Annotated in this window: 109 protein-coding genes and 1 riboswitch (2 of these 110 running past the window's edge); of the genes, 73 read left to right on the top strand and 36 right to left on the bottom strand. The window is 60.6% G+C overall.

What is annotated here, in order from left to right:
- Positions 1-1234: the 5' portion of a chromosomal replication initiator protein DnaA gene (gene dnaA / locus ACWICV_RS14595; protein WP_105658693.1), read on the bottom strand. 203 nt of this gene lie to the left of the window's left edge; only the first 1234 of its 1437 coding nucleotides appear in the window; it begins with the start codon at positions 1232-1234; the stop codon falls past the left edge of the window.
- 516 nt (positions 1235-1750) lie between these two features.
- On the opposite strand from dnaA, the gene rpmH reads away from it, so the two are divergent.
- The 10 genes from rpmH (at position 1751) to ACWICV_RS14545 (ending at position 13580) form a co-directional block, all read left to right on the top strand.
- Positions 1751-1888: a 50S ribosomal protein L34 gene (rpmH, locus tag ACWICV_RS14590; protein WP_075972541.1), complete on the top strand. Its 138-nt coding sequence runs from the start codon at positions 1751-1753 to the stop codon at positions 1886-1888.
- Between the two features lie 64 nt (positions 1889-1952).
- Positions 1953-2306: a ribonuclease P protein component gene (gene rnpA / locus ACWICV_RS14585; protein ID WP_105658694.1), complete on the top strand. Its 354-nt coding sequence runs from the start codon at positions 1953-1955 to the stop codon at positions 2304-2306.
- A complete protein-coding gene (gene yidD / locus ACWICV_RS14580; protein WP_105662201.1) occupies positions 2306-2683 on the top strand; it encodes a membrane protein insertion efficiency factor YidD in 378 nt (125 codons plus the stop codon). Before rnpA ends, yidD begins: the two co-directional genes overlap by 1 nt.
- The gene (gene yidC, locus ACWICV_RS14575) at positions 2683-3657 is read left to right on the top strand and encodes a membrane protein insertase YidC (RefSeq protein ID WP_400289703.1); all 975 of its coding nucleotides are present in this window, start codon (positions 2683-2685) and stop codon (positions 3655-3657) included. Before yidD ends, yidC begins: the two co-directional genes overlap by 1 nt.
- Positions 3658-3659: 2 nt before the next feature.
- The gene (locus ACWICV_RS14570; protein WP_133833763.1) at positions 3660-4187 is read left to right on the top strand and encodes a Jag family protein; all 528 of its coding nucleotides are present in this window, start codon (positions 3660-3662) and stop codon (positions 4185-4187) included.
- Between the two features lie 46 nt (positions 4188-4233).
- Positions 4234-4875, top strand: coding sequence for a 16S rRNA (guanine(527)-N(7))-methyltransferase RsmG (gene rsmG, locus ACWICV_RS14565; protein WP_105662203.1), 642 nt, complete (start codon positions 4234-4236; stop codon positions 4873-4875).
- A 177-nt stretch (positions 4876-5052) separates the two neighbouring features.
- On the top strand, positions 5053-5976 hold the full coding sequence (locus ACWICV_RS14560) for a ParA family protein (RefSeq protein WP_105658699.1): 924 nt from the start codon (positions 5053-5055) through the stop codon (positions 5974-5976).
- Positions 5977-6174: 198 nt separating this feature from the next.
- Positions 6175-7368 (top strand): ParB/RepB/Spo0J family partition protein, encoded by a 1194-nt coding sequence (locus tag ACWICV_RS14555; RefSeq protein ID WP_400289706.1) that lies wholly within the window; start codon positions 6175-6177, stop codon positions 7366-7368.
- Positions 7369-9574: 2206 nt separating this feature from the next.
- On the top strand, positions 9575-9922 hold the full coding sequence (locus tag ACWICV_RS14550) for an ATP-binding protein (protein ID WP_402472036.1): 348 nt from the start codon (positions 9575-9577) through the stop codon (positions 9920-9922).
- 3445 nt (positions 9923-13367) lie between these two features.
- Positions 13368-13580, top strand: coding sequence for a hypothetical protein (locus ACWICV_RS14545; protein ID WP_454091166.1), 213 nt, complete (start codon positions 13368-13370; stop codon positions 13578-13580).
- Between the two features lie 112 nt (positions 13581-13692).
- Here the strand turns inward: ACWICV_RS14545 and trxA are convergent, their stop codons facing one another.
- The 5 genes from trxA to ACWICV_RS14520 all read right to left on the bottom strand — a co-directional run bounded on the left by trxA (position 13693) and on the right by ACWICV_RS14520 (position 19104).
- Positions 13693-14016 carry a thioredoxin gene (gene trxA / locus ACWICV_RS14540; protein WP_105656613.1) on the bottom strand — a complete coding sequence of 108 codons (324 nt, stop codon included), beginning with the start codon at positions 14014-14016 and terminating at the stop codon, positions 13693-13695.
- Positions 14017-14044: 28 nt separating this feature from the next.
- Positions 14045-15010 (bottom strand): thioredoxin-disulfide reductase, encoded by a 966-nt coding sequence (gene trxB / locus ACWICV_RS14535; RefSeq protein WP_332730515.1) that lies wholly within the window; start codon positions 15008-15010, stop codon positions 14045-14047.
- 100 nt (positions 15011-15110) lie between these two features.
- A complete protein-coding gene (locus ACWICV_RS14530; RefSeq protein WP_400289716.1) occupies positions 15111-16697 on the bottom strand; it encodes a hypothetical protein in 1587 nt (528 codons plus the stop codon).
- A 126-nt stretch (positions 16698-16823) separates the two neighbouring features.
- The gene (gene murJ, locus ACWICV_RS14525; protein WP_454091167.1) at positions 16824-18527 is read right to left on the bottom strand and encodes a murein biosynthesis integral membrane protein MurJ; all 1704 of its coding nucleotides are present in this window, start codon (positions 18525-18527) and stop codon (positions 16824-16826) included.
- 37 nt (positions 18528-18564) lie between these two features.
- On the bottom strand, positions 18565-19104 hold the full coding sequence (locus tag ACWICV_RS14520; protein ID WP_105656609.1) for an NUDIX domain-containing protein: 540 nt from the start codon (positions 19102-19104) through the stop codon (positions 18565-18567).
- A 124-nt stretch (positions 19105-19228) separates the two neighbouring features.
- Between ACWICV_RS14520 and ACWICV_RS14515 the strand changes: the two genes are divergently transcribed.
- Positions 19229-20680 carry a CCA tRNA nucleotidyltransferase gene (locus ACWICV_RS14515; RefSeq protein WP_454091168.1) on the top strand — a complete coding sequence of 484 codons (1452 nt, stop codon included), beginning with the start codon at positions 19229-19231 and terminating at the stop codon, positions 20678-20680.
- 583 nt (positions 20681-21263) lie between these two features.
- Positions 21264-21386 (top strand): hypothetical protein, encoded by a 123-nt coding sequence (locus tag ACWICV_RS14510; RefSeq protein ID WP_454091169.1) that lies wholly within the window; start codon positions 21264-21266, stop codon positions 21384-21386.
- Between the two features lie 188 nt (positions 21387-21574).
- Here ACWICV_RS14510 and ACWICV_RS14505 read toward each other — a convergent pair whose 3' ends face one another.
- The 7 genes from ACWICV_RS14505 to ACWICV_RS14475 form a co-directional block, all read right to left on the bottom strand.
- Positions 21575-22660 carry an inositol-3-phosphate synthase gene (locus tag ACWICV_RS14505; protein ID WP_105656607.1) on the bottom strand — a complete coding sequence of 362 codons (1086 nt, stop codon included), beginning with the start codon at positions 22658-22660 and terminating at the stop codon, positions 21575-21577.
- A gap of 297 nt (positions 22661-22957) precedes the next feature.
- Complete coding sequence (locus tag ACWICV_RS14500) at positions 22958-24190, bottom strand: DUF6716 putative glycosyltransferase (protein WP_454091170.1); 1233 nt, start codon at positions 24188-24190, stop codon at positions 22958-22960.
- Positions 24191-24198: 8 nt separating this feature from the next.
- Positions 24199-25224, bottom strand: a complete 1026-nt coding sequence (locus ACWICV_RS14495; RefSeq protein WP_105656605.1) for a hypothetical protein — start codon at positions 25222-25224, stop codon at positions 24199-24201.
- Positions 25221-26564, bottom strand: a complete 1344-nt coding sequence (locus ACWICV_RS14490) for a polysialyltransferase family glycosyltransferase (protein ID WP_105656604.1) — start codon at positions 26562-26564, stop codon at positions 25221-25223. Before ACWICV_RS14490 ends, ACWICV_RS14495 begins: the two co-directional genes overlap by 4 nt.
- Positions 26561-27556, bottom strand: coding sequence for a glycosyltransferase family 2 protein (locus ACWICV_RS14485; protein WP_105656603.1), 996 nt, complete (start codon positions 27554-27556; stop codon positions 26561-26563). Before ACWICV_RS14485 ends, ACWICV_RS14490 begins: the two co-directional genes overlap by 4 nt.
- An 87-nt stretch (positions 27557-27643) precedes the next feature.
- On the bottom strand, positions 27644-28537 hold the full coding sequence (locus ACWICV_RS14480) for an N-acetylneuraminate synthase family protein (protein ID WP_105656602.1): 894 nt from the start codon (positions 28535-28537) through the stop codon (positions 27644-27646).
- Between the two features lie 12 nt (positions 28538-28549).
- Positions 28550-29734: a cytidylyltransferase domain-containing protein gene (locus ACWICV_RS14475; protein WP_454091171.1), complete on the bottom strand. Its 1185-nt coding sequence runs from the start codon at positions 29732-29734 to the stop codon at positions 28550-28552.
- A gap of 240 nt (positions 29735-29974) precedes the next feature.
- Between ACWICV_RS14475 and ACWICV_RS14470 the strand changes: the two genes are divergently transcribed.
- The 7 genes from ACWICV_RS14470 (at position 29975) to ACWICV_RS14440 (ending at position 37843) form a co-directional block, all read left to right on the top strand.
- On the top strand, positions 29975-31438 hold the full coding sequence (locus ACWICV_RS14470; RefSeq protein WP_133833771.1) for a glycosyltransferase family 87 protein: 1464 nt from the start codon (positions 29975-29977) through the stop codon (positions 31436-31438).
- A complete protein-coding gene (locus tag ACWICV_RS14465) occupies positions 31435-32868 on the top strand; it encodes a phytoene desaturase family protein (RefSeq protein WP_454091172.1) in 1434 nt (477 codons plus the stop codon). Before ACWICV_RS14470 ends, ACWICV_RS14465 begins: the two co-directional genes overlap by 4 nt.
- A 6-nt stretch (positions 32869-32874) precedes the next feature.
- Positions 32875-33900 carry a YdcF family protein gene (locus tag ACWICV_RS14460; RefSeq protein ID WP_359189206.1) on the top strand — a complete coding sequence of 342 codons (1026 nt, stop codon included), beginning with the start codon at positions 32875-32877 and terminating at the stop codon, positions 33898-33900.
- A 138-nt stretch (positions 33901-34038) separates the two neighbouring features.
- Positions 34039-34965 carry an ABC transporter ATP-binding protein gene (locus tag ACWICV_RS14455; protein WP_133833774.1) on the top strand — a complete coding sequence of 309 codons (927 nt, stop codon included), beginning with the start codon at positions 34039-34041 and terminating at the stop codon, positions 34963-34965.
- Between the two features lie 4 nt (positions 34966-34969).
- Positions 34970-35812 (top strand): ABC transporter permease, encoded by an 843-nt coding sequence (locus tag ACWICV_RS14450; RefSeq protein ID WP_133833775.1) that lies wholly within the window; start codon positions 34970-34972, stop codon positions 35810-35812.
- Between the two features lie 34 nt (positions 35813-35846).
- A complete protein-coding gene (locus ACWICV_RS14445) occupies positions 35847-37142 on the top strand; it encodes a sensor histidine kinase (RefSeq protein ID WP_105656595.1) in 1296 nt (431 codons plus the stop codon).
- Positions 37100-37843, top strand: a complete 744-nt coding sequence (locus tag ACWICV_RS14440) for a response regulator (RefSeq protein ID WP_105656594.1) — start codon at positions 37100-37102, stop codon at positions 37841-37843. The genes ACWICV_RS14445 and ACWICV_RS14440 overlap by 43 nt, the downstream gene beginning before the upstream one ends.
- Positions 37844-37914: 71 nt before the next feature.
- Here the strand turns inward: ACWICV_RS14440 and ACWICV_RS14435 are convergent, their stop codons facing one another.
- Positions 37915-38301: a LapA family protein gene (locus tag ACWICV_RS14435; RefSeq protein WP_133833776.1), complete on the bottom strand. Its 387-nt coding sequence runs from the start codon at positions 38299-38301 to the stop codon at positions 37915-37917.
- Positions 38302-38541: 240 nt separating this feature from the next.
- Between ACWICV_RS14435 and ACWICV_RS14430 the strand changes: the two genes are divergently transcribed.
- The 8 genes from ACWICV_RS14430 (at position 38542) to rplI (ending at position 45176) form a co-directional block, all read left to right on the top strand.
- Positions 38542-39822: a M18 family aminopeptidase gene (locus tag ACWICV_RS14430; protein ID WP_105656592.1), complete on the top strand. Its 1281-nt coding sequence runs from the start codon at positions 38542-38544 to the stop codon at positions 39820-39822.
- A 94-nt stretch (positions 39823-39916) separates the two neighbouring features.
- The gene (locus ACWICV_RS14425) at positions 39917-40468 is read left to right on the top strand and encodes an LURP-one-related/scramblase family protein (protein WP_454091173.1); all 552 of its coding nucleotides are present in this window, start codon (positions 39917-39919) and stop codon (positions 40466-40468) included.
- A 140-nt stretch (positions 40469-40608) separates the two neighbouring features.
- On the top strand, positions 40609-41100 hold the full coding sequence (locus tag ACWICV_RS14420; protein WP_105662213.1) for a helix-turn-helix domain-containing protein: 492 nt from the start codon (positions 40609-40611) through the stop codon (positions 41098-41100).
- Between the two features lie 116 nt (positions 41101-41216).
- On the top strand, positions 41217-43307 hold the full coding sequence (locus ACWICV_RS14415) for an acyltransferase family protein (protein ID WP_454091174.1): 2091 nt from the start codon (positions 41217-41219) through the stop codon (positions 43305-43307).
- A 170-nt stretch (positions 43308-43477) separates the two neighbouring features.
- A complete protein-coding gene (gene rpsF / locus ACWICV_RS14410) occupies positions 43478-43774 on the top strand; it encodes a 30S ribosomal protein S6 (protein ID WP_060703203.1) in 297 nt (98 codons plus the stop codon).
- A 55-nt stretch (positions 43775-43829) separates the two neighbouring features.
- Positions 43830-44399, top strand: coding sequence for a single-stranded DNA-binding protein (locus ACWICV_RS14405; RefSeq protein WP_013350684.1), 570 nt, complete (start codon positions 43830-43832; stop codon positions 44397-44399).
- A 61-nt stretch (positions 44400-44460) separates the two neighbouring features.
- A complete protein-coding gene (gene rpsR, locus ACWICV_RS14400) occupies positions 44461-44700 on the top strand; it encodes a 30S ribosomal protein S18 (RefSeq protein WP_013350683.1) in 240 nt (79 codons plus the stop codon).
- Positions 44701-44717: 17 nt separating this feature from the next.
- A complete protein-coding gene (rplI, locus tag ACWICV_RS14395) occupies positions 44718-45176 on the top strand; it encodes a 50S ribosomal protein L9 (protein WP_105656588.1) in 459 nt (152 codons plus the stop codon).
- A gap of 175 nt (positions 45177-45351) precedes the next feature.
- On the opposite strand, the gene ACWICV_RS14390 is transcribed toward rplI, so the two are convergent.
- Positions 45352-45738 (bottom strand): hypothetical protein, encoded by a 387-nt coding sequence (locus ACWICV_RS14390; protein WP_332726987.1) that lies wholly within the window; start codon positions 45736-45738, stop codon positions 45352-45354.
- Positions 45739-45747: 9 nt separating this feature from the next.
- Positions 45748-46050 carry a PadR family transcriptional regulator gene (locus ACWICV_RS14385; RefSeq protein ID WP_105656586.1) on the bottom strand — a complete coding sequence of 101 codons (303 nt, stop codon included), beginning with the start codon at positions 46048-46050 and terminating at the stop codon, positions 45748-45750.
- Positions 46051-46291: 241 nt separating this feature from the next.
- Here ACWICV_RS14385 and ACWICV_RS14380 point away from each other — a divergent pair, with 241 nt between their 5' ends.
- Entirely contained in the window at positions 46292-46597 is a 306-nt protein-coding gene (locus tag ACWICV_RS14380; RefSeq protein ID WP_105656585.1) for a helix-turn-helix domain-containing protein, read from the top strand.
- Between the two features lie 203 nt (positions 46598-46800).
- Positions 46801-48318 carry an acetyl-CoA hydrolase/transferase family protein gene (locus ACWICV_RS14375; protein ID WP_181148790.1) on the top strand — a complete coding sequence of 506 codons (1518 nt, stop codon included), beginning with the start codon at positions 46801-46803 and terminating at the stop codon, positions 48316-48318.
- Here ACWICV_RS14375 and ACWICV_RS14370 read toward each other — a convergent pair.
- The 5 genes from ACWICV_RS14370 to ACWICV_RS14350 all read right to left on the bottom strand — a co-directional run bounded on the left by ACWICV_RS14370 (position 48315) and on the right by ACWICV_RS14350 (position 52893).
- Positions 48315-49379: a PQQ-dependent sugar dehydrogenase gene (locus ACWICV_RS14370; RefSeq protein WP_454091175.1), complete on the bottom strand. Its 1065-nt coding sequence runs from the start codon at positions 49377-49379 to the stop codon at positions 48315-48317. The genes ACWICV_RS14375 and ACWICV_RS14370 overlap by 4 nt on opposite strands.
- A gap of 7 nt (positions 49380-49386) precedes the next feature.
- Positions 49387-49977, bottom strand: coding sequence for a dihydrofolate reductase family protein (locus tag ACWICV_RS14365; RefSeq protein WP_402472000.1), 591 nt, complete (start codon positions 49975-49977; stop codon positions 49387-49389).
- 271 nt (positions 49978-50248) lie between these two features.
- Positions 50249-50527, bottom strand: coding sequence for a hypothetical protein (locus tag ACWICV_RS14360; RefSeq protein WP_454091176.1), 279 nt, complete (start codon positions 50525-50527; stop codon positions 50249-50251).
- Positions 50528-50853: 326 nt separating this feature from the next.
- On the bottom strand, positions 50854-51270 hold the full coding sequence (locus tag ACWICV_RS14355) for a PaaI family thioesterase (protein ID WP_454091177.1): 417 nt from the start codon (positions 51268-51270) through the stop codon (positions 50854-50856).
- A gap of 15 nt (positions 51271-51285) precedes the next feature.
- Complete coding sequence (locus tag ACWICV_RS14350; protein ID WP_400289743.1) at positions 51286-52893, bottom strand: long-chain-fatty-acid--CoA ligase; 1608 nt, start codon at positions 52891-52893, stop codon at positions 51286-51288.
- A 376-nt stretch (positions 52894-53269) separates the two neighbouring features.
- Positions 53270-53386, top strand: a riboswitch (SAM riboswitch).
- A 94-nt stretch (positions 53387-53480) separates the two neighbouring features.
- On the opposite strand from ACWICV_RS14350, the gene ACWICV_RS14345 reads away from it, so the two are divergent.
- From ACWICV_RS14345 to ACWICV_RS14320, 6 genes are all read left to right on the top strand, one after another.
- On the top strand, positions 53481-53981 hold the full coding sequence (locus ACWICV_RS14345; protein ID WP_105656581.1) for a flavin reductase family protein: 501 nt from the start codon (positions 53481-53483) through the stop codon (positions 53979-53981).
- A 1068-nt stretch (positions 53982-55049) separates the two neighbouring features.
- Positions 55050-56405 carry a replicative DNA helicase gene (gene dnaB, locus ACWICV_RS14340; protein WP_105656572.1) on the top strand — a complete coding sequence of 452 codons (1356 nt, stop codon included), beginning with the start codon at positions 55050-55052 and terminating at the stop codon, positions 56403-56405.
- Between the two features lie 61 nt (positions 56406-56466).
- Positions 56467-57204 (top strand): ZIP family metal transporter, encoded by a 738-nt coding sequence (locus ACWICV_RS14335; RefSeq protein WP_332731080.1) that lies wholly within the window; start codon positions 56467-56469, stop codon positions 57202-57204.
- 305 nt (positions 57205-57509) lie between these two features.
- Entirely contained in the window at positions 57510-57878 is a 369-nt protein-coding gene (locus ACWICV_RS14330; protein WP_454091178.1) for a type II toxin-antitoxin system RelE/ParE family toxin, read from the top strand.
- A 149-nt stretch (positions 57879-58027) separates the two neighbouring features.
- A complete protein-coding gene (locus ACWICV_RS14325) occupies positions 58028-58480 on the top strand; it encodes a helix-turn-helix domain-containing protein (protein WP_454091179.1) in 453 nt (150 codons plus the stop codon).
- Between the two features lie 40 nt (positions 58481-58520).
- Positions 58521-58964 (top strand): hypothetical protein, encoded by a 444-nt coding sequence (locus ACWICV_RS14320; RefSeq protein WP_454091180.1) that lies wholly within the window; start codon positions 58521-58523, stop codon positions 58962-58964.
- A 123-nt stretch (positions 58965-59087) separates the two neighbouring features.
- Here ACWICV_RS14320 and ACWICV_RS14315 read toward each other — a convergent pair whose 3' ends face one another.
- On the bottom strand, positions 59088-60401 hold the full coding sequence (locus ACWICV_RS14315; protein ID WP_454091181.1) for a recombinase family protein: 1314 nt from the start codon (positions 60399-60401) through the stop codon (positions 59088-59090).
- Between the two features lie 38 nt (positions 60402-60439).
- On the opposite strand from ACWICV_RS14315, the gene ACWICV_RS14310 reads away from it, so the two are divergent.
- Both ACWICV_RS14310 and ACWICV_RS14305 read left to right on the top strand, forming a co-directional pair.
- Complete coding sequence (locus ACWICV_RS14310) at positions 60440-61822, top strand: MFS transporter (protein WP_454091182.1); 1383 nt, start codon at positions 60440-60442, stop codon at positions 61820-61822.
- A 13-nt stretch (positions 61823-61835) separates the two neighbouring features.
- A complete protein-coding gene (locus ACWICV_RS14305; protein WP_105656632.1) occupies positions 61836-62024 on the top strand; it encodes a helix-hairpin-helix domain-containing protein in 189 nt (62 codons plus the stop codon).
- A gap of 10 nt (positions 62025-62034) precedes the next feature.
- Here ACWICV_RS14305 and ACWICV_RS14300 read toward each other — a convergent pair whose 3' ends face one another.
- Positions 62035-62367 carry a GNAT family N-acetyltransferase gene (locus ACWICV_RS14300; RefSeq protein WP_105662222.1) on the bottom strand — a complete coding sequence of 111 codons (333 nt, stop codon included), beginning with the start codon at positions 62365-62367 and terminating at the stop codon, positions 62035-62037.
- A gap of 17 nt (positions 62368-62384) precedes the next feature.
- A complete protein-coding gene (locus tag ACWICV_RS14295; protein WP_454091183.1) occupies positions 62385-63386 on the bottom strand; it encodes a pirin family protein in 1002 nt (333 codons plus the stop codon).
- A 169-nt stretch (positions 63387-63555) separates the two neighbouring features.
- On the opposite strand from ACWICV_RS14295, the gene ACWICV_RS14290 reads away from it, so the two are divergent.
- From ACWICV_RS14290 to ACWICV_RS14280, 3 genes are all read left to right on the top strand, one after another.
- On the top strand, positions 63556-64017 hold the full coding sequence (locus ACWICV_RS14290; protein ID WP_359189154.1) for a MarR family winged helix-turn-helix transcriptional regulator: 462 nt from the start codon (positions 63556-63558) through the stop codon (positions 64015-64017).
- An 86-nt stretch (positions 64018-64103) separates the two neighbouring features.
- Positions 64104-64361, top strand: coding sequence for a hypothetical protein (locus ACWICV_RS14285; protein ID WP_431493127.1), 258 nt, complete (start codon positions 64104-64106; stop codon positions 64359-64361).
- A 57-nt stretch (positions 64362-64418) separates the two neighbouring features.
- Entirely contained in the window at positions 64419-64859 is a 441-nt protein-coding gene (locus tag ACWICV_RS14280; RefSeq protein ID WP_166650752.1) for an SRPBCC family protein, read from the top strand.
- Here ACWICV_RS14280 and ACWICV_RS14275 read toward each other — a convergent pair.
- Both ACWICV_RS14275 and ACWICV_RS14270 read right to left on the bottom strand, forming a co-directional pair.
- On the bottom strand, positions 64856-65245 hold the full coding sequence (locus tag ACWICV_RS14275; protein WP_454091184.1) for a nuclear transport factor 2 family protein: 390 nt from the start codon (positions 65243-65245) through the stop codon (positions 64856-64858). The two genes, ACWICV_RS14280 and ACWICV_RS14275, sit on opposite strands and share 4 nt — an antisense overlap.
- 29 nt (positions 65246-65274) lie before the next feature.
- Positions 65275-66039 (bottom strand): SDR family oxidoreductase, encoded by a 765-nt coding sequence (locus ACWICV_RS14270; RefSeq protein WP_454091185.1) that lies wholly within the window; start codon positions 66037-66039, stop codon positions 65275-65277.
- Between the two features lie 199 nt (positions 66040-66238).
- Here ACWICV_RS14270 and ACWICV_RS14265 point away from each other — a divergent pair, with 199 nt between their 5' ends.
- Both ACWICV_RS14265 and ACWICV_RS14260 read left to right on the top strand, forming a co-directional pair.
- Complete coding sequence (locus tag ACWICV_RS14265; RefSeq protein WP_454091186.1) at positions 66239-67255, top strand: AEC family transporter; 1017 nt, start codon at positions 66239-66241, stop codon at positions 67253-67255.
- Between the two features lie 106 nt (positions 67256-67361).
- A complete protein-coding gene (locus tag ACWICV_RS14260) occupies positions 67362-67697 on the top strand; it encodes a cupin domain-containing protein (protein WP_133833835.1) in 336 nt (111 codons plus the stop codon).
- A gap of 67 nt (positions 67698-67764) precedes the next feature.
- On the opposite strand, the gene ACWICV_RS14255 is transcribed toward ACWICV_RS14260, so the two are convergent.
- A complete protein-coding gene (locus ACWICV_RS14255) occupies positions 67765-70038 on the bottom strand; it encodes an ABC transporter permease (RefSeq protein ID WP_454091187.1) in 2274 nt (757 codons plus the stop codon).
- 170 nt (positions 70039-70208) lie between these two features.
- Between ACWICV_RS14255 and ACWICV_RS14250 the strand changes: the two genes are divergently transcribed.
- Complete coding sequence (locus ACWICV_RS14250) at positions 70209-70865, top strand: TetR/AcrR family transcriptional regulator (protein WP_454091188.1); 657 nt, start codon at positions 70209-70211, stop codon at positions 70863-70865.
- Positions 70866-70962: 97 nt separating this feature from the next.
- On the opposite strand, the gene ACWICV_RS14245 is transcribed toward ACWICV_RS14250, so the two are convergent.
- Positions 70963-71157, bottom strand: a complete 195-nt coding sequence (locus tag ACWICV_RS14245; protein ID WP_133833838.1) for a hypothetical protein — start codon at positions 71155-71157, stop codon at positions 70963-70965.
- Positions 71158-71479: 322 nt separating this feature from the next.
- Between ACWICV_RS14245 and uraD the strand changes: the two genes are divergently transcribed.
- The 7 genes from uraD (at position 71480) to ACWICV_RS14210 (ending at position 78265) form a co-directional block, all read left to right on the top strand.
- A complete protein-coding gene (gene uraD / locus ACWICV_RS14240; protein WP_454091189.1) occupies positions 71480-71974 on the top strand; it encodes a 2-oxo-4-hydroxy-4-carboxy-5-ureidoimidazoline decarboxylase in 495 nt (164 codons plus the stop codon).
- A gap of 67 nt (positions 71975-72041) precedes the next feature.
- Positions 72042-72398 (top strand): hydroxyisourate hydrolase, encoded by a 357-nt coding sequence (gene uraH, locus ACWICV_RS14235; protein WP_105656558.1) that lies wholly within the window; start codon positions 72042-72044, stop codon positions 72396-72398.
- A gap of 4 nt (positions 72399-72402) precedes the next feature.
- Entirely contained in the window at positions 72403-73326 is a 924-nt protein-coding gene (gene pucL / locus ACWICV_RS14230; protein WP_105656557.1) for a factor-independent urate hydroxylase, read from the top strand.
- Between the two features lie 75 nt (positions 73327-73401).
- Positions 73402-74937, top strand: coding sequence for a nucleobase:cation symporter-2 family protein (locus tag ACWICV_RS14225; protein WP_454091190.1), 1536 nt, complete (start codon positions 73402-73404; stop codon positions 74935-74937).
- A 295-nt stretch (positions 74938-75232) separates the two neighbouring features.
- A complete protein-coding gene (locus ACWICV_RS14220) occupies positions 75233-76195 on the top strand; it encodes an ROK family protein (RefSeq protein WP_454091191.1) in 963 nt (320 codons plus the stop codon).
- Between the two features lie 67 nt (positions 76196-76262).
- Positions 76263-77474, top strand: coding sequence for an MFS transporter (locus ACWICV_RS14215; RefSeq protein WP_454091192.1), 1212 nt, complete (start codon positions 76263-76265; stop codon positions 77472-77474).
- 185 nt (positions 77475-77659) lie between these two features.
- Positions 77660-78265, top strand: coding sequence for a malonic semialdehyde reductase (locus tag ACWICV_RS14210; RefSeq protein WP_402471971.1), 606 nt, complete (start codon positions 77660-77662; stop codon positions 78263-78265).
- A gap of 88 nt (positions 78266-78353) precedes the next feature.
- On the opposite strand, the gene ACWICV_RS14205 is transcribed toward ACWICV_RS14210, so the two are convergent.
- The 3 genes from ACWICV_RS14205 to ACWICV_RS14195 form a co-directional block, all read right to left on the bottom strand.
- Positions 78354-79370 (bottom strand): sugar phosphate isomerase/epimerase family protein, encoded by a 1017-nt coding sequence (locus ACWICV_RS14205; RefSeq protein ID WP_402471969.1) that lies wholly within the window; start codon positions 79368-79370, stop codon positions 78354-78356.
- On the bottom strand, positions 79367-80539 hold the full coding sequence (locus ACWICV_RS14200; protein ID WP_400289770.1) for a Gfo/Idh/MocA family protein: 1173 nt from the start codon (positions 80537-80539) through the stop codon (positions 79367-79369). The genes ACWICV_RS14205 and ACWICV_RS14200 overlap by 4 nt, the downstream gene beginning before the upstream one ends.
- Positions 80540-80657: 118 nt before the next feature.
- Positions 80658-81665 carry a LacI family DNA-binding transcriptional regulator gene (locus tag ACWICV_RS14195; protein ID WP_400289771.1) on the bottom strand — a complete coding sequence of 336 codons (1008 nt, stop codon included), beginning with the start codon at positions 81663-81665 and terminating at the stop codon, positions 80658-80660.
- A gap of 338 nt (positions 81666-82003) precedes the next feature.
- On the opposite strand from ACWICV_RS14195, the gene iolC reads away from it, so the two are divergent.
- The 8 genes from iolC to ACWICV_RS14155 all read left to right on the top strand — a co-directional run bounded on the left by iolC (position 82004) and on the right by ACWICV_RS14155 (position 92251).
- Positions 82004-82996, top strand: a complete 993-nt coding sequence (gene iolC / locus ACWICV_RS14190; protein WP_105656549.1) for a 5-dehydro-2-deoxygluconokinase — start codon at positions 82004-82006, stop codon at positions 82994-82996.
- 2 nt (positions 82997-82998) lie between these two features.
- Positions 82999-83928, top strand: coding sequence for a Cgl0159 family (beta/alpha)8-fold protein (locus tag ACWICV_RS14185; RefSeq protein ID WP_105656548.1), 930 nt, complete (start codon positions 82999-83001; stop codon positions 83926-83928).
- Positions 83929-83958: 30 nt separating this feature from the next.
- Positions 83959-85890 carry a 3D-(3,5/4)-trihydroxycyclohexane-1,2-dione acylhydrolase (decyclizing) gene (gene iolD / locus ACWICV_RS14180; protein WP_454091273.1) on the top strand — a complete coding sequence of 644 codons (1932 nt, stop codon included), beginning with the start codon at positions 83959-83961 and terminating at the stop codon, positions 85888-85890.
- Positions 85891-85934: 44 nt separating this feature from the next.
- Positions 85935-87449: a CoA-acylating methylmalonate-semialdehyde dehydrogenase gene (locus ACWICV_RS14175; protein ID WP_105656546.1), complete on the top strand. Its 1515-nt coding sequence runs from the start codon at positions 85935-85937 to the stop codon at positions 87447-87449.
- 30 nt (positions 87450-87479) lie between these two features.
- Positions 87480-88400 carry a sugar phosphate isomerase/epimerase family protein gene (locus tag ACWICV_RS14170; RefSeq protein ID WP_105656545.1) on the top strand — a complete coding sequence of 307 codons (921 nt, stop codon included), beginning with the start codon at positions 87480-87482 and terminating at the stop codon, positions 88398-88400.
- Positions 88401-88440: 40 nt separating this feature from the next.
- Positions 88441-89454, top strand: a complete 1014-nt coding sequence (locus ACWICV_RS14165; RefSeq protein ID WP_105656544.1) for a Gfo/Idh/MocA family protein — start codon at positions 88441-88443, stop codon at positions 89452-89454.
- Positions 89455-89461: 7 nt separating this feature from the next.
- On the top strand, positions 89462-90346 hold the full coding sequence (locus ACWICV_RS14160; RefSeq protein WP_454091193.1) for a sugar phosphate isomerase/epimerase family protein: 885 nt from the start codon (positions 89462-89464) through the stop codon (positions 90344-90346).
- 414 nt (positions 90347-90760) lie between these two features.
- On the top strand, positions 90761-92251 hold the full coding sequence (locus ACWICV_RS14155; RefSeq protein ID WP_105656542.1) for a sugar porter family MFS transporter: 1491 nt from the start codon (positions 90761-90763) through the stop codon (positions 92249-92251).
- A 65-nt stretch (positions 92252-92316) separates the two neighbouring features.
- Here ACWICV_RS14155 and ACWICV_RS14150 read toward each other — a convergent pair whose 3' ends face one another.
- A complete protein-coding gene (locus ACWICV_RS14150; RefSeq protein WP_105656541.1) occupies positions 92317-93306 on the bottom strand; it encodes a LacI family DNA-binding transcriptional regulator in 990 nt (329 codons plus the stop codon).
- Positions 93307-93402: 96 nt separating this feature from the next.
- Between ACWICV_RS14150 and ACWICV_RS14145 the strand changes: the two genes are divergently transcribed.
- Together ACWICV_RS14145 and ACWICV_RS14140 are read left to right on the top strand one after the other, a co-directional pair.
- A complete protein-coding gene (locus tag ACWICV_RS14145; protein ID WP_105656540.1) occupies positions 93403-94494 on the top strand; it encodes a Gfo/Idh/MocA family oxidoreductase in 1092 nt (363 codons plus the stop codon).
- The gene (locus ACWICV_RS14140) at positions 94491-95285 is read left to right on the top strand and encodes a TIM barrel protein (protein ID WP_105656539.1); all 795 of its coding nucleotides are present in this window, start codon (positions 94491-94493) and stop codon (positions 95283-95285) included. The genes ACWICV_RS14145 and ACWICV_RS14140 overlap by 4 nt, the downstream gene beginning before the upstream one ends.
- 91 nt (positions 95286-95376) lie before the next feature.
- Here the strand turns inward: ACWICV_RS14140 and iolB are convergent, their stop codons facing one another.
- Together iolB and ACWICV_RS14130 are read right to left on the bottom strand one after the other, a co-directional pair.
- Entirely contained in the window at positions 95377-96279 is a 903-nt protein-coding gene (gene iolB, locus ACWICV_RS14135; protein ID WP_105656538.1) for a 5-deoxy-glucuronate isomerase, read from the bottom strand.
- A 33-nt stretch (positions 96280-96312) separates the two neighbouring features.
- Positions 96313-97053: a GntR family transcriptional regulator gene (locus ACWICV_RS14130; protein WP_105656537.1), complete on the bottom strand. Its 741-nt coding sequence runs from the start codon at positions 97051-97053 to the stop codon at positions 96313-96315.
- A 359-nt stretch (positions 97054-97412) separates the two neighbouring features.
- On the opposite strand from ACWICV_RS14130, the gene ACWICV_RS14125 reads away from it, so the two are divergent.
- From ACWICV_RS14125 to ACWICV_RS14105, 5 genes are all read left to right on the top strand, one after another.
- Entirely contained in the window at positions 97413-98621 is a 1209-nt protein-coding gene (locus tag ACWICV_RS14125; RefSeq protein WP_105656536.1) for a Gfo/Idh/MocA family protein, read from the top strand.
- Positions 98622-98626: 5 nt separating this feature from the next.
- On the top strand, positions 98627-99640 hold the full coding sequence (locus ACWICV_RS14120) for a LacI family DNA-binding transcriptional regulator (RefSeq protein ID WP_454091194.1): 1014 nt from the start codon (positions 98627-98629) through the stop codon (positions 99638-99640).
- Between the two features lie 209 nt (positions 99641-99849).
- Positions 99850-100845 (top strand): substrate-binding domain-containing protein, encoded by a 996-nt coding sequence (locus tag ACWICV_RS14115; RefSeq protein WP_105656534.1) that lies wholly within the window; start codon positions 99850-99852, stop codon positions 100843-100845.
- A gap of 75 nt (positions 100846-100920) precedes the next feature.
- Positions 100921-101985 (top strand): ABC transporter permease, encoded by a 1065-nt coding sequence (locus ACWICV_RS14110; RefSeq protein WP_105656533.1) that lies wholly within the window; start codon positions 100921-100923, stop codon positions 101983-101985.
- A 19-nt stretch (positions 101986-102004) separates the two neighbouring features.
- Complete coding sequence (locus tag ACWICV_RS14105) at positions 102005-102898, top strand: ATP-binding cassette domain-containing protein (RefSeq protein ID WP_105656532.1); 894 nt, start codon at positions 102005-102007, stop codon at positions 102896-102898.
- A 69-nt stretch (positions 102899-102967) separates the two neighbouring features.
- Here the strand turns inward: ACWICV_RS14105 and ACWICV_RS14100 are convergent, their stop codons facing one another.
- Together ACWICV_RS14100 and ACWICV_RS14095 are read right to left on the bottom strand one after the other, a co-directional pair.
- Positions 102968-103969, bottom strand: a complete 1002-nt coding sequence (locus ACWICV_RS14100) for a Gfo/Idh/MocA family protein (protein WP_105656531.1) — start codon at positions 103967-103969, stop codon at positions 102968-102970.
- A gap of 28 nt (positions 103970-103997) precedes the next feature.
- Positions 103998-104882: a sugar phosphate isomerase/epimerase family protein gene (locus tag ACWICV_RS14095; protein ID WP_105656530.1), complete on the bottom strand. Its 885-nt coding sequence runs from the start codon at positions 104880-104882 to the stop codon at positions 103998-104000.
- A 307-nt stretch (positions 104883-105189) separates the two neighbouring features.
- Between ACWICV_RS14095 and ACWICV_RS14090 the strand changes: the two genes are divergently transcribed.
- From ACWICV_RS14090 to ACWICV_RS14055, 8 genes are all read left to right on the top strand, one after another.
- Entirely contained in the window at positions 105190-106251 is a 1062-nt protein-coding gene (locus tag ACWICV_RS14090) for a LacI family DNA-binding transcriptional regulator (RefSeq protein ID WP_105656529.1), read from the top strand.
- Positions 106252-106412: 161 nt separating this feature from the next.
- Entirely contained in the window at positions 106413-108026 is a 1614-nt protein-coding gene (locus tag ACWICV_RS14085) for a xylulokinase (RefSeq protein ID WP_105656528.1), read from the top strand.
- 35 nt (positions 108027-108061) lie between these two features.
- Positions 108062-108778, top strand: coding sequence for an L-ribulose-5-phosphate 4-epimerase (locus ACWICV_RS14080; RefSeq protein ID WP_105656527.1), 717 nt, complete (start codon positions 108062-108064; stop codon positions 108776-108778).
- 7 nt (positions 108779-108785) lie between these two features.
- Positions 108786-110297, top strand: a complete 1512-nt coding sequence (gene araA, locus ACWICV_RS14075) for an L-arabinose isomerase (RefSeq protein WP_105656526.1) — start codon at positions 108786-108788, stop codon at positions 110295-110297.
- 175 nt (positions 110298-110472) lie between these two features.
- On the top strand, positions 110473-111642 hold the full coding sequence (chvE, locus tag ACWICV_RS14070) for a multiple monosaccharide ABC transporter substrate-binding protein (protein ID WP_105656525.1): 1170 nt from the start codon (positions 110473-110475) through the stop codon (positions 111640-111642).
- Between the two features lie 93 nt (positions 111643-111735).
- Positions 111736-113274, top strand: a complete 1539-nt coding sequence (gene mmsA / locus ACWICV_RS14065; protein WP_105656524.1) for a multiple monosaccharide ABC transporter ATP-binding protein — start codon at positions 111736-111738, stop codon at positions 113272-113274.
- A complete protein-coding gene (mmsB, locus tag ACWICV_RS14060) occupies positions 113271-114452 on the top strand; it encodes a multiple monosaccharide ABC transporter permease (RefSeq protein WP_105656523.1) in 1182 nt (393 codons plus the stop codon). The genes mmsA and mmsB overlap by 4 nt, the downstream gene beginning before the upstream one ends.
- Before the next feature lie 94 nt (positions 114453-114546).
- Positions 114547-115343: the 5' portion of an aldose 1-epimerase family protein gene (locus ACWICV_RS14055; protein ID WP_105662253.1), read on the top strand. 148 nt of this gene lie beyond the right edge of the window; only the first 797 of its 945 coding nucleotides appear in the window; its start codon is at positions 114547-114549; the stop codon falls past the right edge of the window.

Below are 115343 nucleotides of genomic sequence, written 5' to 3'. Positions count from 1 at the left end.
CGGTGACCAAAGTACGAGTTCGCGATTTGCTGTTCAGCTCATCAATACTCAGTCCGAAGTACTCTGCGGTCTGCTTGATGATGGTCGACGGCGTGATTTCCTGGGCCCCGTCTTCGCTGATCAAGTCCTTGAGCACGGTTTCGGCCAATGCAAGGTCCACGGGCTGGTTATTCAGCGACGCGAAAGCGGTGACACGGATCAAAGCACCTTCGAGTTCCCGGATATTCGTGGAAATACGCGAAGCAATGTACTCCATGACATCACTTGGAGCTGAAAGATTTTCGGCGTCGGCCTTCTTACGCAAAATCGCAATACGCGTCTCCAGCTCTGGTGGCTGAATATCGGTCAGCAGGCCCCACTCGAAGCGCGAACGCATGCGGTCTTCGAATCCCTGCAGCTGCTTGGGAGGCAGATCAGAGGTGATGACAACCTGCTTGTTGTGGTTGTGCAGCGCATTGAAGGTATGGAAGAACTCTTCCTGGGTAGCGTCCTTGTTGGCCAAGAACTGAATGTCGTCAATGAGCAGAATGTCGACATTGCGGTAAGTCTGCTTGAAACTTGCGCCCTCGTCGTCGCGGATCGAGTTGATGAAATCATTGGTGAACTCTTCGGAGTTAACGTAGCGCACGCGGATGCCCTTGTAGAGATGGCGTGCGTAGTGGCCAATGGCATGCAGCAAGTGAGTCTTGCCCAGACCTGAATCACCATAGATGAACAGCGGGTTGTAGGCCTTGGCCGGCGCTTCGGCAACAGCAACGGCTGCGGCGTGGGCAAAGCGGTTCGATGAGCCGATCACGAAGGTGTCGAAAATGTACTTCGGGTTCAGCCGGCCGAACTCCTGCGAATTCGATGGGGGAGTTGGCTGCGGTGCTGGCTGGGGGCGCGGACCAGGAGTCTCAACGACTGCTGGAGCTGACGGCGCGGCGGCTTTGGCTTCAGGCTCATCTTCTTCGAGCTCATCCGAGAGCGAGAGATCAACGCTGACGGCGCAACGGATCTCGTCCTGGAAGACTTCTCGCAGTGCTTCATCCAGCGGCTCGCGCAGCTGAGTCTGCAGAATATCGCGGGTGAGGTCATTGGGTACCGCAACTAAGAGCGTCGTACCGATTAGTCCCTGAGGTTTAGCCAGCGATACGAAGGCACGGTAACGCGCCTTGACGCGATCATCATCCTCGATCTTCCGGATGACTTGGCGCCAAGAGCTACCAATGCTATTGGTTTCGTCGCTGCTCACTAAGGGCGCCCCGCTTCCGTTTAAATGCAATCTTGGTCACAAGAATCCTGTTTCCAGGCTTCTAAAACGTCGTTTTCTGGACCACGTCTGCATTGATTCTATCCATCATCCACACAGTTATGCACAGCTCCGTGGAAAAACCGGGTGTTATTACTGTGGAAAACGGGTTTTCCCTTGAAATCAAGCGTTTTTCGCTGCGAGATGACTAGCTGTTTTGCGGAAAACTGTGAATTTTCTTTCGTTATGCACAGCCTTAATCCACAAGTCTGGGGTAGATTATTCACAGGCCGACTCTCGAAGCAGGGAGCATGGGCAGAACTCTTGCGCCAATTTGACCTTGCGCGCATAGTTTTCTATTGTTATTCAGTCCTATGCGCATCTTTTTGCGACTTGCTCATTTTTGGAAGAGCCCGCGAAAAAAGCGCATTTTATAAAAAGCACGAGCGTCATCCTGTTGTTATCCAGCTAGCTAGTAACGGGTAGTACGCATCATCTAAAACGTTTTGGAGTGTCACCGTGAGCAAGCGGACTTTTCAGCCTAACAACCGTCGTCGTTCGAAGAAGCATGGCTTCCGCCTTCGTATGCGTACCCGTGCAGGTCGTGCCATCCTTTCGGCACGTCGCGGCAAGGGTCGCACCGAGCTGTCCGCATAAATTTGCGAAACAGCTCTTGGCAGCATGACTTCAACGAGCTCAGCTAAAGAGCAACCCGAAGCCGATGTTGCCTAAGAATCAGCGACTGCGCCTAGCGCAAGACCTTACAGCCACTGTACGTTCCGGCGTCCGAAGCGGACGCCGGAACGTCGTGCTATATGCACGGCACCGAGAAACCGAAGAGTTCCTTGGTGACAGGTTTGGATTCATTGTTTCCAAGGCTGTAGGTATTGCCGTTAAAAGGAACCTCACCAAACGACGAATGCGGGAAATCGCCCACGAGCTGCGGCGCGTGGACGGCGACGTCGATTTCGTCTTCCGTGCACTTCCTGGCGCCGCCGAACTCTCTTGGGAAGAACTCAACTCCCAGGTCAATTCAGCCTTCTCCGCTGTTTTGCGCAAGATTGAGGCGCGCTGATGCGTAAGGACTTAGCTCCGCGTACCGGTTTGCTGTGGTTCATCATCGATATCCCACGCAACATCGTTATCGGGCTGCTCAAGACTTACCGAAAACTCATCTCGCCACTATATGGCGATGTATGCCGATACTTTCCTAGCTGTTCTGCCTATGGGCTCGAAGCAGTGACTCAGCACGGCGTTGTCAAAGGCGCCGGATTGACCACTTGGCGGATTCTCCGATGCAATCCGTGGTCCCACGGAGGCGTCGACCACGTTCCTGAGGGACCGAGGATTTGGCCAGAAGGCAAACTGCCGAGGATCATAGTTCTGAATCATCCTGTGATTCCCGACGATGAAGACGCCGCGGAAAGCGGCCGCAAGGAGCTCGACCACTGATGAACAACTTCCTAGACACGATACTGACTCCGTTTACGTACGTAGTCTCGTGGGTTCTGTGGGCATTCCACGAACTGTTCACCGCGATTGGAATGAACGGGGATTCGGGTGTTACCTGGACCTTGTCGATCATCTTCCTCGTGCTGCTGATCCGTACTTTGCTGATCCCAGTGTTCGTCAAGCAGATCAAGTCCCAGCGCGCGATGCAGGCACTGCAGCCTGATCTGCGCAAGCTGCAGGCCAAGTACAAGGGCAAGACCGACCAGATGTCGCGCCAGGCTATGGTTCAGGAGCAGCAGGCGCTGTTCAAGAAGCATAAGACCAACCCGCTGTCTTCCTGCTTGCCCCTGCTCGTGCAGATGCCGTTCTTCTTCGCGCTGTTCCGCGTTCTGAACGAAGCCTCCCGCGCCAGCGATGATGGACGTTCGATCGGCGCTCTGTCCGCTGAGCACATCCGCAGCTTCGACAATTCCTCGATCCTGGGCGCTCCGCTGTCCGAGACCTTCTTGGGCACCATCAATTCCGGTGCCATCAACTGGGCAGTGATCATCGTTGCGGTGGTCATGATCCTTGCAATGACCGCATCGCAGTTCTTCACCCAGCGACAGCTGATGACCAAGAACATGAGCAAGGAGGCCCTCGAGGGCCCGTTCATGCAGCAGCAGAAGATGATGCTGTACATCCTGCCCCTGGTCTTCGGTATCGGTGGTATCAACTTCCCAATCGGTGTGCTGATTTACTGGACCGCTTCGAACCTGTGGACCCTGGGCCAGCAGTTCTGGGTTATCCGCAACAACCCGACCCCTGGTTCGGAAGCAGAGCGCGAACTTAACGTTCGCCGCGCCGCCAAGGGCCTGCCTCCAGTAGGCGTGAAGAAGGAAGACGCTGACGCCGCTGCCGCCGCCGCGGCGGAGCAACAGGCCAAGGGCCAGCGTGAACAGCCGCAGCGCAAGAACCGTCGAAAGAAGAAGTAGCCATGACTGCAACTGAGAACATCGACGCACCAGAACTGGAAAACCAGATCGAAGACGACCAGGAAGTTCTGGACGAGGGCGACGTCGCCGCCGACTACCTCGAAGAGCTTCTGGACATTGCAGATCTGGACGGCGATATCGACATCGAGATCCGCGGTGGCCGCACCTACATCTCGATCCTTGCCGAGGACGCAGACGCCTCGTTGGAGAGCCTCGTAGGCAAGGATGGAGAAGTCCTCGATGCCCTCCAGGAACTCACCCGGCTGGCAGTGCTCACTGCTACCGGTGAACGTTCGCGCTTGATCCTGGATATTGCCGGCTACCGCGCAGAGCGCGCAGAACTGCTCCGCAAGATCGCTGAAGATGCTATTGCGTCGGTACGCGAAACCGGCGAGAAGACCCACTTGGATCCAATGAGCGCCTACGAGCGCAAGCTCGTGCACGACGTGATCGCCGATGCAGGACTGCACTCGGAATCCGAGGGTGAATCGACCCGACGCCATATCGTTATTTCGGTACTGGACAGCTAAGAACCATCACGCGAGAGCGTGCTGATCGACCTAAGGACCAACGACCATGACTGAGGACCTCAGCCTTACTGCAGAAGAGACCCTGGCTGCCGAGAAGATCTTCGGTGACCGCCTGGATCTTGCCAAGCGCTATGTGGAGCATCTGGCGACCTCGGGCATTGAGCGCGGGCTTCTTGGCCCACGGGAAGTACCCCGTCTGTGGTCCCGTCACGTGCTCAACTGCGCCGTGATCGAAGAGGTCATGGAGAAGGACGCCGAGGTAGCCGACGTAGGCTCCGGTGCTGGCCTTCCAGGGCTCTGCTTGGCAATCGCCCGCGCGGACCTCAAATTGACGCTTATTGAGCCTCTGGAGCGCCGCTGCATCTGGCTCTCCGAGGTTATCGATGATCTGGGTCTGGACAACGTCACCGTGATGCGTGGCCGTGCAGAGCAGATGGTCGACGTCGTCAACGCACGCTATGTCACGGCCCGTGCCGTATCTGCTCTGACCAACTTGGCTGGACTGACTATTCCATTGCTACACGGACAGGGCGAGCTCATCGCCATCAAGGGCCGCTCCGCTGTCGAAGAGATCGCTAAGGCTACCAAGGCGATCCGCAAGCTTGGCGGCAGGGAAACCGAAGTGCTCACTGTGGGCGAAAGCATCCTTGCAGAGCCAACCACGGTGGTTCGCATCAAGGTTGGCTAAGGTTGACGCGATAGTCTGTTAAATAGTTATAGAAGCGAAATGGCTTTCATCCTCATAGTTTTCGAGGATGAAGCCATTTCGCAATCTGCATGACTTGTTTTGAATGTTTCACGTGAAACATTATCGGTGCACGCCATGAGCATTAGGTGCATCAATTCACGAGGAGGAGTTTTACCTTTGTCTAAGACTAAGGATTCATCGGATAGCGCGTTTGATTTCAACGACTCGTCCTCGCCTTTGGCTACTCAGATAGCTAGTGAACATCGTCGTCGCGAAGCTTTGGAGGCCCGCAAGGTGCCAATGCCTGAGAAGACCCGCTATTTCACCATTTCCAACCAGAAGGGTGGCGTAGGCAAGACGACGACCACGGTCAACCTTGCCGCTGCCCTGGCCAAGGGCGGGCTAAACGTCCTGGTCATTGATATCGACCCGCAGGGCAACGCTTCTACCGCGCTGGGCATTGAACACCACGCTGAAGTAGACAGCATTTATGACGTGTTAATCAATGATCTTCCATTGGCTGACGTAGTAGCCACATGCCCAGACTTGCCAACCCTGCAGGTCGCTCCTGCAACCATTCACCTGGCAGGCGCTGAAATCGAGTTGGTTTCATTAGTAGCCCGCGAACAGCGCCTGCAGCGCGCCCTGGATGACTACGCGCGTACCCGCCAGCGCAAGGGGCTGCCTCGCTTGGACTACGTCTTCATCGACTGCCCACCAAGCCTAGGCCTGCTGACCGTTAACGCCTTCGTTGCCGCTCGTGAAGTTCTCATCCCAATCCAGTGCGAGTACTATGCGCTCGAGGGCCTGAGCCAGTTACTGAAGAACATTGAAATGATCCAGAAGCATTTGAACTCCAAGCTGACGGTTTCGACGATACTGCTGACCATGTACGACGGTCGCACGAATTTGGCCGCGCAGGTCGCCAACGAAGTCCGTGAGCACTTCCCAGAGCAGGTGCTCAAGGCCGTCATCCCTCGTTCGGTACGAATCTCTGAAGCGCCGAGCTACCAGCAGACCGTCATTACTTATGATCCAAATTCGACTGGTGCATTGTCGTACTCCGAAGCAGCCGTAGAGATGGCTGAACGAGGCGCTTAAGACCTTATAAATACGTTTCACGCTGAAAAAGATCATCCCCTTAGATTTTCGTTTGTTTTTCCAGATCTATCTGATGCGGATGCGAGATTCGTACGGTGAGAGCCACAGCTGACGCACTGTGCGCATCCCCGGTTCAAAGCCAAAAAACAGTAGACTAGTCTCGGGCTGAAATTTCGGATGAAAGGGCGTGCGAAGAACATGGCAGATAAGAAGCGGGGATTGGGCAGGGGACTGGGTGCCCTTATTTCCAGCTCACCGGCGACGGCGGCTCCTGAAGAAAACCAGAATGTTTCACGTGAAACAGCTCCTGTAGAACCGGCCGCGGAAGCGTCGAAGACGCGCGCTACACGTCCTGTCGATATGTTCTTCGAACCGGGACGCAAGTCTTCGGCACCTAAGGCGCCAACCACTCCCGCAAAGCCGGCAAAGCGCGCTCGCGCAACTATGCCTGGCTTGAATACAACTCTTGGGGGAAAGAATACCTCTGCACCTCAGGAAGACGCATCAGCTGAGAGACCAGCACCTAAGAAGACCGAGCCGCAACCTGTAAAATCAGACTCTCCCGATCTTGTCGAAGTTCCTGGCGCACAGTTCGCTGAACTCGACGTCCAGCTGATTCACCCAAATCGCAAGCAGCCGCGTACCAACTTCGATCAGGAGCACATGGATGAACTCATCCATTCGATCCGCGAAATTGGATTGCTTCAACCTATCGTGGTCCGCCCTTCCCGCGAGAAAGATGACGCTCCGTATGAGCTGGTCATGGGTGAACGCCGTTGGCGCGCGACACAGGCGGCTGGCCTAGCGACTATCCCGGCCATTATCCGCGACACGCATGACACCGATCTGTTGCGCGACGCCTTGCTCGAGAACCTGCATCGCTCACAACTGAATCCACTGGAAGAGGCCGCTGCTTATCAGCAGCTTCTAGAAGAGTTCAATTGCACCCAGGAAGTGCTTTCAGAACGAATCGGACGATCCCGTTCGCAGATTTCCAATACGATTCGCTTGATGAAACTACCTCCACTCGTTCAGCGTCGTGTTGCGGCTGGCGTTCTTTCTGCCGGTCATGCGCGCGCGTTGCTAGGACTGTCGAACAACGAAGTCATCGAGCAGCTGGCTCAGCGAATCATCAATGAGGGCTTGTCCGTGCGCGCGACCGAAGAAGCAGTGGCACTGAGTGACGACAAGCCACGAAAGCCAGCAAAGAAGGCGCGAGAGACCCAGCGCAATGAACGCCTGGACTTCCTGGCAACTTCGCTCGCGGACCGCTTGGACACTAACGTCAAGATTCAGCTTGGCAGCCGCAAGGGCAAAGTCAGCATCGAGTTCGCTTCGGTGGATGATCTGAACCGCATCATGCAGGTTATTGATCCGACTATGAACTCGTAATTTCATGAACTGGCGCATGTTTCACGTGAAACATGCGCCTTCCTTGTATCTAGAGCCTGTGTTTCACGTGGAACAAATACTCCATGCGAGGTTACTGCCAACCAAGTATGAGCGCGGCACATGGAGATGAATCGTTGGTGGGTAGGAAACCGCTGCTGTCCATAAACGGATACTTAGGTGTGCCCGCATAGCTTTCGCATCAAATGGATCATGAACCACAGCAAGCATAAAACTGATTGTTGGCATCCGCCGTTGGCTTATCAAAGAGGGAACGTACACGCCGATGGCATGAGCACGAAGTAGCCACGACACTGTCCAGAAATGTAGAGAAAGCAGGACACACCGTACCAGGTTCGGGATTGGCACCGAATCGCTGAGCCGAGCCCTTCACCTCGCTTCGTAACCATTCTCCGATGCCTGCTCCTGAGGATCAGCGAGCCATTCAGTTTAGGTCACCGAAATGCCTCCACTTAATGAATTCAACGGAGAACGGGAAGAGGATAGAACGCATGATTCGACTCGCCTGGCTGCGGGAACTACCCCAGCGGATACGGATTTGGGCAGCCAGTATTCTGCTTGGTAGGACATCCGGGGCGATAGGCGCCGCATTTGGTGCACAGTATTCCGGCTACCTTCCAGTGCGAAGGAGAACACAAGGTGCGATCAGTAGAGACACTGATGGTTTTCGCGGTCTATCCCTGCCTGGCTCTACTCCATCTAATGCGCAGTGGCATGTGTCAGCCATGCTTCTTAGATTGTTCGAGGACTGATGTGCAAGGGAGCCAGGATGCTGTCGGCAACTGAGCACAACTCCGAAAACATTGGACCGAGAAGCCGTATCGGGCGATTCCAAGGGTACGTTTCATCGTTCTTGCTTAGGGCAGATATGCAACGGCGTTGAGCAAGGACTGCATACAGCATATTCTGGAACAGCAAGATCAGATAGTCAGGCATACCGTGATGACTCTCTGAGCAGCAAGGTGGGCGTGTAGCGACGCCACGAGAGCCGGGAGTCGGGTAGGGGAGAGGAAGGCTCGCACGAAGGCCGTGAAGGGCCAAGGAAGGCCGCTATGGACTTATGGCAGGACCAACCGGGGGCAAGTTCGGAGGGGTGCCAACGCTAACTGAATGCTAACCATTGAACGACTTTTGAATATTCACCCCACCTGATCCATTCAACAGACACTCTGAGGGAAGGATCAATGTGGAACAGTACGCAGAGATCCGTCGACTGCATTGAGCAGAAAGCGTGCCAATAACGGCGATCTCGCGGCGACTTGGCATCCCACGTAACACCGTATGCTCAGCATTGGCAGTCACCGAGTCTGCAAATGACCTGTAGACGAAGCGTGGTTCCATCGCTGACGCTTTCGAACCAGAAACCCGCAGGCTGGTCTGCGAGTATCCGCGCATGCCGGCGACGGCCATCGACGAACGAATCGAATGAACGAATTCCATCTCCACGTTGAAGAACCGGGTCGCACTGATATGTCCGGAATACACGAACGTGGGCCCTGCGGACCGGTTGGTCCACGAATCAGGGCAAGCCGCGCAAGTGGATCTGTGGTTCCCCAAGCTACGGACACCTGTCGGATCCGACCAGGCTCTGATGCTGCCGGAGCTGATGATGAGGCTGTCGCATTTGAGGGTGTTCAAAGCGCTGATGATTCCTAGTTGGCAATGCCCGGATCTGAGCGTTGGGATGTGGAGCTAGAACGACGATGATGACGCGGTCCTCAAGAGCAGAATCTGGGACCGTGAATCCGCGATTCGGAAGCAAAAGGAAAGACACGGAAGCCAGTTCAGTGCTTGCCGAGCCGCTGGCTAGCAGGACCATTCTGGCTCCACCGAGAGATTCTGAGTTCAAGGAGCAAACCGAATGCAACCAGTTGCTTGAATCCTCTTTCCTTCAGAATCTCAGCAAACAGCTCGACGGGTGTCTACCGAAAGCCAATGTACACCGTTCAGCCCGATCCAGGTCCGGAGCATCGACCGGTCGCCGTAGGCTCTAGGCACAATGATCATCTCGCCTTCGATGCCATCAGTACCGGGCTCAGCCATCGGGCACGATGGAGAAGGACCTATAGCATGAGTCTGGGCCGCAATAATTATTTGGTGCATCCTTCAGACATTGGCCGGATTGTTGATTCCACGGTGACCATGGATAGAGGGTCTGCGGCCAGTTGGTGGTGGCTGATCCTCCGCGGTGCTGGACAAGCTGAATATTGGACTTTTCGAGAGCCGCCAGTATTGCGGTTCTGAGCCACCCAGTATTCTGTCCGCGCGCGCCGGTGGTTGCGTCTTGCTGATGGATGAGTGGCTTTTGGATCCTCCAGCCGGCGGGTTGCTGAGAATCATCTTCGAGCTCATAGGGTGGCGGTATGACGCTGCATCCACCATTTTCTGTACGCAGTACAAGCAATCGGATTGGCGTGCCCGGCTGGACGCTGGTGCGTTGGCCGACGCGATCATGGATCATGTCGTGCACGATACGATTTGGGTTGAGACCGGTGGGCTCAACATGTGTGAGGTGTACTCTCGGCCGGAGCATTAGCCACGGGGCGTTGATTCGATGGAATCCTCGTTCAGGACTGCCTGCCGGACTGATGATCCGGCAGGTGGCTCTAAGGGAGACTATTGGGTGGATCTGAACCACAATAACGACTGGCCCAGAAGCGCAATATTGGGTGGCTCTCAAACCACCGAATATTCACAATCACCAGATGATTACCGATCCGGCACATGTGCAGATTACTGCGTTGTGCGTTGAGCAAGATCCGACGCACAACCGTTATTTGGCCACGACCACGGCCGCGTGGTCGCGTCACGCTAGGTATCGGCCGGCAATAGAATCCCTTGCCTGGACATCCACGACTTTCATGATGACCAGTAATGCGTACTTCGGAAGAAACGATTGAGCAGTTGGCGAGAGCCATGAAAATGCCATCAATCTGTCGGACGTGCAAGTAGCATGTTGATCCAGCACATGATGAGGGATGGACTCGTGAAGCCTGCCGGGCCAGGACGGCGATCATCCCGACAGCTATGCTCGTGACCTGTAGAGGACCGCCATGGGCGGTGAATATTAACTCGCGTATTGCGCTGGGTGTCAAAGCCTGCCGGCAGTGGTATCCAATGCTCTTCGATGAACAGCTCTGGCTGCGCGTAAAGGTTGGTGGCGGCGCATCACGGAGGGAAATCGACTCATGGGTTGCTGCGTCTTATGCAATACAAACTGTTGATCATCGTCAAGGTGGATTACGTTCCATTCGGTGCTGCGGCCGTTGATGCAGCTGATCGTTATTAGCAGAAGTCGGTGCTAACCAGGTCCAATCCGCCGATTGTCCGCTGGGGTGAGGCCAATGGTGCCCAGGTTGATGCCTCGGCGAATACTGATTGCTTGGTTCACCCTGAGGAGAGGCTGTCTTCGCCTAACCATCCATATCGGGCGAAGAACCGTCCGGTTTGCTGACCAATGCCGAGCTGGCGTAGGGAGAATTGGACGGTACAGGTCCGATTCCGTTTGACGATAAGAAGGCGATCTTCAGTTGGCGTTGCGGGCATGACCGGAACTTCTTATGTCGAATGCGCCATGCCGTGCGATGGGGGAGTGGTACTAGCTTTTCCCGAAGCCATTACGCGCACCCTGAGCCAGGGCACGCTGATGAGAATCAACGACTCCATTAAGATTCCTGACGCAGGTGTGGGATTAACATTGGTGCGCACCCTTGCCGAACCGACATCCAGATCTCTAGAAATCCGAGTTCGAGCTGTCATGAAATCGTGTCACCGTCTCTCGAATTTCTTGAATCGGCGACTGCGACTGGTGGGGAGCGGAACCGCAACATGGACACTGAAAGCAGCTGCCTTGAAGCAACGTTTCACGTGAAACATAATCCAGACCGTCCTTCGAACCTGCTGACGTCTGCGAAGCGAAACGTGTTTCACGTGAAACAGTAACTAGACCGCCCTTTGATTGTCCTGAATTCAACGATGCGCTTGGTGTTTCACGTGAAACAACCAGAACGACCTGAAAGCACATGCAGGTTTGACGTTGCACAGAATGGAGCGGCCACGCACGACCTGGGCACCCCGCCCCCGAAATGAATAGCTAATGATGCTATACCCACTACCCGCAGGCTGACAGCCTTTGCTGAGATGAGGCATAAGAAGCTTGCTGAATACATGCGTAGGCCTGTACGAGCGCCGGAGAGGACCTGTCTGGCCGGTGCCTACGTGAAAGGACAGTGATCAGTCTGCGGCTTGCGGCGCGGACATGAGGAAGTTCGTTCCAGCGCCAAAAACCAGGCGGGCACGCACGGCGTGCAGGAAAGTAAGAGCGTCGCGAGATGCCGAGGGATAACTTGACCCTTGGTCCCATACGCGCGGAAGGTGAAGCCTGGATACGATCGTCCAACCACTTCAACGCCAGCAGCTGACAGGAGGAAATGACGCCAAGGCCCTAGGGAGGGGTCGAGGCAACAGATGGCCAGAAAGCCTTAGGAGTGACTTATGAGGCCGCAGAAGCGCGTCCTAGGCGGATGTATGGGTCTCCGGGAGCCCTGTCGGGCATGAGCGGCCCGGCAGTGCTCCAGATCCCGCTCATGAGCAAGGTGAGCGAAGGGAAATTCAGAAGGATCACAACCTTCAATCCAAGAGAGTAGGAGGATTAGCGGTGAAATAGGTTCACTAGAGTCTTCGCAAACCCGGCTCAACCCGCTCCTGCTTTTATCCCGGTTCGAAGGAACTATTCACTAGAAAAAAGCCCCAAGGTAACTAGCGCGGGCATTCGGACCAAGCTGTCCATGCACCAGCCGCGCAATAGGTAGGCATGATGCCGTGGAGTGCGAAGCCCCAGGGGCCGAAGCCCGTAGTAGTGATCAACCTAAATTTCTCAGGGTTGGAGAACTGGGCGAAGACCTCCATTAATTGAAAGGCAAGAGAACCTGAAGGAGGGAAGCGTGTGAATGAAAGAACTTATATGTGGGGTTAGTACTGGCCTTCGGGGAAACCGACTTCCCGAAAGATAGGTAGCGCGCTGTTCAGAGTTAGTTGATTGCACTAGGACCTAGTGCAGAATCGCAATGACCTGATCAGAGAGAAACTCCTCCGATCACTAGCAGATTGGAGATTCAGGCCTTCTCTTCGCGAGTCGACAGTAGGGCAACGAGCATGAGTCTAAGGCCTTTGTCCCCGATGCAGGTTCTACCGGCAAGCTTCGCCCCGATGGGTATGAACAGCTATTCAGCGATGATGTGGCTCGTTCGCTCCACGGCAATCGACCTCAGATTCATTCAATCTTCGACAGGTCGCACCTCATCATTACCCAGCGGCCCATGTGACAGTTGCGCAGTGGGTGATGACGTATCGGCACTAAACATGGTTTGGGCCGCAGCAACTGACTTACGACAACAACTCACAAGCCGAAAGATTCTGTTCTGCTTACTGCGTGCCAGTTTAGCCAGAGAACGTCCTCAGGAACTCGTTGCTGAACCGTTCGGACTTTGGAAGAGATAGCGTCATGGATTCTGACGATTGACGGCGAAACAGTAGGCTCAGTGAGCAACCAGTGGATACGCGGAAGGGGAGTGCTCCGCTAATTCCCTGGAACTCCGTTAGCCCTGGCAGTTCTCACTGCGCGTTGAACCCTCCCCAATAATCAAGACCAAGAGATGCTGTTCCAGCTAAAGACGCCCATGAAACCTGAGTGTCGCGGCGACACGGGGATGCGGCAGTCGGCATGGCCTGGATTATCCATGGACAGAATTTGACGCAATTTCGACCGGAAGCGGATAGTCCCATGAGGAATTGGTTTTGGCTGTCTCTCAGAAAGCACATCCAATCAGCTAGCATGTGCGGCGTATCCGGATGCGTTTCCGCGGCCCTTCACAGTGCAGTCTGGAATTGTGGGCCGAAGTTGAAGGGCTAGAAATACGGAGATTGCGGATCGCTGAATTTTGCATAGGACATCAAGATTCAGAATTCGGGAACCTGTCTAGGTGGCCAGAGAAACGATCAAATGCGAACCCGAACTTGCCGGGTCCATTGCTGAGCATGAAATGCGCATCTTGGCTGACGGGTGCCAAAGAACGGTGCAAAGCGTCATAGAACAGAGCCAGAATAATAAAAACAAATATTTTGTCTTGGATATTCGCAACATCATGTCAAAAGGGCCTTCAGATGAAGAACCGGCTCAACCTGAGCTGGGGTAAGGCTCGGAAACGGCCAGAAAACGAAAGCAAGTGAACTTCTCGCGGCGCCACGGTTAAATAAGAAGTGGGGACCAACCTTGCGGTTGATCCCCACTTCAATCATGTTCTTGGCTTACAGGTATTCTGCGAAGTCCTTTTCGATGACAGCCTTCGGCTTGGCACCGATGGAAGTAGCGACATGCTCGCCGCCCTTGAAGACGTATACGGCTGGGATGCTGGTGATACCGTACTTCGCGGCAATTGCCTGGTTCTCATCGACGTTGACCTTCACGACGTCGACCTTCGCAGCGTGCTCTTCTGCGATCTGATCCAGGATTGGACCGAGCTGGCGGCAAGGGCCGCACCATTCAGCCCAGAAATCGACGATCACTGGCTTGTCGGCATCCAGGACATCGGCCTGGAAGGTTGCTTCAGTTACTGCTTTTGCGTTGCTCATGAGAGACAACCCCTTTCTGAGAAAACTATTAGGCGGTAGCGAGGGTTTCGGAAACGTTGGCCAGGTAGTGCTCCACGTCCTGGGCCGCGGCGCAGCCCGAGCCGGCCGCGGTAATGGCCTGGCGGTAGGTGGAATCGATGACGTCGCCGGCGGCGAAGACACCTGGCAGCGAGGTCTTGGATGTGCGGCCTTCAACGGCGATGGTGCCCTCGGAAGTCAGCTGCAGCTGGTCCTTAACCAGATCCACGCGTGGGTCGTTGCCGATGGCCACGAAGATACCGGTGACGTCCACGGTGGATTCTTCACCGCTGGTGCGGTTCTTCACGATCAAGCCGTCGACCTTATCGGCACCGTTGATGCCGATGACTTCGGAGTCCCAGATGAATTCGATCTTCTCGTGGGCCAGGGCGCGGTCGGCCATGATCTTCGAAGCGCGTAGCTCGTTGCGGCGGTGCACGACGATGACCTTGGAGGCGAACTTGGTCAGGAACAGTGCTTCTTCCATGGCGGAGTCGCCACCGCCGATCACGGCGATGGTCTGGTCGCGGAAGAAGAACCCGTCGCAAGTGGCGCACCAGGAGACGCCATGGCCAGAGAGGCGCTTTTCATCCTGCAGGCCCAGCTCGCGGTAGGCGGAGCCGGTGGAGACGATGACAGCACGAGCACGGTAGATGGTGCCGTCAGCCAGGGACAGCGTCTTGATTTCGCCTTCGAGGTTCATTTCGGTGACGTCGTCGAAGAGGATCTCGGCGCCGAAGCGTTCGGCTTGCTTCTGCATGTTGTCCATCAGGTCTGGGCCCATGATGCCCTCGGGGAAGCCTGGGAAGTTCTCCACGTCGGTGGTGTTCATCAGTTCGCCGCCGGCAGTGACTGAGCCGGCGATGACTAGTGGGTTCAGATTCGCACGGGCGGTGTAAACCGCGGCGGTGTAACCGGCCGGACCGGAGCCGACAATGATGACGTCGCGGATTTCGTCGTTCTGTGCTGAAGTCACGGGGGTAGAACCCTTTCGTTCTAATAATGCGAGGTGGATAGCAAGGTCTAACCTCACTATCCACCTCAACGCATTGCTTTCGTAAAAAATTCCGCTTCTATTACTTGGCGGAGAATTCACCGATCTGGAGACCGAATGGACGTGAATCATTGCCGCCGGATGCCTTGCGAGGCAGGTCGGTGATGTCCAGGAACACGTGGGTTCCTTCCATGTAGTCCTTGTCGTCGTCCTTGGCAGTTACCGATACCGAAGGACCGGAGAATGAACCCTTGGCTACCGACTTGGCATCGCCCAGGTCTTCGGATTCGCCGACGAGGATTTCGTAGTTGCCGCCGGTGCCGTTCAGGCCCTCGAGATTGACCTCGGAGATCTTGGACTTCTCGTCCAGTTCCAGGATGAAGACCATGTTGGAAGCGAAGCCGCCAAAATCAGCGGTGGTGTACGAGTACGTTGAGTAGGTGCTCGAGGCGTTGCCGTCGATCATCTGGCCCAGCTTGCCATCGGTTTCGGAGTTCAGCTGCTGATTGCCGGGAACCAGGCGGGATACGTCGTCGATCTTCGGAGCAGGCAAGGCGTCCTCAGTTGAGTCCTTTTCCTTCTCGGTCTCGGATGGCTTTTCCGGGGACTCCACGGCAGTTGGCTGCTCGCCATCGGCGGTGGTGTTCTTGTCCCCACCAAGGAAGTTGAAAGCGAACACGACTGCAACAATCAGCACGATGAGCAAGACGGCGCCAACCAGCAGGCGAGTTCCCTTGGAACCGCCTTCTTCCTCTTCCACTTCGCCGACCTGGGGGTCCTGGGCAGGAGCATTCTTGGCAGCTGCGGGGAAGGTCGAGGCTTTCGGAGCAGCGGCAGCGGCGGCACCCGCAGCGGCGCCTGCGCCGGCTACGGCTCCAGCTGCTGCAGCCTTCTTCTTTGCCGGCTTCTCGTCTTCCTCGGCAGGCTTCTGGGTAGGCTTGGCCGGCGTCTTGCCCTTGGACTGCGCAGCGGCAGCCAGGGCCGCGGTTGCGGTGACATTAGGCTCGTCTTCGTCTTCCAGGCGGGAGACCTTCGGCTTGTCTTCGGCCGCTGGCTTTTCAGCTGGCGCGACCGGGGTAGCCATGGTGGCGGGAACCTGCTCATTAGGCGCAGTCTGGTCGAACTGTTCTTCTTCAGGCTGTTCCTGGTTCTTCTTGCCGAACCGGTTCTTCAGTCCTGCGAAGCCACCAGCCAAGGCGGAACCGATCTTGCCCTGCTGCTCTGGTTCGTCTTCGTACTGCAGCTGGTCGTAGTACTCGTTGTCGTCCTCATAGGTCTCTGGGACGGCCTGGCGGGACTCGCCGAAGATCTCGGTGCCCAGGGTGTCGGTGAAGAACGGCTCAACATATGGAGCGTCGTCGGTTTCCAAAACCAGGTCCAGCAGGTCCGAGGAACGCGCGGTGTTGGCGACGAGGTAGGTCTGGTTGGCATCGGTGATGCCCAGATCCAGCACCTGAACGTTCGAAGCGCGCTCGCCCATGGCGATTTCGCGTGCGCTCGTTGCCAGCTGCGATGAATTCTCCACGGAAGCCACCATGATGCTGACCGAGCGGTTCAGTACCTGGTCTACGCCACCGAGTACCAAGTCTCCTTCAGCTGATGAAAGGACACTCTCGGTTACTTGGTAGCGACCGCTGAGGACAGAGCCGACATCGATTGGCTGCGACACGTGCATCTCCAAGGGGTTGATTTTGGTTCGGTGGCGGTCCACGGACCACCACCTGCCATGTTACCGGTCAGATCAAGCTATTTGGTGCCTATTTGCCCAGAATCACTAGCAAGTTTCAGCGGACCATCAGCGATTGAGTCCCGGGATTCTGCGAAGGATCGGACCCAGGAACGACTGGAGCTCCGGGACCTTGGTTTTGTACAGCAAGCCAATGAAGACGATGCCCATCACCAGCGCGACAATAGCCACCGAAACCAGGGCGCTGAATACGGAGTCGTAGGCGAATCCGAAGTTGAATCCACCCAGCAGCCAGAGCGCGATGCATCCAATGATGGAGGAGAGCGTAGCCATCCAACCGACTCGAATGTAGGTGTCGATGACAGAGGAAACACCATAGTTGCCGTAGCGGCGCTTGATCAGATAGTGGGTGCCGATGCAGGTCAGCACGTTGGTCAAGCCGTAGATGAAGGCAATGGCGGCGGCGATATGCAGTGGATCGACCACGGCTGCAGCGGCGAACGCCAAGATCAATCCGAGCCCGGCGGTGGCCGACTGGATCAGCATCGGGGTGCGGGTATCTTCCTCTGCGTAGAAGACACGCAGCATGAAGAACTGCAAGGACTTGAACGGCAGCCCAAGCGCGGTGAGCACCAGCAGCTGCCCGAGAGCGCCCGCGGCCTGCGCAGCATTCTCGGAGTTGCCGGCAAAGAGCCTGCCTAGCGGTCCGGCCAGCACGATGAAGACCAGCGTGCAGAACACGATAGGGATTGCGGTGGAGCGCATGCCCTGATTGAGCAGCTTGCCAACATCCTTGCGGCGGTTCTCGGTAAATGCCCGGGCGAAGTCGTTGAACAGCACGGTGGCGACGGTCAGCGCGAACAGGGAGTGCGGCAGCACGGTGATCAACTGCGAGGTGTTCAAGGCGTACTCGCCGGCTACCGAGGCGGCCTGTTCGGGAGGCAGCTGCGCTCGAGCCGCGGTAGCTCCGGACACGATCTTGGAGTACACCAGCGAGGAGAGATTGCCGATCACCATGGCCGCCAGGGTCCAGATCGCCAGCTTGCCCACGTGGCGCAGTCCCATGCCGCGCCATTGGAAGTCCAGTGTCAGTTTCAGCCCGGTCTTCTTCAGTGGCCAGAACAGCGCCACCGACTGCAATACGATACCCATGGTGGCACCGCCAGCCAGCCACATGGTCTTGACGCCGCTCCAATCCTGCATCGGGTCGCCCGAAGAGTAGGCGCCGAAAGTCAGGATGAAAGCGCCAATGACGATCAGCTGGATGATGTTGTTGACCGCAGGAGCCCACATGAATGCGGCAAAGCGGCCATTCGCGTTCAGCACCTGGCCCAGTACTGCGTAGAGCCCATAGAAGAAGATCTGCGGCAGCGACCAGTAGGCAAAGGCCGTTCCCAACGCGATCATCGGCTCGGTCCAGTTATTGGTGAGCACTGTGATCAATGGCCTGGCGCAGAGCGTGAGGATCAGAGTCAGGATACCCATGCCCACGACGGTCAGCGTCACCAATTTCGACGTGTACGCGGCGCCGCGGTCCTTCGCCTTGGAGGCCTTGATCAGCTGCGGGATCAGCACGACGTTGAAAATGCCGCCGGCCAGCAGCATGTAGATGATAGTCGGGATGATATTGGCTTTTTCAAAGATGTCAGCCACCGAGGTGACCGAACCAATGGCCATCGCCAGCAAGGCCGTGCGCACGAAGCCCAGCAAGCGGGAGACCATCGTGCCGGAGGCCATCAGGGCATAGATCCTGGAGCGCGAGCCAACAGGCTGAGCTGCCTGCTGCGGGGGAGGTCCGGCGACTACGTCCATGGCTCCGGTGTGTAGCTGATCGGAGCCCGCAGATGGATTAGGAACCTGAGACATGCTTTGTAAGGACCTCGCGTGCCAGATCAGCGATCCGGCGCTCATTAGGGAAGGACAGGCGCTTGCCCAGGGAACCGATGGGGACCCAGGCAACATCGACGGCTTCATGATCGGGATCATTCTCGATCGTCAGATGCCCGCCGGTAGCTTCCAGCAGGAAATGGTGCACGGTCTTGTGCACACGGTAATTCGTCACGGTGAACCAGTAGTCGACCGAACCCAGCGGGGCGAGGATGCGTCCGGCAATGCCGGTCTCTTCCTCGATTTCGCGGATAGCCGCTTCCTCATTGGTTTCCACGCCCTCCGGGTGGCCCTTGGGCAGGCACCATTCCAGCCGTCCGCCACGGTTGTACCGGGCAATGATGGCCACTGGGAAGGTGGGGTCGTTGAAGTCGATCACGATGCCGCCGGAAGAGACTTCTTCCACGGTCGGCAGGCTCGTGTGACCGCCAGTTGCCTGCGCGCGAGCCATTGACGCAGTCAATGGGGTGCGCTTTGGGGCAGACGGGATCGGTCGGTTCATGGAACCACTCTATCGAGAAAGTACCGTTCGCCGCCTGATCGACGTGGACAAGTAAGTTATCTCGCAGGCAAATCCGTCGGAATTTCAAGCATTCTTCCGGGATTTCTGGCACGCTTAAGTAACTATGCATGCACTTCCCTCGCCTGACGCACTGCGTCAAATCCTGCCCTCGGTTATTTTCGACTTGGCCGACCGTTTTGTTCGGGCGGGCCATGAATTGTCGCTGGTAGGTGGGCCGGTTCGGGATCTGTACTTGGGACGCGTATCCCCGGACCTCGATTTCACCACCAGCGCTCGCCCGGAAGAAACCATCAAGGTGATTTCCGGCTGGGCCGATAACGTTTGGGATGTGGGACGCGAGTTTGGAACTATTGCCTTCAAGAAGGGCGAACACACGCTAGAGGTCACGACCTACCGCGCTGATGCCTATGACACGGAGTCGCGCAAGCCGATCGTTGCCTTCGGTGATAACCTGCACGACGATCTCTTCCGCCGGGACTTCACCATGAACTCGATGGCTCTGCGCTTGCCGCAGCTCGAGCTGGTGGATCCTTTCGACGGCGTAAGCTCGCTGGAAGACGGGTCCATCCGCACCCCTGGTGCACCTGATATCTCCTTCTCTGACGATCCGCTGCGCATGATGCGTGCTGCCCGTTTTGCTTCGCAGCTGAAGATCGAAGTCAGTCCAGAGGTGCGCGAAGCCATGAGCGGAATGACCGATCGGATCGACATCATTTCCTCCGAGCGGGTTCGCGATGAACTGGTCAAGCTGATCAACGGTGCAGACCCGCGCGCGGGAATCGACCTTCTGGTGGAAACTGGCCTGGCCGATAAGGTGCTGCCCGAAGTCTCGGCACTGCGTCTGGAAATTGACGAGCACCACCGGCACAAGGATGTCTACCAGCATTCGCTGACCGTGCTGGAACAAGCCATGGCGTTGGAAACCGACGAAGAGGGACCTGTTCCCGGCCCGAACTTCGTGTTGCGCTTCGCGGCGCTGATGCACGATATCGGTAAGCCGGCGACCCGCAAATTTGAACCAAGCGGCGCGGTATCCTTCCGCCACCATGACATGGTGGGTTCGAAGCTCGTCAAGGCGCGTATGCGCGCCCTGCGTTTCGACAAGGACACCACCAAGTCCGTAGCCCGACTGGTCGAGTTGCACATGCGCTTCTATGGCTACGGCGAGGCCGGCTGGACCGACTCGGCGGTGCGCCGTTACGTCACCGATGCTGGAGACCTGCTCGAGCACCTGCACCGCCTGACCCGTTCGGATGTCACCACCCGCAATCGCAAGAAGGCCGACCGCCTAGCTTTTGCCTACGACGACCTCGAGGCGCGCATCGCGCAGATCGCCGAGCAAGAAGAGCTCCAGTCAATCCGCCCGGATCTTGACGGCGAGCAGATCATGCACCTGTTGGGAATCAAGCCGAGCAAGGTCGTTGGCCGCGCATACAAGTTCCTCTTGGAACTGCGTTTGGACGAAGGCCCGCTGGGCGCGGAAATCGCCACTGAGCGCTTGCGCGCCTGGTGGAAAGAACAGCCTGAAGCCCAGGAATCGGCTACCGAGGGGTAACCTCTGACCTGAGCACCAAGGGAAAAGCACCTGAAATCCGCATGGATTCGGGTGCTTTTGCCGTCCCCGGGAAAGTGCTTAAAGTTTCTGCGCAAATTTGTAGCGCATCGGGGATAATCCATGTATGCTGAATACTGTGATTGGGAAGTCTCAATGAGACTTGCGGATCGAGAAAACTTTTCAAAGAGGCCCCATGGCATCCATGGCCGGCCGAGAGCAGATTTTAGGAGGTGGCGAAATGATTAATACCAATTGGTACACAGAGACTCATCGCGGAGCGCGATTTATTGGCGGCTCTCCCATGTCTCGTCTGTGCAAGCTCATTTCCCCAACCTCCGGACAAGCGGATTCCTAACTCACGGTAAATTCCGCATAAGTTCCTGAGGTTGCAGGTCAGTAATCGACTCTCACCCTTAGGAAGTTTTTTCATGCCTAGTCCACTGTTCTCCTCATCCGCTCAACGGGCAGTTCGCACCTCGGAATTAATCTTCGCAGGACCAGAAAGCCTGAAAGCTCGCGCCATTTCAACTACGCGCCAAGATCTTCCCTCCCCTTCTACTTTGACCGAAGGGAGGGACAGCAAATGAAAAATCGTCAAGACAAGCGCAAGTTCACCAACCTTGATAGCACCGAGTTCAACCGCCGCATGCGTCAGCGTGAGCTGAAGAACCACGTGCCACCAGAAATGTACCTTCGAATTCGCTAAGGCCGGCAACGCCATTACCGTTGCCCGCTAACAAGAATCCGAGGTACCCATGATGAACTCGCAAGGCATCGCCAAGAGGCCCGCCGGCCTGCAAGCCGGCGGGCTTCTCCGCATCCAGAGCACTGTCGAATACAGCAATGGCCAGGACCGAACGGTCCTGGCCATTGCCGTTCCGCTAACGCGGAGGGCTAGCGCTCGATGTCGCCGCGAATGAAGGCTTCCACCTTGTTGCGCGCGGTCTCATCGTCGTACTGCTCTGGTGGCGACTTCATGAAGTAGCTCGAAGCCGACAGGATCGGACCGCCGATGCCGCGGTCCAGGGCGATCTTCGCTGCGCGTACGGCATCGATGATCACGCCGGCCGAGTTTGGCGAGTCCCAAACTTCCAGCTTGTATTCCAGGTTGACCGGAGCATCGCCGAAGTTGCGGCCCTCGAGGCGGACGAAAGCCCACTTGCGGTCATCAAGCCATGCAACGTAGTCGCTTGGGCCGATGTGCACGTCGTCTTCGCCCAGGGCGGCGGAGGTGTTCGAGGTGACTGCCTGGGTCTTGGAGATCTTCTTGGACTCCAGGCGATCGCGCTCGAGCATGTTCTTGAAGTCCATGTTGCCGCCAACGTTCAGCTGGTAGGTGCGGTCCAGGACAACGCCGCGGTCTTCGAACAACTTGGCCATCACGCGGTGGGTGATGGTTGCGCCGATCTGGCTCTTGATGTCGTCGCCAACGATTGGCACACCGGCGTCAGTGAACTTCTGCGCCCACTCTGGGGTGCCGGCGATGAATACTGGCAGGGCATTGACGAATGCAACGCCTGCGTCGATGGCGCACTGTGCGTAGAACTTGGCGGCCTGCTCGGAACCAACTGGCAGGTAGCAAACCAGGACATCGACTTCGTTGTCCTTCAGGGATTGGACGATGTCAACTGGCTCGGCTGCAGACTCTTCGATGGTCTCGCGGTAGTACTTGCCCAGGCCATCCAAGGTGTGGCCGCGCTGAACGGTCACTCCGGTGGTTGGAACGTCGGCAATCTTGATGGTGTTGTTCTCGCTGGCCAAGATGGCTTCCGAGAGGTCGAGCCCGACTTTCTTGGCGTCGACATCGAAGGCGGCAACGAACTGAACGTCGCCCACGTGGTACTGGCCGAACTGCACATGCATGAGACCTGGAACCGTGGAATCAGCATCGGCGTTTCGGTAGTACTCAACACCTTGGATAAGGGAAGTGGCGCAGTTGCCTACGCCTACGATGGCAACGCGAATCGGGTTCGCCGACACATGAACTCCTTATTGAAATGTATAAAACCTTTGGGCAATAGGGCGCGCAAAAGCGCATTGCGCAAATTGACCCATAATGATCTTAAGTCTTAATGGAGCGCAAACATTCCCAATCGTGCCCGGTATCACCGAATAACTATCGCGGCGGCCTCTCTGGGCTAGCGAATCCGAGGTGATTATTCCACTGCCTCAGCGCAGATGCACCAATAACAGGTAAAGCACCAAAGAGCTGGATACTCCTGACGGTGACGATGGATTCAGTCCATGAATTCATTTCATGAGCTAATTCTTAGTTGGTCATGACCAGGAGTTGGCGCCATTTCTGCGCGCTGGCCCGAAGTGGTGCCGCAACTTCACCAAAACCCTGACTAGCGGTGCAGGCAACGTGGTTCTGAGGCGGTGGCGCAAAGGCTGGCGGCGAATATGCGCCAGCATTTCCGGATCGGTGTGCAGCTTTCCAGCACGAGCTCGCTGCGCGAGAATTTCGAGGGACTGAACGAAACTGTGGTCCACCCTGTGGAAGTAGTTTTCCCGCAACCAGGCTTTGGTAGGTTCACCGAAGCTCAAGCCGGCGACGTCATCCAAGGTGCCGATGATGCCGGAGGCAACAAAGACCGTGTTGATCATCTGCGCGCTGACGCCGAAGTCGGAAAGGACCAGCGTTGGCAACCCGCGATCAATTGATTCCAAGGCAGCAGTCGAAGACACTGTCACCAAGGCGCTGCCTTCGGCCAATGCTTCACTCATCGATCCGGTATCGAAGCGAAGGCGCGACTCGGTCCCGATCCGCCGTTCGGACTGCAACTTTTCGAACAGCGAATCGTACGGGAACGCCTCGAGATGCGTTTGGGGCTCACCGGCCTTGGCGCGGAGCTTGACGATCACCTCAAGTTCGGGATTCATCTTGCTGGCCTGCTCGAGAGCCAGCAGGATCGACTCGCGTTCGCTCTCTTGGGCAGGTACCTTCGCTTGCGGCGCGAACACCAAGCGTTCGACCACCTGCTTTTGCGCTGGCGGGAATCCTGCCGAGTGCAAGAACGGGAGCTTGCTGACCATGATGGTCGGCTGGTGCCCTACCTGGCCTTCGATCATGAATGAGAAATCACGGGCTTCGGCATGCGAATGGCAAATGAACGCATCGCCGGCTCGACGATAGTTCCACCCCTTTTGCGTGGCGGGGAATGCCACGCCGGGCAGGGCGGAAATCAGTGCGGTGCACCGGCCATCAGTCGGTTCGGTGCGAAGCATGCGAGAGTAGATCTCGGCAACTACCGGCCCGGTGGCCGAAGCGAAAACAATGTCTTCATCTACGGTGTCGGCTTCTAATTGGGATACGGAAATCACCTGCAGGATATCCGGATCCAGATCCGTGCCATCAAAGGCGGCTGCGATCTGGTCGGCGGTCGGCATCACCGGGGTCCGCACCAAATACACCTTGCGATCCCATGAGGGACCTAGGCGGTTCAGGAAGCTCGTTGCCAGCTTCAGATAGGAATCCGAGTCGGCAATGGCAAGTATTGATGGCTTCATCGGCTGATTCACACCTTCAATGAACTGGATAGGTGCTCGCGCAACTCGGATGGGGTGCCAGGGGTCCACCAGCTGTCAATCACGGCTTGCGGATAGAGGCAGCGGGCATCAGGACCCAGCAACAGGCGCAGGGATGGAATCACCGTGGAAGGCAAGGCTCGGATCTCCTGGCCTGGTCGCAGGACACGCAAACGCATTTCAATGGGAACGGTGTGCTCCTTGAGCACCACCTGATCAATCCTCGAGATCTTCTCCAGCAATTCGGGAGTTTCACGGCGATGCGGGAAGTACGCAACCGGGCCTTCGGAAGCGATCTGCTCAATCCAGCGCAGATACGGCTGCTCAAAAATCAGCTCATCAGCCACCATCGCCGAACCGATCAGCAAGGTAGGTTCGGTGAACTGCTCGGCTACCGGCTGGGTAGCGAGCCATTCAAACTTGTGCTGCGCGAATTTGATCCCCAGATCAGCCATCTTCTGACGGGATGCCGGGTCGACATACAGCGCTGAAACGATCAGCAGGCGATCTTCACGGGCCAGCTGGCGCAAGCGATGCCAGGTCGCCAACCCCATGGCCACGCGTGCTGCGGAATTCCTGGTCCGGGCGCGCACCAACGGGGTGGGCTCATCGGAAATGAGCTGCTTGATCAGGGCCAGCGTAGCCATGCCGTCATCGATGATCACGATTTCCTTGGCCCGTACGCCTGCCAGCAGCGTGCGCTGGATCTTGCCCGAGTAGGCGTCGCCGGTGACATACCGATCGGCAGCGCCCTTGGGCTGCGGAGGCTTACGAGCGGCCGGTTCAAAATGAACCCCTGCAGGGGCATGATTCAGCATTGCCTGCGTCGTGGCTTCCAGGGGCATTCCCTGACGGGGGATGATCCGGATGTCCGTGCCCAGCAGCCCCGCTGCATGCGTTTCTACCGCCGAAAGCAGCTGCAGTGGCGACTCCACCCAAACGTGCGCGGTGCCGAAACGCGGGCGTGGCACCTCGTGGGTGTCATGTTGAGTCAGTTTCATCATGGTGAGGGTCATTTTGCCAGTCGGCTCAGGGATTTGGAAAGCGTGTCCAGCTGTTTGGAACCATTGCGCAGCACACGGCGCGAGGCCCCGCGGACTTTGGAAGGCAGCGAGCGGCGCGAGCTGATGTGCGCCCAACGTGGAGGCAGCTCGAGCCTGGTGATGCGCCGGCGCTTGAAATGAGCCGAGAACTCCGGGTAGTGCGCGGACAAGAAGGACTCGGCCTGCTCGCGCAGGTGAGGCAGTTGCGCGGCCTGCATGCAGTAGGCCACGGCAGCCAGCAGTTCGGTGAGGCGGTCGCTGCCGCCACCGTGCGCCGGAACCGGCACGTCCTGGACGAACAAGGCATGGATGATGGACAACGGGATGCGGTTGGAATTCTCGTAGGGAGCCAGCGCCTGGAGCAGTCTGCCGGTGCCCACTGCGTAGACCTCGGTATCCAGGATGTACTTGGCGGTGGCCAAGCCCGTGGAGAAGCAGGAGATCACCACGGCTGGACGTACCGCCGCGATGACGGTTTCCGCCAGATGATCGGTGCCGACCAGCCGGAAATCCAGCCCCATGTCCCTGGCGGCTGCAGACAAGCGTGCCGCTGAGGTGGCGCTGGCCGATGGGTGCGCCTTGAACAGGACGGTGGAAATTTCCCGGCGGGCCACCTCGTTGAGCATCTCCAGATGCAGCTCGAATTCTTCCTCGGCATCCATCAGGCCCAAGGAACCCAGATACTGGCCGAGGATCAGCGCACTGCCGGTTGGCAGATCGAATTCTGCCCCCTGGGCCAGTTCGCCGAAGATTGCAGCCAGGCCGCCGGTGGCCAAGACCTCGCGCCGCGGCTCGAGCTCTGCGAGCAGGTGAGGCTGCAGTCCTGGAACCAAGTCCACATGGATGGTGCCCATGACGCGCTGGCGAAGCGGCATTGGCAATCGATTACGGGTTGGGCCATAGGACATCAAGCCGTCGGAGTGGATCCACAGCTGGGCATCAAAGAAAATACGCGCCAGCGCACGCGCCGGATTGACCTGGATGGATTCCAGAACCAAGGTCAAGGGTTCATTGCCCAGATCCCAAGCGCTGCGCAGGAGGCGTTCGAAAATATGCAGCTCGTCCTCACGCGGGTTGAACTGTGCCGGGCGACGCGGGGAGGTCAGCGCAGCGAAATCCACCACGCGGTCAAAGCGGGCGGCAAGCTTCTCGAAGCCCGGGACTTCATCCAACGCAGTAGTCAGTTCCGGAACCTGCGAGCCGTTAGCCAAGACGAGAATTCGTTCATCTGCCTCGGGGAGCAGTCCTGCATCGGCCATCGCGGCCAGAGAAGCAAGCTGGAAATAGCTGCTGGCTTCAATCAGTGCGATCACTTGGCGGCCCCGATCTGACCTGGCTGGAGGAAGGAGAGAATATGGCGGCGACGGGCAACGTCCATCTCGAGGGCAACCTGGCGGGCCATCGGCGCATCAATAGTGGTGAATACCTGGCGCAGTTTCTGCTTCATCTCCAAGCGGACTTCCGGCGGGTAGTTCTTCGCGCGCTTCTCGTGGTGGCACACGATGGCGAAGAACTGCCGCATTGCCTTGGGCAGGTGGCGATCCGCGTCCGGGTGCAAGCGCACCTCGGTGAGGATCTGCGAGTAGGCCGGAATGAAGCCGAGCTGACGGTGGTCGAAGACCTGGGTCAGCGAGCCGGGCAGGCCGCGGCGGTAGAACACCCCGGGGGAGGAAACGACGGAATAGCGCTCGGTGTTCAGATGCAGCTTCCATAGCCAGAGGCGGTCTTCGGCGCTGTGCAACTGCGCGTCGAAGTACATCAGTTCGCGGGCGCGCATCAGGTCGGTGCGGTACATGCCCGCCCACACGAAGGCGTAGTCCACCATGGACGGCGAATCGATAGGTTCAATGTCATCGGCCGGGTTCAGCGGCATGCCGCGCAACGCCTGCGGGGCGCGGTGGATGACGCGATTGGTGCCGGTGACACGCACATGATCGCAACGCACGAAGTCCACGTGCAGTTCGGTCAAGGATTCCGCCAGGGCTTCCAAATGCTCGGGGGAGTACCAGTCGTCGGGGTCGAGGAAGGTGAAGTATTCGCCGGTGACCTGTTCCAACCCGGCATTGCGGGCGGCAGAAACTCCGGCATTCTCAGGCAGCGAGATCAGGTTCAGGCCAGGCAATTGGTCTTGGTAGCTGCGAACCAGGGCAGCAGTCTGGTCATCGGAAGCGTCATCAACCACGAGCACTTCCAGCTCCCAGCGTCCCAGCTTCTGCCGGACCAGCGATGACAAGGCATCGCAAATATATGCTTCTTGGTTATAGGCGGGGATAACCACGGAAATGCGCCCGGGGATCAAACTCATCTGTGCTTCAAGGCCTTCCTCATGCAGACAAAAATAAACGGCGGTTGGACCCGTCGGTGAGTCCAACCGCCGGATACGTTGGCGTGCTTAGGCGTCGACGCGGCGCAGGCGCGAGAGCGGTGCCAGCTCGCCTGGGAAGACCTTCTTCACGCCGTCACCCATGGCCTGCTCCAGGATGCGGATGTCGCGGATCAGCGACTCGAAGCCCTTTGGCTCCAGCGACGAGGCCTGGTCCGAACCCCACATGGTGCGGTCCAGGGTGATGTGGCGCTCGACGGTCACTGCGCCCAGGGCAACAGCAGCCAGCGAGATCTGCAGGCCGCGCTCGTGGCCCGAGTAGCCCACTGGGACCTGGTAGCGGTCGCGCAGGGTCTCGATCATGCGCAGGTTGGCCTCTTCAGGAGGCAGCGGGTAGGTGGAGGTAGCGTGCATCATGACCAGGTTCGAGGTACCCAGGGTCTCGACGGCCTTGTCGATCTGCTCGATGGTGGACATGCCGGTGGACAGGATGATCGGCTTGCCGGTCTGTGCCAGGGCCTTGAGCAGCTCGATGTCGGTGACCGATGCGGAGGCGACCTTGTGGGTGACTGCACCCTGCTCTTCCATGAATTCGACCGATGGAACATCCCATGGCGAGGCGAAGGCGTGCAGGCCCTTGGAGGCTGCGTAGGAGATGAGTTCCTTGTACTGCGCCTGGTCGAACTCGACGCGGTAGCGGTAGTCCAGGTAGGTCATGTCGCCCCATGGGGTGGAGCGGATCTTGTCGCGCATGTCCATCGGGGTGGAGATGTCCGGGGTGCGCTTCTGGAACTTCACTGCGTTGGCACCGGCTTCAGCAGAGATATCGATCAGCTGCTTGGCGATCTCGATGTCGCCGTTGTGGTTGATGCCGATCTCGCCGATGACGTAGACCTGCTGGCCTGCGCCAACCTGGACGTCGCCGATAGCAACAGGCTTGATGTCAGTAGTCATGGAAGTCATGGGTATTGCCTTTCAGTGGGTGAAACTTGGAGAACTCTTGGTAGCGGTGCGTGCGGCGAGAACCAGTTCGGCTAGTTCCCGTACCGCTCCGTGCCCGCCCTTGCGGGTCAGTTTGTACCGTGCTGCCCGGTGCACATCTTCCTGGGCATCGGCCACGGTGATCGGCCAGCCGACCAATGCCATCGCGCCCAGATCGTTGATGTCGTTGCCCACGTAGGCAACACGAGCCGGATTGATGGATTCGTCAGCCAGCCAGCGGGCCAGATATTCGGCCTTGTTGTCGATTCCGTGGGCCACTTCGACGTTCAGCTTGGCGGCGCGGGCGGCGACAACTGGGTTGATTTCCTTGGAGAGAATAAGGAACTTCACTCCGGCAGCCCGCAACCGGGCCACTCCCATTCCATCGGAGCGGGAGACGCGCACGGTTTCGGTTCCGTGCTCATCGACATACGCGGTGTCCGGGGTATGCACCCCGTCGAAATCCGTGATGACCGCGTCGACTTCGATCGGTTCCTGGGTGGCCGGAACGGCCAGCCCAGCGAGCAGCAGGTCTGCCTCGGTATCGATGTCGATGCCGTGCTCTGCCGGAACTTCGTGAACCCGGACCTTTCCGAAGAAACGGTGCCCTGCCTCGCGGAATCCCCGGGTATCCATCACGTAGAAGGCCCCGGTTTCGCGGAAGCGCGGTTCGCGATCCTGGCGACGCGGACGGTGCAGCTTGTCGTGGCCTACGGCGACCGCTTCGCTCTGCGGATCCAGGCCCCAATGGAAACCGTGGTCCGCTACAGCTGCGAAGCTGACGTCGGCGCGTTTCGAAGAAACCGCCGCAATGGCTGCGTCCAGATCCTCCGGATCGATGAACGGGCTGGTGCACTGGATGAACACGGTGATCTCTGGCTGAGATTCCGCATTCGCTAGCGCGTGGAGCAGAACTGACTCGCTGCTGGCCGTGTCGCCGGCGATATCTGCCGGTCGATCGATGACTCGCGCCCCGTAGCGAAGCGCTTCGGCCTTGATCTGCTCATGGTCGGTACTGACCACGACGTCGCTGACTGCCGCCGCGGATCTGGCTGATTCGATTGCGCGGCCCAGCAGCGATTTGCCGCCGATCTCACGCAGGTTCTTAAGCCGGATGCCCTTGGATCCTCCCCTGGCGGGGATGATCGCCATGGCATTTGGCTGGTTGGTTTTGCTCACGAGTAAGACGCTATGGGCACAAGTTAACTAAGAGGGGGCATCTGGGTTAACGCACGGTGAAGTGCCGGTGTAATCACCTGTTTGTTTGCTGAATGCGAGGTCAGCAAGCGTTTTACGTACCAGTAGGCGAATCCGGAAGAGGGATTTCGAGCCCTCGGAACCGCATATAAGATCAAAGCGACTAATGAAACATGAGTGTGCAAGGCGGAGCTTAGGCACAGAACATTTAGGCTGGAGGGTATGCACGAGCCAAACCAGTCACAGCCCACGCGTGGCCCCCTGCGGATTACCGTGCCATCACGCGCTGACGGGTTCCTTCGACAGTTCACCGCAATGATCGGTGGCCGCCTGGGACGACACAGCGATCCAGGCCGAGTCGATCCAGGATTCTTCAGCGTGGAACGAGTCATTATCCTGATGACCACCGTGGGCGCCTTGCTGATGCTCCTTGCCAAGAACCCCTGCCGGGTCAACGGGTGGACTGGCAACAACCCGTACGCCTATGCGTGCTACAGCGACTGGGTTCCGCTGTTCTCCGCCCGCGGCTTCGCCGAGAACCCCTGGGCGCCATTCAGCGCGACCGCCCAGTTCGAGTACCCGGTACTGATGAGCACGGTGGCCTCGGCCGTTGCCTCGATCATCCCCACGGGGATCGAAAACCGTTCGCTGCTGTACTTCGACATCAACCTGCTGCTCGTTGCGATCCTGTGGATGGTCACCGTGATCGCCACCCTGCGGATGACCGGGCGCCGCCCGTGGGATGCCGCAATGGTGGCTATTGCCCCGGGCATCATCCTGGCCGGCAGCATCAACTGGGACATGTGGGCTGTGGCCTTGCTGGCCCTGGGCATGCTGGCATTCGCACGAAAGCACACCGTCCTTGCCGGGGTGCTGATCGGCTTAGGTGCCGCGATGAAGATCTATCCGTTCTTCATCCTCGGCGCGGTGCTGGTATTGGCCATTCGCACCGGCAGGCTCAAGACCTTCTGGGTGACTGGCGGAACCGCCGCGGCGACATGGGCACTGGTGAACCTTCCCTATGCGCTGGCGTTCCCCGACTCGTTCATGCACTTCTTCAACTTCTCTTCTGAACGCGGGGCAGGCTTCTCCAGCTTCTGGCACGCATGGAATGTCATCGCCGATAACAGGGGAGGGGTCCCGCTCTTTGAAGCCGAACAGATTTCCCGTTACGGCCTGGTCCTCTTCTTCCTGTGCTGCGTGGGCGTCGCAGTGCTGGGCTTGACTGCTAAACGCACCCCGCGCCTGGCCTCCATGGCCTTCTTGATCATTGCTTCCTTTGTCATGGTCAATAAGGTGTATTCACCACAGTTCATCGTCTGGCTGATTCCGCTGTTCGCCCTCGCCTTGCCGCGCTGGCGCGAATTCGTTGTCTGGATGCTCGTGGAAATCGCGCACTTCTACGCTGTTTGGTTCTACCTTGATTCCCTCTCTGCGGAAGAAGCGCAGAAGGCCTTCCCTGAGACCGGTTATGCGGTGCTGGTGCTGGCGCATATGGTGATGCTGGGATACCTGATGTTCTTGGTGGCACGTTCAATTCTTGATCCACGCCACGACCCGATTCGTGCCGTGGGCCAGGATGATCCTTTGGCCGGCCCATTCGCCGGACTGGAGGACCGCTGGACCCTGCGCGGACTGCTGCCTCAATCCAAGAAAACGAATGAAGTGGCGGGAAATAAATCATGAGCGATGTTGCCGTTGTCGGTGCGGGACCCAATGGGCTAGCAGCCGCAGCAGTTGCTGCCCGTGCTGGATTAAGCGTCACGGTATATGAAGCCAACGACACCATCGGCGGGGCCGCCAGAACGCAGCCGCTGAATGGTTCTGCAGCGAAATTCGATTTGGGCAGCGCAGTGCATCCGATGGCCATGCAATCCCAAGCCATGCATGAACTGGGCGTCCACGACAAGGTGGAGTTCATCGTCCCCGAGCTGTCCTTCGCCCATGTGCTGGATCGCCGGACCGCCTACGCGTTCAAGGACCTGGAACGCACCGGGCAGGAACTTGGAGGCGCGGACGGCGAGATGTACACCCGGCTCCTGGGACCGCTGGTCAAGCAGATTGACGGGGTCAGCCAGACACTGCTCAATCCTCTGCTGAGGGTTCCCTCGAACCCCGCAGCGTTGGCGACCTTTGCCGTGAGCACGGTGGCGGGCATGGCCGTCAAGGAACTCTTTTCTGGAAAGTTTGAACGCGCCGCCGCGCTCTACGCAGGCTGTTCCGCCCACGTTGCGGGAGGCTCTCGCGGACCGGCCAATGCCGGGGCAGGACTGTTCCTTGCAGCAACAGCGCACGGCAAGGGATGGGCCATCCCGCGTGGAGGTTCCCAAGCCATCAGCGACGCCTTGGCCGAAGAAGCGATGGCTCATGGAGCAAAAATTCTTACCGGCACCCGCGTCAACCATGTTGATGAGCTTTCTGCGCAGAGCATCCTCTTCGATACCTCCGCCGAAAACGCGGCCAAGCTTTCAACAGGACACCTGCCTGAACGGCTCTCGCACGCGTTGAGCAGTATCCGGCGCTCGCCGGGAAGCTGCCTGGTGCATTACGTCCTTTCGGCACCGGTTCCATGGCGCGACGAGACTCTGGGCAAGGCCGGCACCGTGCACCTGGGCGGCACCGCGGCGCAGGTCGGGAAGGCCGAACGCGCCGCAGTGCGCGGGGGAGCGGCGAAGCCGTTCATGATTGTTGCCCAGCCCTCGCAATTTGATGATTCGCGGGCACCGCAGGGCCAGCACGTCATCTGGGCCTACTGCCACGTGCCACTGGATTCTCCGGTAGACATGAGCCGGGAACTGAAGGAAGTGTTTGAACAGGCAGCTCCTGGTTTCAGCGAGACGATCATTGAATCCCATATTGTCACCGCCCAGGACTTGGAAGTGCAGAACTCGGCACTGGTCGGTGGCGATCTTTCCGGGGGAACCATGGACCTGCTGGGCAGCATCAAGCGGCCTCGGATCTCGACCGACCCGTGGTACCTGCAGTCCAAAGGACTGTACTTGGTATCCTCGGCTGCGCCTCCGGGGCCGTCGGTGCACGGCATGGGCGGATTCCTCGGAGCGCAATCGATGCTCAAGCGGGAATACGGAATCGCAAACTGGAAATCGGTGAACTGAGAGGCAATGGAATCTGTGCTCGCGCAGCTCGTTGGCTGGGTTTTCCTGGCAGCACTCTGGTGGTTGTTTATCCGGCAATACCGCAAGGACCCACGCCGCTTGGGTCTGGCTGCACTTCTCTTGCCGCTGGTGTTCTTCACCATTTCGGCGGTCGTCGACCTATTGACCAGTGTGATCCCCGGGTTTGGGTTCCTCTTCTCCATAGTGCTGGTGCTGACCCCCCTGATGGTCATTGTCTTCGGTGCCGCGCTGATCTACAACGGGATCCTGATGTGCCGGCGCGAAGGAGCCAAACCTGCGAATCTGCTGTCGTTGGCAGCCGGGCTATCCGTCTTTGTCCTGCCAGTCATTGCGGTGCTGCTGATTCGCATCGAATCCTGGTGGACCTATTCGCTGGCTTTCGTCCTGTTCATGGCCTCCGTCTTCACGGCGAGCTTGTTCGCCATGCTGCTGCTGTACGCATGGGTGCACGCCAGATACCCATCCAAGGGCGAAGCCGCCGCCGTGGTGGTCCTTGGCGCCCGCACAATCAATGGCAAGGTCACCCCGTTGCTGCGTGGCCGCTTGGACAAGGGCATAGACCTGCATCAACTGCAGCCATCTCCTCGCCCCTTCATGGTTCCGACCGGGGGACAGGGCCATGATGAGGAAGAACCAGAGGGCGTAAGCATGGCCCGCTACCTGCGTGAGCAGGGCATTGCCGATGAACAGATTCTGGTTGAAGACCGGGCCAGGGACACCTTTGAGAACCTGGAGTTCTCCGACGCCTTGGTCCGTGCCCAGCGTCCGGATGGCCAGCTGTGGTTGGTCACCAGCGACTATCATGCGCTGCGTGCAGCGATGGCGTCACGCAAGCTCGGCCTGGATGCCCGTGCCTTCGGCGGGAAAACGGCGGCCTACTACCGTCCGAGTGCCTTCCTCAGGGAATGCGTTGCGATCGTGCGGGATCAAAAGAAGCTGATGATCTTGCTGGCCCTTCCCTTCGCATTAGCCGTCGCAGGGATGATGTTCGTGCTCACGACGACCTTCTAACTTCCTTGGCACCCTGGGCCCATGCACCATCTGGTGCATGGGCCCAGTTTTCGCTTCCCTGCCATCACCCTTTTGGTTGAGCCATAAATCAGCACTGGGGGCGGTGAGAGCTGGGCTCGAATTCCCTAGGCTGGAAATATGATCCAGGCAGAGCAGTTGACGAAGAAATACGGTGGAAAAACCGTGGTCGATAATGCGTCGTTCACGGTCCAAGAAGGCATGGTGACTGGGTTCCTCGGTCCGAATGGTGCCGGCAAGTCCACCACCATGCGCATGATCGTGGGACTGGCCAAACCTACCAGCGGTGAAGTGCTGGTCAACGGGCACGATTTCAAGAAATCACGTCACCCGCTGACCGAAGTCGGCACCCTGCTGGAAGCTAAGTCGGTGCACAAATCCCTGACTCCGCTGGCGCATTTGCGTGCCATGGCGGCTACCGCGGGGATCCCGAAGTCCCGAGTGCACGAAGTGCTGGATCTTACTGGCTTGTCTAGCGTGCAGCGCAAGAAGGTCGGCGGCTTTTCGCTGGGCATGGGGCAGCGGCTGGGCATTGCCACGGCCCTGCTTGGAGATCCGCAGGTGCTGATCCTCGATGAGCCGGTCAACGGCCTGGATCCCGAAGGCGTGGCTTGGGTCCGCAACCTGGCCCGCCAGCAGGCGGCCGATGGCAAAACCGTTTTCATCTCGTCCCACCTGATGAGTGAAATGGCCCAGACGGCGGATCACCTGATCGTGATTGGCCGTGGCCGCATCATGGCCGATGCGCCGATCACTGAATTCATCGACAACGGTCTTGACCAGACCATTGTGCGTTCAGCCGACATTGAGATCTTGATGAATGCGTTGAATGGTGAAGGTATTCAGCTACGCCGGATTGATGAGCATGGCCTGGAAGTTACCGGCCCCGATTCAGAATCCATTGGCCGCCGTGCCTTGGAATACGGGGTGGTGCTCAGCGAATTGCGTCCGCTGCAACGCACCTTGGAAGACGCCTACATGGAATTGACCCGCGATGCCGTCGAATACCACTCGAACACAGTTGCCGAGACTGGCGGCGGGAAGTAAGGACATGTCTAACCATCTAGCAACCGCACCGCATGGCAAGGTCACCCTCTTCGGCGTGCTGCGCAGTGAGTCCATCCGTTTCTTCTCCCTGAACTCCACCCGCATCCTGGTTCTCTTGGCCATCGTGTTCTATGTGGGCATTGCAGCCGTGGCCACGTGGGGCATTGGTTCGCTCAGTGCCAGCATGGGCGACACGGATCAGATGCCGGGCATGGAAGGCCTATCGGCCCCGGGATTCGCCGCTGAGCTCATCGGCTCGGGCCTGGTCTTCAGCCAGCTGATCCTTGGCGTGCTTGGTGTCCTGCTCTTCAGCGGTGAATTCACCACCGGCTCAGCGGTAAGCACGTTCCTGGCCAGCCCGCGGCGACTGCGAGTCCTGGCCGCCAAGGGCATCTTGATCATCCTGCTCACTGCCGTCGTCCAGATCGTCAGCTCGCTCTTGGCCTTCGCGATCAGCAAGCCGATTGCCGAGAACTACCAGATGAACTTGGAATTCAGCAGCGATGCCTTCCAACGGGTGCTCTGGTACGGAACGCTGGCGGTGACCATGGCGGCGTTGATCGGTTTGGCGTTGGGGATGCTGCTGCGCAACTCGGCCGGCGGCATCACCAGCCTCGCTGCCCTGTTCTTCGTGCTGCCGATCATCCTTTCCATCCTGACCGCCTTGACCGACTGGGCGCAGAATATCGCGAAGTTCACCCCTGACCAGTTGGGCATGGGGTTGGCGACGCCCGCAAGTGTTGTCACCGATTTGGAGACCTGGCAGCAACTGCTGGGCGTGGCGGGTTGGGTGGTGCTTCCACTGGTATTGGGTGCAATCCTGCTGACCAAGCGGGACATCAAGTAGCGCAGGGATTGATCGAGAAAACTAGACTGGAAACATGAGCCAACCGACGCTGCAGGAAACTGTGGTTTCCTTCGATGAACTGGCCGCCAAGCGCATGGGCCGGATACGCCGTTATTTGCGTACCCACCCACGTTTGGTGGTCATCGGTGCGGTAGTCATCTATCTGCTGCTCACACTGCCCGGTGTCCTGGTCATGGCAGCGATGCCAGAAGCCAACGCCACCGGTCTGCTGGTCGTCACCCTCGCCGTCAGCGCTGCCTTGTTGTACCGGCGCCGGGCGCCGATGACGGTGATCATCCTGGTGTTCATTTTCGAATGCCTGGCCCTGGTGATTGCTGGTCCGCAAGGTGGACTGGGCGGGGTAGGCATGATTATCGCCCTGTACACGGTCGCCACCAGCTATTCGGCCAAACGCACCATCCCGCTGGCCATCTTGGCCGGCAGCTTCCAGACGGTCCTGATGGTGCTGATGGGCTTCCCCGACATGGCCGGAATGGAATTCGACCCGCAAGATGGAATCGACGAAACCATCTTCACGCGCGTCATCATCGCCGTCTCGGGCAGCTTCGTCATCGGTTTCTACATTGCCGCAGCCGCGGTGGGCATGAATGTGCGCAACGCGCGCATCCACGAAGCTGAACTGAATCACTGGGCCTCGCAGGTCTCCGGACTGGCCCAGGTGCAAGAGCGCAACCGCATCGCCCGCGAAATGCACGACGTTGTCGCCCATTCGCTTTCGGTGATGATTGCCCTGTCAGAGGGGGCACGAGTGGTGGCCAAGCGCGATCAGGTCCGTGCCGACGAAGTGCTCAATGAGCTCTCTGGAACCGGTCGCGCCGCCCTGGCGGATATGCGCCGCATGCTGGGCGTGCTTCGCCAAGAAGAATCCGGAGAGCTGGCCCCGCAGCCTACCGGCGGGAACGTGGAGCAATTGCTCGAAGGATTCCGTACCGCAGGTCTGCCGGTCTCATTTACCCATACGGGCGATCCGTTGCCGGAGGACACCACCTTCCAGCTGACCGTCTTCCGTATCATTCAAGAGTCCCTGACTAATTCCTTGCGCTATGCCCGTAACGTAAGTGATGTGCAGGTTCGCCTGGAACGGCGCCGCGAAGAACTGCGCATGGAAATCATGGACAACGGAGATGCAACGAGAGTTCCGAGTATCGGCAGCGGACGCGGGCTGCGCGGCATGCGCGAACGAGCCGCGCTTTTTGGCGGAACGGTTGATGCCGGACCGGTAGCCAGTGGCGGATGGATTGTGAAAGCAGTCCTCAAGCTACCCGAATGCAGCTTGCAGAACGAAAACCAGAAGGCAGTGAAGGAATAAGCGTGGAAGACAAAATCAAGGTACTGCTGGTCGATGACCAGCCCCTCTTACGCATGGGATTCCGCCTCATCCTCGAAGGTGAAGACGACATCGTCATCGCCGGCGAAGCTGTCGATGGACTCGATGCCCTTGCCCAGACGGCCGCACTGAAACCCGATGTGGTCCTGATGGATGTGCGCATGCCCAAGATGGACGGCTTGGAAGCGACCGAACGCATCGCCAAGGACCATCCGGAAACCAAGATCATCATCCTGACGACCTTTGACCTGGACGAGTACGCCTTCTCAGGGCTGCAGGCAGGAGCCAGTGCGTTCCTGCTCAAGGACGTGGCCCCGGAAGAACTGGTCCAAGCGGTGCGCCTGGTAGCTTCCGGCGACGCTGTGGTGGCACCCCGGGTGACTGCCCGCCTGCTGGAAACCTATGTGCGCAACGCTGGCGCCGGGAATCGGAACCAGCCGGCCGAAACTCCGCATGACCCGCTGCTCGATGATCTCACCCCGCGTGAGCAGGAAGTGCTGCGTGCGCTTTCCGAGGGACTATCCAACGCCGAGATTGCACACCGTTTCTTCCTTTCCGAAGCGACGGTGAAAACCCACGTGCGGCGCATCCTGACCAAATTGCATCTGCGCGACCGTGTTCAAGCGGTGGTGTACGCCTACGAGACCGGGCTGGTCATTCCATCCCAAGGCCTGGACTACTAGGCTTCGCTGAGGCAGCAAAATGGCCGCCGGGTGAAACCCCATGGGGTTCCGCCCGGCGGCCATGGAGCTTTCTAGCGCTTATTGGCCTTGCGCTGCTTCTTCGCCGTAGAGCGCAGCTGTATCACGCGGGCCACCCCGGCGATCGCGACCACTAGGGCGCCACCAATAGCGGCAAAGAACAATGCCAGCCCGAGGTTGACCTGTCCCTGATACGCGAAGTAGTTCAGGGTCACCTGCTCCTGGTTCTGGGCAATGAAGATGATCAGCAGGATCAGCACGAGCAAGCCGAAGATCGTAGCGGTCCAGATACGACCCAACTTGGTCGCTGGGAGCTTATCTGCACCGGCAGGTTTGGCCCGTTGGACCTTGGAATCCATCGGTACGGTGGTCTCCACTTCGACCTCGCGTGATTCTGCTGGAATGTTCTCTTGCTCTGGTGTTCGATCAGCCGTAGCCATGATGAACTCGCTTTCCTTGTCTCCGGGACTGCTTTCAGCTTCGTCGAGAGCGAGGTGCCAAGTCAAGACCCGGATAGGGGTGTCTGCCAGGTTGCCAGGGCGGAGGCAGGCCCAGCAGGACATCAGCAAATGTGGTTCAGGCTACTAAGCTGGGAGGCAACTCGACTTTTCAGGCGGGAACCAAAACCTGAAGAACCGTCTGACAAACATCTCTTGACAGAAAGAAGTGAGTAACCAGCCATGGCACAAGCCGCAGCAATGGCCCACATTGCAGATCTGGCCGAATACGTCGCAACCTCGCCATCGAGCTACCACGCCGCGGCCTCGGCCGCGCAGCGCTTGGACGCTGTTGGATTCACCGGTCTGGACGAAAAGCAGGCTTGGAACCTGGTCCCGGGTTCCTACTACGTGGTCCGCGACGGTGCGATCATCGCTTGGGTGCAGCCAGAAGCTGCCACTGCGACCAGCGGATTCCATATCCTCGGCGCCCACACCGACTCGCCGGGCTTCAAGCTCAAGCCGAAGCCAACCACCGGTTCCAACGGCTGGTGGCAGGCAGGGGTCGAAGTCTACGGCGGACCGCTGCTGAACTCCTGGCTGGACCGCGAACTGGTGCTCGCCGGCCGATTGGTGCTCAAGGACGGTTCCGAGCACCTGGCGAAGACCGAACCAATCCTGCGCATCCCGCAACTGGCGATCCATCTGGACCGCCAGGTCAATGAGGGCCTGACCCTGGACAAGCAGACCCACACCAATCCAATCTTTGGCGCCGGCGATCTGGCGGATGCCGACATCCTGGCGATCCTGGCGAAGTCTGCAGGTGTCGACCCGGCCCAGGTAGCCGGCTACGACATCCTGACCGCGCCCGCGCAGCGCGGCGAGGTCTTTGGCGAGGGCAAGAACTTCTTCGCCAGCGCCCGACTGGATAACCTCACCTCGGTGCACGCAGGCCTGATTGCGCTGACGGGCCATTCCCGCAAGCCAGCAGGCAACCGCATTGCCATGCTTGCTGCCTTCGACCACGAAGAACTGGGTTCCTCCTCGCGCTCGGGCGCTTGCGGCCCATTCCTGGAAGAGCTGATCAACCGCATCCAGGCATCCATGGATGCCTCAGTTGAAGACACCGCTCGCGCCCTGTCGAATTCTGTATGCCTGTCTGCCGATGCTGGCCACGCGGTTCACCCGAACTACCCAGAGCGCCACGACCCAGCCAACCGTCCGCAGCTGAATGCCGGCCCGCTGCTGAAGATCAATGCGAACCAGCGTTATGCCACCGATGCGGTGGGTGCTGCCGCATTCGCCAACTGGTGCGAGTCGGCGGGAGTTCCCTACCAGGAGTTCGTGTCCAATAACCGCGTACCGTGCGGATCCACCATTGGACCATTGACCGCGACCCGACTGGGGATTCGCACCCTGGATGTGGGAGTCGCGCTGCTGTCCATGCACTCGGCCCGCGAGATGTGCGGCGTTGACGACCCTTGGTATCTGTCCAAGGTCTCTCGCGAGTTCTTCGGAGCCTAGCAAGTCCAACCTGAAAAGCCGGCCTGCGGGCTGGCTTTTCGCCTCCCCGGGGGATCTTCGCCCGATACGGTTTACTGGTGGCATAATCGGCACCATGACGATCCTCAACCAGAACACGTTGATCTTCCAGCAGACGAAGAGCATCTCGAAGAACGACTTCGCGATCCTTGATTCGTCCGGGATGCAGATTGCCCACGTGGATACCGGCGGAAGCGCGCTGGGCCGCATGTTCGTCGGGGCTCGCGAACTGACCGTCTTTGACGGACCAGGCAATCCGGTTGTCATGGTCAAGGACACGATGACCATGGGCCGCGATCGTTTTGAAATCCTTGATGGCAACGCTGCCCCGCTGGCCAGCCTGGTCAAGAGGATCACTTTCTTCAAAACCAGGGTCTCCATCTCGATGCTGGGCGAAGAGCTCGAGCTACTGGGTAGCATCTGGGACTTCGACTTCCGGATCACCGGTCCCGGCGGAGTTCTGGGAACCGTGACCCGGGAATGGTCCGGGATGGGCAACGCATTGCTGGGCAAGTCGACCTACGCCCTGCGCTTGGCGGAAAACCTCAACGCACAGCAACGCCTGGCAGTGATCAGCTCGGTGCTGGCACTGGATTTGATCCGTGAGAAGCAACAGCGCAAATCATAATGGAGCTGAGATAGTCGCGGCCAGGAATACTTCTTCATAGCAGGCCAGCGTAGGTTCAGGAATGCTGTCGCGTTGCAGTCGGGTAACTGTCACGTCGATGTCGTGGTGCTTTCGGGGCGCCATTGGCTAGCGTAAGTGGCATGAATGAATCACGGATTGCAGAGCTTCGCCGCGCCAGGGGCTGGACGCAAGAACGTCTAGCCGCCGAAAGCGGCATCACTGTCAGAACGGTCCAACGGCTCGAAGCCGGAAATGATGCGAGCTTGGAGACTATCTCACTGGTCGCCAAGGCCTTGGAGGTGCCGGTTGGAGACCTGTTCAAAAGCGTCCAGACTCCGAAGTTCTCCGAGGCCGTGGATGGGCTTGAAGCGCGGGCCCAAGCAGATCAAGATCGTCGGGATTCGGCAACCAAGGGGATCCTGGCCGTGTTCCGCGGGCTGGGCATCCTGGTCACCTTCGGCACGGTCATCTTGGCTACCACCGGCAACTTTGGGTGGTACATCTGGTTGCTGATCCCGGTGTACTGGGGCGTCGGGCAGCTGCTGCTTGAGGCTGCTTTCCGTCTAAGCCTGGATGCCAAACTCGACGCCAAATACCCGCTGTCCACGGCAAATCGGAAACTGCTGGGCTAGGTCCACGCTGCGAAGCGCAAACCCAGGGACCGCCCATGAGGTTCCCACGGGTCGTTAGACCGCCTGTTGCCCATTGATAACCTGCTGTTTACCCCCTGCTGGTCTGATCAATGACTATGAGTTCGAATTCCCTGCAGGTCAAGAATTTCCGCCCGGAGATCCAAGCGCTCCGCGCCTTGGCGGTTCTGCTGGTCGTTGCCTATCATCTTGAGCCATCCGCAGTTCCAGGCGGTTATATCGGGGTTGACATCTTCTTCGTCATCTCGGGCTTCCTGATTACCTCGCACCTGCTGCGTGAAGCCGAACGCACCGGCCGGGTCAGCCTCCCAGCCTTCTTTGCCGGCCGAGCGCGAAGAATCCTCCCGGCTGCCATGCTGGTGATCCTGGTAGTTGTCGTGGCAAGCCTGCTGATCTTTCCCAAAACCCAGTGGGGTGCCTTGGGCACCCAGGCCATCGCCTCTGCCTTCTCGGTGCAGAACTGGGTTCTCGCCGCCGACTCCGTCGACTACCTCGCTTCGGATCAAGCACCCGGGCCGTTGCAGCACTTCTGGTCCTTGGGCGTGGAGGAGCAGTTCTACCTTTTCTGGCCGTTGCTGGTTTTGGCCGTGTGCCTGTTGGCCAAACCGAATGCGGACGCTAGCAGTGGCGATGGATTCGCCCCGCGGCGCCGCATGCTCTGGATCATTTTCTCAGCCACCGCACTTTTGTCGCTGGGATACTCGGCCTATGCCGGTTACTCAGGCAATAGCGCCGGGTATTTCATCACCACCACCCGCATTTGGGAACTGGCCGTCGGCGGACTGCTGGCCTTGGCAGTCCAGGCGCACGCCAACGGCGCCTTGAAGCTTCCACCGTGGGCAACCAGCTGGCAGTTCAGAAATCTTGCCGTACTCGTGGCTTTGGCGGCGATCTGCTTCGCGGCATTCAGCTACAACGCCACAACAGTCTTTCCGGGGATTGCGGCGGCCCTCCCGGTTCTTGGCTGCGCCGTGGTGATTGCCGCAGGCAGTACGCGAGGACCTGGTTCCCTGCACCCGCTGGTGAACTGGGCTCCCGTTCAATGGGTCGGCCTCGCCTCATATTCGTTATATCTGTGGCACTGGCCGCTGATCGTATTCTTCATCGAACTGGCCGGGGGCAACCCGGACCCATTGCAGTCGCTGGCCTTGCTGGCCGGGTCCCTGCTCTTGGCTTGGGCCAGCTTGAAGTGGGTCGAAACTCCCATGCGCCACTTCCGCCCCATAGCCGGTTCTCCTGCCCGCTCCTTGATTGCCGGGGCGGCGATGGTCGGGCTGGCCGCGTCCATCGCGCTATTGCCAGGTGCCATGCAGCAGCATCTTGTGGGCCAGGAGCAGCGTGAGCTGGGCGCGATGATGCAAAACCCGCCAGCTGGTTTTGGCGCGGCCTCCGTGGGCCAGGGCGCACCTGCGTACCTTGCCGGCCATCGCCAGGTCGTCCCGCTTCCTGCGACGGCTGCCGAGGACCAGCCCGAACTGGGAGATTGCGTCCAGGAACCGAAGTCCACGCAGATCAAGGAATGCGAATTTGGCAGCGAGGACGCCAGCTACACCGTAGCCCTGGTAGGTGATTCCCATGCAGCCCACTGGTTCGAGGCCGTCAGCCGATACGCCCAAAGCAAGGGCTGGAGAGTGGTGACCTATCTGAAGAATTCCTGCCCGTTCTCCGAGGCCCAGCGCAAGGCGGATCGGGATGGCAGCATCAACTGCGAAGAAGCCATCGACCAGACCATGGAAGCTCTGGCTGCGCGCGATGACATCAACGCGGTGATCACATCGAATTGGGGAGGAGCCACCTTTACCACTGACGCGGCACAGGGGCTGGCTTCGACGTGGTCGGCCCTTGAAGACGCGGGCCTGCCGGTCTATGCCATTGTGGACACCCCGCGGCCGCCGCAGGATTCCTATGCGCGAGACTGCGTGGAAGAAAACGTGCAGGACCCGGATAAGTGCGCCTTCCCGGAAAAGGGAGCCTACGAAATGGGCGATGCCACTAAGCAGGCCGCCGAACTGGAGCCGCGCGTCGAAGTGCTCGACTTCAGCGATTACTTCTGCATGGATGGAACCTGCCCGGCAGTGGTGGGGAATGTGTTGGTCTACCGGGACAAGCACCACATCAGCGATACCTACATGCGCACCTTGGCCCCGATCTTTGGCGAAAGGATCGAGGCTGCCTTGGATTCCGAGTAGCCCAGCATGATTTAGGACACCAAGGCTTATGCAAGTTCGGGTCTCTCGGGTAGGATTGGAAGGTCTGTGCCACTGCATGCCCGAAAGTTGGGCGTCTGGTGCACAGATAACGCAAGAACCTCCTGTTGCGGAAATACCGCGACCGTTTAGCCCAAAGGAGGTGGGTTCACATGCGTGCTTATGAACTTATGGTCCTCATTGATCCAGAGGTCGATGACCGCACCGTAGAGCCAACCATCGAGAAGTACCTCGAGGTTGTCCGCTCCAACGGTGGCACTATCGAAAAGGTTGATGTCTGGGGTCGTCGCAAGATGTCCTACGAGATCAAGAAGAAGGCAGAAGCCACTTACGTAGTGGTGAACTACACCGCAGAGCCAGCAGCTTCGGCTGAGCTTGAGCGCCAGCTCAAGATCAACGAACTGATCCTGCGCCACAAGGTCACCCGTCCGGAAGAGGCACGCGTTTAATTACGCGCAACCTTCCGTCGTAGGAATTAACGTTCAATCTTTTTAAGGAGAGTCAATGGCAGGCGAGACTGTTATTACCGTTATCGGAAACCTGACTGCCGATCCGGAGCTGCGTTTTACGCCGTCCGGTTCAGCCGTAGCGAACTTTACGATCGCTTCGACTCCTCGCACCTTTGACCGCCAGTCCAATGAGTGGAAGGACGGGGAAGCCCTGTTCTTGCGCGCATCGGTGTGGCGCGAAGCTGCAGAGAACGTTGCTGAAACGCTGACCAAGGGCATGCGTGTCATCGCCCAGGGCCGGTTGCGTTCACGTTCTTACGACACCAAGGAAGGCGAACGTCGCACCGTCATGGAGCTTGAAGTCGATGAAATCGGCCCATCGCTCCGTTTCGCGTCCGCCAAGGTCACCCGTACCCAGCGCTCCGGCGGTGGCAACGGTGGCTTCGGCAACGGTGGTGGAGGCTTCTCCAACGCACCGCAGCAAAGTGCACCAGCTCAGGCGCCGCGTCAGCAGCAGCCTCAGCAGGGTGGCGGATGGAATGCTCCAGCCGCAGACCCATGGAGCACCGGCGGAAACAACGGTGGCGGCTGGGGCAACCCGGGCGCAGACGAACCGCCTTTCTAAACAATATTTATTCACCATCCCGCAGATCACTCTGCGGGCTCCAAAGCTAAGGAGCTCCACGATGGCTAAGGCTGAAATCCGTAAGCCCAAACCAAAGTCCAACCCATTGAAGGCCGCTGACATCACTGTCATCGACTACAAGGACACCGCACTGCTGCGCAAGTTCATCTCCGACCGCGGTAAGATCCGCGCTCGTCGTGTAACCGGCGTTTCCGTTCAGGAACAGCGCAAGATCGCACAGGCAATCAAGAACGCACGTGAAGTAGCCCTGTTGCCTTACTCCGGCGCTGGCCGCGGCTAAGGAAGAGGGATAGCAAAATGGCAAAGATCATTCTGACTCACGAAGTATCCGGTCTCGGTGCTGCTGGCGATATTGTCGAGGTAAAGAACGGCTACGCCCGTAACTACCTGCTGCCACGCGGCTTCGCAATCGTCTGGACCCAGGGCGGTGAGAAGCAGGTGGAGTCGATCAAGGCTGCACGTGCTGCTCGCGCCGTTGCAAACCTTGAGGATGCTCAGGCGCTTGCAGCTAAGCTGAAGTCCCAGCCGGTGAAGATCACCATGAAGGCTGGCTCGAACGGTCGCCTGTTCGGCACCGTTAAGACCACCGAAATTGCTGCTGCCGTAGAGGCTGCCGGTCTGGGTAAGATCGACAAGCGCAACATCGAGGTCAATGACCAGATCAAGTCGACTGGCAACTACACCGCAACCGTTCGCGTTCACGCTGACGTTCTTGCAAACCTGCGCCTGCAGGTTGTAGCTGCTGCCAAGAAGTAAGTCTTCTAGACTCAGCTTCTGTTCAAGAGGTGGCGTGCACTCCGCAAGGAGAGCACGCCACCTCTTGGCGTTAACCCGGATTTCTTTGGGCCCCCGGGTCAACGAATAGCAAGTTCCACCTTCGAATAGGCTCAAAGCCAATTCAGAATCTTGAGTTCGTTCACGCTTTCGGCGCTTACCGGCTGGCGCGAGATCGCATCAGCGAACGAGAGAAATCTGTGATGATTCCTGCCACGATAAATCCGAATGCAGGTAACCAGGTGATCGCCCATCCGGAGAAAACCATTGTTTCGCGATCCCGTAGGAATATCGCCAGCAAAGGCCAAAGAAAACCTAAGGCCACGCCTACGAGAATGAAGGCAGAGTGGCTCTTTGGAGATGCTGTTGCGGGAAAGGACTCCGCATATTCTGCAGGAGATCCAAAGTTGGCTGTCGCGTCTTCGTAGCTGGTGGCTTCGGACTCGACCTCTCTGGCTATATCGCGGATGGTGGCCGTATCCACGTTTCGTAGTGAAAGGCTGTAGCGCAGTTCGTCGATGTAGGTTTTGAGGTTACTTTCCATGGAAGGCTCCTAGTTGAACTGTTCTAACCAGTTTTTGACTGATTTCAAGGTCTGATGACCCTGCTTGGTGATTTCGAAGATTTTGCGTGCGGGTCCGCGAGCGGTGATTTGCCAGTCGGAGACGATGTCCCCGGACTCTTCCATGGTTCGAAGCAGTGGGTATAAAGTCCCGCTCTTGATGCCAGGCACTCCGAGCTCTTCGAGCTTAGCCAGCATGGAGTATCCGTGTTCGGGTTTTTCTGCCAGGAAGCTTAGAAGAACGACCGGAAGCATGGAACGCTTCACCTGTGGAAGTACTCTGCTCTGTGACATGACTTAAGTATGAATCCTACATAGGTGCATTTCTATCCTTCGTTCGGATGATCTTGGCTTAGCAGCATCCGGCGATTCAATTCCGAGCCGGAACTGGTCATGGTCACTTAGAAGTGGCTAACATTTCACCAGATCGTCTTGCGTCCAATGCGTCATAATCATTGGCTTGGCCAATTTGCAGCAATAGCCTCGAAGATGAGTACGTCCAAAGCCAGCACGATCGAGAGAAGCGGTGGAACAAATGGGTTTTGCGTATGCGGATCCTGAAGTATTGACCGAGGCGCAACGCGAAGCTGTGGCAGAGCATCAGCGCCGTGTGCAAAGCGAGTCCCGGCGCCTGTCGTTGCGTGCGCTGCGCGAAGAGGCAGAACTGAGCCAAGTAGAACTTGCCACCGTGCTGAAGCTGAGCGTGGACCGCATCGCCCGCATGGAGACCGGGGACCTTGATCGAGTCCAGCTGGCCACCCTGCGCCGCTACGCAGAAGCCATGGGCGCCCGCCTGCAAGTGAAAGCGATCCGCGAGGGCACGCACGCCGAACTTGGCTAGCGATCGAGCTCCCGGCGGTCGCTGCCAAGCTGCCATTCCTGACCGACCGGTCAGCGCAAATAGAGCGCACCTCATCGATAAATATGCCACCCATCGCTCAGGAGCGCACAGCGAGGCCTGAATCACTGTGCCGACCAGCTAAAGTATTCCGGTGAGACGCGGGTTATAGACCTGTGTCACAAGGAAGTTCTGAAGGGGTTATTTTGCACGAACGTATTCACCACCGGGCCTTTGCTGATCGCTTGATGAGCGCCGAGCAAGCTGCAGAGTTCATTAAGCCAGGCATGACTGTCGCCATGAGCGGCTTTACCGGTGCAGGATACCCGAAGGCCGTGCCCGGGGCACTGGCAGCGCAGATGGAGCGCCAGCACGCTGCGGGCAAGGACTTCAAGATCAACGTGCTTACCGGCGCTTCCACCGCCCCTGAGCTTGATGGCGTGCTGGCCAAGGCCGAAGGCATGAACCTGCGCCTGCCGTACATGTCCGACCCCGAGCTGCGCCGCCGCATCAACGAGGGCAACATGGAATACATGGACATCCACCTGTCCCATGTCGCCCAGCACGCCTGGTTCGGCTTCTACGGCAAGATCGACTTGGCCATCGTCGAAGTTGTCGGCGTCACCGCCGAGGGCGACTTGATCCCTTCCAGCTCGGTGGGCAACAACAAGACCTGGCTGGAGATGGCCGACAAGATCATCATCGAGGTCAATTCCCAGCAGTCTGCGGCCATGGAGGGCATGCACGATGTCTACTACGGCACCGCACTGCCTCCGCACCGCAAGCCGATCGACCTGAGAACCGTGCGTGACCGCATCGGCCAGCAGTACATGGACGTCGACGTCAACAAGATCGTCGCCGTCGTGGAAACCGACGCGCCAGACCGCCTGAGCCCCTTCGCCCCGGTGGACGAGACCAGCGAGAAGATCGCCGATCACCTGCTGACCTTCCTGGATTCCGAGATCCGTGCCGGACGCCTGTCCGAGAAGCTGCTCCCGCTGCAGTCGGGCGTGGGCAATATCGCCAACGCAGTGCTCGCTGGCCTGGCCCGTGGCGGCTACAAGGGCCTGACCGCCTATACCGAGGTCATCCAGGACGGAATGCTGGAGCTGATCAAGGACGGGACCATCGAGTTCGCCTCTGCCACCAGCTTCTCGCTGTCTTCGGAGGGCATCGAGGAATTCAACCGCAACGTCGACCACTACCGCGAGCGCATCCTGCTGCGCGCCCAGGAAATCTCGAACCATCCGGAGATCATCCGCCGGCTGGGCTGCATTGCGCTGAACGGCATGATCGAAGCCGACATCTACGGCAACGTGAATTCCACCAACGTGCTGGGATCGCACGTGATGAACGGCATCGGCGGCTCGGGCGACTTCGCCCGCAACGGCTACCTGTCGGTGTTCATGTCCCCATCGACCGCCAAGGGCGGCAAGATCTCGGGCATCGTTCCTTTTGCTTCGCATGTGGACCACACCGAGCACGACACCATGATCCTGATTACCGAACAGGGCCTGGCCGACCTGCGCGGCCACTCGCCAAAGCAGCGTGCGCAGCTGGTCATCGATAACTGCGCCCACCCGGAGTACCGCCCGATGCTGCAGGACTACTTCGACCGTGCGTGCAAGGACAGCTACGGCAAGCACACCCCGCATCTGCTAGGCGAGGCCCTGTCCTGGCACCAGCGCTTCCAGGAGACCGGAGACATGCGCCCGGCCAGCTAGTCGCCGGCCAGGCGGGGATCGATGCGCAGGATGCGGTCATCGCCCGCCCCTGGCTGGCCGCGCCCGTCGGTATTGTTGGTCAGCACCAGCAGTGCGCCGTCAGGATCCACTAGCACGTCGCGTAGCCGGCCGAGCCGGCCATCGAGCAGTTCATGCTCGGTGGCCGGCTCGTCCAGTTCCACCGCGCGCAGCACTTCTCCGCGCAGATTCGCCAGGTAGAGGGTGCCATCGAGGATCGCGATGCCGCTGGGGCTGGCCTCGGACGGGGACCACTGCGCAATCGGATCGGTGTACGACGGATTTCCGCCGCTTTTTCCCTCGGCTTCGGGCCAGCCGTAGTTTCCCCCGGCTTCGATGATGTTCAGCTCGTCGAAGGTGTTCTGTCCGAACTCGCTGGCGTACATGGTGCCATCAGCACTCCACGCCAGGCCCTGCACATTGCGGTGCCCATAGCTGTAGACGAGGGAATTCTCGAACGGGTTGTCGTCCGGGACGCTGCCGTCAGGTGCCATGCGCAGGATCTTTCCGCCCAGCTGCTGCAGGTCCTGGGCTTGCTGGGGATTGCCCGCATCGCCCACGGAGGCATAGAGCATCCCTTCGGAGCCGATGGCCAGCCGCCCGCCGTTGTGGATGCTGGCCGAGGGCAACCCGTCAATCAAGGTGCGCGGGGCCGACAGTGAAAGATTCCCGGCGCTGCCTTGCAACGTGAACCGCTGGATGCGGTTGCCGGATTCCGCGGTGGAATACGCATAGAGCCGGTCCGGTGCGAGGAAGGCCAGGCCCAGCAGTCCGCCTTCTCCGGTCGCCACCAGATCATCGAGCCGGGCTAATTCGCGCAGTTCTCCGGACTCCAAAACCTCCACGATCCGCCCGGAATCACGTTCGCTGACCAGCAACCTGCCCTGCGCGTAGACCATGGACCAGGGGGCTTCGAGTCCGGTGGCCAGTGGTGCTGGAACAGCTTGCGATTCGGTAGCCGTGATTGGAGGCGGCGTTGTCGCGGAGCATCCGGCGAGGAACACTGCGCCGAGCACTAGGCAGGTACCCAGAATGCGCTTCATCGAGCTGCTATCCATGCGCTGGTTGATGGCGCGTCGGGCGATAAGTCAGTTCCTGGATCCGTCCGTCCAGCAGCTTGGACTCGACAAGTTCCAGATCGTAGTCATCGACCCCGCCAAGTACCGGGGCAGAACCGCTATGCCCGGTCAGTACCGGGAAGATGGTCACCTGGATGAAGTCCACAAGACCTGCCGCCAGCAGGGAATGGTTCATCGCTAAGCAGCCGTGGGAGCGCAGCGGCACATCTGAAGTTTCCTTGAGCTGTGCGACGACTTCCAGTGCATCAGCTCGCTCCAGCGTGGTGTTTGGCCAGGACAGCGGCTCTTCCAGGGTGGTGGAGATGACGGTGGCGGGCTTGTCGTGCAGGGCCACACCCCACGCGTCTTCAACCTCGGGATTCGCCTCGATTTCTGCCCAGAAGCGGCTGAAGAGACGGAAGGTGTTGGCTCCGAAAACCATGCGGCAAGCCGGAGTGTAGAGCGCGAGGCGGTGGGCTAACAGCTCTGGCCCCTGTTTTCCCCAGTAGCCGCCCCAATCGCCGGCGGCGCTGCCGAAGCCATCGAGGCTGCTGAACACATCGAAGGTATAGGTCGCACTCATGGCGAATCTCCTGGAGCTTGAGCGTTAGATGCCACCTACCGTACGCCCGTGCTCGCGGTGTGAAAACCAGCTAGGCCGGATTCTCAGGCAAATCCATATTCTGGATATGCAACTGGCCGCTTCGTCCTTCTGAGGATGCGGTGTTTCACGTGCTCGGTATGGTGCCTCTCGCAGGACTCGCAAGTTCGCTTAGAGTGCATCTAGGGTCCCTGCTCCGAGTAGTCTTGACACATACCAAGATACTTGGAATCCGAAAATATCGAGGAGACCTCTATGGTCCTTGAACGAGGGTGACTCCGAGCGCTAATAGTTGCACGGCCAGTACGCCAAGAGCTACGGATATGAGCCCCCATCCATAGCTTTTCTTCGCTGTGGCGATAATGCCACCAGCTAAGCCAAATGCGCTAGGTAGGAAAAACATCCACAACGGCTTTGCCTCCCCTGAGCCGTTCCAATCAACTAGGGCCAGGGCCGATGCAAGCGCCAGTCCCATCATCACCCAAGTCCATAGGGGACATTTGCCGATGAGTTTCTTGGAGGAGACGTTCATTTGCGCAACTTCTTTCTTTGCTTGAGAGGACTACTTCAGTGGATTGCAGAAACATTATGTGAAGTAGAAGCTCACTGAACTGGACCGCCAACAGCCCAAGGGTATCCCTGCCGCTGCCTTCACTATTTGCAAACCCAGCGCACTAGTAGCTGGTTTGGCACATGGAGTCTTGGCTTGCGCTGAGCTGAATTGATTTAACAACTTGCCCATTTCCAGAGCATGAGAATCCGTGCCGTCGGCACGGGCCTTCTTCATGTCGAAGTAGACCTGCCCATGTCGAGTTGCCGTGCAAGCCACGTAGTCGAATCCCATCCGGCATGAGGGTCTTATTTCTCAGGCAAATCCACATTCTGGGTGCGCAACTGGCCGCGGGATAGCTGCTTGCCGGTGGATTCATCGGTGATGATGACCTCCCAGAGCTGCTGGGTGCGCCCTTGGAATAGCGCGGTGGCGATCACCTGGACCCGTGCTCCGGTGGAAGGGCGCAGGAAGTCGGTGGCGTTGTGCACGCCGACTGCGAATTGCCCGCGTTCGGCCACCGCGTAGCTGGCGCCCACCGATCCTGCGCTCTCGATGATCGAGGTGTACACGCCGCCATGGACTACGCCCCAGGGGGTGTGGTGGTTCTCGTCCAACTGCGCGTGGCCGCGTACTTCAGTGGCTGTGATTTCATCGAATTCCAGTCCGATGCTTTCGCTGAAAAGGCTGGACTTGTTGGGAATCCGTGGTGCTGAGTTATCCAATTGGTGATCCTCGGGCTAGTTCGGTGTGCTGGCTTCTAGCGCCTGGGCGCGCAGGACATTCTTCTGCACCTTACCAGTGGAGGTGCGCGGCAGATCCTGCGGGAAGACGATGGTGCGCGGCACCTTGAAACCGGCCAGCTTTTCGCGGGCGAATTCAATCAGCGTTTGCGCGTCCAGGGAGGATCCGCTGGCGCGGATGACATATGCCACCGGACGCTCGCCCCATTTCTCGTCCGCTATGCCGATGACGGCCAGGTCCAGCACCTCGGGGTGCGAGGCCAGCGCCTGCTCCACCTCGATGGTGGAGATGTTCTCGCCGCCGGAAATGATGATGTCCTTGGCCCGGTCGCGCACCTGGATGTAGCCATCCGGGTGCATGACACCCAGATCGCCGGTGTGGAACCAGCCGCCATGGAAAGCTTGGGTAGTGGCCGCTTCATCGCGGTAGTAGCCGATCATGACGTTATTGCCGCGCAGCACGATTTCGCCCATGGTCTGTCCATCCGCCGGGACATCGTTCATGTTCTCGTCAACAATGCGTGCGGACTCGGCGGTAATCATGCCAACGCCTTGGCGGGCGAGCTTCGCGGCCCGGTCCGGGCCATCGAGGGCATCCCACTCATCCTGGTACTCGCACACCGTGTACGGTCCGTATACCTCGGTGAGGCCATATACATGGACTACCTCGATGCCCAGCTTCTGCAGCTTGGAGATGATTGCCGGGGACGGGGGAGCTCCTGCGGTGGTGATGCGCAGTGGCGCATCGAGCTGGTGGGCGCGGGTGGAGTCGGCGATGATGGAGCAGACGGTCGGAGCGCCGCACAAGTGGGTGGTTCCAAGATTCTCGATGGCATCCCAAACGGAATCTTCGCGCACGCCGCGCAGACACAGGTGGGTTCCTCCCGCCGCGGTGACGGCCCATGGAGTGCACCAGCCGTTGCAGTGGAACATCGGCAGGGTCCACAAGTAGCGGGTCTTGGCGGTGAAGCCCTGGTGGTGCGCTTCGCCCAACGAGTTCAGGTAGCTGCCGCGGTGCGAGTAGAGCACACCCTTCGGCTTGCCGGTGGTGCCCGACGTGTAATTGAGAGTGATCGGAGCCCGCTCATCGGCGATGGCGTAGGGAAGTCTTTCATCCGAGGCTTGTGCGATTAGCTCGTCCAAGGTGGCGTCCACGGGCACGTCCGGACGTTCTCCGGCGTACTGGTCATCGGTGATCTCGATGAGCGCCTCCAGCGTTGGGTTCTCGCGGCGCAGGGTCTTCGTGTTCTCCAACAGCTCTGTGTCGGCAAGCATCAGCTTGGCAGCAGAATGATCAATGATGTATTGCAGCTCGTGGGCCGAAAGTCGGGTGTTCAGGGCAACGAGGACTGCGCCTGACAGCGGTACGGCGTAATGCGCCATGAGCATTTCGGGAGTATTCGGTGCCAGCACGGCCACGCGGTCGCCCGGCTCAATGCGAGCCTTCAGCGCCTGGGCAAAGCGGTGCACCCGTGCTTCGAAATCTTCATAGGAGAAGCTGCGAGTTCCATGGATGACGGCGGTCTTCTTCGGATAGGCCTCGGCTGTGCGTTCCAAGAAACGCAGTGGGGTCAATTCTGAATGGTTTGCCTGAATCTCTACCATGGTGTGGCTATTCCTCAATCGTCATCGATGGTTACGGAGAACAATAAGCAGGAGTGTGACTCAATGCACTCCATGACCAATAGTGGCATGAACCTCAGCGTCATGCCGGGAAACCAAGTTTCATTACGGTGGGCGGTAGGGAATTCGCGCCAGGGCCCCGAGCCCAGGGGAGACGTTAGTGTTCTGCCGAATCAAGAGCGGCGGAAGCCTGCTGCGATCATGGGGCCGAGGCGTTCAAGAAGCGCGGCGTATGGCGAATAAAAGACTGCCCAAGGACTTCTGGCGGGGCCTTGGATCGAATATTGCGTCGAATATTGCGATTTGCGAAGTGAAATGTTTGACGGCTGTTCGTCATGAGCCATATCGTTTTAAACAGAATCAAGAGCATCAGCTATAAGCCCTGGCTTGCTGATCGGCAACCCTCTCAACGGTAGTGGGGTGCTCCAGGTGAGGATTCGGTTCCACACAAAATGTGCTGGAACAAGTACCGCACACGGCGCGGAACTTCAGCCCAAGCGGCTTCGAGTAACGAGAAGCCAATGCTTGCAGGCTACTGCGCGGTGGGCAAGACCCAAAGGAATCGAGCCATGTCATTGAATCTTGAACTTGACCCGTTGACCCTGCGCAAGGTTTTCGCTCAGCATCCATCAGGGGTAGCCGCCCTCTGTGCAGAACTGGATGGCGTGAAGACGGGAATTGTCGCTTCATCGTTTACCGTGGGAGTTTCCCTCGAACCTGCACTGGTGATGTTCGCCGTGCAGAAGTCCTCGAACACTTGGCCAAAGCTGCGCGAAGCTGGCCGCATTGGCGTCTCAGTGCTGAGCGAACGCAATGATGGTGTCTGCGCTCAGATTGCCTCGAAAAATGGCGACCGGTTCCGCGGAATCGATACCTATTCCTCGGATCAGGGCGCGCTCTTCGTCAACGACTCAACGTTGTGGCTGGAGACTTCGATCTACAACGAGGTCGAAGCGGGGGATCACTGGGTAGTCCTGATGGAAGTCCACGGGCACCGCACCTCCGAGCACTCGCCACAGATCTTCCATGATTCGCGGTTCCATTCGCTGCCGATTCCTGAGCTCGTATAAGCGCTTCGCATCTTCCAAAGCTCCGGCCAGATCAAATCATCGATCTGGCCGGAGCTTTTTGAATTCCGGTTAGGCGGGTTGAGCCGTTCCCCGCAGCCCTCGACACCGGCAATGCCCGTTCTCTCTCGCCACCCTGAAGACGTGGCAAGATGGCTGGCAATCTCATGGCCTGCCATCTTGGGCCAGCTGCCCCAGGCATTTGGCGATGACCTCGTCATCAAAGTATCTGTCGCGAGAAACCTTGAACTCGCCATATCCGCCACCCGCCTGGGCTGTCGAACAGAACCGCGCAGGTAGCTCATGGATCCTCGCTGCACGCTGGACCAGAGTGGCAGCGAATTGCCGGCAACCCTCGGATGGGGTTTCCGAGCCATGCAAAGGCTGCGCATCACAAATGAAACCGGCGCTTTATGGGGTCTTCACTGGCGCGCGTCGCGGACGCGAAGTGGCGAGAGTGCGCCGGCAGCCCAGTCGCTGATCCAGGTTCGCCCGCCGAGTCGTTGCACACATTAAGTTATCCACCGCCCCCGAACGCAGAAACCCTGGCCGATTGTGGACTACTGGAAGATCCGGCCTTGCTGGCGAATTTAATCCACGGTGACTTAGGGTTTTGTAAATTCACCAGTATCCACAAGGTTATCCACAAAACTGTGGACAAGACATGGGCAAATGTGTGCAAAGGGTGAAAAACCCTGGGAACTGGGCGATTAAGGGTGTTGATAGCCTTGGGCCGGTTGGCGTGAGCTTCAATGAATTAAGTTTCTGTCCACAGGTGTGCGAATACAAACAACCAAGTCAACAGATACTAATGATACGTAGAGTGGGGTAATCCACAGAGTTCTCCCCAGACTGTGAACAGGGAACTCCACAGGTAGAGGAGTGTTATCCACATATTCTGTGGATAATGAGGTTTACGCCTGTTAATAACAGCCCTAGTGTTGGGTTCGGGAGAGAAATATCCACAGGCGCCTGACATCCAAATGTCCGTATCGACTGACACGATGAAGCGTTGCCATGAGGCAAGGATAATTTTTCCCAGCGGGTCAATAGGGGATGGAAGTGTCTGCAATGAGTGCTGAGCCGGTTTACGAAGGACGAGATTCCGACGCAGGGCGCAAGCCGCCACAGGATATCGAGGCCGAGATGTCGGTCCTCGGTGGCATGATGCTCTCCAAGGACGCCATTGCTGACGTCGTTGAATCCATTCGCGGCACCGACTTCTACCGTCCCTCCCACGAATCAATTTACGAGGCGATTGTCGACCTCTACGGTCGTGGCGAACCAGCCGATGCGGTCACCGTAGCCGACTTGCTGACCAAGCGCGGCGAGATCTCGCGCATTGGTGGCGCCGCCTACCTTCACAATCTCATCCAGCAGGTTCCAACTGCAGCCAACGCCGGGTACTACGCAGAAATCGTGCGCGAACGCGCCGTGCTGCGCCGATTGGTTGACGCCGGAACGCGTATTGTCCAGATGGGCTACTCTCCAGATGGTGAAGTTGATGCGATCGTCAACGAAGCCCAGGCAGAGGTCTACAAGGTGGCCGAGAACCGCAGCAGTGAAGACTACGTGCGCCTTTCGGACATCATCGAAGACACCGTTGATGAAATCGAGAACGCGGCCAACGCGGGCGATGGCATTACCGGTGTGCCCACCGGATTCTATGAATTCGACGAGCTGACCCAGGGCCTGAAGGGCGGCCAGATGATCATCATCGCCGCCCGTCCTGCGGTGGGCAAGTCAACCTTCGCGCTGGACTTCGCCCGTTCTGCTGCCATCAAGCACAATATGGCCACCGTGTTCTTCTCCTTGGAAATGGGCCGCAATGAAATTGCGATGCGCCTGCTCTCGGCCGAAGCATCCATCCAGCTCCAGGATCTGCGCAAGGGCTCGGTGGAAGACGCACAGTGGACCAAGATCGCCACGACCATGGGCCGGCTGAACGAAGCCCCGTTGTTCATTGATGATTCGCCGAACATGTCCATGATGGAAATCCGTGCCAAGTGCCGTCGCCTCAAGCAGCGCAATGAGCTGCGCATGATCATCCTGGACTACCTGCAGCTGATGAGCTCGGGCAAGCGTGTGGAATCGCGCCAGCAGGAAGTTTCCGAGTTCTCGCGTAACCTCAAGCTGCTCGCCAAGGAACTCGACGTTCCGTTGATTGCGCTGTCGCAGCTGAACCGTGGTTCCGAGCAGCGTACCGACAAGAAGCCAATGGTTTCGGACCTGCGCGAATCGGGCTCGATTGAGCAGGACGCCGACATGGTGATTTTGCTGCACCGTGATGACGTCTACGACAAGGAAAACCGTCCGGGCGAAGCTGACGTGATTATCGCGAAGCACCGTGCCGGTCCGACCAAGACCATCACCGTGGCCTTCCAGGGCCACTACTCGCGCTTCAATAACATGTCCACCGAGGGTTAGTCCCAGTCAGAACTCATATGGCACCTACTAAGCCAGCGAATTGCTGGCTATAGTGGGTGCCATGTTCGCTTCGATGCAGGCTTTGCTGTGGGGCACTGTGGCCGGCTCGGCCCTGCTGCTGGGATCTGGCGCGGCCTGGTGGCTGAAGATCCCCAAGGTCTGGGTCAGCGCCATCATGGCCTTCGGTGCCGGGGTCCTGGTCAGCGCACTGGCCTTCGAGCTGGTGCTCGAAGCCTATGAAACCGGCGGCCTCGTTGCGACGCTGGGCGGCGTGATCGTGGGCGCTGCCTTGTATTTCGGCGCGAACCGGCTGCTGGCCTGGAGAACCTCAAAGCGGCAGGCGCAGCGCGCAGGAGAGCAGGAGTCATCGGGAACCGCGCTCGCGGTCGGTGCACTCATCGACGGCATTCCCGAGTCCGTGGCCCTTGGACTTTCCGTGGTCGCCACCGCGAGCATTAATCCGGCGATGCTCATCGCCATATTCATCTCCAATGTCCCCGAGGGGCTGGCGAGTACCGCACAGATGAAAGCGTCCGGGCGCAAGGGGTCCTCGATCGTTTTGCTCTGGGGATCGATAGCCATTTCCTGCGGCATCGCTGCCTTCCTCGGAGCGCTGCTGCTGGAATCCATGCCCGGTGAAGTGCTGGCCTTCGCCACCGCGGTCGCTGCCGGAGGCATCTTGACGATGATCGCCGACACCATGATTCCGGAAGCCTACAAGGTGGAGCACGACTACACCGGGTTGCTGGTGACCTCGGGCTTCCTGGCGGCCTTCAGCCTGCACGTGATCGGCGGCTAGGGGAAACCTGAGATCATGGATGCATGCCCCTGAACCGCAGCAGCCAATCAGCCGAGCGCGCCGAGTCCACGATCTATGCTCCGCAGTATCTTGCCACCACCCTTGGCATGTTCGTGCTCGTCTTCCTGGTCGCCTTCGAATCCATGGCCGTGACCACTGTGACAAGTGTGCGAGTGAGATTCGTATGGAGCTTCAAGGACGTGCCCAATGCTTCTCGAGGATTATTACTTGTGCACCAAAAGTTCACTTTCCAACGAGCCGAAGGTAGATTTATTCATAGCGTGTATTAAAGACTTGGAGGGCGCGTGGAGGTAGTCAGGTATCACCGACAATGGCGATGGTATTCGCCTAAACAGGGGTATCCCGTTTCGCGCCGGGAATTCGATGACCTGGTAGATCACGGACGTGCTGCACTCATCTCGGTCATGCGGCGATACGAGCATAATGAGCACCGACAACGGCATCTGACCAACCTTGGCAACGGGCTCCTTGAATTACGCACTAACGTGGGAAACGATGAATTCAGGCTTCTCTTTTTTCACGACACCCCTGTCCATGTAATAGCTTTGCTTCCTTTCTACAAGAACACTCAAAAGCTGCCACTCAAGGAACGGCGATTAGCTGAACAGCGCATGAATGAGTGGGTAGCTAACGGCAAAAAAGGTAGCGCCTAGCATAACTGGTGATTTTTGTCATCATGTTACGATCGATGGCTCACAAGGGGTTGCGTTCGCTTTTTTTTGCGCTAGATTAGCAATATCGGTTGCAACCGTTATTCGCTATAACGACCAACCTGAATGCATAGCACATTGGAGACCAAAAAATGAGCACCCATGAATCTCACATTGACGACCTCCGCGTTAACTTCGAAGAGCTCCTCTCGGATCCTAAGGTCGCAGAAGCCGTAGAAGATGCCGATATTCGCGAAGACTTGATTGACGCTCTTATTGCACTTCGCAAGTCGGCAGACATTCGCCAGAAGGATGTCGCTAAGCACATGCAGTGCACTCAGTCGACGATCTCTGATTTCGAGAACGGAACTTCCGATCCGCATCTCTCTACCCTTCAGCGTTATGCTCGCGCAATAGGGCATAAGTTGACCATCGAAGTCGAAAAATGCGAGGGCTCGGTGCGTAAAGCATATGCAGAACCGTATGTCAGCGTTTCTCCTGTGAAATCACAGCGCGCCATGATCGATGAAGTGCTCAGCAAGGATTTTGTGAAGAGCTACGCCGAGCACGAATCCCGTAAATCGGATTTCGCCACTGCCGCATAGTTTCCCTGATCAGCTTTGATGTGTCAGGAAGGGATTGCATATGAATGATATGAGACAGACAGCACTGCGATTGGCCGGGCAGGCCGACTTGCTTGATATCCGAATGGTGGAGTCGTCATTTCGCCACATCGAATTTCCCGGAGAAGGGCAAATCACCTACCACCTGCACATTAGTCCAGGGGCGCAGCTCAGCGAGTCTGAACAAAGACTGGTGACTTCAGCTGACTTCAATCTGGACATCGGTCAAGACGTAGATGGCGAAACGAATGAGATTGCCAGCATCAAATTTAAGTTGGCAGGCTTATACGCACTCACCGAGAGCAGTGACTTCACAGAGGAAGAAGTGACAGCGTTCGCTGAAACTACCGGAGTTTTTGCGTTGTACCCCTACGCAAGGGAGTATGTTCAAGATGTGACTGGTCGACTCGGACTTCCTCCACTTACGCTTGGTCTGTACAAGATTCCAACCGGTAAGGAACTCTGACGCTATTTTTCCTGATGGACATGTCAGGATCTAAATCTGTAAGTCCAAGTTTAAAATCGACCCCATGCGATATGCGCATGGGGTCGTTTTTTTGCCGGGTAATCGCCGGTACGCAACGAAACATCAGGCAACGTCCCATTTAGCATTAATCTCAACATCGAGCTTAGGACGTTGCGCGGTGTAGACAATCTTCCCGATCAGCCTGGATAGCAGTTCGCGCTGCGCGTGGAGGGGCATGTTGGACCAGTCCCGGATGAGGTCTGCAGTGGCCTGGTCTTCGTTCGTACGAACCGCGGCGCTCAGATCTTCAAGGCGTTCGGTGAGCCTGCTTTTCTCCGCGTCTAGGTCTGCCAGCAGTCGTTGGTAAACATCATCCGGCACTAGGCCATCCAGCATCTTGCTTGTGAGTACATCGCGCTTGTCGTCTAACTTGATCAGCGCTTGCCCTATGCCCGGTGTAGGGTCGGTGGGTTTGGCTGTGGTCGGTTGTTGGTTGGCCAGGTCGCTGATTTCTTGGGCGAGGGTTTCTAGCCAGGGGAGTAGGTGCTCCATGATGCGGGATTCTTTGACGTATCCGCCTTTGTGCAGCTGGTAGTAGGACGCTTGCTTGCAGGCGTAGGTGACTGCCCCGCGTGGCCCGGTCTTGGGCTTTGGGCGGCCGCCGTAGGCTTTGCTGCCGCAGATCCCGCAGTAGATGAATCCGGTGAGCAGGTATTCGGTGTTTTCGGCGCGGGAGCGTTTGACGCGGTCGCGGCGCCGGGATTGGTATTCCTGCCACATTCCCTCGGTGATGAGCGGTTCATGGATGCCCTGGTGAACCTGCCCGCCGTATCGGAAGCGCCCTGAAGCGAATGGGTTGTCGAGGATCCCCATGATGGTTTCGGCGGACCAGGTCTCGGCGGTGACGCTGCTGTATCCGTGATTGGGTTTGATGCCGGTGACGTTGAGGTAGGAGACGAGGTCGCGCTGTGAGTGTCCGGCGAGGAACATACGGTAGAGCTCGACCAGGGCGGGACCTTCCTCCGGGTGGGGCGTAAATCCGTTCTCCCGGGTGTATTCGTACCCGAAGCGCTTCCGCCCGTTCGCGGGCTTGCCCTGCGCTACACGGCGGCGCTGGGCCTCTTTCCAGGTATCTCCGATGCGTTCGGACTCGAAGGCTGCGAACTCGGCGAGCATGCCTCGGGCGAACCTGCCGGTCGAGGTAGTGACGTCTACCTGTTCGGAGGTTGGTTCGATGCAGCCGCCGGCGGATTCCACCCTGTCCAGGGTCACCGTCCAGTCTTTACGGGCGCGGGATAGGCGCGACCACTTCCATAGCACGACCACGTCGGCCTGGCCGTTCTCGATGCAGGCCGTGATGCGCTGCACTGCCGGGCGGTTCCATGTGTGGCCGCTGATGCCGGGGTCGGCTCCACTTCCACGGCCTTCAGCCTGCACGTGATCGGCGGCTAGGGGAAACCTGAGATCATGGATGCATGCCCCTGAACCGCAGCAGCCAATCAGCCGAGCGCGCCGAGTCCACGATCTATGCTCCGCAGTATCTTGCCACCACCCTTGGCATGTTCGTGCTCGTCTTCCTGGTCGCTTTCGAATCCATGGCCGTGACCACGGTAATGCCACTGGTCAGCGAGCTGCTGGAGGGCGAACGCTACTTCGCCCTGGCCTTTGCCGCGCCGATCGCCAGCGGGATGCTGGGGATGGTTGCCGCCGGAGAAGTCACCGACCGGTGGGGGCCCAAGCACCCGCTGTCCATCGCCGTGGCCGTTTTCTGCATTGGGCTGCTGATCTGCGGTTCAGCCGAGAACATGCAGGTCCTGATTGCCGGGCGCATCTTGCAGGGAATTGGCGGTGGCGCGATCACCGTCGCCATCTACGTGCTCATTGCCCGCGCGTATCCTGCGCATCTGCATTCCAAGATCTTCGCCCTGTTCGCTACCGCCTGGGTGGTCCCGGCGATGATCGGCCCCTGGCTGGCCGGCTTGATGGCCGTGCACCTCGGTTGGCGCTGGGTGTTCTCCGGCGTGGCGGTGCTGGTGGTTCTCGCGTTCTGCGGGATCGTGCCGGCGTTGAAGTCGCTGAGCTCCCAGCGCAATCCGGACCTGGGGCCGATTTCCAAGAAGCGGCTGATGCTGGCCGGGCTGACTGGACTGGCTGTCATCTGCATGAACTTGCTCGGCAATGCGCAGGGCAGCTGGTCCCTTCTGGGACTGGTCTTGGCATTGGCGGTAGCCCTTGCAGCAATTCGCCCGTTGCTGCCCAAGGGCACGTTCAGCTTGGCCAAGGGGCTGCCGTCCACCATCATGACCCGCATCTTCGTGGCCGGGGCCTTCTTCGGCGTGGAAGTCTATCTGCCGTACCTGCTGCGCGAGGATTACCAGCTGGGTCCCGACCGGGCGGGCCTGATCCTGACAGCTTCGGCATTGTGCTGGTCGGTGGGTTCATGGCTTCAAGGAAAGCTGGGGGATAAGGTGGAATCCTCCACCTGCATCACCGTGGGTGCGATCGCCGGCAGCGTAGCGATTTCAACCGCATTGGCCACCGCGATCTTCCATCCGCCGGTCCTCGTGCTGGTCTGCGGATGGGCCGTGGGCGGCTTCGGCATGGGGATGATCTTCCCGCGGCAAAACGTGAACATGCTGGCCCTGTCTGCCAAGGATGAACAGGGATTCAACTCATCGGCAATGACCGTGGCCGACTCCCTGGGCAACGCCGGAACCACCGCCATCGGTGGCGTCATCTTCGCGATGGCCGCCACCGGGATGGAGTTCATCTCGGTCTTCAGCTTCAGCCTCTTGCTGATTCTGGTCCTGATCGCGATCTCGCCGCGCACCAAACCTGTTGCGCAGCCAGCAGCCTGACTACGCTGGGATCATGGACACAGAGCTTCCCAAGACGAGCAACCCCGCCGCCAGGGCTTTCGAGCAGGCCGGCATCACCAGTCTCGAGCAGGCGGGGCAGGCCGGCACCGCGGCGCTGCTCGCGCTGCACGGCGTCGGCCCGAAAGCCATCCGCATCCTCCGCGACGAGCTGGCCGCACGCGGCCTCAAGATGAACCCCTGAGATCTCGGGTTTAGCCGCGCGGCAGGATGCCCAGGTGGTCCTTGTCCGGTTCCACGATATGCTGCGCATACTCGGTGTGCTTGGCAACGTAGGCCTTCACGTACGGGCAGACCGGAACGATCCTGGCACCGCTGGCGATGGTGTTCTCCAGCGCGAATTTCACCATGACGCTGGCTAGGCCCTGTCCGCCGTATTCCTCATCCACGGTGGTGTGGAAGAAGATCCGCTCGACGCCTTGGGCCCCATCAAAATCGCGGTAGTGCGCCGCTCCGATGATCTTGCCGTCATCGTCGAGGGCGAAGCGCTGGCGCTCGGGCAGGAATACTGGTTTGATGTCGCTCATTGGGAGTTCCTTACTGGTTAGGCGGGGTTCACGCGCGGGCGCAGGCGAACGGTGGGAAGTGCTGGAGCCGGCAAGGCTGCCGGAGTATTAGGCGGGAACGGCCCGAAGCGATCCTCGGAGGCATCCCCGGGCTCGGCCCCGATCTCGGCCTGCCATTGCGCGCGGAACGCGAGGACTTCCTCATGGGTGCGGCCTACGAAGTTCCACCACATCAGGATGTCTTCCTTCAGCGGTTCACCGCCGATGAGAAGTGCCAGAACCGGCTGGTCGCCGGACTTCAGGCGCAGGGTCTTGCATCCCGCACGCACGAACCCGAGATCGCGAGGAGCGAGTTCATGGCCGTTGACTTCAAGATTGCCGGAGTCCAGGAGGATCCCGTGCTCATGGTGCCCGGGGACAACCACCTCGATCTCGGTGTTCGGTTCAAGGCGCAGTTCGGCGCCACCGAGCTCGGTGTGCGTCTTCACCGGGGAGGTGGACGACTTGCCCGACACCCCGTAGGTGCCAAGGAAGACCGACAGCGACCAGCCGGGAGCGGTGAGCGCTTCCGGGCGGTAGTTCTCAAAAGTATGTTCCATATCCCGTGCATGATCGGGCAGGGCAGTCCATAGCTGGGCGCCATGAAGGATGGTGGTGTCCTCGGTGAGGATCTCCGAATGGCTGATTCCGTGCCCGGCGGTCATCAGATTGACCTCGCCGGGGCGCACGGTCGCCTTGAACCCGGCCGAATCCATATGGTTGATCTCGCCGGTGAAGAGCCAAGAGACAGTCTGCAGTCCGGTGTGCGGGTGACGAGGCACGTTCATCCCGCCGGTGACTTCGACGTCGTCAGGACCGTAATGGTCCAGGAAGCACCAAGCGCCGATCAGGCTGCGCTGCTTTTGCGGCAGTGTCCGGAAGACGGTCATTGCCCGCGGGCCGCCCAAGGGCACTTCGCGTGGTTCCAGGATTTCAACCTCTGCCTGGGAACGCATTGCACTGCAGTCGATCTCCTCAGGCCGGTGCTCAAGATTGCTCATATGCCAAGGCTATTCACTGTGGCCCGCTTTGACTACTTGCGCCACCGATTCGAACGCAACTGGAATTGGCGCCTCAACCCGGGGCAGCTTTCGGCCCGGGCACGGGGTTCTCGACCGCGGTACGATCAATACAGTGGTATTAGGCATCTTTCAAGGAGCTTGCGACAACGTGGACAGTGCTATTCTTCGCGACGAAGATCTTCTCAAGCTGGAAAAGCAGGTGTGCTTCGGCCTGGCCGTAGCCTCGCGCTCGGTGATCTCGGCATACAAGCCCGTGCTGGATCCGCTGGGGCTGACGCATCCCCAGTACCTGGTGATGCTGGCCTTATGGGACTTGGGGCCGATCAGCGCCCGTGCCCTCAGCGGGCATCTGCACCTGGATCCGGGAACGCTTTCACCATTGGTCAAACGGCTCGAAACTGCCGGTTTGGTGGCAAAGACGAAGAACCCGGATGATGAGCGGGCCGTCATCATTCGGCCCACCGAGAAGGGCGCCGCGCTGCGTAGTGAAGCGGTGAAGGTGCCGCGCGAAATGATGGCCCGGCTTGCCCTGACTGACAAGGACGTGCTGGAGCTGCGCAGCATCCTGGACCGCATGATTGCTGCAGGTTCGAACGCTCCGAAGAGCTAGAATCCCATTTAGTTGGTGCACCAACTAATGACGTATGATGTAAGCGCCAGTACTCGCAATCCCAATGACCGAAGAGGACGACGATCATGGATGAATCACCCCTGCCGATCATTTCCGATACCACCGGACTAAGCGTCAGCTACCGCATATTCTGGCGTCTGAAGTACCTGGGACTGTCGATCTTCGGTCCGGCCGAGCGCCGTGTCCTCGCCAGCCCTCGCGAACGCATCAAATGGGACCGCGCAATGAAGGTCATGCGCGCCCATGAAGCTGCCGGAACCTTGCCGGATGAACAAACGCTGTACACCGTGAGCCGCATGGAGCCTCGCCGTCCGCAGGGGTAGCCGCCCCCGCATGCGAAGCTGGTGGCGGGCCACGATAATATTGAACTTATGGAATCGATGACTGAGCTTGTAGTCGCCCGACAGTTTTCCGCACCGAAGAACGCCGTTTGGGCTGCCTTCGTCGAGCCGGAAATCATCGCCCAGTGGTGGGGCCCAGATGGCTGGCTTGTCGAGGAAGATTCCGTCGTATTCGAAGCCAAGGTCGGCGGCCGGCATGAGCTGAACATGGTGCAGGCTGATAACCCGGATGCCAAGGTGCCGCTCAAGGCGGTGCTGACGTCCTTCGACGAGTACGAGTGCTTGGTCAGTGCCGACGGCCCGCACGAAATGACCTTGGACCTCGTGATCGAAACCCGCATCGAATTCAAGGAATTCGCCGGGCAGACCATGCTGACGCTGACCCAAACCCCATTGCCCTACGAGGTTATCGAGTCCAGCACCAAGGCATGGAATTCCGCTTTTGCGAAGCTCGAAGCGCTGCTGGCGGAATTCTTCTAGGCCTTTTGCCCGGCAGGGGAAGAACCAGCAAAGTAGCTGCGAGCGGCTACCAGCTTCGCGGTCTTGCCGGCCGAGGCAAAACGCAGCACGTGGCTGAAAGGCGTTTCCTTGCCGCCACTGGCCAAGACCCCATCGGCGCTTCCTTCCTTGCCATGGGTGAGGATGCTCAGGAATTGCAATCTGGTGGCCTCGGGGAGAGCTTGGGCCCACTGCTCCACCGCATCGCGCCCACGGAGAATCTGCTCACCCGGGAACTCCCACACCACATCATCGGCGAGCCACTGGCGCAGTTCTGGCAGGTTCTTGCCGTGCAGTGCAACCAGAAGCCCCATGATGATCTGATGGCGCGGAGCATTGCCGCACGTAGCCGGAGAATCTACTTGCAAGCCAGTGCCTCCCTCCCGTTGCCCGCGGCCTAGCCTCGCCCGATGTAGGGCATGCCGCCAGCGGTGATGGTGAATTGGTTGATGGACGTACCGAGCGGAACCCCGGCGATGTACGCAACGGCTTCAGCGGCTTGGGCCAGCGGGAATGTCGGCTCGACGAGCCGCTGGCCGCCCGGTTGCAAGGCACCCTGGGTGGCACCGAAATCATCGAGCAGGTCACTGGCGGTGTTGCCGATATCGAGCTGCGTGGCCCTGATCCGGTGCTCCCGTCCATCAAGTTCTAGGCATTTGGTCAGGCCGGCGATGCCGTGCTTGGTGACGGTATAGGCAACGGAGTTCACGCGCGGAACCTGCGCTGAAATCGATCCATTGTTGATAATGCGTCCCCCGCCGTTGGCCTTGAAATGGGCAAAGGCCGCGCGGGCCGCGTTGATGGCCCCGGTGAGGTTGATCCGGCAAACCTCATCCCACTGGGCCGGACTCAGCTCATCGATGGCTGCCGAGGGACCGAAAATTCCGGCATTATTAAACAGTGCATTGACCTTGCCGAAACGTTGCGCCGCTTCGGCAAACAGGTGTTCCACAGCCTGCGGATCACTAACATCCGTGGGGACCACCAAGGCGGAACCGTGGCCTTGCGCCGTCTCATGCAGGTTAGCCGCGGTGCGCCCGGCGAGCACCACATTCCATCCCTGCCCCAGCAGCAGGCGGGCGGTGGCGCGGCCTATGCCTGATCCTGCGCCGGTGATGGCAATCGTGCGCGGGGCATGCGGGATTCCAAGTGAGTGGGACATCAATTCTCCTTGCGGAAAGCTCAACAGTATTGGGACGAGGCGCGTGGTATCATCCTAGGAATTTGCGCCGCCAAACCCCAGTTTTCGCCTGCATGTTGCGAAGCGCCCCCGAGCGCATTTCCCGGATCAGCCTGGAAAGCAACTAACCTTGAAGTGCTCGGTCCCCGCAACCCCGGCCGAACATCTCCTAAGGAGGCTTGTGTTCCTCGACGTGCTCTATGGTGTGCTGCCGCTGTTCTTCGTCATGCTCATCGGCTACGGCGCCAGCCATGCACCCAAATTCCCGGCCAGCGTGGAACCGGCACTGAATGTGTTCGTCTTCTATGTCGCCTTGCCGGCGCTGCTCTACAAGGTGGTAGCCCGCGCGGATATCAGCGAAGGCGTGCCGCTCGCATTCCTGTGGATCAGCATCGTCTCCGCGCTGCTTTTCGCCCTGCTCAGCTGGTTGGCTTTCCGCTATCTGCTGCGCGCAAACCGGGCACGGGCGCTCGCCGGCATGCTGACCGCCAGCTTCGGCAACGTGTCGTACTTGGGAATCCCGATTATCCTCGGCGTCATGGGCACCGACGCCGGGTTCGCCGCGGGCATGGGGCAACTGGTCCACAACATCATCTTCATGGTCGGATTCCCCATCCTTGCCCAAATTCTTTTGCCTAACGGCAAAGGAGGCCAGCATCCGGCAAGCGCAGCGCGCATCGCCCGGACCATCCGCAATGCCCTGGTTTACAGCCCGGTCACCTGGGCCATGGTCCTTGGCGGCACGGTGGCAATCCTCGGTGTGCCCGTGCCGCGGCCGGTGGACGACACCGTCGACCTGATATCCGCCGCGGCCGCCCCGGGTGCGCTCTTCGTCATCGGCATGTCGCTGAAGCGGACCATTGACCGTTCGCGTGCAAGGAAGCATGCACCGGTTGCTCCGGATGGCTCTGCGGCTGGCGGCAGCTGGGCGAGAACCTCCATCGCGGCCATGGTGCTGGGCAAACTCGTGGCGATGCCATCGCTGACGGTGGCAATGCTGCTTGTTTTCGCCCCGGATCTGGATCGCATCTGGTTCAATGCCGCGGTGCTCATGGCGGCCATGCCGGTCAGCGCAACCGCCTACATCATGGCCCAGAACGACACCGGGGATGGCGAGCCGACCGCGGTGGCCATCGTGATCACCTGCGTCCTGTCGGTCATTGCCTTGCCGGTGCTGGCTCAATTGGTACTGAAGTAGTCCCCGCGCTTTCCTTGACCTTTGCCCCGGTGCGGGGACAGTCTTGTAGCAGCACAGGCCAATCGGCCCGGAGTATCCAGCCCGAGAGATGAGATGCAGGGATTTGATGAAGAAGTTTTCGCTGGCCGCCATCGCCCGGACCCAGCTGAGGGAAGCCGCGGATGCAACCAATGGCCGAGCTGCCAGCACGGTTTTCGGCGGACATGAGCACACCCTGCGCCAAACCGTCATCGGTCTCACGGCCGGCACCGAGCTTCAAGAACATGTGAATCCCGGCGAAGCGACACTGCTGGTCCTCCAAGGCAGGGTCACCGTTTCGTCCATGGGCAACCAGTGGGAGGGGCGCAGCCAGGATCTCATTGTGCTCCCCGAGGGGAGGCTGAAAATCAGCGCCACGCAGGATTCCAGCGTGCTGCTTACCGTAGCCAAGATCGATCGCTAGGGGACAGCGAAATGCGGGCCAGTTCACATCCATGAACCGGCCCGCATCCGCAGGGGAGAAGGACTGATTAGACGCTGACCGCGTCCTTCTCCCGGTCTCCAGTGCCGCTTTCGCCGGCCGCGGCTTCGGCGTCTGCCAAGTCCCCGGCTTCGGCGTCGATGGCGTCGGCGGATGCCGCGGCTTCGCTCGCCTTGGCTTCAAGCGCCCGGCCTTGCAGCGCGGCCAGCTCCTCGGCGGAAACCGGGTGGCTGGAGGTCTGCACCGGCTTGAGCTGGTCGATGACCATGGTCACGGCCAGGCAGGCCAAGGCCCAAATGGCCAGGACCACCAGGTGGGAACCGAGCCCGACCCCGTCGAAGTAGACGATCGCGCGGATGGCTTCAACGGCAGCCGGCATCGGCAGGATGTCGTGCAGGATGGTGAAGATGCGCGGTTCCATGTAGATGGACAGCCCGCCATTGGAGGCCGGGACGCCCAGGAACATCACGATCAGCATGGTCGGGACCAGGCAGACCATGCCCAGCAGGCGGTTGAATACCGTGGTGAGCATGGCCACCGCGAAAATCGCGAGCATGCCGACGCTGAACAGCTGCCCGAAGTGGCCCTCCACTGCCCCGGTGAACGGGCCGGCGATCAGGCAGAGCACGGCGGACATGAAGGCCGAGTACACGGCCACCAGCGGGACCAGTTTCTGCAGCGGGGCCATGTGCGGTGCCGCGGTGGCGCCGACCATGATGACCATGAAGCCTGCCATCACCCAGCCCATGCCCAGGTACATGGCCACGGTGCCCATATTGTCGTGTTCCGGAAGCGGGGCCAGCTCCTGGTGGTCCACGTCCATCTGCTGCCCTTGGCCGATCTGCGTGAACACCTGGACCAGCAGCTGCGATGCGGCGTTGCCGGAAGCCTGGGCGGTATAGACGGCAGCTTCCGGGCTCTGCTCCGAAGGCAGCACGAAGGCCCCTGTCAGCTCCTGGGACTCGACCAGGTACCGGGCGTCAGCGGCAGTGTCCATGGCGGTTAACTCGAACATGCCCTCCATGGATTCGTTCAGCGAATCCACGGTCTGCTGGGCCTGCTCCACGGAGGAGCCCACGACGGCTACCGGCATGTCGCGTGGCACCGGGGTCTGCATGGCGCCGAGCATCGAGCTGAGCATGATGGCGATCATGCCGAAGGGCAGCGCGGCCAAGGTGATGTAGCGCCACGCCTTGTTCTTGGGGCGCGGGCCGCCATGCAGGGAAGCGACATTGATCTGGGTGGGGATATCGCTCTTGCCCTTGGCGATGCGCAGGGCATCGAGCAGGGCGACCAGCAGCAGCGCCGCGACGGCACCGCCGGCGAGAATCAGGATATGCCGGGCCGCTCCGTCGCCGTTGAAGTACAGCACCGAGCGCATGGCTTCGCCCAGGGCCGGCATCGGCAGGAACTGGTGCAGGAACGGGAAGATCTTCGGCAGGGTGTAGACCGACATGCCCATATTGGAGGCCGGCTGGCCCAGCACCATGAACAGGAACATTCCGGGGATGACGGCCATGGCGCCGAATATGCGGGTCAGCAGCAGCTGCCCGGCGCCCACGGCGAAGACGCCCAAGGCCAGGGTCGACCACGCGGGCAGGATGCTCGCGGCAGGAATGACGCCCAGGATCGGGCCGCCGACGAGGATGCCCAGCCCGGAGAGCAGGATCGACCATCCGCCCAGCAGCGGCAGCGCGCGGCGGCGCTTGAGCAGTTCCGGGGAGTTCGAGAAGGCCATCGACCAAGGCATGTAGCCGGCAGTGATCATCGCGGTGGCCAGCAGCATGGCGCCCATGCCCATGGAGTCGTTCTCCGGAAGCGGCACCAGATCCTGGGAAGCCAGTTCCAGCGACTGCTCCATGATGACCGGCGTGAGCACGGCCGTGATGGCCGAGGTGGCTGACATGCCGGCGCCGCTGGCGGTGTACAGCGTGGCCGTATCGCCATCGAGGTCCACCGCAGCGGTGACTTCGCGGTCGTAGACCAGCTCGCGGGCTTCGCGGGCCGAGTCCACGATGCGCAGGTCCACGGCCTCAGCATTGCTGTCCTCCAGCGCCCGGGCAAAGTCACCGGCCGCTGCGCTGCTGGTGGCCGAAATGGCCACCGGCATGTTCGCGGCTGACTGGTGGTGCATGGCTCCCAGGTAGCCCCAGATCATCATGCCCACGATCATCAATGGCATGATGAAGACTGCGACAGTCCTGCCGATCTTTTCGGCCTTGGCGCGTTTGGCGGCCGCTTCCTGCTCGGAAAGAGGCTGCTTCTCGTGCTTGGCCCTGCGGGAGGGCGGCGGGTTTTCAGTGACTGCGGCGTCGTTGCTCAACTGCGCATGCTCCTTGGATTCTCGGTCTGCAGCGGGGTGCGAGGCAACCCGCCAAGGTCTTTAGTTGAATACTGACAACTAATTTACGCCACGTGGCGTAAAATTGTCAGCAACTGTGCCGAGGTTCACTTCCTGGACGCCGGGACGAGATGATGCGAGGAAAGGCGGGAATGGTGAGCCGACACGGCGATAAGGCGCGGGAGGTCTTGCTCGATGCGGCAGAAGAGCTCTTCGCGAGCCACGGCATAGACGCCGTATCGAATCGGAAAATTGCCGAGCATGCCGGTACTGCCAACCATTCGGCGATCAAATACCATTTCGGGAGCCGCGAGGACCTGTTGCAGGCCATGCTCCAGCGGGCACTGGGCGACATGCGCAGCTGCCGCAACCGCCTGCCATCCCTTGCTGGCGGACCGGAGGCGAGCCTGCGCGAGGTGGTCACCGTGCGGACCCTTCCCTGGATCTATTCCTTTGACGCGCTGCCGCGGCCCTCCTGGCGGGCGCAATTCCTCTACCAGGCACGGCTGCATCCAGGACTGCCGGCGATTGTGGGCGACAGCCTGCGCAACGAGGTGCTGAGCGTGGCGGGCCCAGGACGTGCTCGCAAGGAATTCGAGGGCATTCCGGAGGTCGTGGTCAGGTCGCGTGCGCTGATTCTCGGTCCGATGTTCCTGGGGCTGTGCGCGCAGTACGAGCGCACGGTCAATGAAGGCAAGCAGCGGGGCAACTGGGAGTCGCTGGGCTACTTCCTGGTCGATTCCATGGTCGGCATGCTGGCGGCGCCAAGCACCGCTGCGGCCGACTTCATGGGATTCGGCGAGGACTAGCCGGGCTGGCGCGAGGCGCTGCAGCCGGAATTAAAAAACGCAGAGGCCAGGTCCCGACGCCTCAGGGGTTGGCCTCTGCGTGGTCTTCAGGGGACGCCTAGCGTCCCGGGTGCTGGCCGAACAGGCGGCTCCACAGCGAGGGGGCCTCACGGGTGATCCGCGGCTGGCGGGCAATATCCGGATCCAGGTTCTCGATGGGCTGGAACAGTCCGGTGCGCAAGGCGTCGGTGGTGGCAATGAGGCGCTGGTCCTCCGGTGTGCAGTTGATCTTGCTTGGGTTGATAGCGGTCATTGCGACCCTCCTTCGTGATTTCACATTTCCATAATATGGAAATTATCTTCTGTGTTGTGAAACCATTATGTGGGCTAGGTCGGAGCGTTTGCAATAGCTGGGCGCAAAATTATCTATCCACAATATGGAAACCGGCAAAAAGTCACACTTGTTAAAGTTTTTCCAGCTTTCGCTTGACTGCGACGCTGTGAGGTGGATTACAGTGGTCACACAAGGTTCCACGAAACCAGCATCGAGTCGAAGCCGAAGTCTCCTTCGGTGGTAAGGGTGTTCAGCCAAGGTCCGTGGAAAGAACGACCGTTTGAAAAGAGCTGATCACCCGATGCGTTTAGACGTATTCAACCAATTGCCCGCAGCCGAGGCCGCTGATTTCCTGCGCCCCTGCGTCGATGTCGACCGCTGGATCGATGCCCTTGTTTCCGCCCGTCCTTTCAGCAGCTTCGATGCGCTTTCCAGCTTTGCGCTCCAGGGCGTCGCTCCCTTCAGCCGCGAGGAAATTGCCGCCGCCCTGGCCCACCATCCGCGCATCGGCGAACAGGCGCAGGGAAGCAGCAAGGAAGCGGACCTCTCCCGCGGCGAACAGGCAGGCCTGGACCTTGATGACGATGTCGCCGGCCGCCTGGCAGCAGCCAACCGGGCCTATGAGCAGCGCTTCAACAGGGTATTCCTCATCCGCGCCGCCGGCCGCAGCACCGAAGAGATCCTTGCCGAATGCGAACGCCGGCTGGCCAACGCAGAACAGGCCGAACTGCTTGAAGTAGCCGAGCAGCTGCGCCAGATTGCGCTGCTGCGGCTGGAGAACTCGGTGGACAACTAAGCCCATGCCCGGGGCGAACCCCTGCGCATTTATCGATACCAATCCCTCCGACAGCCAGGAGATGAACATGGCAGATGGAAATGGCGAACGCAGCCACATCACCACCCACATACTCGACACCGGGACCGGGAGGCCTGCCTCCGGTGTCAAGGCCACGCTGGAAGCCAAGACGGCATCCGGCTGGCAAGAAATCGGCTCGGGTTCCACGGATGCCGATGGCCGCATCAAGAACCTCGGACCGATACAGGTTGAAGCCGGCCGCTACCGGATTTCCTTTGAAACCGGCGGCTACTTCGGGAAGCAGGGAACGGAAAGCTTCTTCCCCGCGGTAAGCATCGATTTCTTCGTCAACGACGTCGACGAGCACTACCACGTACCTCTTCTTATCAGCCCGTTTGCATATTCCACGTACCGAGGGAGTTAGAACAATGACTACCGAAATCACCGCCCCAGCAGATACCAAGATCGTGCTGGGCTCCAACCAGTACGGCAAGGCCGAAGTCCGCCTGGTCAAGATCACCCGCGACACCGTGCGCCACCAGATCCAGGACCTGAACGTCACCAGCCAGCTGCACGGCGACTTCACCGCCGCGCACCAGGACGGCGACAACGGCCGCGTCGTCGCCACTGACACTCAGAAGAACACCGTCTATGGCCTGGCCCGCAACGGCGTGGGCGCCATCGAGGAGTTCCTGGTGCAGCTGGGAAACCACTTCACTGGCGAATTCGAGTGGATCACCGGCGGCCGCTGGGCAGCCCAGCAGTTCTTCTGGGACCGCATCAACGACCATGACCACGCCTTCTCGCAGAACAAGTCCGAAGTGCGCACCGCCGTGCTGGAAATCGACGCCGAAGGCAAGAAGTCCATCGTTGCCGGCCTGGAGGACCTCACCGTCCTGAAGTCCACGGGCAGCGAGTTCCACGGTTTCCCGGTGGACAAGTACACGACCCTGAAGGAAACCACCGACCGCATCCTGGCCACCGACGTGACTGCGCGCTGGCGCTACACCGGCCAGGCCATCGCCCAGGGCATCGACTTCGACGCGGTCTACACCTCGGTGCGCCACCTGCTGCTGACCCGCTTCGCCGACACCCACTCGTACGCGTTGCAGCAGACCATGTTCCAGATGGGGCAGGCAGTGCTCGAAGCGCATCCGGAAATCGCCGAAATCAAGATGTCCCTGCCTAACAAGCACCACTTCCTGGTTGACCTGGAAGTCTTCGGCCAAGACAACCCCAATGAGGTCTTCTTCGCCGCGGATCGCCCATACGGCCTGATCGAAGCGACGATCACCCGCGAAGGCACCGAGGCGAATCACCCCATCTGGGCCAATATTCCGGCATTTATCTAACTGAACGGCGTTGAAGGTGGGCCGGCGCTGGCACGCCGGCACACCTTTGGCAGCGACTGACGTAGGAGGTCAGCCTTGAGCGCTACACAAGATGAATCTATCAAAGGCAATCGTCCCGAGGACGCGAAGCTCCCTCTGGGGAAGTCCTTTGCCTATGGCCTGCAGCATGTCCTGACGATGTACGGCGGCATTATCGCCCCGCCGCTGATCATCGGAAACGCTGCCGGCTTGGCCCCGGACGAGGTGGGCCTGCTGGTCGCCTGCTGCCTGTTTGTCGGCGGGCTGGCCACCATCCTGCAAACCGTGGGCATCCCGTTCTTCGGGGCGCAGCTGCCGCTGGTCCAGGGCACGTCCTTCGCATCCGTGGCTACCATGGTGGCCATCGTCAACGGGGGAGGCGGAATCCAGGCGGTCTTCGGGGCCGTGCTCGTCGCAGCGCTGATCGGCTTCCTCATAGCGCCGTTCTTCGCCCGCATTGTCAGGTACTTCCCGCCGGTGGTCACCGGCGTGGTCATTACGATGATCGGCATCTCGCTGACCCCGGTCGCGGCCAACTGGGCCATGGGCGGGGACGCCAAGGCCGATGACTACGGGTCGCTGGGCAACATCGGCCTGGCCGCCGGAACACTGCTGGTGGTCCTGCTGCTGTCCAAGGTCGGCAATGCGGCGATTTCCCGCATGTCGATCCTGCTGGCCATCGTGCTGGGCACCGTCGCCGCAGCGCTGCTGGGCATGGCCGATTTCTCGCAGGTCGGGCACGGCGCGATCTTCGCCTTCCCGCAGCCACTGGCCTTCGGCATGCCGGTCTTCGAAATCGGCGGCATCATCTCGATGACCATCGTGGTGCTGGTGATCCTCACCGAAACCACCGCAGACATCCTCGCTGTGGGCGAGATCGCCGGATCGAAGGTGGATTCCAAGCGCATTGCCGACGGCCTGCGTGCCGACATGGCCTCTTCCGCAGTGGCGCCGATTTTCAATACCTTCACCCAGTCGGCCTTTGCGCAGAATGTCGGCCTGGTGGCCATCACGGGAATCACCAGCCGCTTCGTTGTCGCGGCCGGTGGCGGCATCCTCGTCGTGCTCGGCCTGCTGCCGATCCTCGGACGAGTGGTCGCTGCCATCCCGACTCCGGTGCTCGGCGGCGCAGGCATCGTGCTCTTCGGCACCGTCGCCGCTTCCGGGATCCGGACCCTGTCCAAGGTGAAGTACGACGGCATGAACCTGGTGATCGTCGCGGCATCGATTGCCTTTGGCTGCATCCCGATTGTGAAGCCGGACTTCTACGCTGGATTCCCCACGTGGTTCGAGACGATCTTCCATTCCGGGATTTCCTCGGCGGCCGTGATGGCCGTGCTGCTGAACCTGCTGTTCAACGAACTCAAGTTCGGGAATACAAAGGATGCATCGGTCTTCTCGGCGGCTCCGCCACGCATGGTCAAGACCGAGGAGATCTGCGGATTGCTCGATGGCGACCACTACGTGGGCGGCAAGCTCATCGACAAGGAAGGCTACGAAATTCCGGTGGTCACGCCCGATGAATTCGAGCAGATCCAGACCGGAGCCATCCAGATGCCTGTACCCAGGCCTGCCGAGACATCAGGGCACTGAGGAATCGGCCCCATCCGAACCCGACGCCGAGGAATTGCTCGATGACGAGAAGTAGCAGCTAGCGCGAAATGCTCGCAAACTCCGGTTTGCGGGCATTTTGCGCGAGCTCGAGCAGTTGCACTTCACAGCGCGAACAGCCAGGGAGCACCGCCGGACGAGTTTTCCGGGCACCTGGCGCAGGGCTGGCCCAAATGCTGGACTTCGTTGGATGTTCCGTGCAGGCACCGGACCAGTCCCGGGCTCCTGCGCGGCAGCGGGAGCATCGGCGTTTTGCGAGGGTCTAAGCTAGATGACTGTGAGTTCAGCAAATCTTTCCATCGGCGTTGACATCGGTGGCACCAAAATCCTTGCAGCCCTTGTGGATCAAGAGGGGAACGCCTTCGGGCAAATCCGCCGCGAGACACCTGACCATGACGTGGCGGGGACCGAACGTGCCCTGGCTGAGATGATCCGTGAGCTCTCGAAGGGCAACGAAGGTCTTCCGGTGGGCATTGGAGCCGCGGGATGGATGGACCGCAAGGGGCAGAAAGTGCTGTTCAGCCCCCACCTGTCTTGGCGCAATGAACCGGTGCGCGACCGTCTGATGCAGCTGGTAGGACATGAAGTGACCCTGGTCAACGACGCTGATGCGGCCGGCTGGGCCGAGCATCGTTTTGGCGCGGGCCGGGGCGAAAGCGACATGGTGTGCCTGACCCTCGGAACGGGGATCGGCGGGGCGGTCATCCTCGGAGGGCAAATCCACCGTGGCAAGTCCGGGATTGCTGGCGAATTCGGGCACCAGGTGATCGTTCCCGGCGGCCATCGGTGCGCCTGCGGAAACCGCGGTTGCTGGGAGCAGTACGCCTCTGGCAATGCCCTGGGCCGGGAAGGAGCCGAACTTGTGCGCAGCAAATCACCGGTGGCCTTCCGCCTGCGCGAGGCCGTGGGCGATGATCCGGACGCCGTTACCGGGGCGGAGGTAACTCGACTTGCCGCAGAGGGCGACCCGGCGTGCGCCGACCTCATTGCGGATATGGGCGAATGGCTCGGGTTGGGCATTTCGAATCTGGTCTCGGTTCTGGATCCGGGGACCATCGTTATCGGCGGCGGCTTGGGCGCGGCGTCGATGCAACTGGTGGCCACCGCGGAGGAGACTTACCGCCGCACCCTCTCCGGCAGGGGCTACCGTCCCTTTGCGAAGATCAGCCAAGCCGAATTGGGTCCGGTGGCAGGCCTGATCGGGGCTGCTGATTTGGCGAGGTTCAATCAACAGCAATAAACATTGACAGGACATTAGGTCTTATCTAGGCTCAGGTTGTTATTCAACACGAGAGCGAGGTTCCGGCATGGTCCTGCCAGAGAAGCCGCCGCAGACCCGTGGCTGGCCGCTAGCAGTCGTTTTGGGAACCTACGCGGTCGCCATGTGCGGTACCACCATGCCAACCGCGCTGTATCCAATGCTCCAGGATGAATACGGCCTGAGCACCGCCGCCTCGACCCAGCTTTTTGCGATATACGCGCTTGTGGTGCTCACGGTGCTGTGCATCTTCGGTTCCCTCTCTGACGCCATTGGCCGCAAGCCCGTCATGATTCTCGGGTTGCTCTCCTCGGCCGCCAGCGGGATGCTTTATGCCGTGGCCACCGACGCGCCCATGCTGTTCATTGCCCGGGCCCTGTCCGGGGTGTGCGCCGGCTTGGTCACCGGAACGGCCACAGCCTATTTGGCGGATCTGGTCTCCAACTCCGGACGCGGTGCCGCCATTTCCAGCCTGGCGAATATGGCGGGACTAGGCAGCGGTCCGGCCTTGGCGGCATTTCTGACTTTCTTCTTCCCGGCTACCCCCATGATCGCTTTCAGCGTGCACGCGGTGCTTTCGGGCCTGTGCATCGTGCTGCTGACCATGATCCCCGACAGTGTTGCGCACCGCCGGGGCGGGTGGAAACTCAGCCTTCCGCTGGTGCCGCGTTTGGCACGACGGGACTTCTGCGTGGGCGGACTGATGACCCTGGGTTTTGCGGTCATGGGCGGCTGTACAGCCATGACGTCCATCCTGGTGGTCCGTGCCTTTGGGATTACCGACCTGCGCCTGCTGGGGCTCATCGGTTCGCTGATTTTCGCCGCCACTGCCGTGGGACAGAAAGCGGGCGGGAAGCTGGTCAGCGAAAAAGTGCAGCTGGGCTATGCCGGGCTGGCGGTGGGCGCGGTGCTGATAGCTATTGCCCCGAGGTTGGGCGGGGGCCTGGCGGTCACGGTGTACCTGGTTGGCCTAGTGGTTGCTGGACTGAGCCATGGTGCGCTGTTCCCGGTGGGACTGGGCATCGTACTGCGGCGCATCGAGCTGCGGCATCGAGGCAGCGCCAGCTCCGCCTTCTGGGTACTGGGCTACGCCCTGACCGCACTTGGGGCGCTGGGGCTGGGCTGGGTAGGGCAGATCAGCGGCGAATCGATGGCAGTGACCTGCTTCGGCGCAATCATCGCACTGTGCGCAATCGGGTGCGCCAGGCTTCATCGCCGCTGGGACGATTCTGCAAACTCGCGAATCCCTGCCGGACCCTAGGCCTGCGTGCGGCGGGCATTGCTGGCAACACAGCCGAGCTCCAGTGGGCCCCGGTCTGCGTGTGGCAGAGAACACGTGGTTTGCCGGAATGAGGCGCAGCCGATCCTCGTTGGGCATTGATAGAGGAAAACCGTATCCGGCAATGGCCCGAACCAGTGGCCTCGGACAGATCTGAAAGGCAATCAATGACAGTTGCATCCCAGGAAATCCAGGCCGACACAGCAACGCTCAACGCCATTTTTGGCGAGGCACGCACCGCTAACGCGTTCACCGGAGAGGTTACCGAGGAGCAGGCCCAGGAAATCTACGAACTGGCCAAGTTCGGTCCAACCGCGTTCAATTCCCAGCCGCTGCGCGTCACCTACGTGCGGTCGGACGAAGCCCGCGCCACCCTGGTCGACGCGCTCTCCAACGGCAATAAAGCCAAGACCGCAGCAGCTCCGCTGGTAGCGATCCTCAGCTATGACACGGCATGGCACGAACAGTGGGACAACTTCCTGCCCGGCTACAACGCGCCCAAGGCCATGTACGATGCTGATGCGGACTTCACCGCATCCACCGGCAACAACAACGCACACCTGCAGGCAGGCTACTTCATGCTCGCCGCGCGCAGCTTGGGCTTCGCGGTAGGTCCAATGACCGGCGCGGACTTCTCCGCCATCGACGCATCGTTCTTCCCGGAAGGCGAGCAGAAGAGCTTCCTGGTCGTGAATATCGGCCAGCCAGCCGAGAGCGAGATCGGCTCGCCAAAAGCACGCTTCGACTACGAAGCAGTTGTCCGCACCGTCTAGGTGCATCGAGTACTTCGAAAACGGCATGCGCCAGAAGCCCGGAATTCACACGGTGAATTCCGGGCTTCTGCACGCCAGCGGGAGGATCCTAGGAGGTTGCGGCCAATGAAGCTTGCAGGGCTGCGTCGGCCTCAATGAGTACCTTGGCGGCGACTTCCAGGCCCTCAACGGCACCTAGCTCGGTGTCCTCGTGTTCGATGTTCACCATCATTTCCGGATCCACCTCGTGCAATGCGCGCAAGAACTCGGTCCAGAATGCGGCGCCATGTCCCTTGCCCAAAGCCACGAAGTCCCAGGCTGAATTCTTCGGCCACTCGTTCGCCCATTCATCCCCGCCGAGGTTGGTGCGTGGTTCGTCTTCGCCCAGTTTGCGGAAGCTGTTATCCAATACGCCCTGGATGGCCGCATTCGGATTGACGCGCACATCCTTGGCTGCTGCGTGGAAGACCCATGGGCCCAGGTCGCGGACAACGGCCACCGGATCCATCTGCTGCCAGAAGAGGTGCGAAGCATCCAGTTCAACTCCGATGTTGCTGGTACCGGCCCGCTTCAACAGCTCTCGAAAGCTTGCAGGGTTGAAGACCAGGTTCTGCGGGTGCAGCTCCAGAGCGACCTTGACTCCGTGTTCGACAGCCAGCTCATCGATTTCTTTCCAGAATTCCGCGGCAATCCCGAATTGATAGTCCAGCTGGTCCAGAGCTGCCGAATTCCAGGCATTGACTACCCAATTCGGGGTCGAAGCATTGGGGTCTCCAGCGGGCAGACCGGACATGGTGACCACGCGGGTCTGGCCTAGGCGCGCGGCCAGCTTGATGGAGCGGCGAATGTCCTCGGCGTGCTTCTGGCCGATTTCGCGATTGGGGTGCAACGGGTTGCCGTTGCAGTTCAGCCCATAGATTTCCACGCCGGTGCCTTCGAATTGGGCGAGGAAAGCATCGCGAGCGATGTCCGATTCCAGGATTTCATCGATGTTCGGCACGTGCACTGGGGGCAAGAAGCCACCGGTATTCAACTCGATGCCGGTCAGTCCCTGGGCGGCAATGACCTCCAGGGCTTCGGCCAGCGGGCGGTTGTGGAGGATTGCGTTGTAGACTCCGAGTTTCACAGTGAAACCTTCTTTCCGTCATTGGCAGCGGACTGCACGACCGCCTGGAGGACCTGCATATTGTGCACGCCCTCGTCGAATGTTGCGTTGATGGGAAGTGCATTGCCCAGGCCGCAGACCTCGTCGAGGAAGGCGCGCGCCTGGTAGCCGAAGGCATCATTCTGGCCGAAGCCGACACCTGGCGCATCCATGGGCAGTCCGCCACTGAGGTAGGCGTGTTCCGAGCCGAGATTCACCGTGCGGTAGCCATTGGTTGCCGAAGGCCCCTCGGTGAGCATGATTTCGATTTCCGCTGGACGCAGCTGGCTGAAGCGTGCGGCGCCCTTCTCGCAAAAGACCTCGAAGGTCAGCGTATTGGGGTGGCCGGCTGCCACGCGGGAAACTTCCAGGCTGCCTGCGGCCCCGGCTAACTGTACGTTGAACGCCGCGTAGTCGTCGTTTTCTACCGGCTCGGACGTGTCGCTCAGTTCCACGAGATCGTGGCCGGTGACGGCGCCGGCTGGCAGGAAGCGTTCGGTGATGCTGGTGCTCAGCTGGCCGCCGCTGACCGAAAGAATCTCGCCGGCCAGGAATTCGGCAACGTAGGCCAGGTGGCTTCCCACATCGGCCAGTGCGCCCGAGCCTGGCTGGCCCTTGAAGCGCCAGCTCATCGGGGCCTGCGGGTTGTGGCCGTAGTCGGTCCAGTAGCGTCCGGAGAAATGCAGCACCTTGCCCAGGGTGCCATCGGCGATCAGGTTCTGGATCGTGGCGATGCCCGGGGTGCGGCGGAAGGTGAAGCCAACGCGGGCCACGGAGTCGGCGTTGCGGGCCGCGGTGGCCATCGCTTCAGCTTCTTGAAGGGTGTCAGCCAGCGGCTTTTCGCACAAAACGTGCTTGCCGGCAGCCAGCAGGCCCTCGACGGCTTCACGGTGGAAACGGTTGGCAATAACTACCGAGACCACGTCGATATCTGGATCTGCGGCCACCTCTTGCCAGGAGCCGAGCGCCTTTTCGTAGCCGTAGCGCTTGGCGACCTTGGCCGCGAGCTCGGTGTTCACATCAGCCACGGCAACATAGCGAAGCGGCGGCAAGTCGGAGCTGTAGAGGGTGGGTGCTGTGCGGTACCCAGCGATGTGGGACAGCCCGGCCATGCCGGCGCCAATGACGGCAATGCCGATGGTTTTTGTCATGGAATTCTCCTGGATGAAAGCTGTTCATGGAATATTTTGGAGCGCTCCAAAAGAGTCTAGAACCTATTTCAGATCGCGGTCAAGGGGTCTGCAGGAGAAGGTTTGGAAGCGGAAGGAATCAGGGCCGGCGTGGTGCCGCGCAGGTGCCGCGCTCGATGAGCAGTGGCTCCATCAGCACGCGCTGGGCTTCGCGTTCGGGATTGGCGAGCCGGGAGAGCACCTGCTGGGCCACGTGCAATCCAAGCTCGTGGTTGCGGCTATCCACGGTTGTCAGGCGCAGCAGGTGGGTGCCGGATAGCGGCGAGTTGTCATAGCCGATGATTGACAAATCCCCAGGTGTCGACAGGCCGGCTTCCCGGGCGGCTGCCATGGCTCCCATGGCCATTGAGTCGTTGCCGGCCAAGATGGCCGTTGTTTCCGGGGCTTCGCCCAAAAGCTGCCGTGCGCACTGGTAGCCGGTGTCTTCGGTGGTCAGTTCGCTGACCGAAACGATGCGCTCTTCGAGTCCCGCGGCCTTCATTGCCTCCTGGTACCCGGCCAGGCGCAGCATCGAGGCTCCGCCGCCACCGGCGATGTGGCCAATATTCCGGTGGCCCAGCGAAACCAGGTACTCGATGGCTTGGCGTGCCCCGAGCCTGTCGTCACTGGAAGAAATGTCCGCGCCGCGAACCTGGGTGGCGCGATTGCCGGCCACAATGACCGGAACCTGCGCGGAAAAGCGCATGGCAGGAGTCGGTTCGGTGGCCAGTACCAAAGCCTCTACCCGGGTGCTGAGGAATCCATCGAGCGGGTCCGACCCGACGTGGGCGTTGAGCGCCCGGTCGGAAACTGCGATGCGCAATCCTGCGCTGGCCAGTCCTTCTTGGAGCCCGCGAAGAAGTTCCACGAACCAGACGTTGGTGTAGTCGTCGATGACCACGCCGACCGTCTGGCTCGTGCCGCCGGCAAGTGCTGTGGCGGCCTGGCTGGGACGGTAATCCAGTTCCTTGATGGCGGCCAGTACTGCCGCGCGACGTGCTTCCGAGACGCTGGGGGAGCCGCGCAGCACCAGGGACACCAGCGACTTGGAAACACCTGCGGCCTGGGCAACGTCGTAGATGGTCGCTCGACGGCGTTCTGCGGCCACAGTTCCTCCTGGGGTGTCGGTTGTTCTCGTTAAGAGCCTAGCGTTTTGCTCGAGCGCACGGCCGTGCGGGGGTGGATTCTGCTCGTCGAACTTCGCGGGCCACGCCATGAAGCCAAGACATGGCATGTGGAAATTTTTTTATTTTCAACGTCCGAAACAGATGGAATACCCCGGAATTCCGCGGATTTGTCCACACAATGTTACTCATGTTGTAAATATGTCAGTACAAACCTTTGACAGTGCCGAATTCATGGTGCAAAGTATTTCTTGTGGCACCGTTCACATCTTCGGCAGTTGGCCGATCCCTGAACTTCTGACTCGAAAGGACGTCGATCTGCGTGACTTACGACGTACTCACCCTCGGACGCATCAGCGTCGATGTGTATCCGAATGACATCGGCGTTTCCCTCGCGGATGTGAACACATTCAGCAAGTACCTCGGCGGCTCCGCCACCAACGTCGCCGTGGCGGCAGCCCGGCACGGCCGAGCAGCCGGTGTGATCACCAAAATCGGCGACGACGACTTCGGCACATTCCTGGAACGCGAATTGGACCGCTTCGGCGTGGACCGCACCCAGGTAGCCCGCGACGCCACGTTGCAGACGCCAGTCACCTTCTGCGCCATCATGCCGCCGGACGACTTCCCGCTGTACTTCTACGGACGCTTCCCGATGGCGCCGGACTGGAACATCGACAGCAGCGACATCGACCTCCAAGCCGTCAAGGACTCCAGGATCTTCTGGAGCACCGTCACCGGCTTGAGCCGCGAGCCTTCGCGCACCGCGCAATTGGCGGCCTATGCCGCCCGCCCAGCAGATTCCCTGGCCCAGGGGCAGTTCACCATTCTGGATTTGGACTACCGCCCGATGTTCTGGGACTCCGTGGAACAGGCCCGCGAACAGGTAGCGCGTGCCCTGCCATCGGCCACCGTGGCCATCGGCAACGACACCGAATGCTCGGTAGCCGTCGGCGAAGGCACCCCGGATGAGCAGGCCGACCGCCTGCTGGAGGCCGGAGTGCAGATTGCCGTGGTCAAGCTCGGCCCCGAAGGGGTCATGGCCAAAACCCGCACCGAGCGCGTGGTTTCCGCGCCGGTCCCGGTGCAGACCGCTAACGGACTGGGTGCCGGAGATTCCTTCGGCGGCGCCTTCTGCCACGGACTGCTCTCCGGCTGGCCGCTGGAACAGGTGCTTGACTACGCCAATGCCGCCGGAGCCATTGTGGCCTCGAAGGTTGCCTGCTCCGACGCCATGCCGGACCCGGAAGAAGTCAATGCCCTGCTGGCCGAGCGCGGCCGCACCGTCCCCGACTCCCAGAAAGACCTGGTCTAGAAATGAAACAGGCATCAGAGCTGCCAGTGGACCGGGAAGACCCGCGCCGCTACGAATCCATCACCCGCCAGCGGCTGGAAGACCCGGCCTCGGTGCAGCGCGCCGCTTCGCTGCGCCGGAAGCACGCCGGCCCGGTGCTGGGACGGCAGAACTTCATCATCGCCGCCGACCACCCGGCCCGCGGCGCCCTGTCCGTGGGCAAGCGCGCCACGGCCATGGCCGACCGCCGCCAGCTGCTGGACCGGCTGCAGATCGCCTTGCAGAACCCCGCCTGCGACGGGGTGCTGGCCTCGCCCGATATCCTCGATGACCTGCTGCTGCTGGGCGCGCTGGAAGGCAAGCTGGTCTTCGGATCGATGAACCGCGGCGGGCTCACCGGCTTGGTCAACGAGATCGACGACCGCTTTACCGGGCACAGCGCGGCCGCCCTGGCTGCCCTGGGCGCCGACGGCGGCAAGATGCTCACCCGGATCAGCTACGAGGATCCGGACACCGTGAAAACCCTGGCCGCTACCGCCGACGCCGTGTCGGATCTGGCCCGGCACCAGCTGGTGGCGATGGTCGAGCCGTTCATCTCCAAGCGGGCCGAGGGCAAGGTAGTCAACGACCTGCGCCCGGAGGCAGTGATCAAGTCCATGGGCATCGCCTCGGGACTGGGCGAAACCAGCGCCTACACCTGGCTGAAGATTCCCGTGGTCCAAGAGATGGAACGGGTCATGGCCGCGACCACCCTGCCCACGGTCCTGCTCGGCGGGGATCCATCGGGCAGTCCCGACGAGGTCTTCGCCTCGTGGCAGGCGGCGCTGGCCCTGCCTTCGGTGCAGGGGCTGACCGTAGGCCGGACCCTGCTGTATCCCGAGGACGGGGATGTGGCCGCCGCCGTGGCAACCGCCGCATCGCTACTGGACACCACCGCAACCGTACGCAGCTGAGAAGGACGAAGCTCGATGACTACACGCACAATGACCGTTGCCCAGGCGGTCGTGGAATTCCTGGGCCGCCAGTACACGGTGGATTCCATCGGCGGCACGCACTACCGCGAACGGCTGATTCCGGGCATGTTCGGGATTTTCGGCCACGGGAATGTTGCCGGGGTGGGCCAGGCGCTGAAGCAGTGGCAGGCCAAGGACCCGAGCCTCATGCCGTACTACCAGGGCCGCAATGAGCAGGCCCAGTCGCACCAGGCCGTCGCCTACGCGCGGCACACCCGCCGGCGCGCCACCTACGCGGTCTCCACCTCCATCGGCCCCGGGTCCTCCAACTTGCTCACCGGTGCGGCGCTGGCCACCGCCAACCGCCTGCCGGTGCTGCTGCTGCCTTCGGACACCTTCGCCACCCGCGCCGCGGACCCGGTGCTCCAGCAGCTGGAAATGCCGCACGGCTACGACATCACCGTCAACGACGCCTTCCGCCCGCTGTCCAAGTACTTCGACCGGGTCACGCGACCCGAACAGCTGGCCAGTGCCTTGCACCACGGGTTGCGGGTGCTCACCGACCCCGCCGAAACCGGAGCGGTGACCATCTCCTTGCCGCAGGACGTGCAGGCCGAGGCCTTCGACTTCCCGGAAGAGCTCTTTGCCGAGCGCGAGTGGAAGATCCGCCGCCCGGCACCGGAATCCGAGGACATCGCGGCCGCCGCGGCGATGATCCGCAAAGCCAAGCGCCCATTGATCGTCGCAGGCGGCGGCGTGCTGTATGCCTACGCCACCGAGGAGCTGGCCGCCTTCTGCGAAGCCACCGGCATTCCCGTGGGCAATACCCAGGCCGGGGTGGGCGTGCTGCCGTGGGATTCCAAGTACTCCCTGGGCGCCATTGGCTCCACGGGCACCACCGCGGCCAATGCGCTGGCCGAGCAGGCGGATCTGGTCATCGGCATCGGCACCCGCTATGAGGACTTCACCACCGCCAGCCGCACCGCATTCCAGAACCCGGACGTGAAGTTCGTGAACATCAACGTCGCCGCGATGGACGCCTACAAGCACGGCACCGTGCTGCCGGTGGTCGCCGATGCCCGCAAAGCGCTGATCGCGCTGCGCGAGGCGCTGACCGGATACCGGGTCGAGGGGGCCCTGGAAGTCCAGGCCGCCACCGAGAAGCAGCGCTGGGACGCGACCGTTGATGCGGCCTTCGCCGAGCGGCTGAGCCCGCTGGTCAGCCAGAACGCCATCATCGGAGCGGTGAACCAGGCCATGGATCCGCGCGATGTGGTGGTCTGCGCCGCCGGCTCGCTGCCCGGGGACCTGCACAAGATGTGGCGGGTCTCCGACCCGTTCGGCTACCACGTGGAATACGGCTTCTCCTGCATGGGATACGAGATCGCCGGCGGGCTGGGCATCAAGCGCGCCGCCCTTGCTGAAACCGCGCGAGGCTCCGAAGAGTCCCGCGACGTCGTGGTGATGGTGGGTGACGGCTCCTACCTGATGATGCACACTGAGCTGGTCACCGCCGTGGCCGAAGGCCTGAAGCTGATCACCGTGCTGATACAGAACCATGGCTACGCCTCCATCGGAGCCCTGTCCGAATCACTGGGCTCCCAGCGTTTCGGCACCAAGTACCGCACGCTCGATGCCCAGCGCCACAGCTTCGATGATGGTGCGACCTTGCCAGTGGACCTGGCTGCCAACGCCGAGTCGCTGGGCGTGAAGGTCATCCGGATCGAGCCCGGGCCCCAAGCCATCGATGAGCTCTCGGCGGCCATCGCCCAGGCCAAGGCCGCGCCCGAGGGTTCGGGACCGATCCTGATCCACATCGAATCCGACCTCTACGCCGATGCTCCCTCCAGCGAGTCCTGGTGGGATGTGCCGGTCAGCGAGGTCGCCGAGCTGGACTCCACCACCCAGGCCCGCAAGACCTACGCCGAGCACAAATCCCGCCAGAAGCCCCTGCTGGGCTAGGCGCACCGCACCAGACCAACTCGAATACCGAAAGACGTGAACCCATGACTGCTACCGCTACCGAAGTCACCGAAATCCTGCACTACATCAACGGCAAGCCCAGCGCCGGCACCGGCACCGCCACCCAGCCGGTCTACAACCCGGCAACCGGAGAAATCACCGGCCAGCTGCACCTGGCCAGCGGCGAGGACCTGCAGCAGGCTGTGGCCGTGGCCAAGGCCGCCTCCGAAACCTGGGGCGAAGTATCGATCGCCAAACGCAGCAAGATCCTCTTCCGCTTCCAGCAGCTGCTCACCGAGCACACCGGCGAGCTGGCCCGCATCGTCACCTCCGAGCACGGCAAGGTCCTCTCCGACGCCGCCGGCGAGATCAGCCGCGGCATCGAAGTGGTGGAGTATGCCTGCGGCATCTCCCAGTCGCTGAAGGGCGAATACTCCGACCAGGTCTCCACCGGCATCGACGTGTTCTCCTTCCGCCAGCCGCTGGGCGTGGTCGCCGGCATCACCCCGTTCAACTTCCCGGTGATGGTGCCGCTGTGGATGGCCCCGGTGGCCATTGCCACCGGCAACGCCTTCATCCTCAAGCCTTCCGAGCGCGACCCTTCGGCCGCCTTGCTGATCGCCGAGCTGTTCAAGGAAGCCGGCCTGCCCGACGGCGTTTTCCAGGTGCTGCACGGCGGCAAGGAAACCGTGGACGGGCTGCTCACCCACCCGGATGTGGATGGCATCTCCTTTGTCGGTTCCACTCCGATCGCCAAGTACGTGCACGAAACCGCCACCAAGCACGGCAAACGCGTGCAGGCCCTGGGCGGAGCGAAGAACCACGCGGTGATCATGCCCGATGCCGATATGGACTTGGCCGCCGACCACATCAACGCCGCCGCTTTCGGCTCCGCGGGCCAGCGCTGCATGGCCATCTCCGTGGCCGTCGCCGTGGGCGATGCCGCCGATGGCCTGGTGGACAAGCTCGCCGAGCATGCCCGCAACGTCAACGTCTCGAACGGCTTCGATGAGACGGCGGATATGGGACCGGTGATCACCCCGGCCTCGAAGTCCCGCCTGCAGAAGATCGTTGGCGAGGCGCAGGAAGCTGGCGCCGCGCTGGTCATCGACGGACGCGACCTGGTGGTCAAGGACCACGAGAACGGGTTCTTTGTCGGCCCGACCATCATCGACAAGGTCAGCCGCGAGATGAGCGCCTACACCGAGGAGATCTTCGGCCCGGTACTGGTGGTGCTGCGCGTAGACAGCCTGGAAGAAGCCATCGAAGTGGTCAACGCGAACCCCTACGGCAACGGCACGGCCATCTTCACCTCCTCTGGCGCCCACGCCCGCACCTACACCCGCCGCATCCAGGTAGGCATGGTCGGGGTCAACGTGCCGCTGCCGGTGCCGGTTGCCTGGCACTCCTTCGGAGGCTGGAAGGACTCGCTGTTCGGCGAGCACCACATCTACGGCCCGGACGGCGTGCGCTTCTACACCCGGGGCAAGGCCATCACGCAGCGCTGGCCGGAGCCGGCCCAGGGCACGGCCGCCACCTTCAACTTCCCCTCCAACTAGGCACCTTGAACAGAAGATAAGGTACGCACCATGGCACAGAACATCACCATCGGGACTGCCCCCGACTCCTGGGGAGTCTGGTTTGCCGATGATCCCCAGCAGACACCCTGGCAGCGCTTCCTCGACGAAGTGGCTGAAGCCGGCTACAAGACCATCGAACTGGGTCCCTACGGGTACCTGCCCACCGACCCCGCGCAGCTGGCCGACGAGCTGGCCGCCCGCGACCTGAACGTCTGCGCCGGCACCGTCTTCACCGCCTTCCACCGCGGCATCGACGGCAGCGCCAGCGCCTGGGAAGAAGCCTGGGAGCCAGCCCGCAAGGTGGCCGAGCTGACCGCCGCCATGGGAGGCGAGCATATTGTGGTGATCCCTGCCATGTGGCGCGACGACGTCACCGGCCAGGCCATCGAATCGGGCACCCTGGACGGTTCGGCCTGGGATTCGCTGGCCAAGGGCCATGACCGGCTGGGAAGGATCCTGCAGGAGGAATTCGGCCTCAAGCAGCAGTTCCATTCCCATGCCGACTCCCATGTCTGCGGCCAGGGCGACATCGAGAAGTTCCTTGAGCTCACCGACCCGCAATTCACCACCCTGTGCCTGGATACCGGACATGCCGAATACGGTGGAGCTTCCAGCGTGGATTTGATCCGCCGCTTCCCGGAACGCATCGGGTACCTGCACCTGAAGCAGATCAACCCGGACATCCTGGCCACGGTCCGCGAACAGGACATGACCTGGGCCGCGGCCAACTTGGCCGGGGTGATGTGCGAACCGCCTTCCGGGTTGCCTGACCTCAACGAGGTCTTGAAGGAAGTGGAGAAGCTGGGCCGTCCGATTTTCGGAATTGTCGAACAGGACATGTACCCGGTGGCCGACTTCTCGGTGCCGCTGCCCATCGCCACCCGCACCCGCGACTACCTGCTCAGCTGCGGCTCGCGCAGCCGCGTCTAAGAAATCCCCACCTAGCCAAGAATTCTTGAAAGGACATATCGTGCCAGATAACCTGCGCGTCGCCGTCGTTGGAGCCGGGCGCATGGGCGCCGACCACATACAGCGGATCCACCACCGTATTTCCGGAGCCGAAGTCGCGGCCGTTGTCGATATCGACACCGACCGGGTCGCTGCGGCCATCGACGGGATCCCGGGTGCCAAGGGCTACGCCGACCTGTCCGCGGCGCTCGCCGGCGGCGAGGTCAACGCGGTACTGCTGGCGACCCCCGGCTTCCTGCACCACGATGCATTGCTGGCGGTGCTCGAGGCAGATATTCCGGTGCTGTGCGAAAAGCCGCTGACCCCCGATGCCGCTTCCTCCTGGGAGATCGTCGAGGCCGAGGCCAAGCTGGGCCGCAAGCGCATCCAAGTGGGCTTCATGCGGCGCTTCGACGCCGAGTACCGGCAGCTGCGCCAGCTGATCGAGGACGAGAGCCTGGGTGAATTGCTGGTGCTGCACCACCAGCACCGCAACCCCTCCACCCCGGAGGGCTTCACCAATGAGATGCTGATCAACGACTCGGTGGTCCACGAATTCGACGCCATCCGCTACTTCACCGGTGACGAGATCACCTCGGTGCAGGTGCGCTTGGGCAAGGCCACCCGCAATGCTCCCAACGGCCAGCACGACCCCCAGCACGTGCTGCTGGAAACCTCGACCGGAGTGCTCGCCGACGTGGAGATCTACGTCAACGCGAAGTTCGGCTACGAGGTGGCGACCCAGGCTTCCTTCGAGGAGGGCATCGTGTCCATCGGCAATGACGCTGGACCGTATGTGCGTACCGCCGGGCAGTGGGGCGGCAAGGTCACCCCGGGCTTCGAGGAGCGTTTCGGCGCCGCCTACGATACCGAAATCCAGTCATGGGTGGACGCCGCGCTGCGAGGCGAATTGGGCGGGCCCAGCGCCTGGGACGGCTACGCCACCGCGGCCTGCTGCGAGGCGGGAGTCGAAGCCCAGCGCACCGGCGAAAAGGTGGCAGTCAAGCTGAACAGCAAGCCGGATCTCTACAGCTAAGGGCATCATGAAATACGCACTGGACCCGACCCCGTTCCATTCCACCCATTCGCTGCTCCAGTTCCCGGAACTGGCAGCGGAGCTGGGCTATGACAGCATCCAGCTGACACCGCATGCGGACATGATTCCGTTCTTCACCCACCCCAAGGCCGACGATGACCTGGTCGCGCAGCTCGCGGCCCGTTGCCGGGCTTCCGGGGTGGAGATCGCTTCGGTGCTGCCGGTACTGCGCTGGGCCTCGCCCGGTGAGAATTTGCGCCAGGCCGCGGTGCGCTACTGGAAGCGCGCCATCCAGATTGCCGTGGATCTCGGCGTGAACCAGATGAACACTGAATTCTCCGGGCGGCCGGAACGCGCCGAGGAGTCCGAGGCGGCGTTCTACCGCTCCATGGAAGAGCTCGTGCCAATCATTGAGCGCGAGGGCATCAATGTGGCCATTGACCCGCATCCGGATGATTTTGTCGAAGAAGGCCTGGCCGCTTGGCGGGTGATCCGCGGGGTGAACTCGCCGAATCTGTCCTTCGTCTACGTTGCTTCGCATTCCTTCCACATGAAGGACAAGCCGCTGGATATCATGCAGGCAGTGGGAGAGCGGCTGCGCGTGGTGCACGTGGCGGACACCATGAACCATCATGCCTCGCACGGGTTGCGCTACATCACCAACCCGCCGGGCAATGCGGTGCGCGTGCACCAGCATCTGAAGCTTGGCGATGGCGACGTGAACTGGGACGAATTCTTCTCCGGCCTCGTGGCCAACGGATTTGCCGACCGCCAGGACAGCGTGATGGTCTCCTGCGTTTTTGCCGAGAACGAGAACGCCGTAGCAGTCGCCAAGTACCAGTTGGAGCAGATGCGCAGCCGCGTTGACGCTGCCCGTGCCGTGCGCGCCTAGCCAAACCGGCTTCCCGAGCCGAATTGCAACATGACGAAAGCCGAATCCGCAAGGGTTCGGCTTTCGTCGTCCTGCCAGGGGCCATCCTGCGCAGAAGGCGGATCCAGCAAGAGCCGCAAAATGCCGTGATGATCTGTGGGCATGGTCCCGGGAAGTGGCGGACCGGGAGGCTGCGGCAGTCCAAAAAGCAGTATCCGCCAGGACAAAATGTCCAAGAATGCTTGCCCAGAAAACACTGATGACGTATTGTCCTTACATAAGGGCTGTGAAGCCCATCACTTTCAATTATCGACGGGGCCGGAATAATGCTCAATGGCCCCCGCCGCACCGAGTGGAGGAAGCCGGATCGCAGTTGATCCGATGGATGGCCGCAGGCCAGCCACGCTTCCACCCGGGCAATCCAAAGGAGTCCCCATGTCCAGTGCGCAGAGTGCTTCTGCAGAGTCGAGTCTGCCGCCCCTTAGTCCGGGCCCCCATGCAAAACGTCTCGGTTTAATCTCCATCGTTGCCTGTTTCGGCGGCCTGCTTTTCGGCTATGACACAGGTGTTGCCAACGGTGCTGAAGGCCCGATGGCCGCCGAGCTGGGCCTGAATCTCCTGCAGATTGGCGTGGTGATCAGCTCGCTGGTCTTCGCCGCCGCAATTGGCGCACTGGTCGGTGGGCAGATCGCTGACGTGTGGGGCCGGCGGAAAACCATCATCATGCTGGCAGTCCTCTTCTTCGCGGGAAGCCTGCTGGTTGTCTTTTCGCCTGCTGGACCGGAACTGGGAACGTTCTCGCCCTTTGGCTACAGCGTGCTGATTGCCGGACGCATCATGCTCGGATTGGCCGTCGGCGGCGCATCTACGGTCGTACCGGTATACCTGGCTGAACTGGCACCGTATGAAATTCGCGGCTCGATCACCGGCCGCAATGAGTTGGCCATCGTCTCGGGCCAGCTGGCCGCCTTCGTCATGAACGCGATCATTGGAACCGTTCTGGGCGGGACCGTGGATGGCATCTGGCGTATCATGTTCGCGATTTGCGCCTTGCCGGCATTGGCGTTGTTCTTCGGCATGCTGCGCATGCCTGAATCCCCTCGCTGGCTCGTGGAAAAGCGCCGCTATGCCGAGGCGTTGCGGGTGCTCAAGACCGTGCGCTCGCCTGAACGCGCACTGGCCGAAGTCCACGAGATCGAGATTGTCGCCGACGAGGAAAAGCTGGCTAACAAGCCGGTGGGCATCAAAGCGGTGCTGAAGAACAAATGGCTGATGCGCATCATCGCCATCGGCATCGGCGTTTCCATGACTCAGCAGCTCACGGGCATCAACTCGATCATGTACTACGGCACGCGCGTGCTGGAAGAATCCGGGATGTCAGAGCAGCAGGCAGTACTGGCGAATATCGCCTTTGGCGTGGTTGCTGTCATTGGCGGAATTATCGCCCTGCGCAACATGGACCGCATGGACCGCCGCAAGACGTTCCTGATTGGCCTGTCGCTGACCACCACCTGCCACCTGCTGGTGGCTATCGCGGGCATGCTGCTGCCAGTTGGCAGCCCGATCCGGCCAGTGGTGATCCTGATCCTGGTGGTTGCCTTCGTGATGTCCATGCAGACATTCCTGAACGTGGCCGTCTGGGTATGGCTGGCTGAAATCTTCCCGCTGCATATGCGCGGACTGGGCATTGGCATCTCGGTGTTCTTCGGCTGGACGACCAACGGCGTGCTGGCGCTGTTCTTCCCATCGCTGGTCTCCGGGATCGGGATTACCGGGTCCTTCTTCATCTTCGCTGGCATCGGTGTGCTGGCACTGTTCTTCGTAGCCACGCAGGTGCCTGAAACCCGTGGACGCTCGCTGGAAGCGCTGGAAGAGGATGTTTCCACCGGAGCGATCTACCACGTCAAGCCTGTGGTCAACGCCTGAATCCCGGCGCATCGCTGAGCTGGCAAGCCCAGCCCCCGCCGCATGGCAAGGGGCTGGGCTCGCCGCTATGCCCGGGGCCTTGCCGTGCTGCCTCGCACTACCAGCTGCGGGGCATGGGTGCTGGAAGCGCCCGGGGCGTTCAGGGCCGCGTGCATGGCGGCTTGGGCCAGTGCCGCGACATCTTGCCGAACGCTGGTCAGATCGGCGTGCGCCAGCCTGGCGAATTCACTGTCGTCATAGCCGACCAGGCAGATCTGTTCGGGAACATGCAGGCCGGCAAGGTCGATTGCTTGGCGGGCGCCGAGTGCCGCACGGTCATTGAAGGCCAGTACCGCTGTGGCGCGTTCGGCTGGGGGAGTTGCTGCCAGGTATTCGCGCAGGACCGTGAAAGCGGTGGCGTCATCGGGGCCAGCTGGGAGCACTTGGCCGTGCGCGTTGGCGCGGGCGGCGGAGTCGGCAAAGGCATCGCGCCGCTGTTGTGCCGCGATGGCAGATCCGCCATCCAGATGCAGCAGCCGGGTGTGGCCGAGCTGGGCCACATGGCGGACGGCTTGTTCAACGCCGGCAGCCTCGTTGGTAATGACGGATGGGATGCCGTCAATCGTGCGCAGCAGGCTGATTATGGGAAGCTGCTTGGAGGCGTGGACCAGTTGAGCCGGCGGAAGTTCCGGGAACAGGCCGATCACCGCTTCGACTCCCGCATCGATCAGCGTATTGAGCACTCGGCGTTCATCGCGGTGCTTGCCGGTAGCGCCCAGGATGATCTCGAAGCCGTTCTGGTCTGCCTGCTCGTACAGGGCATCGGCCAATTCCGCATGCAACGGTTCTCCCAGCGCCAGGGCCAGACCGATGGTCCGGCTGCGGCTGCTGCGCAGCGACCGCGCGCGCGAATCCGGGCGGTAACCCAACTCCGCGGCCGCCTGCTTGACTCGGGACCGGGATTCTTCGCTGGCACCCTCGGCACCGCGCATGACAATCGAGGCCAGCGCTACCGAGACCCCAGAGGCGCGGGCGACGTCGGCCAGTGTGGGGCGTTTTGCAGGGGGTGTCGGCATGGGCGGAACTTTCTTCTAGAACGTTATAGACAGTTGCTATCCAGTGTGCCATGATTTTCCTGAACACTAAATCTAGAACGTTCTAGGAGAGACTTCATGGCTTACCAGACCCTGCCAGAAACTTCAGTAAAGCCGCTGCGCCTGGCCGTTATCGGTACCGGGTGGATCGGAGCATTCCACGCCCGCACCGTGGCGCAGCATCTGCCGGATGCGCTATTGCATGTCATAGCGGACCCGGCGCCGGGCCGGGCCGCTGAACTGGCCGCTGAGCTTGGTTGCCCGAACTACACCGAAGACATCGCCGACGTGCTTGCCGACGACAGCGTGGACGCCGTGGTTATCGGGGCGCCTTCGAGCTTCCATGCCGGCTTGATCGCCCAAGCCGCCGCAGCCGGAAAGCACATCTTCTGCGAAAAGCCGGCAGCGCACGCGTTGTCGGACTTGGACGCCGCGCTTGACGCCGTGGAGGCTTCCGGGGTGCTGCTGCAGATCGGTTTCAACCGGCGCTTCTCCCGGGACTTCGCCGTTGTGGCGGAACAGGTGCATTCCGGAGTTATTGGCACCCCGCAACTGCTGCGCTCGCTGACCCGGGATCCAGAAGTGGCCGGCGGGCTGCCCAACGCGGCAAAGATCCGTTCCCACGTCATTTTCACTGAAACCCTGATCCACGATTTTGACACCCTGAACTGGTTGAACCCGGGAGCCGAAGCAGTGGAAGTCCACGTCATGTCCGATGCGCTGGTGGCCCCTGAGCACCGGGGCTCCGGTTTGCTGGATACCGCCGTGGTGAGCCTGCGCTACTCCAATGGGGCAATCGCCGTGGCCGAGGCGAACTTCTCGGCCAGCTACGGCTATGACGTGCGCGGAGAAGTCTTCGGTTCAAAGGGCATGGTGCAGGCAGGCAATCCGGTGCAGCTGGCCGCGGCCAGCTTCGACAGCCAGGGAGCGCATGCGCCAACCGAACGGTTGAACATCGAGCTATTCGCCCAGGCCTACCGCGAGCAGCTCTCGGTCTTCGCCCGCAAGATCCGGGGCTTGCGCGAGGATACGGCTGATGCGGCCCTGGCGGTCCCCACCGGCGCCGACGCCCGCGCAGCCCTGCGCATCGCACTGGCGGCCTTGGAATCCGCAGAATCCGGGCTGCCGGTCAAGTTGGAATCCGCCACCCGCCTTGCGGTGAACCCATGAACGGGCAACTGGCGGTCTGTGCCGAAATGGTCTTCCTGGACCTTCCGCTGATCGACCGGGTGAAGCGCCTGGACGAGGCCGGCTTTGAAATAGAACTCTGGGATATCCGGGGCAAGGACCTGCCGGCGTTGGCGGCCACCGGCGCCCGTTTCGGCTCCATGACAGGCTACAGCGCTGGCAGCCTCTGCGATCCGGACAGCGCGGGCGAAGTTGTTCGCACCGCCAAGGAATTGATCCCGGCAGCCCAGCAGCTGGGCATCCACCGGCTAGTTGTGCATCCGGCCCAGCTCGTTGACGGGCAGGCGGCCAGCCCGCAATTCCGGGCTACCGGAGAGATGTGGCTCACCGCAGCGCGAACGCTGGAAGCACTGGGCCGCATCGGCGAAGAGCACCAGGTCACCTTCATGCTGGAGAACCTGAACACGATCCTGGATCACCCTGGAATCCCGCTGGGACGCGCCAAGGACACGATGTCCCTGGTCAAGGCCGTCGGGCACCCGAACGTGAAGATGATGCTGGACCTGTACCACGCCCAAATTGGCGAGGGGAACCTCATCGAACTGGTGCGCTCGGCGCTTCCGCACATTGGGGAAATCCAGGTCGCAGACGTACCCGGACGGTGCGAGCCGGGCACCGGGGAGATCAACTATCTGGCCGTCGCCCGTGTGCTGGCCGAGCTGGGTTATTCTGGCCCGATCGGCATGGAGGCCTACGCCAGCGCAGATTCCGAAGGAGCCATCGCGGCCTTTGCCCAGGCGTTTTCACCGCTGTCCAAGCCCGTGGCGCGCTAGCATCATGCACCGAGCATCGGAATGAGAGTCTAAAGCCCAGTGGCGGCAGCAGGAAAACCTGCTGCCGCCACTTGGCGTGCGTTCCGAGAAGCTACGCGCCAGCGCCGAAAGGCAAGCGCGAATCCATGCTCTGCGAATCCCAAGTCTGGCGGATCCAGCCGTGGTGGGGATCATCGCTGATCAGCCAATCGCGCACCCGCCCCGGGCCGGCCATGACGTTCAGGTAGTAGAGGTCGTATCCCGGCCCGGCCATGGCCGGACCATGCCAGCCGTAGGGGACCAGGACAACGTCCCCGGTGCGGACCTCGGCATTTACATCGATGGGGCGTTCATCCGAAGCATAAACGCGCGCGTAGCCGATGGGATCGCTTGCCGCCTCGGCGGGCATGCCCTGGGCTAGCTGCGTCTCGAAGTAGTAGATTTCCTCGAGGCTGGTTTCGCCTTCCTTCTCCTGATCATGCTTATGCGGAGGGTAGGAAGACCAGTTGCCCGCCGGAGTGATGACTTCGCAGACGATGAATCGGTCCGCTTCCAGGGCGGCCGGGGTGCCGAAGTTGTGGACCTGGCGGGAGCAGTTTCCTGCGCCGCGCAGCTCCACAGGGGTCTCTTCTGCCCTGATCAGCCGGGTCGGGTAGGACTGCTTGGCCGGGGCCAGTGCGACGGCGACCCGGCCCCCTTTGGCGGAGCTGATGGACAGCGCCGTGTTGATGCCGGTGTAGAGGACATCAGCAGGTCCAGCAAAGACTGATTCGCGACCCTTGAGAACATGTTCGGTTCCTGCCATGGCGACAGTGAATGATTCGCCGCTGAGCGGGACCACGATCCGTTCTTCGCTGCAGGCCTCCAGTTCAACTGTTTGGCCAGGGGCCAGCTCAGCTACCTTGAGTCCGGTGTGTGCCCAGCCGTCTATGGAAACGGCTGAGTCATGGGCACCGAGCGAGATGCTCCATTCTCCGTTAGCGGCCGAACCTGCAGGGTAAATCCAATCGGTCATCAGTCGATCCTTTCGACGGCGGGGGACAGGTGCCTAGCGTTGTACCAAGGTCATTTCAAAACTGTAGGCGTCTGCTCGATAAACATGGGAGCCGGTTTCCACGTTGCGCCCAGTGTCATCCACCGCGGTGCGCTGCATGGTCACCAGGGCCGAACCGGCCGCTGTGTCCAAGGTCTTGGCCTGGGCTTCATCTGCGGTCGTGGCCCCGATGCGCTGCTGGGCCAGGCGGAAGTTCACCCCTGCTTCGCGCAGGAGCTCGTAGAGGCCATGGGCCTGCAAGGACTTTTCGTCCAGCTCGACAATGTCGTCGCGAACCCAGTTCTCCATGAGGGCCAGCGGGCTGCCTCCGGCAGAACGCAGCCGGGTGAAGTGGTAGACAGAGACGTCCTTGGGCAGCGAAAGAAGATCCTGGATCTCCGGCGGAGCGGGAATGTGCTCGAAGCTGAGCAGGGTGGTAGAAGGCTTCTTCCCGGCGCGCTCAAGGTCGTCATTCAGGCTGGACAGCTCAAGATGCCGGCGGATCTGGCTGGAAACAACCTGCGTTCCCACACCGCGCTTGCGCACCAGCAGGCCGGACTGGACTAGGTCATCCATGGCCTTGCGAATGGTGGGCCGCGAAAGCCGCAGCCGCTGGGCCAGCTCGATTTCATTTTCCAGTCGAGTGCCCGAGGCCAGCGAACCGTCGCGGATCGCGCCTTCGATGCCTTGCGCTACCTGGTGGTAGAGGGGAATTGGCGAAGATCGGTCGATCTTGATGCTCAGTGGTGTGCTCACAGCTGCTCCTTGCCGGCGACTTTGTCATGATATGTCGCTTTGACAGGACAAACTATATATGAAAGTTCACGATTTGGGCATCCTTTGGCTGGAAATCCAATCATTCCAAAGCATTCTCCACGCAAGTTGGTGATCCCAGCGGGGTTGCCAACCGCGGGGTTCGAGTCAGACATGAGGTCCGACAAGGGGAATTGGACAACAGGTTGGATTGTCCAATTGTCCAGATAAAAAATTCGGCAGATTCCATTGCCCGAGGATTCCAGTGGCACATATGGTTTTTTGGAACGGTCCAAGACTTGAGGTGAGCCGCGGCGGCCACAGGGAATCAAGGCGTTAAACGCCGCAGACAGGAGAACATCATGAATGAACAGCGCAGCATCGGCGTGGGGCTGATCTCGGTGGGATGGATGGGCAAGCTGCACGCTCGCGCCTACAGTTCGGTGCCCTATGCTTATCCAGAGCTGGGCATCAAGCCAAGACTGGTCATAGCCGCGGACACCGAGCAGTCGCGAGTCGACTTCGCGATCTCAACACTGGGCTTCGAGCGCGGAACACTGGACTACCACCAGGTGCTAGCCGATCCCGAGGTGGATGTCGTCTCGATTTGCGCTCCGAACTTCCTGCACGCCGACATGGCGATCGCCGCAGCGGAGGCCGGCAAGCACTTCTGGATCGAAAAGCCCGCCGGCCGAAGCCTGGCCGAAACGCAGGCTATCGAGCAAGCCGCCATCCGCAATGGCGTGGTCACCTCGGTCGGGTTCAACTACCGGCATGCGCCAGCTATCGCACGCGCCCGCCAGCTGGTGCAAGAAGGCCGGCTGGGATCCATCGCGAATGTCCGCGCCAGCTTCCTTGCCGGATATGCGGCAGACCCCCGGGCCGCTCTGTCGTGGCGCTTCAACCGGGAGCTGGCCGGCAGCGGGGTGCTTGCTGACCTGTTCAGCCATGCAGCTGATCTATGCAGCCATGTTGTCGGCCACATCCAGGGCATTTCCGCATCCACCAATGTCATGATCCCGTCCCGGCCGAAACTATCCATGGGCCAGGGCACGCATTTCGACCTGATCGAAGGCGGTGAGCAAGGTGAGGTCGAGAATGAGGACTACGCCGCAGCGTTGGTGCGTTTCAGCCCAGAAGGCGTGGCGGACCGCGCGATCGGAACTATCGAGGCATCCCGGGTGGCTGTGGGACCGCAGTGCGGTTACCGACTGGAAATCTACGGCATGGAAGGTTCGGTCAAGTGGGATTTTGAACGCATGAATGAACTGGAAGTCGTGCTCGGTCGAGACAATGAAGAGCAGGGATTCACGACGGTGATCGGCTCGCCAAAGCATGGCGAATACTCCCGGTTCCAGCCAGGCCCAGGGAACGCGATGGGCTTTGACGACCTCAAGACCATCGAGGCCAAGAAGTTCCTGCTGGCTGTCGCCGGTGGCGAGAAAACGAACTCCACCATCGCCGATGCGGTGGCGGCAGCCGCAGTGGTCGAAGCGGCCGAAGCATCTGCCGCAAGCGGCACGTGGCAGGCGCTGGATGAGCCGGTGCGCGCTGCGAGTGTGCAATACTGACCGCCATGCCTAACTCGTCGCGCCGCCGCCCCACGATCCGGGACGTCGCCAAGCATGCCGGGGTCTCAAAATCCTTGGTCTCCCTGGTGCTCTCGGATCCTAGCAAGGTCAGTTCGATGCGGCGTTCGCTGGTCGAGGACTCCATCCGCGAGTTGGGCTATCAGCCCAACCTGGCAGCGCGCTCGCTTTCGGCCGAGAACCGGCATGCCATTGGCGTCGTCCTGGGGGAACTGCATAATCCCTGGGTTCTGAGCGTCGCGGAAGTGGTTCGCGAACAGTTGCAAGCAGCAGGGCTTGACGTGCTGTTCAGTGCGGCCGCGATCCACGACGGGCAGGGCGTTGGGCCCGCGGAACTGCAGACCTTGCGCGATTTGCGGGTCAGCGGAATTCTCGTCGTCGGATCAGCCGATGACGCCGTCAGCTTCGAAGCCGCCTTGGGTGAGACTCCCGCTGTATTTGTTGGCGGCGGGCGCCAGGCCCAATCAGGCACTGGCGCGGTTTCGGTTAATGATGAGCAGGGCTTCGGTTTGGTGATTGACCACTTGGTCGATTGCGGAAATGCGCGGATTACCCATATAGCCGGTGGCGCTGGTCCGGTTTCTGCGACGCGCGAAGCTGCCTATCATCGGGCGATGCTGCGCCATGGCTTGCGCCAGCATGTACAGGTGGTGGAAGCCGGGCCAACGATTCAGGCCGGGCATGAAGCCGTAGCGCGGTTGCTGGCCTCGGGGGCACGGCCTGAATCGCTGGCTTGTTTCAATGATCTTTCCGCCATTGGGGCGCTGCAGGCTCTGGATGAGGCTGGCGTGTCTGCGGCGGTGACTGGCTACGACAATATTTCCCTATCGTCGCTGGGAAGAATTTCGCTGACCAGCATCGGCTCGGATTCGGAAGATCTCGGTCGCAGCAGCGTGCGGCTGCTGCTCCAATTGATGCGGAATCCGGAAGGAAAATTTGCACGTCAGTTGATGATTCCACCGCGGCTTATCGTGCGCTCCTCGTCGCCGCTGCACCGTTGAACCCTGTGAAAGCGGCGTTTCGCCGTGCTTGTCGAGGTCGGCAAATTACTCGTCTTCACATCCTTATGTCTTAACAAAGTCTTGACGGATCGCTTTTCGTCACGCACACTTTAGGCATCTTGTGATTCAAGTCACGGAACATCTTGTTAAGGCGGCCCGCCCCAGGGGACAATCGGGGTGCGCCGGGGATTCCTGAAGGGGAAACGAATATGGGAAAGCCAATTTGGCGCAAACTCGCAATCACGCTCGCCATCATTCCAGCATTGGGGCTGGCGGCTTGCTCGTCCACTGGCGGGCGTGCACCGGAACCGGAAAGCAATGCCGGTGGCGGTGCGGTGGCGGCTACTGACCGCATGAAAATCGCGGTCATCACCCACGCGGCTCCAGGAGATACCTTCTGGGACATTCTTAGAAAGGGCGCTGAAGAAGCTTCGGCCAAGGACAACGTAGAACTCCAGTATCTGAGTGATCCTGATGGCGGACGCCAGTCCCAGCTGATCGAGCAGGCTATTGACCAGGGCGTCGACGGCATCGCCGTGACCCTGGCCAAGCCCGACGCCATGGCTGGAGCGCTAGGCAAGGCTGCCGATGCCGGGATCCCCATTGTCAGCTTGAATGCCGGTGAAGCCCGATTCAAGGATCTCGGAGCATTTGCCCACTTCGGTTCCAATGAGCAGCTTGCAGGCCAGGCCGCTGGCGAAAAGCTGAAGGAGGCGGGAATCAAGAAGCCGATATGCGTCATCCAGGAACAGGGGCACGTTGGGCTTGAAGCACGTTGCGCCGGCGTGAAGAAAATCGTCCCAGACACCGAAATACTCTACGTGCAGGGCACTGACATGACCCAGGTTGAATCAACGGCAACCGCAAAGCTCCAAGCCGATAAGCAAGCCGACGCGATCATCGGCCTGGGCGCACCCATCACGATGACACTGCTCAAGGCTAAAGCCACGGCGAAGTCCGAGGTCGAGGTAGCTTCCTTCGACATGAACTCGCAGTTGGTTGAAGAAATCACCAAGGGCAATGTGATGTTCACCGTTGACCAGCAGCCTTGGTTGCAGGGCTACATGGCAGTTGATGCGCTGTGGCAGAACAACCGTGGCGGCTTCACCATCGGCGGTGGACAGGCGACGTTGACCGGCCCGGCTGTTGTAGACAAAGCCGTCGCTGAGCAAATTACCAGTTTCGCCCAAGAAGGCGTCCGCTAGCCACATCCCCTCGGCGCGCGCCTGATCTGCCGGTAGCGGCGATCCGGCGCGCAGCCTGGACACGGAGGAAATCCCATGTCATCTATAACAGCTTCACCCTCTCAAAAGAGAAAATCTCCGGCTCTGGACGAGCGCGTCGGCAAGAAAAGCGCATTGTCTATCCTTCTGGGCCGTCCGGAGATCGGTGCTCTCGTGGGCGCCATCGCCCTCTTCGTATTCTTCGCCGTCGTCGCTCCGGTCTTCCTGGCTCCCGCATCCTTGGCCACCGTCCTCTATGGGGCTTCGACCATCGGCATCATGGCCGTTGGCGTGTCACTGCTGATGATCGGTGGCGAGTTCGACCTATCCACCGGTGTGGCCGTCATTTCTTCGGCGCTCAGTGCATCGATGATCTCCTGGTACTTCGGTCTCAACGTCTGGGTCGGCATTGCCTTGGCCCTGGTCGTCTCGCTGCTGATCGGTTTCATCAACGGAATCATCCTGATCAAGACCAAGCTGCCATCCTTCATCGTGACGCTGGCCAGTTTCTTGATGCTCACCGGCCTGAATCTGGGCCTGACGCGAGCCATTGGCGGCTCGGTGTCCTCTCCATCTATTGCGGATATTGAAGGATTCCAGAGCGCAAAGGCGGTCTTTGCCTCTTCAGTCAATATCGCCGGGATCGACGTCAAGATCACCGTGTTCATCTGGATCGCCATGGTGATCATCGCTTCCTGGATCTTGCTCCGAACCAAGATCGGGAACTGGATCTTCGCCGTAGGCGGGGATGAGAAGGCCGCTCGCGCCGTCGGCGTTCCAGTGGTCCGCACCAAGATCGGACTCTTCATGGCCGTTGGATTCTGCGGCTGGGTGCTGGGCATGCACAACCTCTTCGCCTTTGACTCGGTGCAGTCCGGCGAAGGCATCGGCAATGAATTCCTCTACATCATTGCCGCGGTCATCGGCGGCTGCCTGCTCACCGGCGGTTACGGTTCAGCCATTGGCGGCGCTATCGGGGCGTTCATTTTCGGCATGGCGAACAAGGGCATCGTGTACGCGGAATGGAATCCGGACTGGTTCAAGTTCTTCCTTGGCCTGATGCTGCTCTTGGCTACGGTGGTCAACATCGTGGTGAAAAAGCGTGCGGAATCCAGCAAGTAGGAAGCCAAGGACAAAAATCATGAAGACTCGCAAGAATAAAAAGACCGAAGACCTGCTCGAGAAGCTCGAGCCCAAGATCAGCGACAACCTGCTGACCCTCAAGGGAGTTGGCAAGCACTACGGAAGCATCATCGCCCTGCGCGGTGTCGACATGGTGGTGGATCCGGGCAAGGTCACCTGCGTTCTCGGGGATAACGGCGCCGGCAAGTCCACGCTGATCAAGATCATCGCCGGCTTGCACCAGCACGATGAAGGAGAGTTCAGTTTGCATGGCTCGGCCATCAAGCTCAAGAGTCCCCGCGTCGCACTGGATGCCGGCATCGCCGCGGTGTACCAGGACCTGGCGGTCGTTCCTTTGATGCCGATCTGGCGCAACTTCTTCCTCGGCTCGGAACTGACCACCGGGGTTGGGCCGTTCAAGAAGCTTGATGTGCAGAAAATGAAGGACATCACCAAGCAGGAGCTCTCCGACATGGGCATTGATCTGCGTGACGTCGAGCAGCCGATCGGCCAGCTGTCCGGCGGTGAACGCCAGTGCGTAGCCATCGCTCGCGCGGTATATTTCGGAGCCAAGGTCCTGATCCTCGATGAGCCCACCGCCGCCTTGGGCGTCAAGCAGTCCGGCGTGGTGCTGCGCTACATCCTCCAGGCGCGCGACCGCGGGTTGGGTGTCATCTTCATTACGCACAACCCGCATCACGCGTATCCGGTAGGGGACTCGTTCCTGTTGCTGAAACGCGGCCGCTCCATCGGGTACTACTCGAAGTCGGAAATCACCGTCGAAGAGCTGACCGCCCAGATGGCCGGTGGCGCTGAACTCGCTGAACTGGCTCATGAGCTTGAACAGCTTGGTGGACATGATGAAGAGCTGGCAGAGGCAGAGGCGGGCGCGAACTCTCAAGCAACAGCCTGACCCAACCGCAGCTAAGGCCTGGGCTTCTTCGCGATGGTGAAGAAGCCCAGGCCTTAGCTGTCCCATTGCTTAGAGCGAGTAGTCAATCATTTCACTATGGCCAGTAGCGATGGAACGCACCGCGGCCTGGGCGATGGCCTGGGATTTGAGCCCCTCACGCAACGTGACAGGTACTTCCCGGTCTTCGTCCAGTGCCTGAACGAAGGCTCCCAAGCTGGCGGCATAGGTTGGCTGGACCCTGTCGAACCAGTTGCCGTGCAGCCCGTGGGATTGCGCGTGCTGCCCCTGGAACAGGCTGACGTGCCCCGAGGGTTGCCGTTCAGATGCGGCCATGGCTTCAGACCCCAGCGCTTCGATGCGTTCGTCATAGCCATAATTCGTATGGCGCACACAATCTATTTGGGCCATCGCTCCACTAGGGAACTGCAGCGAACTGATCGAAGTGTCCACATCGCCAAATTCCGCAATCTCCGGGGCGGACAGGGCCGAGCCGAAGGCGTGCACCTGCAGGGGATCCTGGCCTGATATCCAGCGTGCCAAATCATAGAAGTGCACGGCCTGATCGCGGAACTGGCCGCCAGAATTTTTCAGGTAATCCAGTGGTGGCAATGCTGGGCCACGCGAAGTCAACTGGAGCAAAGCCAGATCGCCGATTCGCCCGGAGTGCACGAGCTCCTTGAGCTCTGCGTGAGCGCGATCGAAGCGCCGGTTGAAATTGACCATGGCCTTGATTCCTGAACGTTCAACGTAGGCTACCGTCGCCTTTGCCGTTTCCAAGTCGAGGTCGATTGGCTTTTCGACGAGAGCCGCCAGGCGCGCATCGGCTGCAAGGCGGAGGTTCTGGGCGTGGGAATCCGTTGATGACGCGATGAACACTGCGTCCAGGCCGTCATTGCCGAAAATCTGGTCGAGCGTTGCTGCTGCCTTGGCGCCATGTCGCGAGGCCAGAGCAGCAGCTCGCTGAGGGTCAATGTCGTAGACCAGTTTAAAGTCGATCTCCGGGTGTGCGGCCAAGTTGTGTGCATGCACCGAGCCGATGAAGCCGGCGCCGATCAGGGCGAATCTTTGCATTGAAGGCACCTCGTAAAGTTGGTTGAAGTCAGGAGACCATGATGTCCAGAAGATTGTGCATGGTGCTGGCAACCTTGTGGAAGTCGTGCTCATTGGCGCGGTCAGAGAACATCTCGGAAACCCACCAGCCGTCATAGCCGGTGGACTTGATCGCGTCCACCCACTGCTGCAATGGGATGGCGCCACCGCCGATGACGACATTGCGGTGCACGTCCTGGGCCGGAACCTCATGGCGCCGATCCAGATCCAACCCGTCGGAAATATGGGCCGCCTTGATCAGTTCCTTGGGCAACGCGGCCACTTCTTCCAAGGTGTCCCCGACGGTCCAGAAATGCCAGGTGTCCAAGGCGATGCCAACGTTCTCGCGGCCGCAGCGCTCAATAATTTCCAGGGCTTGCCGACACCGATTGATATTGGACCAAGCCAGCGGTTCCAAGTAGATCTCCAGCCCGTGCTCTGCGGCGATCCCGGCGGCAGCAGATACATTATCGGCGGCAATGGCCATGGCTTCCGGTTCCGAGAGGCCGAGTGTCCCGCGGTAGCGATCATCAGATGCTGCGAGTTTTCCGGACTTTAAATCCTTGACCACATTCCAGTCCACTGGCCCGGTGCACATTTGCAGGATCGGTGCGCCGACCACTGTGGCGATTTCGGCCATCCGCCTGACTTCCCGGAGCATGTCATCCCGTGCGGTGCCTTGGCGTTCAAGGTCAAGGACTGCGCCGATTCCTGTCACTTCAAGGCCCGTGAGCATTTCTGGAAGCGTGTGCACAGAAAAGCCGGCATCAAGATAGCGATAGAGTTTCGGGCTTTGCAGCTCGATGCCGCCGAATCCGGCCGACCGTGCCGTTGCAATGTCGGTGGCAACATTCCCGTAGAAACTTGTTGTGACATTCATGGACAGTTTTGCCATTGGTCCTCCTTGGCGTGTGGAATGCATGCGTGGAAACAAAATGTACAGTTGTCAGTACAAAGGTGCTTCCAAGATCATATGCCCACTGCTCCCCGGAAAGTAATACGCTCGGGCAAATTCTCCATGAGTTTTTTCCGAGCCGCCGCTAGGCTGGTCTGCGAGTGCAGGATACGTCTGTTCATCACCGGTTTTTCAATGGTTCAAGGCGAAAGTGCGTTATATACCTTCAAGGGAATGCAGTAATCCGGCTCGCTGATTGACTGGATATTCGCCCGCGACAGTGGCTGTTTCGAAGGTGTTTGCAATAATGACCGTTGTGAACATTGCTCAGCCCGGTGAAGGGCGCCCAGGAAACCGGCCCCCGTCGATGGCGGATGTGGCGGCCTTGGCCGGGGTGTCCCATCAGACGGTTTCCCGCGTGCTCAACGACCATCCAAACGTCAGGGCGGGAACCCGCGACCAGGTGCTGGATGCCATCCGTCAGCTGGGTTATCGCCGCAACCGAGCCGCGCGGGCACTGGCCACATCGCACTCGAGCACTATCGGCATTCTGACCATCGGCAGCGAATTCTTCGGACCTCAATCCACCGTGCTGGCCATCGAGGCCGCTGCCCGTGCGCAGGGATATTTCGTGACCGTTACCGCACTGGATCGCTATGACGCGCACAGCGCGAGCGAAGCCCTCAGCCACCTGGTGGACCAGGGCGTTGATGGCGTGGTGATGGTTGCGCCCTTCGAAAAGGTGATCGATGCCCTGGATGATGCTGCGCTGACGATTCCAGTGGTGGTCGTGGCCGCTCGCACCGAGGTTCCCGACGCGGATCCGGCGCATTACGTGTACATCGACCAGCGTGAAGGCGCGCGCTTGGCCACTGGTCATCTTCTGGCCCTGGGGCACCGCAAGATCGTCCACGTGTCCGGGCCGACCGGCTGGTTCGACGCCACCGAACGGCAGATCGGCTGGCGGGAAAAAATGCTGGAAGCCAAGGCCCCGATTGTTGAGGTGCCAGCTGAATCCTGGCAGGCCCAGAGCGGCTATGAGGCAGGCCAGCGTCTGGTTGACCCGATACGCGCCGGCGAAGTTACGGCAGTATTCGCAGCGAATGATTACCTTGCCACCGGTGTTCTGCGTGCTTTCTGGGAAGCCGGGCTGGAAGTGCCCAATGACGTTTCGGTTATCGGTTTCGACGACCTGCAAATCTCCAATTTCCTGATCCCTTCGCTGACCACGGTTCGCCAGCCTTTCCGCGATGTCGGCCATGCTGCGCTGATGGAATTGCTGGAAGGCGCCACGGCTGACAGGGTCCCGAAAGTGATTGCGCCAACGCTGGTAATCCGGGCGAGTACCGCACCGCCCAACGCCCGCTAGCCAAGCGCTTCATTCCCCGAGTCCGGGATCCGGTATTGCGGATCACAAATTGTTAGCGCTAACATTGGATCGAGGTTTTGTTCTGCCAGCGCATTTTTCGCGAGTGGAGCAGGAAACGATGGCTATGGCGCTGCTCACCGAGCTGTGCGAACGGAGATTTCATGGCAACACAGCTCAACGGGCCAACCGCCCGCGAGATCATCAGCACCGGCGAAGCCGTGCTGGGCATCGAGTTCGGTTCAACGAATATCAAAGCCAGCCTGATCGGCCCCGGCCACCAGCAGCTTGCCAGCGGAAGCCACGCCTGGGAGAACCAGTACGAAAACAGGAATTGGACCTACTCCCGCGAAGCCATCGTCGCCGGCCTGCAGGACTGCATGGCCCAGGTGCTGGCAGATGCCCAAGAGCGCCACGGAGTACGCCCAACGCAGCTAGGAGCCGTTGGAATCTCCGCGATGATGCATGGCTACCTCGCCTTCGACGCCGACCGGGAACTGCTGGTTCCCTTCCGCACCTGGCGCAACACCTCCACGGCAAAAGCGGCGGCGATGCTAAGCGAGGAACTGGACTTCAATATCCCGCAGCGCTGGTCCGTAGCGCACTACTTCCAAGCGCTGCTCAACGGCGAAGAGCACGTGTCGAAAGTTTCCCGCCTGAACACGCTGGCCGGATTCGTGCATGAGCTTCTCACCGGAAATTTTGTGCTTGGCGTGGGCGATGCCGCGGGAATGTTCCCCATCGATTCAGCCACCGGCAGCTACGATGCACGGATGCTTTCCGCCTTTGACGCGGTGGCTGCCCGGCATGGCGCGACCGCAGGGCTTTCCTCAATGCTGCCCGCGGCACTGCCCGCCGGTGCAGATGCTGGCACGCTTAGCGAAGCCGGGGTCTTGCTCCTGGACCCCACCGGCCAGCTCCAGCCTGGCAGCCCGCTGTGCCCACCGGAAGGAGACGCCGGAACCGGCATGGTGGCCACCAATTCGGTAGCCCAGCGCACCGGCAACATCTCCGCCGGAACCTCCATTTTCGCGATGGTGGTCCTCGACGCGCCGCTCAAGGAAGTGCACCACGAAATCGACGTGGTCACCACGCCCGATGGGCATCCGGTAGCCATGGTCCACTGCAATAACGGCGCCAGCGAATTTGCCGCCTGGGCCCAGGTCTTCGGGCAGTTCGCCCGGGCGCTGGGCAGCGACGCCGACGACAACGCGGTCTTCGAAACCCTGCTGCGTTCGGCCCTTCAGGGTGCTGCCGATGGTGCGGGGCTCTTGGCCTACAACAATCTTTCCGGCGAACCGGTAGCGGGTCTTGCCGAAGGCCGTCCGGCCATCCTGCGCACCCCGGACTCCACGCTGAACCTGCCCAACTTCGTGCGTGTTCAGGTGTACGCCATGTTCGCCACGCTGAGCCTCGGACTGCGCGTGCTGGCCGCCGAAGGCGTCGAGGTCAAGCAGATGTTTGCCCATGGCGGCATCTTCCGCACCGCCGGGGTGGCCCAACGGCTGCTGGCCGCTGCGATCAACACTCCCGTCCTTGTCGGGGACAGCGCCGGACACGGAGGTGCATGGGGCATCGCCGTCCTGGCAGCGTACCGGCGCCGAGTCCTCGATGGCCTGCAGCAGTCCCTGCCTGAATTCCTGGATTCCGAAGTCTTCGCCGGTGCCGCTTTGAGCCTCGCGGAGCCGCAGGCCGATGACCGTGCCGGCTTCGAGGCCTACCTGGAAACCTATGAAGCCGGCCTGGCCATTCAGCGCACCGCCATTACCGCCATCTAGGCATCGCACACAGTTTCGGACGAAAAGAGAAACCGATGAATCAACCACGAATCCTGGCGGATTACCCGCAGTCAATGCAGGACGAGGTGGCCACGGTCCGCCAGATTGTTGCCGACCTGCACGCCGAATTGCCGCGCTATGAGCTGGTGGTCTGGACTGCCGGCAACGTGTCGCAGCGCGTGCGCCACCCGGAAATCGCCGACGGCTCCGCGGACCTGTTCGTGATCAAGCCATCGGGCGTCGCCTACGACGAGCTGACCGCGCAGTCCATGGTGGTCTGCACCTTGGACGGCAAGCTGCTCGATGGCACCCGCACCCCGTCCTCGGACACCGCGGCCCATGCCTACACCTACGAGCACATGCCGCAGGTGGGCGGCGTGGTGCATACCCACTCCACCTACGCCACCGCATGGGCGGCGCGCGGCGAGGAAATTCCCTGCGTGCTGACCATGATGGCCGACGAATTCGGCGGCCCGATCCCGGTAGGCCCCTTCGCCATCATTGGCGATGATTCGATTGGCCGCGGCATCGTGTCCACGCTGAGCGAGTCCCGCAGCCCGGCCGTGCTGATGCGCAACCACGGTCCTTTCACGATCGGAAAGGACGCCAAGGCCGCAGTCAAAGCCGCGGTGATGTGCGAGGAAGTGGCGCGAACCGTGCACATCTCGCGCCAGCTAGGCAACCCGGTCGCGATCGACCAGAAGCATATCGACTCGCTCTACGAGCGCTACCAGAACGTCTACGGACAGTAAGGACATCATGGCCAAGGCATATAACACCCAAGAAATCTGGTTCTTCACCGGCAGCCAGGACCTGTACGGCGAAGAGACGCTGCGCCAGGTGGCGCAGCAGTCCACCGAGGTCGCGCAGGCGCTGGATGCGTCCGCCGACGTTCCGGCAAGGATCGTGTGGAAGCCGGTCCTGAAGGACTCCGAATCGATCCGCCGCGCAATGCTGGAAGCAAACTCGGATGACAAAGTGCTGGGCGTCATCACCTGGATGCACACCTTCAGCCCGGCCAAGATGTGGATCAACGGCCTGAAGGCCCTGCAGAAGCCGCTGCTGCACCTTCACACCCAGGCCAATGTCGAACTGCCCTGGGATTCGATCGACTTCGACTTCATGAACCTGAACCAGGCCGCCCACGGCGACCGCGAGTACGCCTACCTGGCCACCCGCCTGGGCGCGGCCCGCACCACCGTGGTCGGCCATGTCTCCAACCCGGCCGTATCCCGCCGCGTGGGCACCTGGATCCGCGGCGCTGCCGGCTTCAACGCCGTGCAAAACCTGAACCTGGTCCGCTTCGGCGACAACATGCGCAACGTCGCGGTGACCGAGGGGGACAAGACCGAGGCGGAGATCCGCTTCGGCGTCTCGGTGAACACCTGGGCCGTCAACGACCTGGTCGAAGCGGTCCAGGCCGTGGCCGAGGCCGACATCGATGCGCTGGTCGCCGAGTACGAGCGCGAATACGACGTCGTGCCCGAACTGCGCGCCGGCGGTGCCCGCCACGAGTCGCTGCGCTATGCCGCATCCCAGGAAATTGCGCTGGAAGCCTTCCTGTCCAAGGCCGGCGCCATGGCGTTCACGACCAACTTCGAGGACCTGGGCGGGCTCAAGCAGCTGCCGGGCCTGGCTGTGCAGCGCCTGATGGGCAAGGGCTACGGCTTCGGCGCCGAAGGCGACTGGAAGACCGCGGTACTGGTGCGTGCCGCCAAGGTCATGGGCGAGGGCCTGCCGGGCGGCGCCTCGCTGATGGAGGACTACACCTACGACCTGACTCCCGGCAAGGAGCTGATCCTCGGCGCCCACATGCTCGAGGTCTGCCCGTCGCTGACCACCTCCAAGCCGCGGGTTGAAATCCACCCGCTGGGCATCGGCGGCCGCGAGGATCCGGTGCGCATGGTCTTCAACGCGGACGTTGCCGAAGGTGCGGTGGTCGTGTCCATGGCCGATATGCGCGAGCGCTTCCGCCTGACTGCCAATGTGGTGGATGTGGTCACCCCGCCGGCGGACCTGCCGAACCTGCCGGTGGCGCGCGCGGTGTGGAGCCCGCGGCCGGACTTCAATACTTCCGCCGAGTCCTGGCTGGCTGCCGGCGGTGCGCACCACACGGTGATGTCCACGGCCGCGGGGATCGAGGCTTTCGAGATCTTCGCTGAAATCGCAGGCACCGAGCTGCTGGTTATCGATGAGGAAACCACCCGCCGGAACTTCGCGCAGCAGATTCGCGTGAACCAGAGCTACTACCGCTTGGCGCAGGGTTTCTAGCGGTTCGAAGGACACCTGCCCAGGTAATGCGCGCCCCGTGGCGGGGCGTGCATTACCAATGAGTAAGGAATCTTAATTTATTTACATCGAGGGTGGCTGAAATCACTGTGTTAGCGCTAACATAGTGTGAGTCCAGTCTCACTCGCAGATATGGCAACCTTTCAAGGAGGAAAAGATGGCATGGAATAATTGGACCCGCAAGGCCGCGGCGACCATGGGATCGCTGGCACTGGTCGGCGCATTGGCAGCGTGCAGCGGCGGTGGCGCTGGCGGCGGAGCAGGAGCCGGCGAAGGCGAGTCGACTGCACCTGAGGACATCCAGGTGGGCGTGGCAATGCCAACCGAGACTTCCGAGCGCTGGATTGCCGACGGCGAAGCCGTCAAGTCCCAGCTGGAAGCCGCTGGCTTCGAAGTCGACCTGCAGTTCGCGAATGACGACATCCCCACCCAGCAGCAGCAGATCGACCAGATGATCACCAAGGGCAGCGACATCCTGGTAGTCGCCTCCATCGACGGCACCGCGCTGTCCACCCAGCTGCAGGCCGCAGCGGACCAGAACATCCCGATCATCTCCTACGACCGCTTGATCAACGGCACCGAGAACGTCGACTTCTACGTCACCTTCGACAACTACAACGTCGGCGTCCAGCAGGCAACCTCGCTGCTGACCGGCATGGGCCTGGCCGATGAGGAAGGCAAGCGCACCAGCAAGGAGGGCAAGTTCAACGTCGAGCTCTTCGCCGGTTCGATCGACGACAACAACGCGCACTTCTTCTGGAAGGGCGCCATGGATACCCTCAAGCCCTACCTGGATGACGGCACCCTGACGGTCAAGTCCGGTCAGACCAAGATCGAGCAGGCAGCTACCCTGCGCTGGAGCCAGGAAGAAGCCCAGTCGCGCATGGAAGACCTGATCACCGCCCACTACCAGGGCGGCAAGACCAAGATCGACGGCATCCTCTCGCCATTCGACGGCATCTCCCGCGGCATCATCACCGCACTGTCCAACGCCGGCTACGGCAAGACCATCGAGGCCGGCCTGCCGATCATCTCGGGCCAGGATGCAGAAATCGCTTCGGTGAAGCTGATCGACGATGGCGTGCAGTACGCAACCATCTTCAAGGACACCCGCAAGCTGGCTACCCAGGCTGTCGAGGCAGTGAAGTCCTACGCAGGCGGCGGCGAGCCGGAAGCCAATGACACCGAAACCTACGACAACGGCAAGAAGGTTGTTCCTTCCTACCTGCTGGATTCGGACATCGTCGTCAAGGACAACATCACCTCCCTGCTGGTCGACTCCGAGTACTACACGGCCGAGGAAGTCAAGGCCGGCCAGACCAAGTAGTCTCCCAGGCCGCAATCCGGTGGGCGGGAGGGCAAGCCGCCCTCCCGCCCACCGGATGCACCGCTCACAGCACACACCAAGGACGTCTGCACTATGGACACCACGATCCTGCACATGCAGGACATCACCAAGACTTTTCCCGGAGTCAAGGCGCTGGACGGCGTCAACCTTTCGGTTAGCAAGGGCGAAATCCACGCTATCTGCGGAGAGAACGGCGCCGGAAAATCCACCCTCATGAAGGTGCTCTCCGGGGTCTACCCGCACGGCAGCTACGAGGGCCAGATCATTTTCGAAGGCGAAGAGCTCAAGGCCTCGAACATCAAGGACTCCGAAGCCCAGGGCATCGTGATCATCCACCAGGAGCTGGCGCTGGTGCCGTACCTGTCGGTGGCCGAGAACATCTTCCTCGGCAACGAAACCGCGCGCGGCGGCTTCATCGACTGGAACGAGACCAACCACCGCGCCGCGGACCTGCTGGCCCGCGTGGGCCTGGACGAACTGCCGGTCACCCCGGTAGGCCAGCTGGGCGTGGGCAAGCAGCAGCTGGTGGAAATCGCCAAGGCGCTGAGCAAGAACGTCAAGCTGCTGATCCTGGACGAACCGACCGCCGCGCTGAATGACGACGACTCCGAGCACCTGCTGAACCTGCTGCGCGGACTGCGCGAACAGGGCATCACCTCGATCATCATTTCGCACAAGCTCGGCGAGATCGAGGACATTGCCAACACCACCACGATCATCCGCGATGGCCAGTCCATCGAGGCGCTGGACATGGCCGATCCCGAGTCCAACCAGAACCGCATCATCCGCGGCATGGTGGGCCGCGAACTGTCCTCCCGCTACCCGGAACGCGTACCGCAGATCGGCGACGTGGTCTTCGAGGTCCAGGACTGGTCGGTCCAGCACCCGGTCCAGCAGGACCGCACCGTGGTGGAAGGCGCCAACCTGGAGGTCCGCGCCGGCGAAATCGTCGGCATTGCAGGACTGATGGGCGCCGGGCGCACCGAATTGGCGATGAGCATCTTCGGCCACAGCTATGGCCGGAACATCACCGGCACGGTCAAGATGGACGGCAAGCCGGTGGACACCTCCACCGTGGGCAAGGCCATCAAGGCCGGCATCGCCTACGTTTCCGAGGACCGCAAGAAGTTCGGGCTGAACCTGATCGAGGACATCCGCGTGAACACCACCGCGGCCGGCCTGGACAAGATCTCCTCCAAGGGCTTCGTGGACGGCAACAAGGAGATCCAGATTGCCGAGCACTACCGCAAGTCCATGCGCATCAAGACCCCGAACGTGATGGCGAAGGTCGGGAACCTCTCGGGCGGCAACCAGCAGAAGGTCGTGCTGGGCAAATGGCTGCACACCGCACCCGAGCTGCTGATCCTCGACGAGCCCACCCGCGGCATCGACGTCGGCGCCAAATACGAGATCTACACCATCATCAACGAGCTGGCGGCTGCCGGCAAGGCCGTGCTGGTGATCTCCTCCGAACTGCCAGAGCTCTTGGGCATCTGCGACCGCATCTACACCCTGGCCTACGGCCGAATGACCGGCCAGCTGCCCAGCAGCGAAGCCACCCAGGAACGCCTCATGGAACTCATGACCATCGAGAAGGAAAGCACCCGATGACCATCACAAGCGAGCTGAAGGATATCTTCACCAAGAACCTGCGCACCTCGGGCATTTACATTGCCTTCGTGCTCATCGTGGTGCTGTTCACCATCCTGACCAACGGGCTGCTGCTCAGCCCGATCAACATCACCAACATCATCTTGCAGTACTCCTACGTGCTGATCCTCGCCCTGGGCATGATCCTGGTGATCGTCGCCGGGCACATCGACCTGTCGGTCGGCTCCCTCGTGGCGCTGACCGGTGCGGTCTCCGCGGTCATTGTCATCAAGGGGGATCTGCCCTGGTGGGTCGGCATGCTCGCCGGCATCGCCGTGGGCGCCCTGTGCGGCCTGTGGCAGGGCTTCTGGGTGGCGTACGTGGGCATTCCCGCGTTCATCGTGACCCTGGCCGGCATGCTGCTCTTCCGCGGCCTGACCTACGAAGTGCTGAGCAACGTGTCGCTCTCGCCGTTCCCCGGCGAATACGGCCAGATCGCCGGCGGCTTCCTCAACGGGCTGCTGGGCGGCAACGGATTCGACCTGTTCACCGTGATCATCGGCGTGATCGCCGTGGCCGGACTGTTCGTTTCGCAGTGGCGCAACCGCGCTGGACGCGCCAAGTACGGCCAGAGCGTTGAATCCATGGCCATGTTCCTGGCCAAGAACATCATCTCGGGCATCATCATCCTCTGGTTCTTCTGGCAGATCGCCACCAGCCGCGGCATGCCGATCGTGCTGATCATCCTGGCTGCCCTGATCCTGGGCTACCACGTGCTGACCACCAAGACCGTTTTCGGCCGCCACGTCTACGCCATCGGCGGCAACCTGTCCGCCGCGAAGCTTTCGGGCGTGAACGTGAAGAAGATCAACATGTGGATCTTCATCAACATGGGCCTGCTTTCGGGCGTGGCCGGCGTGGTCTTCTCCTCGCGTTCCAACGGCGCCCAGCCGGGTGCCGGCAACATGTTCGAGCTGGACGCCATTGCGGCCTGCTTCATCGGCGGCGCTTCGACCACCGGCGGCGTGGGCCGGGTGACCGGCGCGATCGTCGGCGGCCTGGTGATGGCGGTGCTCTCCAACGGCATGCAGCTGATGGGCGTGGGCGCCTCCACCCAGCAGATCGTCAAGGGCGTTGTGCTGCTTCTGGCAGTCGCCTTCGACATCTACAACAAGCGCCGCGCGGGCGCTGGCAACTAGCCTGCCGCTGGTGCCATGGGCCCTCCCGCACGCGATTGCGGGAGGGCCCATGCGTGCCCGACGTTTTTGATGGCCCAGCAAGAAGGAAGAAGACATGGACCGCCTCGCACTGCCCCTGAAGGACACCGCCAATGGAACGGTGCTGACGCTGCAAGCCCATGGCTTCACCGCGCAAGTGGCCACGGTGGGCGCCACCCTGGTTTCCCTCCAGTACGGCTCCCGCCCGCTGGTGCGCGCTTTCGACCCGCACGGGCCGCGCCCGGTTTTCGCCGGCGCCATCCTGGCCCCGTGGCCCAACCGGGTGATCGACGGGGCCTACAGCTGGGAAGGCCAAGAGCTGCAGCTGCCGGTCACCGAGCCGGAGCGCGGCCATGCCCTGCACGGCCTGGTGATCGATACCGGCTTCGAGATCATCGAGCACCGTGCCGACTTCGCCCAGCTGCGCACCGTCATCGCCCCGAGCGCCGGCTATCCGTACGAGGTGCAGCTGGTGATCGGCTACCGGCTGGAGGCCGGCGGGCTGCGCACCGTCGCTGCCGCCACCAACCTCGGGACGGGCACCGCGCCCTTCGGCTGGGGTTCGCACGCCTACCTGGTCGCCCCGGGCAAGAAGGCGGATGAATGGACCTTCACCCTGCCAGCTGGCAAGGTGCAGCTGACCGAAGGCCCGCGCCTGCTGCCGCGCGACACGGTTCAGGCCGCCGGCACCGAGCTGGATTTCCGCACCCCGAAGCCCATCGGGGATCTCTTCATCGACCATGCCTACACTGGCCTGGCTGCCCGCGCGGACGGTTCTTTCCGCGCGGAGATCACCGACGCCGGGGGCGTCGGATCGCACATCACCTGGGACGAAGCCTGCCCGTGGGTCCAGATACACACCGCCGACCGCGA

Source organism: Glutamicibacter sp. NPDC055354, assembly GCF_053644955.1.
The sequence above is the reverse complement of the archived record's forward strand: the minus strand, read 5'-3'. Positions and strand labels throughout refer to the sequence as shown.

Coding starts and splice junctions, on each gene's coding strand:
- rnpA (WP_105658694.1), top strand. CDS start 1,953: ATGTTGCCTAAGAATCAGCGACTGCGCCTAGCGCAAGACCTTACAGCC.
- yidD (WP_105662201.1), top strand. CDS start 2,306: ATGCGTAAGGACTTAGCTCCGCGTACCGGTTTGCTGTGGTTCATCATC.
- yidC (WP_400289703.1), top strand. CDS start 2,683: ATGAACAACTTCCTAGACACGATACTGACTCCGTTTACGTACGTAGTC.
- ACWICV_RS14570 (WP_133833763.1), top strand. CDS start 3,660: ATGACTGCAACTGAGAACATCGACGCACCAGAACTGGAAAACCAGATC.
- rsmG (WP_105662203.1), top strand. CDS start 4,234: ATGACTGAGGACCTCAGCCTTACTGCAGAAGAGACCCTGGCTGCCGAG.
- ACWICV_RS14555 (WP_400289706.1), top strand. CDS start 6,175: ATGGCAGATAAGAAGCGGGGATTGGGCAGGGGACTGGGTGCCCTTATT.
- trxA (WP_105656613.1), bottom strand. CDS start 14,016: ATGAGCAACGCAAAAGCAGTAACTGAAGCAACCTTCCAGGCCGATGTC.
- murJ (WP_454091167.1), bottom strand. CDS start 18,527: ATGGACGTAGTCGCCGGACCTCCCCCGCAGCAGGCAGCTCAGCCTGTT.
- ACWICV_RS14520 (WP_105656609.1), bottom strand. CDS start 19,104: ATGAACCGACCGATCCCGTCTGCCCCAAAGCGCACCCCATTGACTGCG.
- ACWICV_RS14515 (WP_454091168.1), top strand. CDS start 19,229: ATGCATGCACTTCCCTCGCCTGACGCACTGCGTCAAATCCTGCCCTCG.
- ACWICV_RS14510 (WP_454091169.1), top strand. CDS start 21,264: ATGAAAAATCGTCAAGACAAGCGCAAGTTCACCAACCTTGATAGCACC.
- ACWICV_RS14500 (WP_454091170.1), bottom strand. CDS start 24,190: ATGAAGCCATCAATACTTGCCATTGCCGACTCGGATTCCTATCTGAAG.
- ACWICV_RS14495 (WP_105656605.1), bottom strand. CDS start 25,224: ATGACCCTCACCATGATGAAACTGACTCAACATGACACCCACGAGGTG.
- ACWICV_RS14485 (WP_105656603.1), bottom strand. CDS start 27,556: ATGAGTTTGATCCCCGGGCGCATTTCCGTGGTTATCCCCGCCTATAAC.
- ACWICV_RS14480 (WP_105656602.1), bottom strand. CDS start 28,537: ATGACTTCCATGACTACTGACATCAAGCCTGTTGCTATCGGCGACGTC.
- ACWICV_RS14470 (WP_133833771.1), top strand. CDS start 29,975: ATGCACGAGCCAAACCAGTCACAGCCCACGCGTGGCCCCCTGCGGATT.
- ACWICV_RS14465 (WP_454091172.1), top strand. CDS start 31,435: ATGAGCGATGTTGCCGTTGTCGGTGCGGGACCCAATGGGCTAGCAGCC.
- ACWICV_RS14460 (WP_359189206.1), top strand. CDS start 32,875: ATGGAATCTGTGCTCGCGCAGCTCGTTGGCTGGGTTTTCCTGGCAGCA.
- ACWICV_RS14455 (WP_133833774.1), top strand. CDS start 34,039: ATGATCCAGGCAGAGCAGTTGACGAAGAAATACGGTGGAAAAACCGTG.
- ACWICV_RS14450 (WP_133833775.1), top strand. CDS start 34,970: ATGTCTAACCATCTAGCAACCGCACCGCATGGCAAGGTCACCCTCTTC.
- ACWICV_RS14445 (WP_105656595.1), top strand. CDS start 35,847: ATGAGCCAACCGACGCTGCAGGAAACTGTGGTTTCCTTCGATGAACTG.
- ACWICV_RS14440 (WP_105656594.1), top strand. CDS start 37,100: ATGCAGCTTGCAGAACGAAAACCAGAAGGCAGTGAAGGAATAAGCGTG.
- ACWICV_RS14435 (WP_133833776.1), bottom strand. CDS start 38,301: ATGGCTACGGCTGATCGAACACCAGAGCAAGAGAACATTCCAGCAGAA.
- ACWICV_RS14430 (WP_105656592.1), top strand. CDS start 38,542: ATGGCACAAGCCGCAGCAATGGCCCACATTGCAGATCTGGCCGAATAC.
- ACWICV_RS14425 (WP_454091173.1), top strand. CDS start 39,917: ATGACGATCCTCAACCAGAACACGTTGATCTTCCAGCAGACGAAGAGC.
- ACWICV_RS14420 (WP_105662213.1), top strand. CDS start 40,609: ATGAATGAATCACGGATTGCAGAGCTTCGCCGCGCCAGGGGCTGGACG.
- ACWICV_RS14415 (WP_454091174.1), top strand. CDS start 41,217: ATGAGTTCGAATTCCCTGCAGGTCAAGAATTTCCGCCCGGAGATCCAA.
- rpsF (WP_060703203.1), top strand. CDS start 43,478: ATGCGTGCTTATGAACTTATGGTCCTCATTGATCCAGAGGTCGATGAC.
- ACWICV_RS14405 (WP_013350684.1), top strand. CDS start 43,830: ATGGCAGGCGAGACTGTTATTACCGTTATCGGAAACCTGACTGCCGAT.
- rpsR (WP_013350683.1), top strand. CDS start 44,461: ATGGCTAAGGCTGAAATCCGTAAGCCCAAACCAAAGTCCAACCCATTG.
- rplI (WP_105656588.1), top strand. CDS start 44,718: ATGGCAAAGATCATTCTGACTCACGAAGTATCCGGTCTCGGTGCTGCT.
- ACWICV_RS14390 (WP_332726987.1), bottom strand. CDS start 45,738: ATGGAAAGTAACCTCAAAACCTACATCGACGAACTGCGCTACAGCCTT.
- ACWICV_RS14385 (WP_105656586.1), bottom strand. CDS start 46,050: ATGTCACAGAGCAGAGTACTTCCACAGGTGAAGCGTTCCATGCTTCCG.
- ACWICV_RS14380 (WP_105656585.1), top strand. CDS start 46,292: ATGGGTTTTGCGTATGCGGATCCTGAAGTATTGACCGAGGCGCAACGC.
- ACWICV_RS14370 (WP_454091175.1), bottom strand. CDS start 49,379: ATGAAGCGCATTCTGGGTACCTGCCTAGTGCTCGGCGCAGTGTTCCTC.
- ACWICV_RS14365 (WP_402472000.1), bottom strand. CDS start 49,977: ATGAGTGCGACCTATACCTTCGATGTGTTCAGCAGCCTCGATGGCTTC.
- ACWICV_RS14360 (WP_454091176.1), bottom strand. CDS start 50,527: ATGAACGTCTCCTCCAAGAAACTCATCGGCAAATGTCCCCTATGGACT.
- ACWICV_RS14350 (WP_400289743.1), bottom strand. CDS start 52,893: ATGGTAGAGATTCAGGCAAACCATTCAGAATTGACCCCACTGCGTTTC.
- ACWICV_RS14345 (WP_105656581.1), top strand. CDS start 53,481: ATGTCATTGAATCTTGAACTTGACCCGTTGACCCTGCGCAAGGTTTTC.
- dnaB (WP_105656572.1), top strand. CDS start 55,050: ATGAGTGCTGAGCCGGTTTACGAAGGACGAGATTCCGACGCAGGGCGC.
- ACWICV_RS14335 (WP_332731080.1), top strand. CDS start 56,467: ATGTTCGCTTCGATGCAGGCTTTGCTGTGGGGCACTGTGGCCGGCTCG.
- ACWICV_RS14325 (WP_454091179.1), top strand. CDS start 58,028: ATGAGCACCCATGAATCTCACATTGACGACCTCCGCGTTAACTTCGAA.
- ACWICV_RS14320 (WP_454091180.1), top strand. CDS start 58,521: ATGAATGATATGAGACAGACAGCACTGCGATTGGCCGGGCAGGCCGAC.
- ACWICV_RS14310 (WP_454091182.1), top strand. CDS start 60,440: ATGCCCCTGAACCGCAGCAGCCAATCAGCCGAGCGCGCCGAGTCCACG.
- ACWICV_RS14305 (WP_105656632.1), top strand. CDS start 61,836: ATGGACACAGAGCTTCCCAAGACGAGCAACCCCGCCGCCAGGGCTTTC.
- ACWICV_RS14300 (WP_105662222.1), bottom strand. CDS start 62,367: ATGAGCGACATCAAACCAGTATTCCTGCCCGAGCGCCAGCGCTTCGCC.
- ACWICV_RS14295 (WP_454091183.1), bottom strand. CDS start 63,386: ATGAGCAATCTTGAGCACCGGCCTGAGGAGATCGACTGCAGTGCAATG.
- ACWICV_RS14285 (WP_431493127.1), top strand. CDS start 64,104: ATGGATGAATCACCCCTGCCGATCATTTCCGATACCACCGGACTAAGC.
- ACWICV_RS14280 (WP_166650752.1), top strand. CDS start 64,419: ATGACTGAGCTTGTAGTCGCCCGACAGTTTTCCGCACCGAAGAACGCC.
- ACWICV_RS14270 (WP_454091185.1), bottom strand. CDS start 66,039: ATGTCCCACTCACTTGGAATCCCGCATGCCCCGCGCACGATTGCCATC.
- ACWICV_RS14260 (WP_133833835.1), top strand. CDS start 67,362: ATGAAGAAGTTTTCGCTGGCCGCCATCGCCCGGACCCAGCTGAGGGAA.
- ACWICV_RS14250 (WP_454091188.1), top strand. CDS start 70,209: ATGGTGAGCCGACACGGCGATAAGGCGCGGGAGGTCTTGCTCGATGCG.
- ACWICV_RS14245 (WP_133833838.1), bottom strand. CDS start 71,157: ATGACCGCTATCAACCCAAGCAAGATCAACTGCACACCGGAGGACCAG.
- uraD (WP_454091189.1), top strand. CDS start 71,480: ATGCGTTTAGACGTATTCAACCAATTGCCCGCAGCCGAGGCCGCTGAT.
- uraH (WP_105656558.1), top strand. CDS start 72,042: ATGGCAGATGGAAATGGCGAACGCAGCCACATCACCACCCACATACTC.
- pucL (WP_105656557.1), top strand. CDS start 72,403: ATGACTACCGAAATCACCGCCCCAGCAGATACCAAGATCGTGCTGGGC.
- ACWICV_RS14215 (WP_454091192.1), top strand. CDS start 76,263: ATGGTCCTGCCAGAGAAGCCGCCGCAGACCCGTGGCTGGCCGCTAGCA.
- ACWICV_RS14210 (WP_402471971.1), top strand. CDS start 77,660: ATGACAGTTGCATCCCAGGAAATCCAGGCCGACACAGCAACGCTCAAC.
- ACWICV_RS14200 (WP_400289770.1), bottom strand. CDS start 80,539: ATGACAAAAACCATCGGCATTGCCGTCATTGGCGCCGGCATGGCCGGG.
- ACWICV_RS14185 (WP_105656548.1), top strand. CDS start 82,999: ATGAAACAGGCATCAGAGCTGCCAGTGGACCGGGAAGACCCGCGCCGC.
- iolD (WP_454091273.1), top strand. CDS start 83,959: ATGACCGTTGCCCAGGCGGTCGTGGAATTCCTGGGCCGCCAGTACACG.
- ACWICV_RS14175 (WP_105656546.1), top strand. CDS start 85,935: ATGACTGCTACCGCTACCGAAGTCACCGAAATCCTGCACTACATCAAC.
- ACWICV_RS14170 (WP_105656545.1), top strand. CDS start 87,480: ATGGCACAGAACATCACCATCGGGACTGCCCCCGACTCCTGGGGAGTC.
- ACWICV_RS14160 (WP_454091193.1), top strand. CDS start 89,462: ATGAAATACGCACTGGACCCGACCCCGTTCCATTCCACCCATTCGCTG.
- ACWICV_RS14155 (WP_105656542.1), top strand. CDS start 90,761: ATGTCCAGTGCGCAGAGTGCTTCTGCAGAGTCGAGTCTGCCGCCCCTT.
- ACWICV_RS14150 (WP_105656541.1), bottom strand. CDS start 93,306: ATGCCGACACCCCCTGCAAAACGCCCCACACTGGCCGACGTCGCCCGC.
- ACWICV_RS14145 (WP_105656540.1), top strand. CDS start 93,403: ATGGCTTACCAGACCCTGCCAGAAACTTCAGTAAAGCCGCTGCGCCTG.
- ACWICV_RS14140 (WP_105656539.1), top strand. CDS start 94,491: ATGAACGGGCAACTGGCGGTCTGTGCCGAAATGGTCTTCCTGGACCTT.
- iolB (WP_105656538.1), bottom strand. CDS start 96,279: ATGACCGATTGGATTTACCCTGCAGGTTCGGCCGCTAACGGAGAATGG.
- ACWICV_RS14125 (WP_105656536.1), top strand. CDS start 97,413: ATGAATGAACAGCGCAGCATCGGCGTGGGGCTGATCTCGGTGGGATGG.
- ACWICV_RS14120 (WP_454091194.1), top strand. CDS start 98,627: ATGCCTAACTCGTCGCGCCGCCGCCCCACGATCCGGGACGTCGCCAAG.
- ACWICV_RS14115 (WP_105656534.1), top strand. CDS start 99,850: ATGGGAAAGCCAATTTGGCGCAAACTCGCAATCACGCTCGCCATCATT.
- ACWICV_RS14110 (WP_105656533.1), top strand. CDS start 100,921: ATGTCATCTATAACAGCTTCACCCTCTCAAAAGAGAAAATCTCCGGCT.
- ACWICV_RS14105 (WP_105656532.1), top strand. CDS start 102,005: ATGAAGACTCGCAAGAATAAAAAGACCGAAGACCTGCTCGAGAAGCTC.
- ACWICV_RS14100 (WP_105656531.1), bottom strand. CDS start 103,969: ATGCAAAGATTCGCCCTGATCGGCGCCGGCTTCATCGGCTCGGTGCAT.
- ACWICV_RS14095 (WP_105656530.1), bottom strand. CDS start 104,882: ATGGCAAAACTGTCCATGAATGTCACAACAAGTTTCTACGGGAATGTT.
- ACWICV_RS14090 (WP_105656529.1), top strand. CDS start 105,190: ATGACCGTTGTGAACATTGCTCAGCCCGGTGAAGGGCGCCCAGGAAAC.
- ACWICV_RS14085 (WP_105656528.1), top strand. CDS start 106,413: ATGGCAACACAGCTCAACGGGCCAACCGCCCGCGAGATCATCAGCACC.
- ACWICV_RS14080 (WP_105656527.1), top strand. CDS start 108,062: ATGAATCAACCACGAATCCTGGCGGATTACCCGCAGTCAATGCAGGAC.
- araA (WP_105656526.1), top strand. CDS start 108,786: ATGGCCAAGGCATATAACACCCAAGAAATCTGGTTCTTCACCGGCAGC.
- chvE (WP_105656525.1), top strand. CDS start 110,473: ATGGCATGGAATAATTGGACCCGCAAGGCCGCGGCGACCATGGGATCG.
- mmsA (WP_105656524.1), top strand. CDS start 111,736: ATGGACACCACGATCCTGCACATGCAGGACATCACCAAGACTTTTCCC.
- mmsB (WP_105656523.1), top strand. CDS start 113,271: ATGACCATCACAAGCGAGCTGAAGGATATCTTCACCAAGAACCTGCGC.